The sequence below is a fragment of the Actinoplanes palleronii genome (assembly GCF_016862315.1).
Classification (GTDB): Bacteria; Actinomycetota; Actinomycetes; order Mycobacteriales; family Micromonosporaceae; genus Actinoplanes; species Actinoplanes palleronii.
The window spans coordinates 1-111924 of sequence record NZ_BOMS01000094.1 but is presented as its reverse complement, the minus strand read 5'-3'; the positions used below and the strand labels follow the sequence as shown (position 1 = coordinate 111924).

102 protein-coding genes (1 of these 102 only partly in view) are annotated in these 111924 nt (G+C 71.3%); 51 read left to right on the top strand and 51 right to left on the bottom strand.

The features are described 5' to 3' along the window. On the top strand, positions 1-16 hold the 3' end of the coding sequence (locus Apa02nite_RS52435; protein ID WP_344574288.1) for a 2'-5' RNA ligase family protein. 713 nt of this gene lie to the left of the window's left edge; only the last 16 of its 729 coding nucleotides appear in the window; its start codon lies beyond the left edge, outside the window; the stop codon is at positions 14-16. A gap of 1346 nt (positions 17-1362) precedes the next feature. Here Apa02nite_RS52435 and Apa02nite_RS30685 read toward each other — a convergent pair. The 3 genes from Apa02nite_RS30685 to Apa02nite_RS30675 are packed head-to-tail and all read right to left on the bottom strand — an operon-like array spanning position 1363 to position 3709. Then, positions 1363-2088 (bottom strand): hypothetical protein, encoded by a 726-nt coding sequence (locus tag Apa02nite_RS30685; protein WP_203828133.1) that lies wholly within the window; start codon positions 2086-2088, stop codon positions 1363-1365. 39 nt (positions 2089-2127) lie between these two features. Next, positions 2128-2907: a nucleotidyltransferase-like protein gene (locus Apa02nite_RS30680; RefSeq protein ID WP_203828132.1), complete on the bottom strand. Its 780-nt coding sequence runs from the start codon at positions 2905-2907 to the stop codon at positions 2128-2130. 28 nt (positions 2908-2935) lie between these two features. Continuing rightward, a complete protein-coding gene (locus Apa02nite_RS30675) occupies positions 2936-3709 on the bottom strand; it encodes a TetR/AcrR family transcriptional regulator (protein WP_203828131.1) in 774 nt (257 codons plus the stop codon). A 45-nt stretch (positions 3710-3754) separates the two neighbouring features. On the opposite strand from Apa02nite_RS30675, the gene Apa02nite_RS30670 reads away from it, so the two are divergent. After that, complete coding sequence (locus Apa02nite_RS30670; RefSeq protein ID WP_203828130.1) at positions 3755-4558, top strand: NAD(P)H-binding protein; 804 nt, start codon at positions 3755-3757, stop codon at positions 4556-4558. 11 nt (positions 4559-4569) lie between these two features. Here Apa02nite_RS30670 and Apa02nite_RS30665 read toward each other — a convergent pair whose 3' ends face one another. Further along, the gene (locus Apa02nite_RS30665) at positions 4570-5850 is read right to left on the bottom strand and encodes a multidrug effflux MFS transporter (protein WP_239164678.1); all 1281 of its coding nucleotides are present in this window, start codon (positions 5848-5850) and stop codon (positions 4570-4572) included. Positions 5851-6044: 194 nt separating this feature from the next. Here Apa02nite_RS30665 and Apa02nite_RS30660 point away from each other — a divergent pair, with 194 nt between their 5' ends. Together Apa02nite_RS30660 and Apa02nite_RS30655 are read left to right on the top strand one after the other, a co-directional pair. Beyond that, positions 6045-7139, top strand: a complete 1095-nt coding sequence (locus Apa02nite_RS30660) for a DUF8189 domain-containing protein (protein WP_203828128.1) — start codon at positions 6045-6047, stop codon at positions 7137-7139. A gap of 29 nt (positions 7140-7168) precedes the next feature. Further along, positions 7169-8458: a flavin monoamine oxidase family protein gene (locus Apa02nite_RS30655; RefSeq protein WP_203828127.1), complete on the top strand. Its 1290-nt coding sequence runs from the start codon at positions 7169-7171 to the stop codon at positions 8456-8458. Positions 8459-8652: 194 nt separating this feature from the next. On the opposite strand, the gene Apa02nite_RS30650 is transcribed toward Apa02nite_RS30655, so the two are convergent. Continuing rightward, positions 8653-8925 (bottom strand): hypothetical protein, encoded by a 273-nt coding sequence (locus Apa02nite_RS30650; RefSeq protein WP_203828126.1) that lies wholly within the window; start codon positions 8923-8925, stop codon positions 8653-8655. A gap of 63 nt (positions 8926-8988) precedes the next feature. Here Apa02nite_RS30650 and Apa02nite_RS30645 point away from each other — a divergent pair, with 63 nt between their 5' ends. Next, positions 8989-9579 (top strand): ATP-binding protein, encoded by a 591-nt coding sequence (locus Apa02nite_RS30645; protein ID WP_203828125.1) that lies wholly within the window; start codon positions 8989-8991, stop codon positions 9577-9579. A gap of 114 nt (positions 9580-9693) precedes the next feature. On the opposite strand, the gene Apa02nite_RS30640 is transcribed toward Apa02nite_RS30645, so the two are convergent. Beyond that, a complete protein-coding gene (locus Apa02nite_RS30640; protein WP_203828124.1) occupies positions 9694-10926 on the bottom strand; it encodes an MFS transporter in 1233 nt (410 codons plus the stop codon). A gap of 70 nt (positions 10927-10996) precedes the next feature. Beyond that, complete coding sequence (locus Apa02nite_RS30635; protein ID WP_203828123.1) at positions 10997-12265, bottom strand: DUF1479 domain-containing protein; 1269 nt, start codon at positions 12263-12265, stop codon at positions 10997-10999. Between the two features lie 90 nt (positions 12266-12355). Here Apa02nite_RS30635 and Apa02nite_RS30630 point away from each other — a divergent pair, with 90 nt between their 5' ends. Both Apa02nite_RS30630 and Apa02nite_RS30625 read left to right on the top strand, forming a co-directional pair. Further along, the gene (locus tag Apa02nite_RS30630; RefSeq protein ID WP_203828122.1) at positions 12356-13558 is read left to right on the top strand and encodes an ROK family transcriptional regulator; all 1203 of its coding nucleotides are present in this window, start codon (positions 12356-12358) and stop codon (positions 13556-13558) included. Positions 13559-14015: 457 nt separating this feature from the next. After that, positions 14016-14513, top strand: a complete 498-nt coding sequence (locus Apa02nite_RS30625; protein ID WP_203828121.1) for a hypothetical protein — start codon at positions 14016-14018, stop codon at positions 14511-14513. A 258-nt stretch (positions 14514-14771) separates the two neighbouring features. Here the strand turns inward: Apa02nite_RS30625 and Apa02nite_RS30620 are convergent, their stop codons facing one another. Beyond that, complete coding sequence (locus Apa02nite_RS30620; RefSeq protein ID WP_203828120.1) at positions 14772-15299, bottom strand: hypothetical protein; 528 nt, start codon at positions 15297-15299, stop codon at positions 14772-14774. A gap of 400 nt (positions 15300-15699) precedes the next feature. Here Apa02nite_RS30620 and Apa02nite_RS30615 point away from each other — a divergent pair, with 400 nt between their 5' ends. From Apa02nite_RS30615 to Apa02nite_RS30605, 3 genes are all read left to right on the top strand, one after another. Then, positions 15700-16050 carry a hypothetical protein gene (locus tag Apa02nite_RS30615; protein WP_203828119.1) on the top strand — a complete coding sequence of 117 codons (351 nt, stop codon included), beginning with the start codon at positions 15700-15702 and terminating at the stop codon, positions 16048-16050. A 178-nt stretch (positions 16051-16228) separates the two neighbouring features. Continuing rightward, the gene (locus Apa02nite_RS30610) at positions 16229-16906 is read left to right on the top strand and encodes a hypothetical protein (RefSeq protein ID WP_203828118.1); all 678 of its coding nucleotides are present in this window, start codon (positions 16229-16231) and stop codon (positions 16904-16906) included. Between the two features lie 17 nt (positions 16907-16923). After that, the gene (locus Apa02nite_RS30605; RefSeq protein WP_203828117.1) at positions 16924-18537 is read left to right on the top strand and encodes a (2,3-dihydroxybenzoyl)adenylate synthase; all 1614 of its coding nucleotides are present in this window, start codon (positions 16924-16926) and stop codon (positions 18535-18537) included. On the opposite strand, the gene Apa02nite_RS30600 is transcribed toward Apa02nite_RS30605, so the two are convergent. Further along, positions 18519-19265 carry an SDR family NAD(P)-dependent oxidoreductase gene (locus Apa02nite_RS30600; RefSeq protein WP_203828116.1) on the bottom strand — a complete coding sequence of 249 codons (747 nt, stop codon included), beginning with the start codon at positions 19263-19265 and terminating at the stop codon, positions 18519-18521. The genes Apa02nite_RS30605 and Apa02nite_RS30600 overlap by 19 nt on opposite strands. A gap of 11 nt (positions 19266-19276) precedes the next feature. Further along, a complete protein-coding gene (locus tag Apa02nite_RS30595) occupies positions 19277-20119 on the bottom strand; it encodes an amidohydrolase family protein (protein ID WP_203828115.1) in 843 nt (280 codons plus the stop codon). Between the two features lie 96 nt (positions 20120-20215). On the opposite strand from Apa02nite_RS30595, the gene Apa02nite_RS30590 reads away from it, so the two are divergent. From Apa02nite_RS30590 to Apa02nite_RS30575, 4 genes are read left to right on the top strand one after another with little or no spacing between them, the layout of a single operon-like run. After that, positions 20216-21169: an ABC transporter substrate-binding protein gene (locus Apa02nite_RS30590; protein WP_203828114.1), complete on the top strand. Its 954-nt coding sequence runs from the start codon at positions 20216-20218 to the stop codon at positions 21167-21169. Beyond that, entirely contained in the window at positions 21166-21930 is a 765-nt protein-coding gene (locus Apa02nite_RS30585) for an ABC transporter permease (RefSeq protein WP_203828113.1), read from the top strand. Before Apa02nite_RS30590 ends, Apa02nite_RS30585 begins: the two co-directional genes overlap by 4 nt. Next, positions 21927-22685, top strand: coding sequence for an ABC transporter permease (locus Apa02nite_RS30580; RefSeq protein WP_203828112.1), 759 nt, complete (start codon positions 21927-21929; stop codon positions 22683-22685). Before Apa02nite_RS30585 ends, Apa02nite_RS30580 begins: the two co-directional genes overlap by 4 nt. Then, complete coding sequence (locus tag Apa02nite_RS30575; protein ID WP_203828111.1) at positions 22678-23472, top strand: ABC transporter ATP-binding protein; 795 nt, start codon at positions 22678-22680, stop codon at positions 23470-23472. The genes Apa02nite_RS30580 and Apa02nite_RS30575 overlap by 8 nt, the downstream gene beginning before the upstream one ends. A 389-nt stretch (positions 23473-23861) precedes the next feature. Here the strand turns inward: Apa02nite_RS30575 and Apa02nite_RS30570 are convergent, their stop codons facing one another. Further along, on the bottom strand, positions 23862-24500 hold the full coding sequence (locus Apa02nite_RS30570; RefSeq protein WP_203828155.1) for a TetR/AcrR family transcriptional regulator: 639 nt from the start codon (positions 24498-24500) through the stop codon (positions 23862-23864). A gap of 80 nt (positions 24501-24580) precedes the next feature. Here Apa02nite_RS30570 and Apa02nite_RS30565 point away from each other — a divergent pair, with 80 nt between their 5' ends. Next, positions 24581-26542 carry a HelD family protein gene (locus tag Apa02nite_RS30565; RefSeq protein WP_203828110.1) on the top strand — a complete coding sequence of 654 codons (1962 nt, stop codon included), beginning with the start codon at positions 24581-24583 and terminating at the stop codon, positions 26540-26542. On the opposite strand, the gene Apa02nite_RS30560 is transcribed toward Apa02nite_RS30565, so the two are convergent. Continuing rightward, entirely contained in the window at positions 26543-27538 is a 996-nt protein-coding gene (locus tag Apa02nite_RS30560; protein WP_203828109.1) for a zinc-dependent alcohol dehydrogenase, read from the bottom strand. A gap of 49 nt (positions 27539-27587) precedes the next feature. Here Apa02nite_RS30560 and Apa02nite_RS30555 point away from each other — a divergent pair, with 49 nt between their 5' ends. Next, positions 27588-28637 carry an aldose epimerase family protein gene (locus Apa02nite_RS30555; protein WP_203828108.1) on the top strand — a complete coding sequence of 350 codons (1050 nt, stop codon included), beginning with the start codon at positions 27588-27590 and terminating at the stop codon, positions 28635-28637. 19 nt (positions 28638-28656) lie between these two features. Here Apa02nite_RS30555 and Apa02nite_RS30550 read toward each other — a convergent pair whose 3' ends face one another. Then, positions 28657-29217: a hypothetical protein gene (locus Apa02nite_RS30550; RefSeq protein WP_203828107.1), complete on the bottom strand. Its 561-nt coding sequence runs from the start codon at positions 29215-29217 to the stop codon at positions 28657-28659. Between the two features lie 130 nt (positions 29218-29347). On the opposite strand from Apa02nite_RS30550, the gene Apa02nite_RS30545 reads away from it, so the two are divergent. The 5 genes from Apa02nite_RS30545 (at position 29348) to Apa02nite_RS30525 (ending at position 32609) form a co-directional block, all read left to right on the top strand. Further along, entirely contained in the window at positions 29348-30205 is an 858-nt protein-coding gene (locus Apa02nite_RS30545; protein WP_203828106.1) for a helix-turn-helix domain-containing protein, read from the top strand. 19 nt (positions 30206-30224) lie between these two features. Beyond that, a complete protein-coding gene (locus Apa02nite_RS30540) occupies positions 30225-31004 on the top strand; it encodes a class I SAM-dependent methyltransferase (RefSeq protein ID WP_203828105.1) in 780 nt (259 codons plus the stop codon). Between the two features lie 27 nt (positions 31005-31031). Then, the gene (locus Apa02nite_RS30535; RefSeq protein WP_203828104.1) at positions 31032-31412 is read left to right on the top strand and encodes a TIGR03668 family PPOX class F420-dependent oxidoreductase; all 381 of its coding nucleotides are present in this window, start codon (positions 31032-31034) and stop codon (positions 31410-31412) included. A gap of 237 nt (positions 31413-31649) precedes the next feature. Further along, complete coding sequence (locus Apa02nite_RS30530) at positions 31650-31835, top strand: hypothetical protein (RefSeq protein WP_203828103.1); 186 nt, start codon at positions 31650-31652, stop codon at positions 31833-31835. Between the two features lie 123 nt (positions 31836-31958). Further along, entirely contained in the window at positions 31959-32609 is a 651-nt protein-coding gene (locus tag Apa02nite_RS30525) for a hypothetical protein (RefSeq protein ID WP_203828102.1), read from the top strand. Positions 32610-32805: 196 nt separating this feature from the next. Here the strand turns inward: Apa02nite_RS30525 and Apa02nite_RS30520 are convergent, their stop codons facing one another. Continuing rightward, positions 32806-34221 carry an NAD(P)/FAD-dependent oxidoreductase gene (locus tag Apa02nite_RS30520; protein ID WP_203828101.1) on the bottom strand — a complete coding sequence of 472 codons (1416 nt, stop codon included), beginning with the start codon at positions 34219-34221 and terminating at the stop codon, positions 32806-32808. A 76-nt stretch (positions 34222-34297) separates the two neighbouring features. Here Apa02nite_RS30520 and Apa02nite_RS30515 point away from each other — a divergent pair, with 76 nt between their 5' ends. Continuing rightward, the gene (locus Apa02nite_RS30515) at positions 34298-35038 is read left to right on the top strand and encodes a TetR/AcrR family transcriptional regulator (protein ID WP_203828100.1); all 741 of its coding nucleotides are present in this window, start codon (positions 34298-34300) and stop codon (positions 35036-35038) included. On the opposite strand, the gene Apa02nite_RS30510 is transcribed toward Apa02nite_RS30515, so the two are convergent. Both Apa02nite_RS30510 and Apa02nite_RS30505 read right to left on the bottom strand, forming a co-directional pair. Next, complete coding sequence (locus Apa02nite_RS30510) at positions 35025-36377, bottom strand: permease prefix domain 1-containing protein (protein ID WP_203828099.1); 1353 nt, start codon at positions 36375-36377, stop codon at positions 35025-35027. The two genes, Apa02nite_RS30515 and Apa02nite_RS30510, sit on opposite strands and share 14 nt — an antisense overlap. Beyond that, positions 36374-36730, bottom strand: coding sequence for a PadR family transcriptional regulator (locus Apa02nite_RS30505; protein ID WP_067708737.1), 357 nt, complete (start codon positions 36728-36730; stop codon positions 36374-36376). The genes Apa02nite_RS30510 and Apa02nite_RS30505 overlap by 4 nt, the downstream gene beginning before the upstream one ends. A 92-nt stretch (positions 36731-36822) precedes the next feature. On the opposite strand from Apa02nite_RS30505, the gene Apa02nite_RS30500 reads away from it, so the two are divergent. Then, positions 36823-37290, top strand: coding sequence for an SRPBCC family protein (locus Apa02nite_RS30500; RefSeq protein ID WP_203828098.1), 468 nt, complete (start codon positions 36823-36825; stop codon positions 37288-37290). A gap of 51 nt (positions 37291-37341) precedes the next feature. On the opposite strand, the gene Apa02nite_RS30495 is transcribed toward Apa02nite_RS30500, so the two are convergent. Then, the gene (locus Apa02nite_RS30495; RefSeq protein ID WP_203828097.1) at positions 37342-39033 is read right to left on the bottom strand and encodes an alpha/beta hydrolase; all 1692 of its coding nucleotides are present in this window, start codon (positions 39031-39033) and stop codon (positions 37342-37344) included. 298 nt (positions 39034-39331) lie between these two features. Between Apa02nite_RS30495 and Apa02nite_RS30490 the strand changes: the two genes are divergently transcribed. Then, entirely contained in the window at positions 39332-40651 is a 1320-nt protein-coding gene (locus Apa02nite_RS30490) for a hypothetical protein (protein WP_203828096.1), read from the top strand. A 114-nt stretch (positions 40652-40765) separates the two neighbouring features. Here Apa02nite_RS30490 and Apa02nite_RS30485 read toward each other — a convergent pair whose 3' ends face one another. Genes Apa02nite_RS30485 through Apa02nite_RS30475 form a run of 3 tightly spaced genes read right to left on the bottom strand, consistent with a single transcriptional unit; the run spans position 40766 to position 44525 of the window. After that, positions 40766-41368: a hypothetical protein gene (locus Apa02nite_RS30485; RefSeq protein WP_067708726.1), complete on the bottom strand. Its 603-nt coding sequence runs from the start codon at positions 41366-41368 to the stop codon at positions 40766-40768. Next, entirely contained in the window at positions 41368-42249 is an 882-nt protein-coding gene (locus Apa02nite_RS30480) for an ATP-binding cassette domain-containing protein (protein WP_203828095.1), read from the bottom strand. Before Apa02nite_RS30480 ends, Apa02nite_RS30485 begins: the two co-directional genes overlap by 1 nt. Positions 42250-42296: 47 nt before the next feature. Next, positions 42297-44525 carry a putative bifunctional diguanylate cyclase/phosphodiesterase gene (locus Apa02nite_RS30475; protein ID WP_239164677.1) on the bottom strand — a complete coding sequence of 743 codons (2229 nt, stop codon included), beginning with the start codon at positions 44523-44525 and terminating at the stop codon, positions 42297-42299. 172 nt (positions 44526-44697) lie between these two features. Between Apa02nite_RS30475 and Apa02nite_RS30470 the strand changes: the two genes are divergently transcribed. The 3 genes from Apa02nite_RS30470 (at position 44698) to Apa02nite_RS30460 (ending at position 49551) form a co-directional block, all read left to right on the top strand. Continuing rightward, positions 44698-46146 carry a GGDEF domain-containing protein gene (locus Apa02nite_RS30470; RefSeq protein ID WP_203828093.1) on the top strand — a complete coding sequence of 483 codons (1449 nt, stop codon included), beginning with the start codon at positions 44698-44700 and terminating at the stop codon, positions 46144-46146. 45 nt (positions 46147-46191) lie between these two features. Further along, the gene (locus Apa02nite_RS30465; RefSeq protein ID WP_203828092.1) at positions 46192-48117 is read left to right on the top strand and encodes a helix-turn-helix domain-containing protein; all 1926 of its coding nucleotides are present in this window, start codon (positions 46192-46194) and stop codon (positions 48115-48117) included. 96 nt (positions 48118-48213) lie between these two features. After that, a complete protein-coding gene (locus tag Apa02nite_RS30460; RefSeq protein ID WP_203828091.1) occupies positions 48214-49551 on the top strand; it encodes an MFS transporter in 1338 nt (445 codons plus the stop codon). Between the two features lie 53 nt (positions 49552-49604). Here Apa02nite_RS30460 and Apa02nite_RS30455 read toward each other — a convergent pair whose 3' ends face one another. The 4 genes from Apa02nite_RS30455 to Apa02nite_RS30440 form a co-directional block, all read right to left on the bottom strand. Further along, positions 49605-50795 carry a S8 family peptidase gene (locus Apa02nite_RS30455; protein ID WP_203828090.1) on the bottom strand — a complete coding sequence of 397 codons (1191 nt, stop codon included), beginning with the start codon at positions 50793-50795 and terminating at the stop codon, positions 49605-49607. Positions 50796-50986: 191 nt separating this feature from the next. Next, a complete protein-coding gene (locus tag Apa02nite_RS30450; protein ID WP_203828089.1) occupies positions 50987-51661 on the bottom strand; it encodes a bleomycin resistance protein in 675 nt (224 codons plus the stop codon). Positions 51662-51735: 74 nt separating this feature from the next. Continuing rightward, positions 51736-52587 (bottom strand): CYTH domain-containing protein, encoded by an 852-nt coding sequence (locus Apa02nite_RS30445; protein WP_203828088.1) that lies wholly within the window; start codon positions 52585-52587, stop codon positions 51736-51738. 80 nt (positions 52588-52667) lie between these two features. After that, positions 52668-54566, bottom strand: coding sequence for an acyl-CoA dehydrogenase family protein (locus Apa02nite_RS30440; protein WP_203828087.1), 1899 nt, complete (start codon positions 54564-54566; stop codon positions 52668-52670). 106 nt (positions 54567-54672) lie between these two features. Between Apa02nite_RS30440 and Apa02nite_RS30435 the strand changes: the two genes are divergently transcribed. Next, on the top strand, positions 54673-55614 hold the full coding sequence (locus Apa02nite_RS30435; RefSeq protein WP_203828086.1) for an inositol-3-phosphate synthase: 942 nt from the start codon (positions 54673-54675) through the stop codon (positions 55612-55614). Positions 55615-56722: 1108 nt separating this feature from the next. On the opposite strand, the gene Apa02nite_RS30430 is transcribed toward Apa02nite_RS30435, so the two are convergent. Next, positions 56723-57421: a TetR/AcrR family transcriptional regulator gene (locus Apa02nite_RS30430; protein WP_203828085.1), complete on the bottom strand. Its 699-nt coding sequence runs from the start codon at positions 57419-57421 to the stop codon at positions 56723-56725. A 116-nt stretch (positions 57422-57537) separates the two neighbouring features. Between Apa02nite_RS30430 and Apa02nite_RS30425 the strand changes: the two genes are divergently transcribed. The 4 genes from Apa02nite_RS30425 (at position 57538) to Apa02nite_RS30410 (ending at position 61197) form a co-directional block, all read left to right on the top strand. Next, positions 57538-58782 carry a saccharopine dehydrogenase family protein gene (locus tag Apa02nite_RS30425; protein ID WP_203828084.1) on the top strand — a complete coding sequence of 415 codons (1245 nt, stop codon included), beginning with the start codon at positions 57538-57540 and terminating at the stop codon, positions 58780-58782. A 59-nt stretch (positions 58783-58841) separates the two neighbouring features. Next, positions 58842-60002 (top strand): class I SAM-dependent methyltransferase, encoded by a 1161-nt coding sequence (locus Apa02nite_RS30420; RefSeq protein WP_067708691.1) that lies wholly within the window; start codon positions 58842-58844, stop codon positions 60000-60002. A 110-nt stretch (positions 60003-60112) separates the two neighbouring features. After that, on the top strand, positions 60113-60787 hold the full coding sequence (locus Apa02nite_RS30415) for a class I SAM-dependent methyltransferase (RefSeq protein ID WP_067708688.1): 675 nt from the start codon (positions 60113-60115) through the stop codon (positions 60785-60787). A 206-nt stretch (positions 60788-60993) separates the two neighbouring features. Further along, positions 60994-61197: a cold-shock protein gene (locus tag Apa02nite_RS30410; RefSeq protein WP_067708685.1), complete on the top strand. Its 204-nt coding sequence runs from the start codon at positions 60994-60996 to the stop codon at positions 61195-61197. A 177-nt stretch (positions 61198-61374) separates the two neighbouring features. On the opposite strand, the gene Apa02nite_RS30405 is transcribed toward Apa02nite_RS30410, so the two are convergent. From Apa02nite_RS30405 to Apa02nite_RS30395, 3 genes are all read right to left on the bottom strand, one after another. Continuing rightward, entirely contained in the window at positions 61375-62721 is a 1347-nt protein-coding gene (locus Apa02nite_RS30405) for an FAD-dependent oxidoreductase (RefSeq protein ID WP_203828083.1), read from the bottom strand. A 278-nt stretch (positions 62722-62999) separates the two neighbouring features. Continuing rightward, complete coding sequence (locus Apa02nite_RS30400; protein ID WP_067708682.1) at positions 63000-63446, bottom strand: response regulator; 447 nt, start codon at positions 63444-63446, stop codon at positions 63000-63002. A 74-nt stretch (positions 63447-63520) separates the two neighbouring features. Then, entirely contained in the window at positions 63521-64114 is a 594-nt protein-coding gene (locus Apa02nite_RS30395) for a hypothetical protein (protein WP_203828082.1), read from the bottom strand. Positions 64115-64237: 123 nt separating this feature from the next. Between Apa02nite_RS30395 and Apa02nite_RS30390 the strand changes: the two genes are divergently transcribed. Both Apa02nite_RS30390 and Apa02nite_RS30385 read left to right on the top strand, forming a co-directional pair. Beyond that, positions 64238-65206, top strand: coding sequence for a LacI family DNA-binding transcriptional regulator (locus tag Apa02nite_RS30390; protein WP_239164676.1), 969 nt, complete (start codon positions 64238-64240; stop codon positions 65204-65206). 104 nt (positions 65207-65310) lie between these two features. After that, positions 65311-66462, top strand: a complete 1152-nt coding sequence (locus Apa02nite_RS30385; RefSeq protein WP_203828154.1) for an RAD23 family protein — start codon at positions 65311-65313, stop codon at positions 66460-66462. A gap of 280 nt (positions 66463-66742) precedes the next feature. Here the strand turns inward: Apa02nite_RS30385 and Apa02nite_RS30380 are convergent, their stop codons facing one another. From Apa02nite_RS30380 to Apa02nite_RS30365, 4 genes are all read right to left on the bottom strand, one after another. Continuing rightward, a complete protein-coding gene (locus Apa02nite_RS30380; protein ID WP_203828080.1) occupies positions 66743-68263 on the bottom strand; it encodes a dolichyl-phosphate-mannose--protein mannosyltransferase in 1521 nt (506 codons plus the stop codon). Between the two features lie 17 nt (positions 68264-68280). After that, complete coding sequence (locus Apa02nite_RS30375; RefSeq protein WP_203828079.1) at positions 68281-69819, bottom strand: UxaA family hydrolase; 1539 nt, start codon at positions 69817-69819, stop codon at positions 68281-68283. A gap of 120 nt (positions 69820-69939) precedes the next feature. Continuing rightward, complete coding sequence (locus Apa02nite_RS30370; RefSeq protein ID WP_203828078.1) at positions 69940-70545, bottom strand: hypothetical protein; 606 nt, start codon at positions 70543-70545, stop codon at positions 69940-69942. Positions 70546-70668: 123 nt separating this feature from the next. Further along, positions 70669-71361, bottom strand: coding sequence for a hypothetical protein (locus Apa02nite_RS30365; RefSeq protein ID WP_203828077.1), 693 nt, complete (start codon positions 71359-71361; stop codon positions 70669-70671). A gap of 187 nt (positions 71362-71548) precedes the next feature. Here Apa02nite_RS30365 and Apa02nite_RS30360 point away from each other — a divergent pair, with 187 nt between their 5' ends. Further along, positions 71549-71728, top strand: a complete 180-nt coding sequence (locus tag Apa02nite_RS30360; RefSeq protein WP_067708661.1) for an antitoxin — start codon at positions 71549-71551, stop codon at positions 71726-71728. 139 nt (positions 71729-71867) lie between these two features. Then, positions 71868-72308, top strand: coding sequence for a hypothetical protein (locus Apa02nite_RS30355; RefSeq protein ID WP_203828076.1), 441 nt, complete (start codon positions 71868-71870; stop codon positions 72306-72308). A 198-nt stretch (positions 72309-72506) separates the two neighbouring features. Here Apa02nite_RS30355 and Apa02nite_RS30350 read toward each other — a convergent pair whose 3' ends face one another. The 4 genes from Apa02nite_RS30350 to Apa02nite_RS30335 form a co-directional block, all read right to left on the bottom strand. Beyond that, positions 72507-73259 (bottom strand): hypothetical protein, encoded by a 753-nt coding sequence (locus tag Apa02nite_RS30350; RefSeq protein WP_203828075.1) that lies wholly within the window; start codon positions 73257-73259, stop codon positions 72507-72509. Positions 73260-73511: 252 nt separating this feature from the next. Beyond that, positions 73512-73811 (bottom strand): STAS domain-containing protein, encoded by a 300-nt coding sequence (locus Apa02nite_RS30345; protein WP_203828074.1) that lies wholly within the window; start codon positions 73809-73811, stop codon positions 73512-73514. Continuing rightward, positions 73808-77878, bottom strand: coding sequence for a SpoIIE family protein phosphatase (locus Apa02nite_RS30340; protein ID WP_203828073.1), 4071 nt, complete (start codon positions 77876-77878; stop codon positions 73808-73810). Before Apa02nite_RS30340 ends, Apa02nite_RS30345 begins: the two co-directional genes overlap by 4 nt. Positions 77879-77932: 54 nt before the next feature. Continuing rightward, complete coding sequence (locus Apa02nite_RS30335) at positions 77933-78952, bottom strand: LacI family DNA-binding transcriptional regulator (RefSeq protein ID WP_203828072.1); 1020 nt, start codon at positions 78950-78952, stop codon at positions 77933-77935. Positions 78953-79026: 74 nt separating this feature from the next. Here Apa02nite_RS30335 and Apa02nite_RS30330 point away from each other — a divergent pair, with 74 nt between their 5' ends. From Apa02nite_RS30330 to Apa02nite_RS30320, 3 genes are all read left to right on the top strand, one after another. After that, positions 79027-80259 carry an MFS transporter gene (locus tag Apa02nite_RS30330; protein WP_203828071.1) on the top strand — a complete coding sequence of 411 codons (1233 nt, stop codon included), beginning with the start codon at positions 79027-79029 and terminating at the stop codon, positions 80257-80259. Positions 80260-80648: 389 nt separating this feature from the next. Beyond that, positions 80649-81155 carry a SigE family RNA polymerase sigma factor gene (locus Apa02nite_RS30325; RefSeq protein WP_203828070.1) on the top strand — a complete coding sequence of 169 codons (507 nt, stop codon included), beginning with the start codon at positions 80649-80651 and terminating at the stop codon, positions 81153-81155. After that, positions 81152-82363, top strand: coding sequence for a TolB family protein (locus Apa02nite_RS30320; RefSeq protein ID WP_203828069.1), 1212 nt, complete (start codon positions 81152-81154; stop codon positions 82361-82363). Before Apa02nite_RS30325 ends, Apa02nite_RS30320 begins: the two co-directional genes overlap by 4 nt. Positions 82364-82393: 30 nt before the next feature. Here Apa02nite_RS30320 and Apa02nite_RS30315 read toward each other — a convergent pair whose 3' ends face one another. Continuing rightward, the gene (locus Apa02nite_RS30315; RefSeq protein ID WP_203828068.1) at positions 82394-83398 is read right to left on the bottom strand and encodes an aldo/keto reductase; all 1005 of its coding nucleotides are present in this window, start codon (positions 83396-83398) and stop codon (positions 82394-82396) included. 436 nt (positions 83399-83834) lie between these two features. Here Apa02nite_RS30315 and Apa02nite_RS30310 point away from each other — a divergent pair, with 436 nt between their 5' ends. Next, positions 83835-84341 carry a GNAT family N-acetyltransferase gene (locus tag Apa02nite_RS30310; RefSeq protein ID WP_239164674.1) on the top strand — a complete coding sequence of 169 codons (507 nt, stop codon included), beginning with the start codon at positions 83835-83837 and terminating at the stop codon, positions 84339-84341. A 3-nt stretch (positions 84342-84344) separates the two neighbouring features. On the opposite strand, the gene Apa02nite_RS30305 is transcribed toward Apa02nite_RS30310, so the two are convergent. The 3 genes from Apa02nite_RS30305 to Apa02nite_RS30295 are packed head-to-tail and all read right to left on the bottom strand — an operon-like array spanning position 84345 to position 86235. Continuing rightward, the gene (locus Apa02nite_RS30305) at positions 84345-85106 is read right to left on the bottom strand and encodes an RlpA-like double-psi beta-barrel domain-containing protein (protein WP_203828066.1); all 762 of its coding nucleotides are present in this window, start codon (positions 85104-85106) and stop codon (positions 84345-84347) included. Positions 85107-85150: 44 nt separating this feature from the next. Continuing rightward, a complete protein-coding gene (locus tag Apa02nite_RS30300) occupies positions 85151-85828 on the bottom strand; it encodes a class I SAM-dependent methyltransferase (RefSeq protein ID WP_239164673.1) in 678 nt (225 codons plus the stop codon). Then, positions 85825-86235, bottom strand: coding sequence for a MarR family transcriptional regulator (locus tag Apa02nite_RS30295; protein ID WP_203828065.1), 411 nt, complete (start codon positions 86233-86235; stop codon positions 85825-85827). The genes Apa02nite_RS30300 and Apa02nite_RS30295 overlap by 4 nt, the downstream gene beginning before the upstream one ends. A 104-nt stretch (positions 86236-86339) precedes the next feature. On the opposite strand from Apa02nite_RS30295, the gene Apa02nite_RS30290 reads away from it, so the two are divergent. Then, positions 86340-87542 (top strand): FAD-dependent monooxygenase, encoded by a 1203-nt coding sequence (locus tag Apa02nite_RS30290; RefSeq protein ID WP_203828064.1) that lies wholly within the window; start codon positions 86340-86342, stop codon positions 87540-87542. On the opposite strand, the gene Apa02nite_RS30285 is transcribed toward Apa02nite_RS30290, so the two are convergent. The 3 genes from Apa02nite_RS30285 to Apa02nite_RS30275 are packed head-to-tail and all read right to left on the bottom strand — an operon-like array spanning position 87511 to position 89625. After that, a complete protein-coding gene (locus Apa02nite_RS30285; protein ID WP_203828063.1) occupies positions 87511-88251 on the bottom strand; it encodes a carbon-nitrogen hydrolase family protein in 741 nt (246 codons plus the stop codon). The genes Apa02nite_RS30290 and Apa02nite_RS30285 overlap by 32 nt on opposite strands. Further along, on the bottom strand, positions 88248-88592 hold the full coding sequence (locus Apa02nite_RS30280) for a cyclic-phosphate processing receiver domain-containing protein (RefSeq protein ID WP_203828062.1): 345 nt from the start codon (positions 88590-88592) through the stop codon (positions 88248-88250). Before Apa02nite_RS30280 ends, Apa02nite_RS30285 begins: the two co-directional genes overlap by 4 nt. Positions 88593-88650: 58 nt before the next feature. Then, complete coding sequence (locus Apa02nite_RS30275; RefSeq protein WP_203828061.1) at positions 88651-89625, bottom strand: hypothetical protein; 975 nt, start codon at positions 89623-89625, stop codon at positions 88651-88653. Between the two features lie 65 nt (positions 89626-89690). On the opposite strand from Apa02nite_RS30275, the gene Apa02nite_RS30270 reads away from it, so the two are divergent. Further along, entirely contained in the window at positions 89691-90125 is a 435-nt protein-coding gene (locus Apa02nite_RS30270; RefSeq protein ID WP_203828060.1) for a PPOX class F420-dependent oxidoreductase, read from the top strand. A gap of 7 nt (positions 90126-90132) precedes the next feature. Here Apa02nite_RS30270 and Apa02nite_RS30265 read toward each other — a convergent pair whose 3' ends face one another. Beyond that, the gene (locus Apa02nite_RS30265) at positions 90133-91092 is read right to left on the bottom strand and encodes a LacI family DNA-binding transcriptional regulator (protein ID WP_203828059.1); all 960 of its coding nucleotides are present in this window, start codon (positions 91090-91092) and stop codon (positions 90133-90135) included. Between the two features lie 48 nt (positions 91093-91140). Between Apa02nite_RS30265 and Apa02nite_RS30260 the strand changes: the two genes are divergently transcribed. Beyond that, on the top strand, positions 91141-91878 hold the full coding sequence (locus tag Apa02nite_RS30260) for a phosphotransferase family protein (protein ID WP_203828058.1): 738 nt from the start codon (positions 91141-91143) through the stop codon (positions 91876-91878). 192 nt (positions 91879-92070) lie between these two features. Here Apa02nite_RS30260 and Apa02nite_RS30255 read toward each other — a convergent pair whose 3' ends face one another. Then, positions 92071-93297 carry an MFS transporter gene (locus tag Apa02nite_RS30255; protein WP_239164672.1) on the bottom strand — a complete coding sequence of 409 codons (1227 nt, stop codon included), beginning with the start codon at positions 93295-93297 and terminating at the stop codon, positions 92071-92073. Between the two features lie 56 nt (positions 93298-93353). Between Apa02nite_RS30255 and Apa02nite_RS30250 the strand changes: the two genes are divergently transcribed. The 4 genes from Apa02nite_RS30250 to Apa02nite_RS30235 all read left to right on the top strand — a co-directional run bounded on the left by Apa02nite_RS30250 (position 93354) and on the right by Apa02nite_RS30235 (position 101476). Continuing rightward, positions 93354-94334 (top strand): ArsR/SmtB family transcription factor, encoded by a 981-nt coding sequence (locus tag Apa02nite_RS30250; RefSeq protein ID WP_203828057.1) that lies wholly within the window; start codon positions 93354-93356, stop codon positions 94332-94334. 658 nt (positions 94335-94992) lie between these two features. Beyond that, the gene (locus Apa02nite_RS30245; protein ID WP_239164671.1) at positions 94993-97773 is read left to right on the top strand and encodes a ricin-type beta-trefoil lectin domain protein; all 2781 of its coding nucleotides are present in this window, start codon (positions 94993-94995) and stop codon (positions 97771-97773) included. Beyond that, positions 97770-100352 (top strand): lectin, encoded by a 2583-nt coding sequence (locus Apa02nite_RS30240; protein ID WP_203828056.1) that lies wholly within the window; start codon positions 97770-97772, stop codon positions 100350-100352. The genes Apa02nite_RS30245 and Apa02nite_RS30240 overlap by 4 nt, the downstream gene beginning before the upstream one ends. Before the next feature lie 17 nt (positions 100353-100369). Beyond that, positions 100370-101476, top strand: coding sequence for a ricin-type beta-trefoil lectin domain protein (locus Apa02nite_RS30235; protein ID WP_239164670.1), 1107 nt, complete (start codon positions 100370-100372; stop codon positions 101474-101476). A 43-nt stretch (positions 101477-101519) separates the two neighbouring features. Here the strand turns inward: Apa02nite_RS30235 and Apa02nite_RS30230 are convergent, their stop codons facing one another. The 3 genes from Apa02nite_RS30230 to Apa02nite_RS30220 form a co-directional block, all read right to left on the bottom strand. Further along, positions 101520-102275 carry a response regulator transcription factor gene (locus Apa02nite_RS30230; protein WP_203828054.1) on the bottom strand — a complete coding sequence of 252 codons (756 nt, stop codon included), beginning with the start codon at positions 102273-102275 and terminating at the stop codon, positions 101520-101522. 236 nt (positions 102276-102511) lie between these two features. Next, a complete protein-coding gene (locus Apa02nite_RS30225) occupies positions 102512-103705 on the bottom strand; it encodes an MFS transporter (RefSeq protein WP_203828053.1) in 1194 nt (397 codons plus the stop codon). Positions 103706-103823: 118 nt separating this feature from the next. Next, complete coding sequence (locus Apa02nite_RS30220; protein WP_203828052.1) at positions 103824-104600, bottom strand: inositol monophosphatase family protein; 777 nt, start codon at positions 104598-104600, stop codon at positions 103824-103826. Between the two features lie 100 nt (positions 104601-104700). Here Apa02nite_RS30220 and Apa02nite_RS30215 point away from each other — a divergent pair, with 100 nt between their 5' ends. Continuing rightward, a complete protein-coding gene (locus Apa02nite_RS30215; RefSeq protein ID WP_203828051.1) occupies positions 104701-106374 on the top strand; it encodes a PAS domain S-box protein in 1674 nt (557 codons plus the stop codon). 9 nt (positions 106375-106383) lie between these two features. Here Apa02nite_RS30215 and Apa02nite_RS30210 read toward each other — a convergent pair whose 3' ends face one another. Further along, positions 106384-107709, bottom strand: coding sequence for an outer membrane protein assembly factor BamB family protein (locus Apa02nite_RS30210; protein ID WP_203828050.1), 1326 nt, complete (start codon positions 107707-107709; stop codon positions 106384-106386). Between the two features lie 211 nt (positions 107710-107920). Between Apa02nite_RS30210 and Apa02nite_RS30205 the strand changes: the two genes are divergently transcribed. Both Apa02nite_RS30205 and Apa02nite_RS30200 read left to right on the top strand, forming a co-directional pair. After that, positions 107921-109111, top strand: a complete 1191-nt coding sequence (locus tag Apa02nite_RS30205; protein ID WP_203828049.1) for a cytochrome P450 — start codon at positions 107921-107923, stop codon at positions 109109-109111. Positions 109112-109124: 13 nt separating this feature from the next. After that, positions 109125-109325 carry a ferredoxin gene (locus Apa02nite_RS30200; protein ID WP_203828048.1) on the top strand — a complete coding sequence of 67 codons (201 nt, stop codon included), beginning with the start codon at positions 109125-109127 and terminating at the stop codon, positions 109323-109325. Positions 109326-109362: 37 nt separating this feature from the next. Here Apa02nite_RS30200 and Apa02nite_RS30195 read toward each other — a convergent pair whose 3' ends face one another. Next, positions 109363-109980: a hypothetical protein gene (locus tag Apa02nite_RS30195; protein WP_373873069.1), complete on the bottom strand. Its 618-nt coding sequence runs from the start codon at positions 109978-109980 to the stop codon at positions 109363-109365. Between the two features lie 315 nt (positions 109981-110295). After that, positions 110296-111249 carry a TIGR03564 family F420-dependent LLM class oxidoreductase gene (locus tag Apa02nite_RS30190; RefSeq protein ID WP_203828046.1) on the bottom strand — a complete coding sequence of 318 codons (954 nt, stop codon included), beginning with the start codon at positions 111247-111249 and terminating at the stop codon, positions 110296-110298. Positions 111250-111330: 81 nt separating this feature from the next. On the opposite strand from Apa02nite_RS30190, the gene Apa02nite_RS30185 reads away from it, so the two are divergent. Then, complete coding sequence (locus tag Apa02nite_RS30185) at positions 111331-111855, top strand: TetR/AcrR family transcriptional regulator (protein WP_203828045.1); 525 nt, start codon at positions 111331-111333, stop codon at positions 111853-111855. Positions 111856-111924 lie beyond the last annotated feature (69 nt).

Below are 111924 nucleotides of genomic sequence, written 5' to 3'. Positions count from 1 at the left end.
CCTCCCTCCGGCCTGAAGCCCAAGCCCGCGCCCCACCGAGCACCCCCGAAACCAGCAGGCACCGCGCAAGCCAGCAGCACCGCGCAAACCAGCAGGTGCCCTGCGAGCCAGCAGGCACCGCGCGAATCGGCAGCGACCATAAGCGACATCGCCCGACCTCGTGCCTCCCGATGACCGCACACCAGCACCCGTGCGAATGCGACTTCAGCCGGCGTGAACCCTCACATTATTTTGCGTCAAGAAGTGCGAGTCTGGATTGATGGCGTATTTAAGGGCAGAAAAGGCATGGTGGCCCTCGCGTTGAACCTGTCTTGTCTCTGACGGCAGTAATCTGGTCAGGTCTTGACGGCTGGTACAACAATGTTCGGCTCTCGCTCAACGTCATCAGAATGTCGCGCGCATCAATTCGGGAAAGTCGATGTGGCCTCGCCGCGCCGCCGCCCACGGCTTTCCCGCCTTCGGAGTGCGGCGGGCGTGCAACCAGCCGCGGCGGCCGTAGCCCGGTTGAGGCCAGCCGGATCGCGTTCCGGCCGGCCGGCACCACACCAGCGATGCGAACCGGGCCGCTCCGGGGAGCCGAAAGCAGCCCTCCGGGCAGGGGCCGCGTCACGACCGGCCGCATGGCCGCGGCCGCAAGCAGTCGCCCACCTTCATCAGCGTTCATCTGCGGCAGGCCCTCCGGGGTCGGATCTTCCCTGGTAGCGGGAGTTACCTGCGGCACCGAGCCCGCTGGTCGCCCTTGCCGGGCAGCCCGGGTGGACTCAGCTCGTGCGGCCGGGCAGGCGAGTCGGTCCTGCGCGGCGTGCCGCATCGGCCCGACCTGAGTAGCCGGTCCGACCTGCGCGGCCGATCGTGCCTGTTGGGCTTGGGCGGTCGGCCGTGCCGGATCGGCCTGGGTGGCCGGCCACCCAGGTCCGGCATGAGCAGACGGCCGGACCTGAGCGCCCGATGGGGCGGCCTGTGGTCGGCTGTTGCTGGCGACGGATGCGAGATGCGGCTCCGCGCGGGCCCGCTCGATGCGCTGCAACTTCTCGGCGTGACGTCGGCATAGTCCGAAAGCGCGACGACGTTCATGCGCGCGGCGGAATGCGTCGCGGTCAGGGGAATAATGGCGAGCCGCGGTCCGGTCCCGCATTCCCGCTATCTCGGCCCTGCCGAATAATGATAACTGCCGCATGAGTCCATTGTTCCCGACCCGTGCGCCGTCATGTCAGTATTCGATCATGCCAAACGCAAATTTCCGCAATAACCGACCCATGAATCGCACCCTGACCTCAGAAAACAATGCGATCCAGACGGCCTGCACCCCGCGCGGCAATTAACATAATCGCGGCCGCAGGGCCGCAGGGCCGCAGGGCGGCCCTATTGTGCCGGACCCGCCCCATCGCTCCCGGCCCCAGGATCCCTCGGTCTTCCTTGCGCCGGAGGCTGCGCGGAGGGTTTGAGGGAAGACCGCTTCGAGGGTTCGGCGGCGGGCCGCGCGATGGGAATAACGGGAGGCTGCGCCGACGGCGAGGCGGCAGGCCGCGCGGAACGCCTACCGGCAGACCCCGCGGACGACGTGACCGCAGGTGGCCGCACCGGAAACCGTCCCTGCCCCAGCGCCGCCCGCATCACCGCCACGCAATGATCCCTGGCCACATCCACCCGCACCCGCGTGTAGTGCTCTTCCAGGTTCATCTCCGGATCGGTCGTCCGCACCGGCTTCTGCCAGGCCACCTTCATCTGCTCGCCCACTTCGGCCTTGGCCTCGTTGGCCAGCAGCCGATAGGCCGCCGCCACCGCCGGCGCCTCGATGTCGAGCAGCGCCTGATGGAAGGCGAGCCGCGAATAGATCCGGCTCACCTCCTCGGTGAGCTGCTGCCGCCCGTCCAACGTCCCCGACCGCCGCCGGATCCGATAAGGCATCTCCGCGTAGTCCTCGATCACGCTGAGCGCCTCGCCGAACGCCAGCGCCCGCCGGTCCCGCCGCGCCACCCGCCGGTTCAGGGCGTAGGTCAGCAGCGCCACCAGTGCCGCCCCGAAGATCGCAATGACCGGCGAGAGCACCACCGCCGTCTGCGCGGCCGTCCACGTCACGCCGCTCACGTCAGCTGCAAACGTCATGCCGCGGCTACCGCCCGAGGTTCAGATCTGGTGAAGGACGTCGATGATCCTGCCAGCCGCACCGGCATCCCATTGATCCGGCCCCGGCCCGAACAGCCGGTTGATGCCGTTCTGGCACGGCAGCGCCCCGAACCCCACCGGATCCTCCCGCCAGCACCGCCCCAGCCACTCCCACGCCTCCTGATAGGAGCCGCGGAGATAGACCTCGTCGGGCACGTTGTACAGCAGGCACTCGATCAGATAGGACGGCGCGATCCCCTCGGCGAAGAAGTCGGCCCCCCGCCGGGCCCGCTTGGCTGTCCGGACCGCCTCCTTGAACCGCCCGCCGGTCCGCAGGTCCTTGGCGTCACCGTTGCGCCGATGCTGCTTGGGGAAGTTGACGATCGGCCGGCCTTCCCGGTCGAGGAAGTAGACCCCCTGCTCGTAACGGTCGCCGGTATACCGCCGGAAATCCGTCGCGACGAGGATGTCGACCATCTCGCCGAAGAGCGAGTCCGGGTTGTCGACATTCAAACAACGACGACCCATGCGTACGACAAAAGACTCGCCCAGCGCCGCCATCACCTCGTCGCGGAACCCGGTCCAGCCGCCGGGTGAGGCGACCGGGGAGCGCAGCATCAGCACCAGGTCGATGTCGCTGGCCTCGTCGATGAACGTGTTGTTGACTCGTGACCCCTGGCCGAAGATCTCGTACGTCCGCGGGTCGATCAGCCCCGACCGCCGCAGCGCCCCGTCCAGCACACTCTCGGCCCAGGGCAGCAGAAAAGCGCCGGACGCCGGAAGCACCCTCGCGGGAGCCATCAACCGTCCCTGCTGGTCATGCCGCCAATTATGCATCTCCGGCCGTTCTGGGCCACGAGTCACGTGACACCGCATGCCCCGCCTCCGTTTCGATGCCGTCGAGCAGCAGGCACAACCCGTACTCATAAGGGTCTTGTTCCTGCGCCTCGAAACCGCCGCCGTTCCACACCGTGGTCATCGTCGGGTGTGCCGCGGCGTCGAACCAGGTCTCCCACAGCTCGCCGCGCTGCTGCCACCACGTGGCGGTGGTGAGCCCGGTGGCCCGGCTGATCAGCGTGTTCTCGGCCTCCAGGCGGGCGGCGGCGGTGATGTGGCCGGCGAGGGTGAGCGCCGCCGCGTCGAGCCGGCCGATCGGCAGGCCCAGGGCGGCGACCGTGGCCAGCATGTACTCGCGTTCGGCGAGCATGCCGGGCCCGATCGGTGGCCGGACCGGTGACACCCGGGCGAGCCAGGGATGTGCCCGGTACATCGCGAACGTCCGATCGGCGTAGAACCGCACCCGCTCGCGGAACTCCACCGGCGCCGCACCGGCCAGCCCCCGGTCGCCGAACACCTCGTCCACCATCAGGTCGACCAGGTCGTCCCGGGACGGCACGTACGTGTACAGCGTCATCGTGGCCACGGACAGCTCGGCGGCGATGCCGGCCATCGACGCGGCGTCCAGGCCGGACGCGTCGGCGAGGCGGATGGCGGTCGCCACCACCAGGTCGACGCTGAGCCGCGGCGGCCGCCCGGCCGCCTTGCGCGCCGGGATCGAGCGTCGCCAGAGCAGCGGCAGAATCCGCCCGGTGAAGTCGGCCATGATTCCGTATATGCTACGGGAACCATTACCGTAGGGGGTACGAGAATGAAGATCCTGGTCACCGGCGCCACCGGCAACGTGGGCCGGATGGTGGTCGACGAGCTGCTCGCCCTCGGCGCGGAGGACATCCGCGCGCTCACCGTCGACCCGGCGCGAGCCGGTCTGCCGCCCGGGGTGGAGGTGGTCCGCGGCTTCCTGGGCAGGGTCGAGACGATGTCGGCCGCGCTGGCGGGCGTCGACGTGATGTACCTGGCTCCGCACCCGCCGACCGTGGCCGAGGTGTGCCGGCTGGCCGCCGAGGCCGGTGTCGGCCGGATCGTCGACCTCGCGGGCGCCAAGGGCGATCACTGGCAGGTGGTCGAGGACGGTGTCGAGGCGTCCGGCGTGCCGTTCACCCATCTCGAGCCGGGCGAGTTCATGGCCAACGCGACGCTCTGGTCCGCGCAGATCCGGGCCGGCGACGTGGTCCGGGACACCTGCGGCGACGCGGCCAACGCGCCGATCGCGCAGGAGGACATCGCCGCGGTCGCCGCCCGGGTGATCGTCGAGCCCGGGCACGCCGGCCGATCGTATGAGATGACCGGCCCGGAGTCGCTCACCCGCCGGGAGAAGGTCGAGCGGATCGGCCGGGCGCTGGGCCGCCGGCTGACCTACGTCGACCTGCCCCGCACCGAGGCCATCGCCCAGTTCGAGCAGGCCATGGGGGAGTATGCCGAGTGGTATGTCGACGGGTTGGCGGTCCTGGCCGAGCACCCGCAGGCGGCCGTTCCCACGGTCGCTGAGCTGCTGGGGCGCCCGGCCACGACGTTCCAGGAATGGGCCCGGCACAACGCCGACCTGTTCCGCTGAAACGAGGTGAATCAGTGAGCGACGACCACCACGTGATCAAGCCGCTCGACCGGCAGGCGGTGCGGCTGGACCACCAGGAAGCAGACGAGCGTCGCGGCCAGCATGCCGCCGAAGACGACCACGGCCATCGCGACCGCGCCGACCCCGAGCACCCCGACCAGCGGTGCGGCCAGCGCGCCCACACCGAACTGCACCGCGCCGAGCAGGGCCGCCGCGGTGCCGGCCGCCTCGCCGTGCCGGGACAACGCCAGGGCGGGCGCGTTCGGCATGGCCAGCCCGACCATGGCCAGCACCAGCCAGAGCGGGATCAGGATGCCGACCAGGCCACCGATCCCGGTCGCGGCCAGCACCAGCATCGCCAGGCCGAAGCCGAGCCCGGCCACCAGCGAGCCCGCCATGATCTGCTGCGGTGTCCACCAGCGCAGCAGCCGCACGTTGGCCTGGGTGGCACCGATCAGGCCGACCGCGCCACCCGCGAAGATCAGCGCGAACTGCTGCTCGCTCATGCCGTACTCATCCTGAAAAACGTAGGAAGAACCACTGACGTAGGCGAAGAGCGCCGCCATCGCGAGTCCCGCCACCAGGATCAGCCCTACGTAGACCCGGTCGGTGAACAGCCGGCCGTAGTCGCGGACGGTGCCGAGCACCCCGCCGTTGCGGCGCCGGCTGACCGGCAGAGTCTCCGGCAGCACCACCGCGGCCGCCGTCATGATCCCGGCGCCGGCGACGGTCAGCACCACGAAAACGCCGCGCCAGGACGTCCAGGTCAGCACGAGCCCGCCGATGGTCGGCGCGAGGATCGGTGCCACCCCGACCACGAGCATCAGCCGGGAGAAGAGCCGGGCCGCGGAGTTCCCGTCGAAGAGATCCCGCACGATCGCCATCGCCACCACGGCCGCCGCGGCGGCGCCCAATCCCTGCAGCACCCGCAGCGTGCCGAGCAGCGCCAGGTTCGGGGCGAAGACGCAGAGGATCGAGGCGAGCACGTGCACCGCGATGCCGGTGAGCAGCGGCACCCGCCGCCCGATCGCGTCGGAGAGCGGGCCGACGAGCAGCTGGCCGAACGCCAGGCCGACGAGCGTGCCGGTCAGCGTGAGCTGCACGGCCGCCGCGGTACTGTGCATGTCGTCGGTGATCGTCGGCAGCGACGGCAGGTACATGTCGATGGTGAGCGGCCCGAGTGCGGTGAGCAGGCCGAGCACGAGAACGATCCGGAAGCGGCGTCCGAGCGGGAGCCGTTCGCCAGGGGACAGGTCGTCGTCGGGCGGGGTCAGGGTGCGAGGTTGGGCCACGACTCTCGACAAGGTGTTCCGTGCCCGGGTTCTTCCGCCCGGAGGGCATTTGGTAACGGTGGTCACTTGTTCTTCGTTAGCCGTTTCCCCAGCACCGGGGCGTGCCATCGCGTCGCGACCGGGTCAGATCGCCGACGGCAACCTTGCCCGCGGCGCGTGCCGGAGGAGCGTTCGGGTGCAGAGGAGGCATCCCGATGATCGGATTCACCAGCACCGCCACCTGCCTGGACCGCGACAGCCGCCGCCACCTGTTTGCGACCGCCGACGCCGGCGAACCCCTCCCGGCCGTGTGGCACTCCGCGGAGACCCGCCCCGGCGAGTGGTCCGACTGGGCGCCGCTGGGCCGGCTCCGAGGCAGCTACCTGCAGGTTTGTGCCGACCAGGCCGGGGACGGCCGGATCGCCGTGCTGGCCCTCCCGGCGAGTCCCGGCGAGAAGTTCGGCTACCTCAGTCAGCGGCCCGACGGATCCTTCGGCGGCTGGGAACGCCTCGACGCGCCGCCCTCGACCAGCCACGCCCACTCCCTGGCTCTCGTGCACGGCCCCGAGGGCCGGGCCGAGGTGTTCCTCGGCACCTACGACGACGGCCCCTGGCACTGCCGGCAGGACCCGGCCGGCCGGTGGGGCGCCTGGACGCCGTTGCGCCGGCCACCCGGCGGGGCCGACCTGGCGATCGAGGGGCTGACCGTCGCCCGGACCGCGGCCGGCGGCTTCGCGGTGTTCGTGGCGACCGCGTCGGGCACCGGCCGCGTGCTGTGGTCGACCGGGCAGGACCGGCCGGGTGGGACGTGGTCCGAGTGGCTGTCGCTCGGCCGCTACCCGAGCGATCTCACACCGTCGACCATCGTCGTGCACCACCACGTGAGCGGCCGGCTCCAGGTGCTGGTCACGGCCGGCCGCGAGGTGCGCTACCGGGCCCAGGCCGACCGCGACGACCTGCGGTCCTGGCTGCCGTGGCAGTTCTGGCCGATCCCGTCGGACGAGCTTCGCGAGCTGGTCGCGGCGTTCGACGAGATCGGCGACACCGTCGTGGTGGCCACCACGGTCGACGGCGAACCGCTCTGGCAGAAGCAGGAGACGCCGCTGGGCTCGGGCTGGCAGCGCTGGGCGCGGTACCCGAACCCGGCCGGTGAGCCGATCCACGCGCTGCACGCCGGGCTCACCACCGATCGGCGACTCCGGCTTTTCGCCATCGGACGAAAAACCTCGACAGTGTACGAACTGAGCAAGGCCGGCGCGGCCCCGTGGCACCTGCAGCACCAGTGGCCGGCCCCGAAACCCGCAGGCTGAGAACCGGCAGGTGAGATAGCCTCCCGGCCATGTCGATCACGGCTCGTCTCCTCGGCTCAGCGGTCTCCCACTGGGGCGACGACCCGTGGGCGGGTGGCTCGTGGAGCCTGATCGGCCGGCACGGCACCCCGCAGGACCGGATCACTCTGGGCACCCCGGTCGGTGACCGGCTGCGCATCGCCGGGGAGGCCACCCATCCGACGCGCGCCGGGATGACTCACGGTGCGTACGAACAAGGTCTTGCGGCCGCGACCTGGGCGATCAACCTCGGTCATCGCCGGGTCGCCGTGATCGGCGCCGGGATGGCCGGCCTCGCCGCGTCACGCGCCCTGACCGACAGCGGTCTCGCGGCCCCGATCTGGGAGGCCCGCGACCGGATCGGCGGCCGCACCGCCGGCGCCGACGTGGCCGGCGGCGCCTTCGACCTGGGCGCCAACTGGCTCCAGCAGTACGACGCCAACATCCTGGCCCGCCTCGCCGAACACCTCGGCCTGACCACGATCCCCACCGACTTCACCGACCCGCTCGTCCTCCCGTCCCGCCCCGGCCTCTCGCTGGGCGACGACTCCTCGCCGGGCGGCGGCCCCGCATCCGGCGGTGATCTCTCGGCTGGCGGTGATCTTGACGGGGAGCTGCGGAAACGGCTTGCCGGGGCGGCTGAGGGCGCGAGTGTCGCCGACGTGCTCGACACGTGGCTGCGGGATCCGGGGCCGTGGACCGCGGCTGAGGTCCGCCGGTTCGTCGACGCCGAGATCGTCATGGACACCGGTGTGCCGCTGTCCTGGCTCAGCGCCCGGCACGGCTTCGAACCCGGTGTCGGCGAGGGCGACCGCTGGATCGTCGGTGGCTACCGCCTGCTCACCACCCACCTCGCCGCCGGCCTCGACATCCGCCTGCAGAGCCCGGTCCAGCACGTCCGCGTCAATCCCGGCGGCGTCGTGCTGACCTGCGGCGTTGTCACCGGCCACGCCGACGCCGTGATCGTCACCGCCCCGGTGCCGGTCCTGGCCGCGGACACGATCACGTTCGAGCCGCCGCTGCCGGACTCCCACCGCCTCGCCCTGTCCCACCTCTGCGCGGGCCGCGTGGAGAAGGTGATCCTGCGCTTCGACGAGCGCTTCTGGCCGGAACACGGCTACTACCGCGTCCACGGCCCGTCCGACACCTGCATCAGCGAATGGCTCGACGCCACCGCCGCCGACGGCCTACCCACCCTGGTCGGCCTGTTCGCCGGCCCCTGGCTCGACACCCTCTGGACCGGCCCGGACCCCGACATCGCCGCCCGAGCCACCGCCATCATCCGCGCCGCGACCACCTGACCCTGCCGCCGGAGGAGCTGCGCGTCGAGGCGGTGGCGCCGGGCGGGCTCACCGTCGTACGAGAAAAGTCTGTTGGTCTGACCGGAACTGAGCAGGCTGCGGCGTCGCGGCCGCCGACCTCGACCCCGGATCCGCGTCGCGTTGAGCGATCCGGACCGCTTCCTGTCGCCTTGGCGTCGCCGCGGCCCGGGTGGTCAGTCGGTGGATTCGAGGACCAGGACGACCATGTCCAGCAGGCGTTGGAAGTAGAACCGGGACGGGCCGGTGAGCTGTGGGATCGCGTGGATGAGCTGCTGCTCCTGCTCCGCGAGGCTGGTCCAGCGGGCGTCGTCGAGGGCGCCGTCGTTGGTCAGCCAGATGTGTACGGAGCCGGCCGCGAGCGAGTCGACAAGCGCCAGGTCCTCCCGGCCGCGGGGGTACTGGGCGGACGCGTGGATCCGGTAGATCTCGGCGAGGCGACGGTTCATCGGGAGTCAGTATGGGCCGAAACCTGGTCGCGCGTGGGTGGGGCGGCTGGATAGGGTCGCGGCGTGACCGGGACACTGCTGCTGATCGTCGGGCCGTCCGCCGTGGGGAAGATGACCGTGGGCCAGGAGGTCGCGGCCCGGACCGGGTTGCGGCTGTTCCACAACCACATGGCGATCGAGCCGGTGATGACGTTCTTCCCGTTCGGCACGCCGGCGTTCGGGCGGCTGGTGGACGGGTTCCGGCGCAACATCATCGAAGAGGTGGCCGCCAGCGACCTGCCCGGGTTGATCTTCACGTTCGTGTGGGCGTTCGACCACGAGGAGGACCACGCGACGGTTCAGGAGTACATCGAGCCGTTCCGCAGCCGGGGTGGCCGGGTCGTCTTCGTGGAGTTGCAGGCCGACCAGGAGGAGCGGCTGCTGCGCAACGTCGGGGAGTCCCGGCTGGCCGCCAAGCCGTCCAAACGGGACGTGGAATGGTCGCGGAACAACCTGCTCGAGATGGACGCGAACTACCAGCTCGCCTCGCAGGGCCGCTTCGACGGCCGCGACGACTACCTGCTCCTGGACACCACCGGTTCGACGGCGGCCGAGGTGGCCGACACGGTGATCGCCCACTTCGACCTGCCGAAACTCGACCCGGTCACGGCCTGATCCCCGCAGGCCGGCCATGGTCAGATCTGGTCACAGCCTGATCGATCAGCGCGGGGCCGTGGTCGGATCTGGTCACGGCCTGATCGATCAGCGCGGGGCCGTGGTCGGATTCGGTCACGGCCTGGACGACCAGCGGCCGCCGGTCGTCGCGGCCGGGTCCGGCTGGCGGCGGCCGGCCGCCGCGACGAACGGGATCACCGCGAGGGCCAGCAGACCGCCGACGATGGACAGGGCGGCATAGCTGGTCGCGGCCATCAGCACGCCGCTGCCCAGCCCGGCCGCCGCGCCGGACAGGGCGATGCCCAGGTCGGCCGCGCCCTGGGTCTTCGCCCGGGATCGCTGCGGCACCGCATCGGTGATCATGGCGGTGCCGGACACCAGGCCGAGGTTCCAGCCCAGGCCGAGCAGGGCCAGGGCGACGGTGAGCAGGGCGACCGAGCCCTCCGGTGCGGTCGCCGAGACCAGTCCGGCGGCGAGCAGGGTGACACCGGCCGCGATCGCGACCGGGGTGCGCCCGACCCGGTCGACCAGATAGCCGGTGAGCGGCGACGGCAGGAACATCGCGGCGATGTGCACCGCGATCACCAGCCCGGTCGCGCTCAGCCCGTGCCCGTGGGCCTGCATGTGCACCGGCGTCATGGTCATCACGGCGACCATCACGATCTGGGTGAGCACCATGGTCGCCACGCCCGCGACCACCCCGGGCCCGCCGGTCGGCGGCTCGTCGGCGGGTGCCGACGCCTCCGCGGCTGCCAGGGCGGACGTGAGCGGATCGGGCCGCAGCAGCGCGAAGATGACCACGGCGGCCAGCGCGTACGCGACCGCGGCCAGGGCGAACGGGCCGGCCAGCGCCGGGATGCCCCAGCCGCTGGCGATCCGGCCGGTGACCGCGACCAGGTTCGGCCCGGCGACCGCGCCGAACGTCGTCGCGACCAGCACCGAACTCACCGCCGACCCGCGCCGCCGGGGCTCGGCCAGGTCGGCGCCGGCGTAGCGGGCCTGCAGGTTGGTGGCGCTCCCCGCGCCGTAGATCAGCAGGGCCGGCAGCAGCAGCGACACGCTGCCGAGCACCGCCGCGAGCACCACGCCGGCGCTGCCGAGCGCGCCCGCGACGTACCCCGCGGTCAGCCCGGCGCGCCGGCCGAGCCGCTGGGAGAGCCGGCCGACGCCGAGCGCGGCGCCGGCCGACCCGACCGTGAACAGCACCGACGGCAACCCGGAGAGGCTGGTGGTGCCGAGCATCTCGGCGGCCAGCAACGATCCGACGGTGACACCGGCGGCCAGCCCGGCGCCGCTGAACACCTGCGAGAACATCACCACGGCGATCGTGCGCCGATACGGGCTCATCGATCGATCACTATGCCACGGTGGCACACCGGGTCAGGTCGCCTCGCCCGGCCGGGTTCCGAACCACGATCTAGTCGAGGCCGAGCCCCCGGCGGCCGATCTCGTTGAGCGCGGACGCCGGGAAACGGTCCGGCCACTCCCGCTCGTAGTGCTCGGCCGGGAAGTCGCTCGGGCTCTCGCCGGTGAGGAACGCCTTTCGTACGGATGCCGCGTAGTCCTCGTTGCGCGGGCACCACGGCGCGGCCGGGATGTACATGACGTTGCCCCAGCCCTGTTGCGCCTCGACCGGTGCGACGCTGTGGATCATGTCGCAGTGCCACCAGACCGAGTCGCCGGCGCGCACGTCCGGGATGCCGGTGAGCGCCTCCATCAGCGGGGCGTGCCACTTGTGCCCGGCCGGGAAGACCTGGTTGACGGTCACGCCGCACATGTCGTCGTCGGGCACGTCGGGCAGCAGCGGGCGCAACATCAGGTACGCCATCGCCTCCGGGATCGGCACGGTGTGCAGCACACCCTGGTCGTGGTCCATGTCGGACAGCGCCGTCCAGCCCTGGAACGTGCGGAAGGCGGAGCACATGGTGGTGCCCGGGTACTGCGGGCCGGCGGTGCGGTGCGCGGCGTCCCACGGGTCGTACTCTTCGACGCTGCCGTCGAACAGGTGCCGGAACGCCTGCTGGTAGGCGCTGGTCATCCACAGGTCGAGGGTGCCCGGGTCGAGGTGGGTGCCGAGACCGGCCGAGTCGGCGCCCTCGGGGCGGCGGCGGATCCGGTCCGGGTAGAGCGAGTCGCGGGCCGGGTCGAACCACTGCACGCCGTCCGACTCGTGCTTCCACTGAGCGTTGAGGAACGCCTGGACCGCGGCCATCCGCTCGCTCTGCCGGGCCTGCATCTGCGCGGGTGACCAGTAGATCGGGTAGATCTCCGGCTTCGAGCCGACACTGCCGAAGAAGTCGTCGCCGGGTCCGCGGTAGTTCTCGAAGAAGTGGTTGCCCTCGACGTACTCGACGATGTCCCGATCCCAGCCCAGCGCCTGGTCACGCTCGAAGTGGCCGCGGACCACCAGGCAGCCGCGCCGCCGCAGCAAGGCGAGCTGCTCGGCGGTGACCGTGCCGGCGGCGATGTCGGAGTATTCGATGACCGGCCAGACCGACTCGCCCCGCCGGCGTGCCGCGGCGATGTCGTCGACCGCCTCCTGAACGCGCTGCTCAACGACCGAGAAAACCTCTTCGACGGTACGACCGGAAGCGCCGATCCGCTCCCGCAGCGCGGCCTTGATCTCGCGGGTGGCGGCCCCGAGGTCGTCGGGGGTCTGTTCCCAGTGCGGCAGGACGGTGGTCATCGGCTGTTCCTTTCCAGTGAGGTCTCCTTACTTGAATGACTGTAGGGCGCCGTTCCCGTTCCAGGCAAGGCTCCTGACTAGAATCGGCTCGTGGATTCCGCCAAGCCGTCGCTGGAGCTGGTGCGCTCGGTCACCGACGAGCACGTCCTGCGCACGTTGATGCGCCACCGCCGGCTGACCCGCGCCGAGCTGGCCAGCGAGATCGGCATCTCCAAGCCGACCGCGGGGGAGAGCGTGCGGCGTCTCACCGAGCGGGGACTGCTGGCCGACACCGGGGAGCGCACCCCGGGCGGGCGCGGCCGCGGGCGGGTGGGCTCGTATTACGCGCTCGATCCGGGGGTGGGCGCCGCGCTAGCGGTCACCATCGCCGCCGAGGGAGTGGTGGCCGAACGCCTCGACGTCTACGGCGACACGGTGGCGCGCGCGGCCCGGCAGATCGACCGCCCGGCCCGCCCGGACCAGATCGCCGCTGCCCTGCTCGCGGTAGCCACCGAGCTGCGCGATGCCGCCGGACCGCGCGATGCCGCCGGACCGCGTGACGCTACCGGGCCGCGCGGCGCCACGAACTCGCGCGACGGCGGCCCACGCGACGCCGAGCCGCGTGGTGACGACGGCCAGACGGTGCGGGTGGCGGTGGTGAGCGCCGCTGACCCGGTCGATCGGGCCAGTGGGCGGCTGGTGCATCTGCCGGACTCGCCCTTCCTGGTCGGTGACCTCGATCCGGTCGCGGTCCTGGCGCCGTTCGTCGACGGCGCGGTCGTGGTGGACAACGACGTCAACTGGGCGGCCCTCGCCGAGCGGGACAGCGTCGGCGCGGACGGGCTGCGCGACTTCGCCTACCTGTATCTGGGGGAGGGCCTGGGCTGCGCGATCGTCAACGACGGCGAGATCCGGCGCGGCCGCACCGGGCTGACCGGTGAGATCGCCCATCTGATCACGATCGGTCCCGGCGGCCGGGCGACCCGGTTCATCGAGCTGTTCGGCGAGCTGGGCCTGCGGCACGCGGGCACCACGGCGATCGACGTCGAGCGGTTGCTGACCACCGCGGACCGGGCAGTGCTCGGCGCAGCCGTAGGCGGCGTGATCGCCGCGCTGATCGCCCTGGCTGATCCCCAGGAGGTGGTGATCGGCGGCTCCTGGGGACCGGCCCTGCTCGACGACATCCGATCTGCCGCAACGTGGGCCCCGCGCGACGTCACCGTCCGAGCCGCCGGGCTGACGGAGACGCCGGTGCTGGCCGGGGTGCGAGCCGCCGCCCTCAACAGCCTGCGGCGAGCCATCGTCGGACGGTGAACCGGGCAACACCACGCGGGCCGGAGGGGAGCGCCGCCGCAGGACCGGCGCACGGCATCGTTCGCGTTTTGGGGCCAGATGCTCGCGACTTCGGCGCCGCCCTGCGGCCACCGCGCCGTTATGTCCGTGAGAACTGTCCCCACCCGCGGATATTGCCCGCACAGTGACGTCGGGAGTCGCACCCGAGCCCGTTGACACTGCATGCAATCGATCATGAAGCCAGCCGGGACCCGAATGTGCGGATCTGTCGAGAAGAGCGTGCCGAGTAGACCGTCCGACCTGCACCGACCTCGACCAACGGCCGCCGATGGCTGCGTTCCGATCCGACCCACGAGTCATGCCTGCGCGATTGTTGTCTGATATCGGATTGAAGGTTTCGCCGACGGTGGTATCCCCGATCGGCGACACGCCGCTAAGGTGACCGTCGAACTATCGGGCGCGCCGACGGAGTGAGCGAATGGCTAACTGGATTGCGCTGGCTTCCAGCATCGCGGCGGCAATCGGGTTGCTGTTCACGGGTTATCAGGTATTGCTTCTCAACCGACAGGCCCGTCATGACCGTCGCGTCGTCCTTGACGGTGTGGCCGTCTCGTGGCGACCGGCGGAAGCCCCCAGCCGTCGAGAGCGTGAGGACGGCAAGTCCAAGTGGGTATACGAAATAGTCCTGGTTAATCCAGGCCGGTTGCCCATCGACGACGTACGGATCCGGTGGCGGTTCCCGTGCGAGGTTATACGCGTTCGTCACGATGGGATCACTGATTCGCCGACGGACACACTGACCCTGCTATCGCCGGTCATCATCGGTGGTGGCGAGCGGACGTGGCGCCGTCACCTGCTGATCGACTACGCTCAGAAGAGACAACTTGTCAATATCTACGCCGAGGTGACGTTCAACGACATTGACGGCCACGAGCGAAAAAACCGCTGGCCCCGCGCCATGCGTAAGCCGGCTTGACCAATAGCCATCCATCGCGAACGCTCGACGTCAACGGGTCAGGTCACCGCTTCCGTACCGCTGGCGCGTCTTGATTTACCGCGATCCGGGCGCCGCGGAGAGCCACGGTCCTACTGCGCCTGGCAACGCACGGTCCTGCCGATGAGAGTGTGCCTCACCACAGCGTCAACGAGCCCGTCAGTAAATTCTTGATTGAATGAGCCGCTTCCGCTCCGCTCAGCGCCGAAGCGGTGAGCGGCCTGCCGATGTTATTAGCCATTACACTCGCTGGACGTCAATGTGGTCGAGTTCTTCCTTCGTTTTTGGCAGTTCTTTCATGCCTAGACGCTTGCCATCTTTAAGTATGTCATTATTGTATTCAGCGAACGCGTACCGAGTGGCGTCATCCGCAAGAATGGCAATTATTCGAAAATGTTTCACCGTGCCTGCCGGGTGGTTCTTGTCACCAATCCAATATGGACACCTAAAGTTGCCATCTTGAGCCGGAATGCAGGGCCGGTCGCTAGGGTGATATACGTTACCGTCGTCAAAATCTAGCGTGACAAACCACAGGATCTTGTCATCTGGCTGGTTGCGAAGCTTCCCTGTCAGCGTAATCTCGTGAGGGACGGGGCCAGGCTCCGGACTGCTAAATTCGATGCCGGGCTCGTTGCCGGTCAACCTATCCCGCAGGTCCCCCCAGAGTGGCTGCGATGCCATCGTGCTGACAAGAGTAATAATGGCGGTAATTAGAGCTACGAATGCCGTGGATTTATGGAATGGGGGGTGCGGAGTCTGCGCTACCATGATCCACCTTTGCAAGGGTCGGACGCTATGGCCAGTAAAGCATGGAGGCGCAACTTCAGCGCAAGTCCCGTACGTTGCAGGAGAAGGGAACATTCGTGCGGGATAAGTGAAAAATATTCCATTCTTGGGATGAATTCATGATCAATTAAGTGCGCTCTTCTGGGTGAATCTTTCCTGCTCGGAACGGGGCCGCTTGGCCCGCAACCTGGGCACCCTTCTCGTGCCGCTTTCATTGCGCGGCAACGCGGCTGCATCCGCTACTGACAGCCGCAGGGGGCTGGCAGCGTTACGGCGCCGATCGCTCGCAACGAAGCGTCCGTTGCCGTGTCAAGGTAGAGACGCACGACTTGGTGGCCGTCAGGGCGTACCGGATTTGCGGCGATCCTCCGGGGGATTCGACTTGGAAGAGGCTCTGCACAACAGCCGGATGCTTGGACTGTTGGACCAGATACTGCATGACCCCCGAACGACACTGCGGGTGATCGAGATCGCTGGGCGTGGCATTGCCGCTGAAGCCCGCTGTCATCTATCCATGCCCGCGGACGACAAGCGGCCGAACAACGAACCGCAAGATGTGGTTGTCCGACGAGCGCAAGCCCTCGCTGACCGCGTCGAAGAGGTGTGCGCGATCGAAGACGACTTGGCGGCAGCGTGGCATCGACGTCGTGCCGAAACCATCGACGAAGCATCCTTCGGGAAGGCCCTGCTCGCCGCTGTCGAGCGCTTGGAGGCGTGGCAAGCGGGGAGCTGACCACCGGCGACATCACGCACTTGGTCAGGCATCCGGATCTGCCGCACAAGACATGGCTGTCTCTTGCATCCATGGTGACAGAGCGTGCGGTCCTGGCCGCGTGCGGTGATCGATGTGAACAGTGGGTGCCAGGCGGGGGTAGGTCGGAATGCCCGTGCTTCCCGCCTCGGAGGTCGTCGTGACACAGCCTGGACATCGCTCCCCGCCTCGGCCCGCCCTGCTGGCCGGGGTGTTTCTGCTGGTCCTGAGTTCCACGGTCACCGTCTGGTGGACGAGCCGCGCGGATGCCGGCCGCCCGGAAGCCGCCCGGGCCGGGCTGCTTGCCGCGATCTCCGCGCTGAGCGGCGCCGAGGCGATCCACTACCGGAGCGCGTCGGCTGACCTCACCGTCGACGCTCAGGGCAACGCTGCCGGCGTGCTCACGGTCGGTGGCAAGCGAGTGAAACTGCGCGGGAAGACGAACGCCCGGGTCCCGGTGGACCTGGTCACCCCGCGAACCCTCGCCGACCGCCTCCGGGTCGCCGCTCGCGGCGCGACCACCGCCGGACCGAAAACCTCGATCGCCGGGGTCGACGCCTGGCCGATCGCCCTCCCGTCCGGAACCGTCTACATCAGCGCTGCCGCCCCGCACCATGTCCTGCGCCTGGAGCAGGCCGGCCCGAGAGCCAGCCTGAAAACCGACCCGAAAACCGACCCGAAAACCGGCGGGAACACCGGGGCGAACACCGGCTTGAGCCCCCTGCGGGCCGTGCCCACCGCCGCGCCGATCGTCGATCTCGGTGGCACCGGGCCGATCGACATCGCCGAGCCCACTGCCGCCCAGCTCAAGGAATTCCAAAGCCTGATCAATCGATGAGCGGCTATCGTCGGACGATGCCGTTGACCGGTGTGGTGCCGTTCCCGGAAGAGTTCGCGCGACGTTACCGCGCGACCGGCTACTGGCAGGATCGGACACTCGGCGAGACCCTCGACGAGGTGTGCGACCGGTTCGCCGGCCGGATCGCGGTGCATGCCGGCGGCGCCGACATCTCGTACGAAAAACTCGGCGGTCGCGCCCACCGACTCGCCCGCAGCCTGCTCGATATCGGGTTGCGGCCCGGGGACCGGGTCGTCGTCCAACTGCCGAACGTGGCCGCATTCGCCTACCTGCACCTGGCGTGTCAGAGGATCGGGGTGATCCCGGTGATGGCCCTGCCGGTGCACCGGTTCCGGGAGATCTCCCAGTTCGTGGCGCTCTCCGGCGCGGTCGCCTGCTTCATCCCGGACCGGTACCGCGACTTCGACTTCCGCGAGATGGCGGCCCGGATCGAGGGTCTGCGCTGGACGATCGTGCACGGCGAACCCGGGCCGGGCAACGTCAGCCTGAGTGAATTGCTGGACCGGGAGCCGGCTTCAGAATTACCGGAAACCTGGCCGGATCCGATGGACCCGGCGCTGTTCCTGCTCTCCGGCGGCACCACCGGCGTACCGAAATTGATCCCCCGCCTGCACAACGACTACGTCTACAACACCCGGATGGCGGCCTCGGTCTGCGACATCCGCCCCGGCGACTGCCTGCTCGACGTGCTGCCGATCGGGCACAACCTGCCGCTCGGCTGCCCCGGCCTGCAGGGTTTCCTGTTCGCCGGCGCGCGCACGGTGCTGCACCCGAGCACCCGCGCCGCCGAGGTGTTCGCCCTGATCGAAAAGTACCGGGTGACCCACATCCACCTGGTGCCCGCGCTGCTGATCCGCTGGCTGCACGACCCGGCGCTGACCGGTTTCGACCTCTCCTCGGTGCGGGTGATCCAGAGCGGCGGGCAGCGGCTGCAACCGGAGACCCGGCTGCTCGCCGAGCGGCTGCTGCCGGGCTGCACCGTGCAGGAGAACTTCGGGATGGCCGAGGGGCTGCTGATGTTCGTCCGTCTCAACGACCCGGCCGAGGTGCGACTGGAAACGGTCGGTCGGCCGGTCTGCCCGGACGACGAGGTACGCCTGGTCGACGAGGACGGCCACGACGTTGCGGACGGCGAGGTGGGTGAGCTGCTCGCGCGGGGGCCGTACACGCTGCGCGGATACTTCCGGTCGCCGGAGCACAACGCGCGGGCGTTCACCCCGGACGGCTTCTACCGCTCCGGTGACCTGATGCGCCGGCACCCGTCCGGCAACTACGTCGTCGAGGGCCGGGTCAAGGACCTGATCAACCGGGGCGGCGAAAAGATCAGCGCCGAGGAGGTGGAGAACCTGCTGCTCGGGCACCCCGCGGTGCAGAACGTGGCGTGCGTGCCGCTGCCCGACGAGGTGCTCGGCGAGCGGATGTGCGCCTGTGTCCAGCTGCGCCAGGGCGTGCCGGCGCCGAGCCTGGCCGATCTCACCGGGTTCCTGCGGGCCACCGAGATCGCGTCGTACAAGCTGCCCGAGCGACTGGTGTTCTTCGATGAGCTGCCGCTCTCGGCGATCGGTAAGGTGTCCAAAAAAGATCTGGTGTCTCAGCTGGTCGCGGTGTAACCACCGTCGATGGTCACGGTCTCGCCGGTGACGAACGGGTGTGCGGTGGCCAGCGCGAAGATGCTCTCCGCGACGTCCGCTTCGCTGACGTTGCGACCCATCGGGGTCCGGGCCGCGCGGCGTTCCATCATTTTTTCGTACGACTGAGCCAGCGTCCGCCGCATCCACTCGCCGTCCACCCAGCCGGGTGCGACCGCGTTCACCCGCACCTCCGGCGCCAGCACCCGGGACAGTGTGCGGGTCAGGCTCACCACCGCGGCCTTGGTCGCCGCGTACGCCAGCGGCTGGGGGCCGGGTCGCAGCCCGACGATGCTCGCCACGTTCACCACGCTGCCGTGTGCCGCCCGCAGCAGCGGCGCGCAGGCCCGGGTCACCTGGAACAGGCCGCGTACGTTCACCGCGAACACCCGGTCCCAGTCGGCCAGGTCGACACCGTCCAGGTCGTCCGGTGGGGTCGGCGACGTGGTGCCGGCGTTGTTGACCAGCACGTCCAGCCGCCCGTACGCCGCGGTGATCGTACCTGTCATGTGGTTGACCGCGACCTCGTCGCTCACGTCTCCACGGAGTGCGCGGTGCCGGCCCGCACCGCCCAGCGTGCCCACGACGGACGCCGCGCGATCCGCGGAGCGGCTGAAATTGATCACCACGTCGTAGTCGGCGGCGGCGAACCGCTGTGCCGTCGCGCGGCCGATCCCGCTCGACGACCCGGTGACGAACGCGACCGGCACGGAGTACCTCCTCACAGGCCGAGCACCCGCTCGGCGTTGGCGTGGAAGACGGCGGCCCGGACGGCGTCGTCGAAGCCCAGCTCGTCCCACTCGCGCAGCAGCCGGTCGAACGGGATGCTGGGATGGTCGGTGCCGAACATGATCTTGTCGCGGAGCCGGCCGCGGATGTCCGAGCGCAGCTGCGGCGGGAAGTACTTGGGCGCCCAGCCGGACAGCTCCCAGAAGACGTTGCCCTTGTGCAGCGCCACCGCGGTCATCTCGTCGATCCACGGCCAGCCCGGGTGCGAGGCGACGATGGTGAGCTGCGGAAACGTCGCAGCCAGTACGTCGATGGCGAGCGGGTGGGCGTGCCCGAGCTGGGTGCCGAGCCCGCCCGGCAGCCCGGCGCCCATCCCGGTGGTCCCCACGTCGATCATCACCGGCACGCCGAGCCCGCTGATCGTGTCGAACAGCGGCCACAGCTCCGGATCGTCGACCCGGAACCTGCCCATGATCGGGTGGAAGTGGAAGCCGAGCACCCGGTGCACGCGGACCGCTTCCTCCGCCTCGGCGATCGCACCCGGGCCCTTCAGCGGGTCGACCGCGCCCCACGCGCCGAGGAAGATCTCCGGGTGCCGGTCGCGCATCGCCGCCACGTAGGCGTTGCCGCAGGCCGGCGCGCCGGTGCTGGTCTCGATGTCGAACGCGACGAGCAGCGCCTGCAGGCCGGCCGCACTGATGTCGGCGACGATGTCCGTTTCCGGTCGTCCGACCCAGGGCTTTTTCCAGTACGCCGCGAGGGCCTCGGCGAACGGGCCCTGCGAGGCGACCCACTCCGGGGTGCCGGGGTAGCAGTGCAGATCGATCCGGCGCACCCGGCAAATCTATCGACATGCGCCGATCTTGCAAGTTCTGTTAGATCTACGCTGATCTATTGAAACGTTGCTTGTCGCCGGGGTAGGCAGAGACGCATGAGCTTTCCGCGCTTGTTCCTGGCGCTGGTGGTGACGGTGGCGCTGTCCGTGACCGGCTGCTCCGGTGACGACTCCGGGACCGCGAGCGGGCCGCCGAAGGTGCGGGTGGCGACGATCGGCGTCTCCGGTGCGGCCGCCATGGTGCTCGGCGTCAACCGGGGCATCTTCCGCGAGGCCGGACTCGACGTGCAGGTGGTGCCGGCCGAGGCGCCCGCGGTCATCCCGTCGGTGGTCGGCGGGCAGGCCGAGATCGGCTTCCTGAACGCGCCCGCGGTGCTGCTGGCCCGCTCCAACGGCGTGCCGATCACCGCGGTCAGCAGCACGTCCACCAACCCGGCCGACCCGGCGCAGAACTTCATCCAGCTGCAGGTCGCCGCGGACGGCCCGATCAGGACGCCGCAGGACCTGGCCGGCAAGACCGTCGCGGTCGACACCCTCTACCAGCTGCCGCACGTGTCGATCCGCAACGCGCTGCGCGCCGAGGGGGTCGACGTGTCCACGGTGAAGTTCACCGAGCTGCCGTTCGCCGCGATGGCCGACGCGCTGAAGAAGGGCACCGTCGACGCGGTCAACCCGGCCGAGCCGTTCGTCGCCGTCGGGCTCGCCGCGGGCGCGCGCAACCTGCTCTCCGACAGTGTCGGGCAGACCCCGGCCATGCCCCAGTCGGTCTTCCTGGCCTCGGAACGGTACGTGAAGTCGGACCGGGCCACCGTCGACAAGTTCCGCACCGCGCTCGCCCGCGCCTGCGAATACGCCCAGGCCCACCCGGACGAGCTGCGGGCGACGCTGCCCACCTACACCAAGGTGCCGGCCGCGCTGGCCGGCACGATCAAGCTGCCGGTCTACACCACCACGGCGGAACCGTCCGGCTGGCAGCAGTGGGCCGACATCCTCACCCAGCAGCAGATCGCCAAGAAGCCGATCGCGCTGGAGGGGGCGTACCTGCAGTGAGAGGTCTCGCGGGGTTCGCCGTGCTGGTCGGGCTCTGGGACCTGCTGCGCCTCGCGCACGTCCTGCCGCCCACCGCGGCCCCGGCGAGCTGGGACATCGCCCGCGCCCTGGCCGACCCGTCGCTGGCCGTCGCGGCCGGGGACACGCTGCTCGCCTGGGCCGGTGGCCTGCTGCTGGCCGGCGTGCTCGGGATCGCCGCCGGGATCCTGCTCGGCGTGTCCCGCTGGGCGGACGCGGCCACCCGGGTGGTGATCGACTTCCTCCGGCCGATCCCGGCGGTCGCGCTGATCCCGGTCGCGGTTGTGGTGATCGGGCTCGGCGCCGGGATGCAGGCGGTGCTCGTGGCGTTCGCCTGCCTGTGGCCGCTGCTGATCTCGACCCGGTTCGGGGTCCGGGACGTCGACCCGCTGCTCGTCGAGACGGGCCGGGTGTTCGGGGCAAGCGGGCTGCGGCTGGCCGCGACGGTGACCGGCCCGGCCGCGGTGCCGGCGATCCGGACCGGCCTGCGGACCGCGGCGTCGCTGGGGTTGGTGGTGGCGGTGGCGACGGAGCTGGTGGCCGGGAGTCCCGGGCTCGGGTGGTACATCGCGCAGCAGCAACAGGCCGGCCAGATCCCGGCCGCGTATGCCGGGATCGTGGTGGCCGGCTCGCTCGGCTACGTGATCCACCTGGTCTTCGACCTTTCCGCAGGCCGCGCGGTCTCGGGTCGCGCGGTTTCGCGTCGATCGGTCTCGGGTCGCGCGTTTTCGGGGCGTCGGTGAAGAAGGCGCTCGGCTACCTCGTCGCCCTGCTCCTCCTCGTGGTCTGGGAGATCGCCGGCCGCGCCAGTGACACCGGCCTGTTCCCGCCGGTCAGCGACGCCGTCACCGAGCTGGCATCCCTACTCGGCACCGGCTCGCTGCGCACCGACGTGCTGCCCTCGGCCGGCCGCGCCCTGGCCGGTTTTGCCCTCGGCACCACGCTCGGCGCCTTGCTCGGCATCACCATCGGCTGGTTCCACCACCTCGAACCCTGGGTACGCCCCAGCCTGGAGTTCCTCCGCGCGATCCCACCCCCAGCCGTGCTCCCGGTCGCCGTCCTCGCCCTCGGCGCGACCAGCGGCATGCGGATCACGGTGATCGCGGCCGCCGCCATGTGGCCGGTCCTGATCGCCGGCGTCGACGCCACCCGAGCGGTCGAACCCGGCTACGTCGACGTAGCCCGGATCAGCGGCCTCAGCCCCCTGACGACATTGCGCCGGGTGATCCTGCCCGCGGTCCTGCCGGCCCTGCTCGCCGCCGCCCGGATCGCCCTCGGCCTGGCCCTGATCATGATGGTGATCAGCGAGATGATCGGCGCCACCGCCGGCCTCGGCTACCTCATCCTGCAGGCCCAGCGCACCTACGCGATCGCCCAGATGTATGCCGGAATCATCGTGCTGGGTCTGCTCGGCTGGCTGGCCACCGCTCTGTTCGCGCTGCTGGAGCGCCGGGTGCTCGGCTGGTACCAGGACCAGAAGGGTATCGCCGATGGCTGAGATCCCGCTGATCCGCGCCACCGCCCTGACCAAGTCGTTCACCAGCCGCGGCCGCACCACCCGAGCCATCGCCGACATCACGTTCGCTCAGGCCGAAGGCGAGTTCCTCGGTGTCGTCGGCCCGTCCGGCTGCGGCAAGACGACGTTGTTGCGCTGCCTGGCCGGCCTGGACCACCCGGACACCGGCACCATCGAGTTCGACGGCCACCCGATCACCGGCATCCCACCGGCCCTGTCCGTCGTCTTCCAGGAATACAACCGCAGCCTCTTCCCGTGGCTGACCACCTTGGAAAACGTCCGCTTCCCCCTCCGCCGGCCCAGCTCACTCGGCCGGCGGGCCCGCGCCGCCACCCGCGAGCAGGCCCGCGAGGCGTTGTCCCGGGTCGGCCTGGCCGACTTCGCCGACCACCACCCGTGGCAACTCTCCGGCGGCATGCAGCAGCGGGTCGCCCTGGCCCGAGCGATCGTCTCCCGCCCCCGCCTGCTGCTGATGGACGAACCCTTCGCCTCAGTGGACGCCCAAACCCGCGCCACCCTCGAACAACTCACCATCACGCTCACCGTCGAACTCGGCCTCACCGTCCTCTTGATCACCCACGACATCGACGAAGCAATCTTCATGTCCGACCGTGTCCTGGTCCTCGCAGCACGCCCCACCCACATCCTCCGCGAGCTCCCGATCGACCTGCCCCGCCCCCGAGACGACGTGGAAACCCGAGCCCTGCCGCTCTTCCAGAACCACCGCCGCGACATCCACCACCTGCTCAGCCCCACCCCCGACAGCTGACCCCCACACCGCTGCTCACCTCAAGGCCCGCCCGCCGCCAGATCGCCTATTTGGTACGAATACCGAGAACCCGCCGCAGGCTACAAGCCACGCACCATCCCGGTCTCACGCGACAGCCTGCCCACCCCGGACCGCCCGGCGCGTCCCGCCCCGCGGCTGGCGCTCACGGTTGTCTCGCGCGCTGCGGCCGTTCCGGGGTGCGGATGTTGCGTGCTCTCCTTCGTACCGTGTGGGTGTGTGGCTGATGGGCGGCCTGCACCGGACCGCCTGCCGGGACCGGCCGACCACCTCCTGGGACGCTGAGGGTGAGTGGCGGGGACGGCCCGGACCACCGCCTGCGCCGCCTGGCGAGCCACCTTGACCAGCGGCTGCCCGCAGCCGGACGCGGGTCAGGGCAGGCCGGTGCGGAGCTGGGTGAAGGCGCGATCGGCTGCCTCGATCGCGGTCGGCGCGAGCGTCTCCGCGGATTCCCCGGCGGCCAGGCGGCGCCAGTTCTCCCGGGCCAGCACCCGCTGCACGGCCAGGATCTGAGCGGCGGCCAGCCGTGCGGCAAGCGGATCCGGCTCCAGTGGTGCCGCGGCCGGCGACGTGGGGGTGGTGGGGAGCAGGGCGGTGGCCAGGGATTGCTCGTCGCGGGACTGGTATTCGTGGACCCGGGTGGCCAGGGACGGCGTGGAGAAGACCAGGTCGTGGAAGGCGAGGACCTCCGGGGTGTCGTTCAAGCCGGTCACCGGGTCGCGCCGGAGCAGGCCCGCGATGAAGTGCTGCTGCAGCGCGTCGAGCGGTGACTGGCCGGCGGCACGTGCGGCGACCACCCGGGCGGGCTCGCCGGCGTGGTCGGCGAAGCGGTGCAGGACCAGGTCTTCCTTGGCGGCGAAGTAGCGGAACAGGGTCGGCTTGGAGATCTCCGCGGCGGCCGCGATGTCGCTGACCGACACCTGGTCGAAGCCGCGGTCCAGGAACATCGCGATCGCGATCGAGGACACCGCGTCGAACGTGCGCTGCTTCTTGAGCTCCCGGAGCCCCATCTCACTCACCCCGCGACCGTATCACTCGGTTAAATTAGTTACCTGGTAACGTTTTTGACTGGGTAACGAAAGGGGGCGCGATGGATCTGGCGGCTGAGCGAGAGTTTCTGGACCGGGTGAAGCGGGCGCGTGCCTGGATGCTCGATCACGCGCGGATGCGGGTGGTGACCGGTGATCAGGTCGCCGGGGACCGCTACACCGCGGAGACCCTCGGGCGGATGTTGAAGAGCTACGTCAAGGAGCTGGCCGACGAGCCGGACGGCGCGGTGTTCTTCGGGCGGCTGTGGTTCGGCGACACCGAGGACGCGGGTGATCATCGCGGTCAGCGGTACTACATCGGCCGCCGGCGGATCACCGAGGAGCAGGGACCGCCCCTGGTGATCGACTGGCGGGCGCCGGTGTCGTCGCTGTTCTACCAGGCCAGCGCGAGTGACCGGCGGGGCGTGGCGGTGCGCCGGCGGTACGGCTGGACCAACCGGACACCGGTGCGGCTGACCGGTTTCGAGGACGAGCGGCTGGATCACGGCGAGGAGCTGGGCACCGCCAGCCGGCTGCTGACCGAGGAGATCGAGCGGCCCCGGGTCGGCCCGATGCGGGACATCGTGGCGACCATCCAGCCCGAGCAGGACGACCTGGTCCGGGCCGATCTCGATCAGTCACTGTGCGTGCAGGGCGGGCCGGGGACCGGGAAGACCGCGGTCGGGCTGCACCGCGCGGCGTACCTGCTCTACGCCCACCGGCGGCAGCTCAAGCGCACCGGGGTGCTGGTGGTCGGCCCGAACCCGGCGTTCCTCGCCTACATCTCCGCGGTGCTGCCGGCGCTCGGCGAGGTGGACGTGCAGCAGCGCACTCTCGAGGGGTTGCTGTCCGAGAAGGAGCCGGCCCGGGTGGACGACGACGCGGCGGCGCTGGTCAAGCACGACGCCCGGATGGCCGAGGTGGTGCGGCGCGCGCTCGCCGGCCTGATCAGCGCGCCGACTGACGGGATCGTCCTGCCGGACGGCTCCTACCGGCTGCGGGTCACGGCCGCCACCTTGGTCCGGGAGATCACGATGGTACGGCGGGAGGAACTCCCGTGCGGGGTGGGCCGCGAGCGCTTCCGCACCCGCGTCGTCGCCCACCTGCAGCGCGAACTGGAATACCACGGCGAGTCCCCGATCCGGAAGTGGCTCGACAAGACCGGCCGCTCCCGCCCCGTGGTGGCCGTGCTCGACGCCTGCTGGCCGAAGGTGCGCCCCGACCAACTGCTCCACGACCTGTACGTGGACGAGAAGTTCCTGGCCCGCGCCGCCGACGGCATCCTGACCGAGAAGGAACAGTCCGCGCTGCTCTGGACCCGGCCACCGCGCAGCGTCAGGAGCGCGAAGTGGACCGCCGCCGACCTGGTACTGCTCGACGAGATCGCCGGCGCGGTCGAGCACCCCGACGGGTTCGGGCACATCGTCGTCGACGAGGCACAGGACCTGTCCCCGATGCAGTGCCGGGCGCTCGCCCGGCGCAGCCGGCACGGTGCGCTGACCGTGCTCGGTGACCTGGCGCAGGGGACCAGCCCGTGGGCCGCCGCCGACTGGCGCGCCCAGCTCGGGCACCTGGGCAAGCCGGACGCGCCGATCACCGCGCTGACGCTCGGGTTCCGGGTGCCGGCGGTCGTCCTGTCGTACGCGAACAGGCTCTTGCCCTTGATGCGGACCACGGTGCCGATCGCGCGGTCGGTGCGTGGCGACGGCGAGCTCGACGTGCGCCGGGTCGCGGATCCGGTGGCCGCGGCGGTCGACCGGGTGCGCGCCGCCCTGACCCGGGAGGGATCGATCGCTGTCATCGCGGCGGACGCGCGGATCGCGGAACTCGGCGCGGCGGTGCTCGACGAGCGGGTGACGCTGCTGTCGGCCACCCTGACGAAGGGTCTCGAGTTCGATCACGTGGTGGTGGTCGAACCGGCCGAGATCGTCGCCGCCGAGCCGCGCGGCGCGCACCGCCTCCACGTCGTGCTGACCCGCGCGGTCACCCGCCTCGACGTGCTGCACAGCGGTGCCGAGCATTGATCAGAGGCGCGGATCGACGTGGAATTTCGGGCCGGGACCGGCGCCGTCCGGGCGCTTCCCGGCCAGCACACCGACGATCTGTTCGAGGGAAACGGTCGCGGCCACCAGCGGGCGCGGGTCCGCTTCGCCTTTCCCGTACGACGTGATCGCCCCGGCCAGCCCCGCCGACGCACCGAGAATCCCGACCGTGGTGACGTCCTTGAACACCACGTCCCGGGTGTCGATCACGCTGGGCGCCCCGGACAGTCCGATATAGACCACCGTGCGCCCCGGCTCGACCAGCTCCACCGCCAGCCCCGGCATGACCGCGGCGTTTGTCGCGTCGATGACACCGTCCCAGGCCAGCTCGGGCAGCGTCTCCCGGGTCCAGACCTGGCCCTGCGCGAGCGGTTCCGCACGGAGACCGAGCAGGTGCACCTCGGCACCCTGCGCACGCCCGAACATCGCGGCCAGCAGCCCGATCGTGCCGGTGCCGAGGATCAGCAGCCGCTCGCCCGGCCCGGCCGCCGCGGCCCGGACCGCCCGCAGCGCATTCCCGCCCGGCTCGACCAGCGCGCCGAGCGTGGCGTCCACGGTGTCCGGCAGCACGTGCAGGTACGCCGCCGGGAACTCCAGCCGCTCGGTCAGCGCGCCGGGCAGCCCGTCCCGGCAGCCCAGCTCGTGGCGCCGCGCGCAGACGTGGTGCCGCCCGGACCGGCAGCGCACGCAGTCGCCGCAGCCGATCATCGTGTCCCCGGTGACCCGCCGGCCCACCCAGTCGTCGTCGACCCCGGCACCGGCCGCCACCACCGTGCCGGCCCACTCGTGCCCGGGCCGCAGCGGGTACGACGCCGCGCCGGTGTGCAGATAGCTCATCGCCCCGGTGAACAGCTCCACGTCGGTGCCGCACACCCCGACCCGCTCCACCTGGACGATTACGTGCCCGGGACCGGCCTGCGGCTCCAGCACGTCCTGCACCTCGGCCCGGCCGGGAGCGGTGAACACCAGCGCGCGCATGAGGGGCCCTCCGTCGTCAGTGATTCCCCGCCAGCGTAGAACGGAGATCATGACGAGTATCGACAGCACTCCGTTCGGCGCACTGGCCGACGGCACCGTGATCGAGAAGTGGACGCTGACCGGCGCGGGCGGGGCGTCGGTGTCGATCCTCACCTGGGGCGCGACCCTGCAGTCCGTGCGGGTCCCGGACCGGGACGGCCGGCTCGGCGAGGTGACCCTCGGCTTCGCCGACCTGGCCGGCTATCTCGACCCGGCCAACCCGTACTTCGGCTCGACCGTGGGGCGCTACGCGAACCGGATCGGCGGGGGCGCGTTCACGCTGGACGGTACGGCGTTCACGGTGACGCCGAACGAGGGGCGCAACACCCTGCACGGCGGGGTGCAGGGCTTCGACAAGCGGGTCTGGTCCGCCGAGCGGGTCGAGGACGGCGTACGGATGAGTTATTCCTCGCCGGACGGTGAGGAGGGGTTCCCCGGCGCGGTCGAGGTGGCGGTGACGTTCACTTTCTCCTCTTCGGGCGATCGGGACGAATTCCGGATCGAATACCACGCGACCACGGACCGGCCGACCGTGGTGAGCCTGACCAACCACGCGTACTGGAACCTGGCCGGGGAGGGCAGCGGCACGATCAACGAGCACCTGCTGCGGATCGGGGCGGCGCACTACACCCCGGTCGACGACCAGCTGATCCCGACCGGGGAGCTGGCGCCGGTGGCCGGCACCCCGTTCGACTTCCAGGAGTTCCACGCGATCGGCGCCCGGCTGCGCGACGATCACCCCCAGCTGGCCGCCGGGCTCGGGTACGACCACAACTACGTCCTGGCCGGCGCCGAGGCGGCCGTGGTGCGGGACCCGGCCAGCGGGCGGCAGCTGCTCATCGAGACCACCGAGCCGGGGCTGCAGTTCTACTCCGGGAACTTCCTCGACGGGAAGCTGCGCGGGGTCTCCGGCCGGCAGTACCGGCAGGGGGACGCGTTCGCGCTGGAGACCCAGCACTTCCCGGACAGCCCCAACCAGCCGGAGTTCCCGTCGACCGTGCTGCGGCCGGGCGAGAACTACACGTCGGTGACCACGCACGTGTTCTCGACGTTCGCCTAGGTGGGGCGGGGCCCGGCGGTCACGCCGTACGCCGGGCCTGGAACCCGGACCACAAGCGACGTCCGCTCTCGATGAAATCCGGTAGCGGGATCTCCGCGCCACCGGCGCGGGTGATCCGCAGGGTGTCGAACCACACCCGCAGGTCCAGGTGCCGCGGCGGATCGGTGTCGTCGCCCTCCTGGAACAGGTCGAGCACGTGCCGGCCCGGCTCGCGGCGCAGCGAGACGTCCAGGCTGAGCCGCTCCTTCCAGGTCAGCCAGTCGCGCTCCGGCGGGTCGATGAACTCCCAGCCGTGCACCGGCCCGCCGCCGAACCCGCGGACCACGCCGCCGAGATCGTCCAGCGCGAACGTCTCCACCGGCGCCGACGCGTCACCCCACCGGCCGTGCCGCAGCGACGCGACCACCCGGCTGACCCCGTCCAGCACCAGCCCGACCGGGGTGCACCCGGACGGCAACGACAGCACGTCGAACGCGACCTCGACCCGTCGTGCCGCCGGTTCGACGGCTATCCCGACCCAGTCCGACTCGTTCAGTGCCACACCGATACCGCGACGCTGTTCCTCACTCAACCCCACCACGCCGACCAAGCTACGACCCGGTTACCAGCGGTGAAGCTCACATCCGGCTTTTCCCATGGTTTTCCGAGGTGACGCTCCCTGGGAGCGACAGGGCCAGGCACCTCGCCGCCGGCCGGATTACCGTCGGGGGATGACCGACGCGCCGAACGCGCTGGGCGCCTACCTGCGGGCACGGCGCGAGCTGATCACCCCGGAGTCCGCCGGCCTGACCGCTTCCGGGCAACGGCGGGTCGCCGGCCTGCGCCGCGAGGAGGTCGCGCTGCTCGCCGGGATCAGCGCGGACTACTACCTGCGCCTCGAGCAGGGCCGTGACCGGCACCCGTCGGTGCAGGTCCTCGAGTCGCTGGCCCGGGTGCTGCGGCTCGACGAGGCCGCCGCCGACTACCTGCTGAGCCTCGCCGCCGAACGCCCCGGCCGGGCCCGCCGCCGCCCGCGCCGCGAGACCGTCCCGGCGGGCATCCGCAAACTGCTCGCCACGCTGCCGCTGCCGGCCTTCGCCGAGGGCCGCTACTTCGACGTCCTCGCGGTGAACCCGCTGGCCACCGCGCTGTCGCCGCTGCTGGTGCCGGGGCGCAACCGGCTGCGGGACGTGTTCCTCGACCCGGCCGAGCAGGCGCTCTACCCGGGGTGGGAGACCGCCAGCCGCCGCCTGGTCGCCGGCTTCCGGCAGTCGGTCGGCGCCGACACCGGCGACCCCCGGCTGATCGAGCTGGTCGGCGAACTCTCCCTGGCCAGTGACCGATTCCGGCAGCTGTGGGCCCGTCACGACGTGCAGACCCGCGAAGGCGCCGCGGTCACGTTGCAGCACCCGCAGGTCGGCGCGCTCACCCTGAACCGGGAAAAACTCGCGATCGGCGGCACCCAGGGTCAGCTCCTGGTGATCTATCACCCGGACGCCGGCACCGACGCCGCCGAGAAACTCCAGCTCCTGGCGTCCCTTTCAAAAACCACTTTTTCGTACGATGCAGCCGGGCTGACAATGACGTGACCGTCGGGGGAGGAGTCACGTGGCCGTGTTCGACCAGCGTGCCGCCAGCTATGACAAGCAGGCGTGGCACGTGCGGTATGCCGAGCGCCTCGTCGAGCTGGCCGCACCGGCGGCCGGCATGCGGGTCCTGGACGCGGCGACCGGCACCGGGCTGGCCGCGATCGCCGCCGCCCGCGCGGTCGGCCCGTCCGGCCACGTGACCGGCGTCGACATCTCGTCCGGCATGCTCGCCCGAGCCCAGCAGTCGATCACGGCCCCGAATGTCGACCTGCTCCTGGCGGACGCCAGTGATCTGCCGCGGTTCGGCGACGGCTCGTTCGACCTGGTGCTCTGCTCGGCGGGGCTGCTCTACATGCCGGTCCGCACCGCGCTGGAGGAGTGGCTGCGCCTGCTCGTCCCGAACGGCCTCGTCGCCTTCTCCACGATGCGCGCCGGGTTCCCGGTCGCGGCACGGCTCTTCCGCGAGCTGGCGGCCCGCTACGGCCTCACCCTGACCGATCCGGCCCTGCCACTGGGCAGCCCCGCGCGGTGCCGGTCGGCGCTGACCGCGGCCGGCTTCACCCCGGTCGAGGAGGTGGTCGAGACGATCCGCTTCTCCCCGGCCGACCTGGACCAGGCCTGGGAGGCACACACCCGCGGCCCGCACCACGCCGCCATGACCCTGCTGACCCCGGACCAGGTCGACGAGTTCCGCACCACCTACACCACCGCCCTGGCCGCCCTGGTCCGCTCCGACCCGGACACCACCCTCGCCCCCGAGGTGATCTATGCCCTCGCCCGCCGCCCGATCACCCGCTGAGCTTGCCCTGCACTGGATGGAGCGCGGATGACGCCGGCTGAGCGGTTCGGCACGGCTCGGGTGGCGCGGCTCGCGACGGTGGGCGCGGACGGTGCGCCGCACCTGGTGCCGATCGTGTTCGCCCTGGTGGGCGACGTGATCCACACTGCGGTGGACGGGAAGCCGAAGCGCCATCGCCGGCTGCAGCGACTCGCCAACATCGCCCGTGAGCCACGGGTGAGCGTCCTCGCCGATCAGTATGCCGACGACTGGTCCCAGCTCTGGTGGGTGCGCGCCGACGGCCACGCCGAGATCACCGACACCGCCGAGCCGGCCCTGCTGGCCCGCTACCCGCAGTACACGACCGAGCCCCCACCGGGCCCGTTCCTCCGCATCCACGTCACCGCCTGGACCGCCTGGCACGCCTGACGACCTGAAGCACGCCGTCACTCGGTGGCGTGATTTGTCAGGCGCGACCGTGACCGGTTGGCGACCTCGATCGTTACTGCGGACGGAAGTAGCCGAAACCGCTTCGGGTCTGCCGCCGGGAAAGGCCGCCAAAGTCAAAATCCCGGCGGCAGACCCGCAGAAGGGGCAGAGGCGGACCGGGGTCTTCACGGTGACTTCAGCATGTTCAGCAGCGCCAGAGATGGCAGGTGAGGTGCGGTGCAGCCGGCTCAACGGGAACTCGTGGAACGCGCCCTGTCACCAGAACGACTGGGGCCCTACCGGCGGACCTGTGACGACGACCTGGCTGCCGCCGTGGCGTTGTACCAGTGGAACGCCGAAATCTCCGCAGCCCTGGTCACCACGATCGGCCACGTCGAGGTGCTGCTCGCTGCCCGCCCCTGAACGCGCCGCCCCCCCCGCGGCGTACGAAATGGGGTTTTGGGGGTTTGGTGGGGGGACGCTCCTGGGTCTGGTGGCACGGTTCGGGCCTCGCGTGTCGGGGGGTGGCGGGGCTTGGATGGCCGGATGGTTCAGGTGCGGGTGGGTGCGGATGACTATCGGGAGTTCCGGGCGGCGGCGGGGCGGGCCGGGGTCGATGTGGAGCAGTGGCTGGCAGGGGCGGGGCGGGAGAAGGCTCGGGCCACCGCGACTGATCTGGACGGGATCTGGCAGGACGTGTGCGCGGAGCTGGACAACCCGGTGCTGCTGGAGGCGCGGGTGCTGAGCAGTCTCCGGGCGACCCGGCCGCTGGCGATCGTGGAGGGGGTGCTGCTGCTGGAGGCGCCGGATCGGCACGCGCGGGACCTGGTGGAGATCCGGTTGCGGGTGGCGGTCGAGAAGGTGCTGAGCCGGCGGCTGCGGTGCCCGGTGCAGGTCGCGATCACGGTGGCCGGGGCGGTGGAGGGCTTCTCCCGGGCCGCGACATCCGCGGCGGTGACGTCTGCGGCCGCGACGTCGGCGCCGGTGGATGCGGCGGTGACGCCGGTAACGGCTACATCGGCGGCGATGGATGCGATCGTGGCGGCGACGTCGGCGGCCGTGGATGCGGCTACAGCGGCGGCGGCGCGGCAGCGGCCGGATCTGACCGCGGCGTATGCGGAGCTCATCGCGCAGCCGGACGTGGCCCGGCGGCTCGCCGAGGTGCTGGTCGCGGCGGGTCAGCTCCGGCCGAGCTGACCTGGCGGCGGGGCCGGGCGCGGGAGCGGTGGGGTGCTCAGGGGTGCGTCCGCGTAGCGGAGGCACCCCTGAGGGCCAGCCGGGGCCGGGAGGCGCGTCGCGGTCCGGAGTGGTGGCGGTGTCGCGCGAGACCACCGCGGGACGCGGCTTGTCGCCTGCGGACGGGCGCTCCGTATTCGTACCGTAAAAAATGCGGTCAGGAGTCGAACGAATAGCCCATGAGGTTGGCGGTTTTGAGGATGAATCCGTCGCGGCCGCCGTTGCGGTCGGAACGGGCGATGGCGCGGCGGATGAATTGCACCGCGGGGTAGGCGATGGGTTCCGGCGGAATCGGCAGCGGGCGTTTCGTGGCCATGCGCAGACGGGTCAGCGGGGTGTCGGCGCCGGCCAGCAGGTCGAGCATCACCGCGCCGGCGAAGCGGGTGGCCGCGACGCCCAGACCGGTGAAGCCGCTGCTGTAGGCGACCTTGCCGCCCATCGCGGCGCCCTGAAAAGCGGCCAGCTGCGTGGACATGTCGATCATGCCGCCCCAGGCGTGGGTGAAGCGGATGTCGCCGAGCTGCGGGAACGTGCGCAGGAAGTGGTCGGCCAGGCGGGCGAACGTCTCCGGGCGCTGATCGAATTCGGGCCGGATGCCGCCGCCGCGGTGGTAGACGGCGTCGTATCCGCCCCAGAGGATCCGGTTGTCGGCGGTCTTGCGGTAGTAGTGGAACTGCCGCGAGCAGTCGCCGATGCCGAACCGGCCGTGCCAGCCGATCTCGTCCAGCTGCGCCGGGGTGAGCGGCTCGGTCATCAGCACGTAGTCGTAGATCGGGATGGTCAGCATCCGGTTGCGGCGCAGCAGCGACGGGAAACCGTTCGTGGCCAGCACGACCTGCCGGGCGCGGACGGTGCCCATGCCGGTGGTGGCGCGGACCGTGCGGCCGCGGTCGGCGAGCCGGGTCACCGGGGTGTGCTCGAAGATCCGGACGCCCAGCTTGCGGCAGGCGTCCTTGAGGCCCCAGGCCAGCTTCGCCGGGTGGACCAGGGCGGCACCGGTCTCCCGGAGACTCCCGGCGCGGTAGAGCGGCGAGCGGACCAGGGCGGTCAGCTCGTCCCGGTCGTAGAAGCGGCCGCCGTCGGCGTGCAGCTCCTCGATCTGGTGCAGCTCGGTGGCGACCGAGAGTGATCCGTGCTCTTCGAACTCGGCGTCGATGCCGTGCCTGGTCAGCGAGTCGCGGAACGCGGCGAAGTTCTCCTCGGCGAGCCCGGAGAGCACTTTCAGATCGTCGGCGAAGTAGCGTGCGCCGTTCTCCGGCCCGTGCGTCAGGCTCGCCTCGACGAACCCGCCGTTGCGACCGCTGGCCGCCCAGCCGATCTCCTCGCCCTCGACCAGGACGACGTCGCGGCTCGGATCCTGCTCCTTGGCCTGCAACGCGGTCCACAACCCGCAGTAACCGCCGCCAATGATCAGCAGGTCGGTTTCGATGGCGCCGATGAGTGCGGGCAGCGGGGCGGGGCGACCGGGATCCTCGAGCCAGAACGGGGTCCGGGCCGCATCAGCGAGCGACGCACGGATGCGCTTCTCGTCGGTCCGGATGTCTAGGTCGTAGGCCGGTGTGTCCGCCTGCATGCTGATCCTCCCTGGTCAGAGCCATAGGAAACAGCAGGGTTATGCTTAGGTCAATGCGTTGACATAAGGAGTTTTCATGGCACGGGTGGGTTCCGAGCGGGTCCGGCGACGGCCGACCCGGGCCGGCGTGGTGCTGGATCCAGAGATGATCATCGATACGGCGCTGCGGCTGATCGAGGCGCCGGGCGGCAACGCGCTCACTGTCCGCCGTCTCGGCGTCGAGCTGGGCGCGGACCCGTCGGCGATCTACCGGTACTTCCGGGACCTCGACGCGCTGCTGCTCGCGATCGCGGATCGGCTGATCGGCGACTCGCTGGCCGGTTTCGAGGCGGGGCCGGACTGGCTGGTCTCGCTGCGGGAGCTGGGTGAGCGAGTTCACCGTTCGATGCTGAAGCACCCGCGGCTGGTGCAACTGCGGTCGACGCGGTTCACGGCCGGGCCCAATGAATTGCGGGCGGACGATATCGGCATCGGTTTGCTGCTCAGTGCGGGATTTGCCGGATCGGATGCCGTGCGGCATTTCCGAGACTTCATCGATACCGCTTTGGCATTGGCGACGATGGATGCGGCGGAATTGACGCCGAGTCAGCAGCAGACGGAGGACCGGGCGCTGGCGGCCGCTTATGCGTCGCTGCCGGCGGAGGAGTATCCGCATTTGGCGGCGGTGCGCGGAGATCTGCCGCAGGTGACGGCGTCGGCGTTCCCCGGGGTGCTGGACAAGCTGATCGACGCGCTGTCGCGGGCGGCTCCCGGTGCGGGGCCGCGGCCGGCGGATGGAGATGCCGAACGCGGCCCGGCGCCCGCTATCGGAAGCTGAACAGCGGCGGCAGGATCAGCACGACCGCCCACAGCCACACCGCATAGACCGGCAGGTAGGCCGTCTGCCACCGCTCCACCGCCGGGAAACCGCCCCGCCGCTGGGTGAATCGCAGCAACAGCCACGCCGCCCAGGCCAGGTTCGCCAGCAGCACGATGTTCTCGCCGAGCGCCGCTACGTTGTTCGGCGTCGTCCCGTACTCCGCGATGCGGCCGGTCATCGTGATCAGGACCACCGCGTCGATGGCGAGCGCGCTCACCACCAGCACCAATTGCAGCACGTCGAACATCCCGCGGGGCGCCTGCGGATCCCGGGCCGAGATCGAGTAGAGCAGCAGCGCCAGCACCACCGCGAGCAGCAGGTCGAACAGCACCAGCGTCTCCCGGTTGACGTCGATGCCGTGGCCGTTCACGCCGATGGTGACCAGGAAGGCCAGCAACGCCACCGCGAACAGCGGCGTGAACAGCCGGGTGAGCACCGGCGCGATGTTCTCGATGACACCCTGTTTCGCCTCGACCAGCCAGCCGGCGACGACCATCGCGGCCACCCCGCCGCACGGGGTCAGCCAGGCCCAGATGAACTGGTCGGGTTCGACGCCGATGGCCTCGAACGTGCCGTACAGGAACGTGATCAGCACCCCGCCGCCGAGACCGATCAGGACCAGGTAGACGAACCACTCGCCGCTGAAGCGGATGAAGTCCATCCGCCGCCGGGACGAGCGCAGGTTGTCGGAGGCGTAGGCGAGGCCGACCACGAGCCACAGGGCGAGCGGCAGGTGGCTGGCGGTGAGGGCGACCGACTGGGAGTCGTCGTCGACCGGGTAGGCGTTCGCCGCTACCGCGCCGAGGACGAACAACCCCAGGAGTACGGCGTACACGCGGATACCGGGCCGGCGCTTCCAGGCCAGGAAGGCCGCCAGCCAGGGGAGTGCGAACAGGGCGAAGTTGGTGGCGTAGAACATGCCGTCGCCGTCGTACCGTTGGCCGAACAGCTCGGGGATCTTGATGGAGACCGCGGCGCCGGCCGCGCAGATCAGCATGGCGATCAGGTCCCGCCCGGATCGGGCCTTGCGCGGATCGTCGCCGGTGAACATCAACTGTTTCCACAGCCGCTCGGAGTGTTCCCGGGCGAATTCGCGGGACAGCTCGTCCAGCCCGCCCATCCGTTTCACCGCGATCAGGAACGCCTCGTCGGAGCGCAGGCCCAGGGCGATCAGCCCGTCGACCGAGTCGCGCAGGTGGTCCTCGAGTTCGTCGGCGTCGGAGGCGACCAGTTCCGGGCGGCGGTGGACGTACTCGCGCCACTGGGTGAACTGGGCTTCCAGGGCAACCTCGGTCATGCGGTGCCTCCCAGCGGGATGAAGCCGACGTGCGGCCAGACCTGTTTGAGCGCGTCGACGACCGTCTCCCACTGGCGGCGGTGCTCGGTCAGCTCGGCCAGACCCTGCTTGGTGATCCGGTAGTACTTGCGCCGGCGCTCACCGGGGACGGTCTGCCAGCTCGACTCGACGTGGCCGAGGTTCTCCAGGCGGTGCAGCAGCGGGTAGAGGAATCCCTCGGTCCAGTCCAGCTCGCCGCCGGACAACTCGCTGATCCGCCGCAGGATGGCGTAGCCGTAACTCTCACTTTCGGCGAGGATGCCGAGCACGATGGGGGTGGCCGACGCGGCCACGAGATCCTTGGTCACCCGCACGGGCGCCTCCCTTCTATACCTAGAACTGCGAGGCATAGTAGATCTAGGTGTCGAGCGACCGCAACGGCACTCTTGAGCACAGGAGCTTTCGCATGACCCAGTTCGTCGTCACGCAGCAGGTCCGGGCGCCCGCCGCCACGGTCTGGGCCGTCCTGGTGGACTGGCCCCGTCACGGTGACTGGGCGCCGCTGACCAGCGTGCGGGTCACCTCCGCGGATGCCACGGGCGTGGGTGCCGCGTTCGTGGCCAGGACCGGCATCGGCCCGCTGGCCTTCGACGACCCGATGACGGTGACCCGGTGGCATCCGCCGAGCGGGGACGAGCCGGGTCGCTGCGAGATCGTCAAACGGGGCCGGGTGGTTCTCGGCACCGCCTGGTTCTCGGTCGTCCCGCTGCCCGGCGACCGGTGCCGGGTCGACTGGGGTGAGGACGTGACCGTGACGCCGCACCGGCTCACCCGGTTCGCCGGGCCGCTGTTGTCGCTGGCCGGCCGGATCGGCTTCGGCGCGACGCTGCGGGCGATGGCCCGGGAGGCCGAGAAGCAGGCCGGGCGGGCATGACGAGCGGCAGGCGCCGGCGGAACTCCGCCGACGCCTGCCGGGTGCCCGGGGTCAGGGCCAGAGGTACGGCGTCTTCACCGGCTTGGGCTCGCGCGGCTGCTTCACCGGGTGTGCCCGGAACTGCTCGGTGTGCAGGCCGAACGACCGGTCCAGCTTCGGCATCCAGTACGCGTCGTCGTGCCGCCCGGCGCCGAGCTGGTAGTCGTGCCGGACCCCCTTCGCCGCGAGGGCCGTGCTCATCTGCTGCGCGGCCACCCCGAACCGGTAGTCGTCGGAGTCCCCGCCGTCGAGGTAGTACCGGTGCTCGTTCAGCTGGGCCGCGGTCATCCCGGCGACCAGGGTGAGCGGGCGCAACCCGGCGTTGGCGGCCTGCTCGGTGGCCGTGCCGACCAGCGGCGGCAGGCTCAGCGCGCCCATGTGGCTGGCGATCGAGCTGAACACCGCCGGGTTCTTCAGCCCGAGGGTGAACGCGCCCTGCCCGCCCATCGAGACGCCGCTGATCCCACGGTGGTCGCGGTCGGCGATCGTCCGGTACGACCGGTCGACCAGCGGCACGATCTCGTCGACGATCATCGTGCGGTAGTTGCCGGCCGACGTGTCGACGTACCAGCCGCTGCCACCGTCCGGGAACACCACGATCGACTCTTCCAGGCCGTTCGCCGTGACCAGCTTGTCGAGCACGGTGCCGATGTCGCGGGCCTCCCACTCGATGTTGCTGCCGTTGAAGCCGTTGAGCATGTAGACCACCGGGAACCGCTTGGCGCTGGTGCGGGTGTAGCCCTTCGGCAGGTACACGTTGAACTGGGTCCGGCGGCCCATCGCCGCGGAGACGTAGTCGTCGCGGAAGAAGCGCGCGTGGTCACCCAGCTCCAGGTCCTTGCGCGGGTCGAGGTAGAGCAGCTCCCGGGTCGCCGGTGAGCCGGTCCAGGTGCGGATAGTGTCCACCACGAGCCGGCCCTGCGCGTCGACGAACACCTCGGCCTGCGTGTCGGTCAGCGTCACCTTGCCGGCCTTCCGCAGCTCCCGCAGGTCGGCGAGACGCCGGTCGGCGGTGTCGCCCTGGTGGAAGAACCCGGGTGCCAGGGTCGCGGCGTACCCGCGGAGATCGCCGGTGGCGACCGCGCGGTGCTGCTGGTTCAGCACGGCGCACGCGTGTGCCAGCTGGGCGCGGGTCGCCGCGGTGCCGGTGGCGCCGGACAGCGCGCGCAGCCGGGCCTTGGAGAACAACCCGATCGGACCCTGGTAGAAGCCGCCGCCACCGGTGCCGTCGTAGACCCGGACGGCGAGCACGTTGGTGGCGCCCCAGCGGAGCAGGCCGTCGGCCGGGTAGTACTCGCGCGGCACCTCCCAGGTGGAGTCGAAGTTCGGCGGGAACCCGCCGGTGTGCCCGATCTCCTGACCGTTGAGGAAGGCCTGGTCGGCGTCGTCGATCTTGCCGAGCGCGGCGACCACTGCCGCGTCGGTGATCCCGGCGGGCCGCTCCGGCAGGGTGAACGTCTTGCGGTACCAGGCGAACCCGTCGTACGAGGACAGGTCGGCCTGGGCGCCCCAGTTGTCCGGGACGCTCCAGTCCCGCCAGGTGGTGTCGGCGAAGGACGGGTCGGACCAGGCGGGGTCGTCGCCGGTGCTGAACTTCCAGCCGGCGCCGGCCAGATCAACGCCGAAATCGACCGAGCCGGTGGTGGCGCAGGAGGTGTCGGCGCGCGGTGAAGTCCCTGCTGAAGCCGATGTGGGAACGTTCACAGACGCCAGCGTCAAGAGTAGGGTGCCGAGCAGAGCGGTGCCCGCGTGGCGGAAGCGGCGAGTAGTCGGTGACATCGAGCCTCTCCTAGAGGTCAAGTTCACAAGTTCACACAAGAAACATGCTGGACGCACATTCGCAACATTGACGAACGATGTCAATGGGGATGGTCAACATCGATAGTGGTGTTGGAAAGTGTTCGATATCCGGACGGGTGTACGAGACATTGATGGACGGTCGTACACTGCCAACCGCGACGCCGGGGGAGTGTCGCGTTGCCCCGAACGGAGATCTGTGCGCATGAAGCGCCTCCTGGCCGGCGTATTCGCCGGTGTCACCGCCCTGACCCTGACCGTCGGGTGCGCCAAGCAGCTCCAGCAGCTCGAACCGAAGCTGGAGATCAAGAAAGCAGCCGAGGCCCTGGGTGCGACCGGTACGTCCGGTTTCACGCTCAAGGCGGGCGGCAGCGTCGACGACGTGATCGCGCTGGCGAAGAAGGACTCCGGCACCGGTGAGGACGCCTTCACCGACGAGGACGCCGACATGCTGCGCAAGCTGTTCAACTCGTCGATCACCATCGCCTGGGACAAGGCGGGTGACGGCACCGCCGACGACAAGGCCCTGATCAACGCGACCGTCGACGGGGTCACCGGCCTCGAGATCCGGGTGGTCGACGGGGTCACCTACGTGAAGGCGCCGATCACCGAGCTGGCCGCGAAGTTCGGCGCGCCGCAGGCCGAGATCGAATCGATGCGCAAGGACGTCGGCTCCGAGATCCCGGGTGTGGTCACCCTGATCGACGGCGGCTGGGTCTCGGTCGCCGCGGACGACCTGAAGAAGCTCACCGAGGGCACCGTCGGCGTCGCGCCGAGTATCGCGCCGAGCACCGACCCGGCGCAGAGCGAGAAGCTCGCCGCCGAGCTGAAGACCAGCGCGGAGGCCCTGATCGAGGGCGCCGAGGTGGTCCGTGACGACAAGGACAAGACCCACCTGACCGTCACCACCACCACGGTCAAGGCGTTCGAGCAGGGCAAGCGCCTGATCGAGTCGCTGAAGACGATCGCCGGCGCACCGGCCGGCGAGACGTTGGACAAGGCGCTCGGCGACGAGCTGGACAAGCCGCCGGCGGACAAGCCGATCGTCATGGACCTGTGGGTCGACAACGGCGTGTTCAAGGCTTTCGAGATCAACCTGCTGCAGTTCGTCGACGGCAACACCGGCCGGGCGAGCCTGCGGGTCGAGCTGGCCGGCGGCGCGGCGATCGCCGCGCCCACCGACGCCAAGAAGCTCGACGTCAGCAAGATCTTCGAGTCGTTCGCCGGTGACGCCGCAGTCGGAAGCGACCTGGGCGGCTCCGACGACCTGGGCGGCCTCGGTGGCGGCGACGCCAAGACCTGGGCCGAGCTGGTCGGCACGCAGTCGGTGCTGATGGCGCTGAGCGACGGCGGCAAGCCGGCCTCGCACCTCAAGGAGGCCGCCAAGAACATGGCGATGCCCGGCATCACCGTCAAGGTGGTCCGCTCCGGCGTCGCCGAGGTCACCTCGGGCCGCAGCGTGGCCTGTGTGACCGTGCCGTCCAGCACCTCGGGCAAGTCCAAGGTCGTCGCGCACGCCTGCTGACGTCCGTTCCACCACGAGAAGCCCGGCCCGCTGAGAAGCGGACCGGGCTTCTTGCTACCCGAAAGGGGACCCCTCGGCGCCCCCGAAAAGAGGCTTCTTGCTGCCGGGAAGGCGTCAGTCGCCGCTGAGGTCGCGGCGCAGGGCGACGGCCGCGACGGCGAGCGCCGCCACCGCCCAGACCAGGAAGATCTCGATGCCGAACGCGTCGCCGCGCGAGGCGTCCAGGTAGGACGTCATCGGCAGCGGGTACTTGAACTGCCCGGCGACACCCTCGACGATCACGAACCAGACGCCGAATCCGCTCAGCAACCAGACCGACCGGCGCACCACGGCCGCCAGGGCGGCACCGAAAACCGCCATGATCGGTACGGCGACGAGCGCGTGGTAATACGTCCAGGTGCCCCACTTGGACACCACGGTGACCCCGCTGACCGCGGCCACCAGCCAGGAGATCACCACGGTCGTGACGACCTGGGCCAGCAGCACGGTGAACCGCTGCGGGCGGGCCAGGTACAGCAGCGCGGCGGTGCGGTGCTGGAAGTGCTGGGTGACCGTCATGACCGAGATGCCGAACGCGCCGATCCCGGCGAACAGCGCCCACCAGTCGGCGTCGACCACCCCGGCCGCCGCCGTCACCGCCCCGAACAGGGCGATCGACACCCAGCTGGAGCGGATCGTCGCCATCCGGTAGAGCTCACTACGGACCAGGGTGAGCATCAGGCGGCCGCCAGTTCCAGGAAGATCTGTTCGAGGCTCGGGGCGTCGGTGCTCAATTCGTACACCGGAACTCCCGCGTGGAAAGCGGCCTCGCCGGCCTCCTCGGCGGTGAGACCGGCGACCTCCAGCGTCGGGGTGTGCTCGTCGGCGGTGACCTTGCCGCCGGCGTCCTCGAACGCCCGCCACAGCCGCACCGGGTCGCGGCCGCGCACCCGCAGCCGCACGCCGTCCGCGCCGGCCAGGTCGGTCAGCGGTGTCGCGCGCCGGACCTGCCCGTTCGCGACGATCACCACGTCGTCGATGAGCTGGGCCAGCTCGGCCAGCAGGTGACTGGAGATCAGCACGGTGCCGCCCGCGTCGGCGTGCCCGCGCAGCAGCCACCGCAGCCAGGCGATGCCCTCCGGGTCGAGCCCGTTGGCCGGTTCGTCGAGGACCAGCACCTGCGGTTCGCCGAGCAGCGCCGTGGCGACCGCGAGCCGCTGCCGCATGCCGAGTGAGTAGTCGCCGGTGCGCCGGTGCCCGGCATCGGCCAGGCCGACCGCGTCGAGCAGCTGATCGACCCGGGCCCGGCTCGCGCCGGCCAGCATCGCCTGGCCGATCAGGTGTGCCCGCCCGCTCTGCCCGGGATGGCTGATGCCCTGCTCGAGGACCGCGCCGACCTGCCGCAACGGGGTGCTGAGCTCGGCGTACGGTTTTCCGTTGATCAGCGCGGCGCCGGAGGTCGGCCGGCTCAGCCCGAGCAGCATCCGCAGCGTGGTGGTCTTGCCGGACCCGTTCAGGCCGAGGAAGCCGGTGACCCGGCCCGGCCGCGCGGTGAAGGAGAGCCCGTCCACCGCCCGCACCGACCGGTACGTCTTGGTCAGCTCGATGGTCTCGATCATGACCGGGGACTATCCCACAACGCGGGTGTGCTCGATGCCCCGCGCGATCAGCCCACGGTCGTCAGCAGGGAGGCGTCGATGTCGGCGGCCGGCATCGGGCGGGCGAAGTGGAAGCCCTGCGCGTAGCGGTAGCCCAGCACGTAGAGGCGGTCGGCCTGGTTCTGGGTCTCGACACCCTCGGCCACCGCGCGCAGCCCGAGCGTGGCGGCGATCCCGCTCAGCGACGCCGCGATGGCCTCCTGCTGCGGGCTGCCGTTCAGCTCGTCGATGAACGACTTGTCGACCTTGAGGGTGGTGACCGGGCAGGTGCGCAGCAGGGTGAGCGACGAGTGCCCGGTGCCGAAGTCGTCCAGGGCGATGCCGACGCCGAGGTCGCGCAGCGCGTGCACGGTGTTCAGAGCGGTGCCGCCGGCGAACACCGCGGTCTCGGTGATCTCCAGGGTGACCTGGTCCGGGTCCAGGCCGTGCCGCACCAGGGTGGCCGCGACCAGGTCGGGCAGGTCCGGGTCGAGCAGCTGGCGGGCCGAGACGTTGACGCTGATCAGCGGCGCGGACGCACCATGACGGCGCTGCCACTCGGCCGCGTCGGCGCAGGCGGTGTCCAGGATCCAGGCGCCCAGGTCGACGATCAGGCCGTTCTGCTCGGCGACCGGGATGAACTCGGCCGGCGAGACCGGCTTCCCGCCGTCCGGATGCCAGCGGACCAGGGCCTCGACCGCGCGCATGGTGCCCAGCGGCAGCTCCACGATCGGCTGGTAGAGCAGCCGGAACTCGCCGCGCTCCAGGCCGTGGCGCAGGGCCGCGGCGACGTCGGCGTGATGCTGCGCGGACGCGTCCAGGTCCGGCGTGTGCGCCTGATGGCGGTTGGTCCCGACCCGCTGCGCGGCTTGCAGTGCCAGTTCGGCCCGGCGCAACAGATCGGGTACGACGTCGTCCCGCCCGGCCGCCGCCCCCACCGTGACGGTGACCAGCAGGTCGTGCTCGTCCACCGGCAGCGGCTCCTGGAACGCCAGCAACAGCGCCACCGCGAGCCGGTCACCGTCGGCGAGCGGATGCCCGGCCGGCAGCAGCACGCCGAACTCGTCGCCGAGCAGCCTGGCGACCAGCGCCGCGTCGCCGACCGTGCCGGCGATCCGCTCGGCGGCCTGGCGCAGGATCTCGTCGCCGGTGTCGTCGCCGAGCCGGTCGTTGAGCGCGGTGAAGTCGTCCAGGTCGCAGACCGCGACCGTGGCGGCCGCGGTGCGCTGGTGCAGGGCGTCGGTGAAGTGCCGCCGGTTCGGGCAGCCGGTCAGGTCGTCGTAGCGGGCCTGGTCGGCGAGCCGGTCGGCGAGCATGCTGTTGTCGCTGAGCGCGGCGTGCTGGCGGATCAGCACCAGCACGATCAGGCAGACCGCGCCGGCGGCGAGACCGGCCGGCAGATGGCCGTGCTGCAGCGTGACGACCAGCATCATGATCGCGGTCCCGGCGACCGACACGTACGGGATACGGCTGATTCCCCGGCCGCGCACGTCCCCGCGCCGGCCCACCCGGGCGACCGGCCCGGACACCGCGCCGGACAGGTTCGCGCCGGTCTGCGCCCACGCGGCCAGGGCCATCAGCAACGCGAACGGGGGGAGCACGGTCACGGTGCCGCCGAGGTGCGGCCACCGCTGGAACGCCGACACGAGCAGGATCGACAGCGGGCCGAGCAGACCGACCGGGCTCAGGAACCACAGCGCCCGCGCGAGCACCGGGCCGGTGCCGCTGATCCCCACCTTGACCACGGCGACCACCGCGGCGCACGCGGTGGCCAGCACGATGACCCGCAGCGCGGTGGCCGCCGGGCCGTCCTTCATCGGGACCGGGATCGTCATCACCACCTGCAGCATCACCAGGCCGGAGGCGACACCGACGATGGCGATGTCCAGCCACATCGCCACGGTCGCCCGCCTGGTGCGCTGGTGCCCGGGCAGGCGCAGCAGAGCAAGCACGGCACAACCGATCGCCGCGAAGTACAGCAGGCCGGTGAGCGGGCTCATGGCCAGCGCCTCGCCCGGCTGCCGCAGCGTGTCGAAGCACTGGCTGGTGCACCCGGTGGCGAGCAGCGCGACCGCGGCTGCCAGCCGGAGCCAGTACGTGCGGCTGGCGCCGCTCCCGGTGCCCGCGGCCAGGAGGCATCCCACACCCGAGGTGACGATCGCGCCGACCGTGATCGGCCAGAGCACCCAGGCCGGCAGCGGCACCAGGACACCGAGGATGCCGACCAGCACCGCGACCAGCAGCCACCCGCCGGTCACGGCGACGAGCAAACCGGCCACACGGGCGGGTCGGGGCGGAAGTCGCATCAGGCGGGCTGGTCCTCTCGGCGGCGGTCCTCACCGACACCATCGGCAGGTCCGGCCGCGGGAAAAGGGGAAACCGACCGGTGCCGGGCTCAATCCGTACGGCGTCCTGCCGATGGGAGGGTCCGTGCGAACAGCGGCGTGGAAACGAACCCTGGTGGCCGGTGCGGTCACCACGGCCGGCTACGCCGTGCTGCCCGCGAGCGGGCCCTGGCGGGCGATCCTGTACGGGATCAGCGCGTTCACCTGTGTGGCCCTGGTCGTGGTGGCCACCCGCCGGTACCGGCCGCAGCACCCGTCGACCTGGTACGCGATCGCGGCCGGCTCCGCGCTGTGGGTGCTCAGCTCGCTGATCCTGCGGGTGACCGGCGCCGACCCGTGGTCGCTGGTGGCCGGCCTGCTCTCGGCGGCCGGCTATCCGCTGCTGGGCTGGACCCTGGTCGGCATGATCCGCGGGCGGGCCCGGGCCGACGGCCGTACCGTGCTGATCGACGCCGGGATCCTCGGCGCCGGCCTGGCGCTGCTCTACTGGACGTTCGTGATCGGTGACACGCTCACCGACGGCACCGTCGACGGCGGCGACCAGCTGCTGGCCTCGCTCTTCGCGGTCGGTGACATCAGCGTCATCGTGCTGGTGTCGCTGCTGGTGACCACGCCGGGCGCGCGGACGAGCAGCTACCGGCTGATCCTCGGCGCGCTGACCCTGACCGGTGTCTCGGACATCCTGGTGATGGCCGCGCCCAGCGGCGAGCTGTACCAGGGCGGGCCGGCCGACCTGGCCCTGGTGCTGTCCAGCTTCGTGATCGCCGCGGCCGCGCTGCACCCGTCGATGCGGCGGCTCACCGTGCCGCTGGACCGGCCGCCGGCGTTCGTCCGGCCGCGGCTGGCGTTGCTCGCCGTCGCCATCCTGCTGGCGCCGACGGTGAGCCTCTACCAGGGCGCGACCGGCACGATCAGCCGCGACTGGCTGGCCACCGGGCTGTGCTCGATCGTGCTGTTCGTGCTGGTCACGCTGCGGATGGTCGGGCTGGTCGCGCGGGTGGAGAGCCAGGCCCGCACGCTGTCGGTGCTGGTCAACAAGGATCCGCTGACCGGGCTGGCGAACCGGCGCCGCTGGGACGAACGGCTGGACGCGGCGCTCGCGCACGGCACGCTGACCGGCGACCCGCTGATCGTCGCGCTGTTCGACCTCGACCACTTCAAGCGGTACAACGACACGTACGGCCACCCGGCCGGCGACGAGCTGCTCAAGGACGCGGCGGTCGCCTGGCGGACCGGGCTGCGCCGCGACGACGTGCTGGCCCGCTACGGCGGCGAGGAGTTCTGCCTGCTGCTCACCGGCTACTCCGAGCCGGAGGCGCGGGTGGTGGTGGAGCGGCTGCTGGCGGTCACGCCGTACGGGCAGACGTTCTCGGCCGGGCTGGCCCGCTGGGACGGCACACAGAGCGCCGCCGAGCTGCTGGAGAAGGCCGACCAGCTGATGTACGCCAGCAAGAGCGCCGGCCGGGCCCGGGTCACCAGCGACTTCGTCCCCGCTGTGTCCGGCACCCATACTGCTCTCGCTCGGCATGGCTGACGCGCACATGTGACGGCGGCCACCCCGGCTCGTAGGGTGTCGGCCATGAACACGCCGGCCGGTGAACTCGCCTACCTGGACCTGCTCGCCCGCGAGGCCGCCCTGGTGGAGTTCGAACGGCCGGTGATTGCCGCCCGGGCGGCCGGCCTCCCGGCCACCGGGCTCGACGAGGTGGAGCGGGCGAAACTGCTCGCCCTGCGGGTGCGCGCGCTGCTGGAACGCCGTCGCCGGCGCGAGGAGGAGCTGTCGGCCCTCTACGACACGGCCGGTGACCTGGCCGGGCTGCGCGACGTCGACGCGGTGCTGCGGGCCATCGTGCACCGGGTGCGGACCCTGCTCAACGTGGACGTCTCGTACATGACGCTCAACGATGCCGAGCGCGGCGACACGTACATGCGGATCACCGACGGGTCGGTGGCGGCCAGCTTCCAGCGGCTGCGGCTGGCACCCGGCGCCGGGCTGGGCGGGCTGGTCGCGCAGACCGGCACGCCGTACGCGACCGCGAACTACCCGACCGACGCGCGGTTCGCGCACACCACCGACATCGACATGGGTGTCGGCGACGAGGGCCTGGTGGCGATCCTCGGCGTACCGATGCGGCTGGGCTCCACGGTGATCGGCGTGCTGTTCGCGGCGAACCGTGCCGAGCGGCCGTTCGCCCGGGAGGAGGTGGCCCTGCTGCTGTCGCTGGCCGCGCACGCCGCGGTCGCGCTGGACACCGCCCGGCTGCTCAGCGAGACGCAGACCGCGCTGGCCGAGCTGTCCGCCGCGAACGCGACGATCCAGGCGCACAGCGCGTCGGTGGAGCGCGCCGCGGCGGCCCACGACCGGATGACCGCGGTGGTGCTGCGCGGCGGCGGGGTCGACGACGTCGCGGCGGACCTGGTCGACGTGCTGCCCGGTGCGCTGCTGGTGATCGACGCGCAGGGCCGGGTGCTGGCCACCGCCCGGACGCCGGGCTGCGACGTGCCGCTGCCGGAGACCGGGGAGACCGCGGTGGACGAGGCGGTGGCGGCGTCGCGCGGGGAGGGGCGCAGCGTCCGCCGGAACGACCTGATCATCGCGGCGGTCGTCGCCGGCGCGGACAACCTGGGCGCGGTGCTGTTCCGGCCGGCCCGGCCCCTGGCCGCCGCCGACCAGCGGATCCTGGAACGGGCTGCCCAGGTCACCGCGTTGCTGCTGCTGTTCCGCCGCACGGTCGCGGCGGCCGAGGCGCAGGTCCGCGGCGAGCTGCTGGACGACCTGATCAGCCGCCCGGTCCGGGACCCGGAGGCGGTCCGGGACCGCGCCGCCCGGCTCGGCCTGGACCTGGACGCGCCCTACGTGATCGTGGCAGCCGGCGACGAGACCGGCGACGGCCTGCGGCAACGCGCCGTCTCCTGGGCACGCACGTTCGTCGCCAACCGGCGCGGGCTGGCGATGAGCCGGGACGGCCGGGTCACGCTGCTGCTGCCCGGCGAGGATCCGGCCGGCACCGCGCGGCTGGTCGCCCGGGAGCTCAGCCGCGCGCTGGCCCGGCCGGTCACCGCGGGCGGCGCCGGTCCGGGCCGGGGCGCCGCCGGGGTCGCGACCGCGCACCGCGAGGCCGAGCAGTGCCTGAGCGCGCTGGTCACGCTGGGCCGGGCCGGGTCCGGCGCGGGCACGGCCGAGCTGGGGTACGTCGGCCTGCTGCTCGGCGAGCGCCGCGACGTGACCGGTTTCGTGCACGGCGTGCTGGGTCCGGTCCTCGACTACGACGAGCGCCGGGGCACCGCCCTGATCACCACACTGGACGCCTACTTCGATCAGGGCGGTGGCCTGGCCAGGGCGGCCGAGGCGCTGCACGTGCACGTCAACACGGTGACCCAGCGCCTGGACCGGGTGGCCCAGCTGCTCGGCGACGACTGGCAGCACCCCCGCCGGGTGCTGGACCTGCAGCTGGCCCTGCGCCTGCACCGGCTGCGCGCCACCGTGGCCGCCGACCACACCTAGAACCAGTTCGATGTGTCGATCCGATCCATGGGTTTCCCGGGGTGCCCGGACGTAGCGTCCCGTTACCTACGTCACACCTTTTGAGAAAGGACGCACATGTCGACCACCGCACGTGCCCCGATCGTCAAGGTCGTCTTCGCCTCCCTGGTCGGCACCGCCGTGGAGTGGTACGACTTCTTCCTCTACGGCTCCGCCGCCGCCCTGGTCTTCGGCACCCTGTTCTTCCCCAAGTCCGACCCGGTCACCGGCACCCTGCTGGCGTTCGGCACGTACGCGCTGGGTTTTGTGGCCCGGCCGCTCGGCGGGGTGATCTTCGGGCACTTCGGTGACCGGGTCGGCCGCAAGAAGATGCTGGTCGTCTCGCTGATGCTGATGGGCGCCGCGACCGTCGCCATCGGACTGCTGCCCACCTACGCCTCGGTCGGCGTCGCCGCCCCGATCCTGCTGCTGCTCTGCCGGCTGCTGCAGGGTTTCGCGGTCGGCGGCGAGTGGGGCGGCGCGGTGCTGATGGCCGCCGAGCACGGCGACGACGCGCGCCGCGGGTTCTGGTCGTCGTGGCCGCAGGCCGGGGTCGCGCTCGGCAACCTGCTGGCCACCGGGGTGCTCTGGCTGCTCGCCCTGGTCCAGCCGGACGAGGCGTTCAACGCCTGGGGCTGGCGGATCCCGTTCCTGCTCAGCGCGGTGCTGGTGCTGGTCGGGCTGTGGGTGCGGCTGAGCATCGAGGAGTCCCCGCTGTTCCAGCAGGCGCGCGCCGCGCTGACCACCCGGGACCACCAGCCGCTGCTCGAGGTGATCCGCCGCTATCCGCGGGAGATCCTGCTCGCGATGGGCATGCGGCTGGCCGAGAACATCGCGTACTACCTGGTCACCGTCATCTCGATCACGTATCTGACGACGTTCGCGGGCACCGCCGCGGACAAGGGGAAGATCCTCACGGCGTTGCTGATCGGCTCGGCCGTGCAGTTCGTGCTGATCCCGGTCTTCGGGGCGGTCTCCGACCGGGTCGGGCGGCGGCCGTTGTATCTCGCGGGCGCGATCGGGATCGCGCTCTGGTCGTACGTCTTCTTCGGTCTTGTGGGTAGTCGGTCCGAACCGAAGATCATCCTTGCGGTGGTCGTCGGCCTGATGTTGCACGCTCTGATGTACGCGCCGCAGGCGGCGTTCTTCGCGGAGCTCTTCGGCACGTCGGTGCGCTACACCGGCGCGTCGGTCGGCTACCAGCTGGCCTCGATCCTGGCCGGCGCGCTCGCCCCGATCATCGCGCTGACCCTGCTCGGCGACGTGACGAACCCGAACACGACAGCGGTGGCCATCTACATGACGGTCGCCTCGGTGCTGACCGTGATCGCGGTCCTGGCCTCGAAGGAGACGGCCCGCACGTCGCTCGAGCACGACCGGGTGCTCGAGGCGCACGACGAGGTCCTGCAGAAATAGCACGCTGCCCGGCGCCGGGTGGTCCCGGCGCCGGGCATCTTTACGGTACGAGGTCAGCTCGACAGCGAGCCGGTGTAGAGCAGACGGTTCGGCGAGCCGGAGCCGGGGCTGGTGACCACCCCGGTGGTGGCGGCGTTGACGATCGCGGTGTTGACCGTCGCCACCGTGGCGCCCGGGTGGGCGGTCAGGTAGAGCGCGGCCGCGCCCGCCACGTGCGGCGACGAGAACGAGGTGCCGCTGCCGGTGTACGTCGCGGAGTCGCTGGTGCGCCACGCCGAGGTGATCGAGACGCCGGGGGCGAACAGGTCCAGCACCGCGCCGTAGTTGGACCAGGACGCCTTCGCGTCGGTGTTGCTGGTCGCGCCGACGGTCAGCGCCTCGGTGACCCGCGCCGGTGAGCTGGTGCTCGCGTTGACGCCGGAGTTGCCGGCCGCGATGGCGTACGGGATCCCGGCCGTGATCGAGCGGCGGACCGCGGCGTCGAGTGTGGTGCTGGTGCCGCCGCCCAGGCTCAGGTTCGCCACCGAACGTCCGACGGTGGCGTGCGCGGTCACCCAGTCGATGCCGGCGATCACCCCGGCCGTGGTGCCCGATCCGTTGTTGTCCAGCACCCGGACGCCGACCACGTTCGCGCTCTTGGCCACGCCGTACGTGCTGCCGGCCGCGACCCCCGAGACGAACGTGCCGTGCCCGTTGCCGTCCTGCGCGACGCTGTCGCCGTCTACCGCGTCGTAGCCGTAGCTGGCCCGGCCGCCGAAGTCCTGGTGGGTGATCCGGATCCCGGTGTCGATCACGTAGACCGTGGTGCCGGTGCTCGGCCCGTACGTGTACGTCCCGCTCAGCGGCAGCGCCCGCTGGTCGATCCGGTCCAGGCCCCACGGCGCGGCGCTCTGGGTGTCCGCGATCCGTACCGTCTGGTCGGCCTCCACACGGGCCACCGACGGGTCGGCGGCGAGCCGGGCGGCCTGCCGGGCGGTCAGGTGCGCGCTGTAACCCTCGACGGCGTGGCCGAAGACCCGGGCGACCGAGCCGCCGTAGCGGGCCGACAGCCGGTCGGCGCGGGACTTGTCGGCCTGCACCCCGTCTGTGAAGGTGACCAGGTACGTGCCGTCGACCGCGGTGGCGCTGCCGGCGTGCAGGACGGTGCCGGTCGCCTCGGCGGCGTAGGCGGGCGCCGTCGCGACGATGGCGAGTGCGGTGCCGACGAGGACGGCGGCGGCGCGGGGGTGGCGTACGGAGCGCATGGGTTCCTCCCGATCTGCGGCGTCTGATTGGCGCCTGTGGATGAGGCTAGGAGGGAACCTTTGATTGACGATCAACGATTTATTAGCAGGTGTTCAGGACATTGATGCCGACTTGCGAACACCCGGTGCTGTGCAACCAGGTGCATAGCCCCGGGCGCCGATCGTGATCACCTCGCTCGGCGCGCGGCCCGTCAGTCGCTGAGCTCGTCGAGCACCGCGCGCTGATCCGGGGTCAGCGGCAGCCCGGCCGCGCGCTGCAGGGCGAGCCGCGCGGCGTCCGGATCGGACAGCGTCACGGCGAGTTCGGCCCGGTAGAGCAGCGCCTCGCCCAGCGCCGGATCGTCGCCGGCGGCCGGCCTGCCGAGCGCGCCGTCCAGGATCCGGGCCGCCTGCCGGTGATCACCCTTGGAGTCGGCGAGGACCACGGCGTTGGCCATCGTGGTGGCCAGCGGCGAGGTGACGGTGGCCGGCGGCGGAGTGTTCGACGTGATCCGGATCCAGTTGCCACCCGGGTCGACGACGCTGAACCCGGAGGTCCCGCCGGCGTTCTTGCGCGCCCGGGGCCGGGTCATCCGCGGGATGCCGGCCAGCGGCACCCGGCCGTACCTGGCGCGCAGGCCGGCCGCGAACTCCCGGTGCAGTGCCGCGATGTCCGGGACCAGGACCAGGCAGGTGCTGTACGAGTCGGCCGGGAGGTAGTCCGGCATCCCGAAGAAGTGCAGGTGCAGGTCCTCGCGCTGCATCGCGACGTACGGATTCGGGCGGGTCTGGTGGTGGGTGGTCCGGAAGCCGAGCGCCTGGTAGAAGTCCGCCATCTCGTCGATGGACGCGCAGGGCAGCAGGGGTACGGCGATCTCGTTGGCCATGCCCTATTCCTAGCGATCCCGCTCGATCTTCGCCCATGTGTTGGCACAGAGCCGCGCTGACCTGCGGCTTTATGTCAGCCGAAATAACGCAGCGTCGTGGCGGTCTTGGTGACCTGCAGCTCGGCGGGTTCGACGCCGTGCGCGGCGAGCACCTCGGTCAGCCGGGCCGCCACCGCCGGGGCCTCGCCGACCGGGCAGCGGGTGGACAGCTCCAGGATCGTCGAGCCGTCCGGGAACGCCCAGCGTTCCGCGCTGAGCTGCCCGTCGAAGCCGGTCGGCTGCAGCTTGTACTTCTGGACCTCCACCGGTCCGAAAACGATCAGGTCGGTGAGTGACACGCCGGTCGGCCCGCAGGCGGCGAGCAACCGGCGCTGCGGAGGCGCGACCAGCTTCGCCAGCGGGCGGCCCTTGGTCAGCGCGCGATCGACGACGCCGCGGCCCAGGCGGACCTTGAGCGAGCCGGAACAGACCCGGTGCCCGGGCATCGCGTCGATCTCCACCTCGAGGCGGCTGGTGCGGCGCAGCCATTTCGGCACGGTGTGCGAGGCCATCGGGCGCAGCTTGACCACCGCGTCGTCCGGGCGGTCACCCATGTCCCGGATCCGGATGATCAGGCCGTGCCGGTCCAGCGCGCGATCCGGCGTGTCCAGGAAGAACACCCGGCGGGTCTGCACCGCGTACCGCTCCAGGTCCAGCGCGCGGCACTGCCGCTCGGACGAGACCACCTTCAGCTCGACCCGCTCGGCCTCGCCGGACAACGTCACCGTACGACCGGAGCGGTCCACCGGCGGCGTCCAGAAACCCCACTTGCCGGTGTGCCGGGCGCGCTGCCGGCCGGGCGGGCGCTGCAGCTCGTGATGGCCGTCGTTCTCGGGGCGGCGGAGGCGCCGGGCGTGCGTCACCGCGATCTGATCGGTCTTTCCCACCCCGCGTGACACCCCATCCTGACCGTCGTAGTCCTCTGCGGAACCGTACCCGACGAAGGTTTCGGGATTGACACGGAGCGTTACTGATCGGGAGTAATCCGCCGTCGTACGTCGGCGACGGTGGCCGGTCCGGGCTGCCAAGGGGCCACCCAAGCTGCGTCGGAAGTCGGATGCACCACACCCTCCTCCAGGAACGCGTACCGCCCGGCCATCACTCGCTGTGCAGCCTTGGTGTCGAGGCGGTCGGTGTTGTCCCACAGCGCGGCAAACAGCGCGTCGGCGCGGAGCCGGGACTGCCGGCAGAACAGGTCGGCCAGTTCCCGTTCGGGTGCGTTCGAGGAGGCGTTGGCGCGCACGCACGCCGCGGACATCGCGAACAGCTCCGCGCCGATGTCCACGATCCGGCCCAGGAAGCCCTGTTTGCGTTCGAGTTTGCCCTGCCAGCGCGACATCGCGTAGAACGTGGAGCGGGCCAGCCGGCGCGACGCGCGTTCGACGTACCGCAGGTGGGACGCGAGCGGGCCGTACTCGCCGTACTCGACGGGGTTCTGCCCGCGGCCGACCGCGAGCGTCGGCAGCCACCGTGCGTAGAACTTGCCGGCTCGCACCCCGGCGCGGGCCTTGCGGGCGAGCGCGGCGTCCGGGTCGATGATGTCGCCGGCCACCGCGAGGTGCGCGTCGACCGCCTCCCGGGCGATCAACAGGTGCATGATCTCGGTCGAGCCCTCGAAGATCCGGTTGATCCGCAGGTCCCGCAGGATCTGCTCGGACTCGGTCGCGCGCTCGCCGCGCGCCCGCAAGGACTCCGCGGTCTCGTAGCCGCGCCCGCCCCGGATCTGGATCAGCTCGTCGGCGATCTGCCAGGCCATCTCACTGGCGAACAGCTTGACCAGCGCCGCCTCGATCCGGATGTCGTTGCGCGCGTCGTCGGCGATCAGGCAGCACAGGTCGAGCATCGACTCCATCGCGTAGGTGGTCGCGGCGATGAACGCGATCTTCTTGGCCACCGCCTCGTGCGTGCCGACCTGGCGGCCCCACTGCACCCGTTCCGCGGACCACTCGCGGGCGATGGCGAGTGAGCGCTTGCCGGCGCCGACACACATCGCCGGCAGTGACAACCGGCCGGTGTTCAGCGTGGTCAGCGCGATCCGCAGGCCCTTGCCGAGCCCGCCGATCACGTTCCCCTCGGGCACGAACACGTCGTGGAAGCGGGTCACGCTGTTCTCCAGCCCGCGCAGCCCGAGGAACGCGTTGCGCCGCTCGACCGTGATCCCTTCCGAGTCGCCCTCGACGACGAACGCGGTGATCCCCTTCTCCGGGACCCGCGCCATCACCACGAGCAGCGTGGCCAGGGTGCCGTTGGTGGCCCACAACTTCACCCCGTTGAGCCGGAACCCGCCGTCGACCGGCTCGGCGACCGTGCCCAGCCGCGCCGGGTCCGACCCGACGTCCGGCTCGGTGAGCAGGAAGGCCGACACCTCGCCGGCGGCGAGCCGCGGCAGAAAAGCCTTTTTCTGTACGGCGGAGCCGAACAGTTTCAGCGGCTGCGGAACCCCGATCGACTGGTGCGCGGAGAGCAGCGCGGCCGTCGCGGCGTTGACCGAGCCGAGCAGGGTCAGCGCCTTGCAGTAGTGCAGGTTCGACAGGCCGAGCCCGCCGTACTCCTTGTCGATCTTCATGCCGAACGCGCCGAGCCGGGCCAGCTCGTGGAAGACCTCGTCGGGGATCCGGGCGTCCCGCTCGATCCGGTCACCGTCGAGCCCGTCGCGCGCGTAGATCTGCAGCTTGGCCAGGAAGTCGTCGGCGTCCGGGCTGTCCGGCGCCGAGGGCCAGGGGTCGATCAGGTCGAGCCGGAACTTGCCCAGGAACAGCTCCTTGCCGAAGCTGGGCTTGCGCCACTCGGCCTCCCGGGCGGCCTCGGCGACCTGCCGGGCCTGCTTCTCCGAGACGCCGGCTGCTTGCGGATCGGTCGTGGTCATCGGTCATCCCCTTCGATGCCATTGATGAGCCTGGCCGCCACGCTACGCCGCACGGTTACCGCGTGGTAGCCCTCCGCAGCTGCTTTAGCCGCCTAATCTGCTCACCATGATCGATAAGGTGCGGGTCGTGGTGGTGGGCGTCGGGAACAACACGTCGGCGCTGGTGCAGGGGATCGCGTTCTATCGGGAGACCGGCAGCCTGGTGGGCCTGCACCGGCCGGAGATCGACGGGCTCGGTGTCGGTGACGTCGACGTGGTGTCGGCGTTCGCGCTCTCCGCGGGCAAGGTCGGCGCGGACCTGCACGAGGCGATCTTCGCGGCGCCGAACAACTTCCCGCGGGTCGGTTCGCCGCTGCCGCCCAGCGGGGTGACGGTGCAGCGTGGACTGACCGACGTGACCGAGATTGATCGGGTGGCGGGGGTGCTGAAGGGTGCCGAGGTGGTGCTCTACTCGGCGCCGAGCGGCCGCCCGGAGGTCGCCCGCGCCTATGCCGAGGCGGCGCTGCTCGCGGGCGCGGCGTTCGTCAACACCACGTCGGACCCGGTCGCCCGGGACGCCGCGCTGCTGCGACGGTTCACCGACGCCGGGCTGCCGCTGATCGGTGACGATCTGGCCAGCCAGTTCGGCACGTCGGTGCTGCACCGCGCGCTGCTGGAACTGCTGGCGTCGCGGGGGATCACGCTGACCAGCTCGTACCAGGTCAATCTCGGCGGCACCGAGGACTTCCGCAACCTGGTCGAGCACCCGAACACCAAGCACCGGTCGAAGCTGAACGCGCTCGGCTCGGAGCAGGTGGCGATCGCCCCGCTCGGGTACCTGCCGCACCTCGGCTCACAGAAGATCGTCCACCTGAACGTCGAGGCGCAGGGCTGGGCCGGCACCGCGGTGAGCCTCGACGTACACCTGAAGGTCCACGACCCGAGCGGCGCCGCCGGCGTCAACATCGACCTGGTCCGCCTGGCCGCCCTGGCCCTGCGCACGGGCCGAGGCGGCCACCTCCCCGAGGCCACCCCGATGCTGAAGTCCCCACCCGGCACCGCGATCTAGCCCCAGCTGGTCCTGAGGGCCGCCATCAATGACGGATAAGGGCCGTCACAGCCAGCCGGTGTCGCTCCAATGCCGCTCAGCCCATTTTGATCGCGGTGGGGCCCTGCGGTCTCGGGGTGGTTCCCGATGTGTTCGGGTGCAGGTGGGAGGCGTGTCGTCGTGGGCCGTCGCTCGGTGTTGCTGTAACGGTCAGCGTGGGCGATCGGCACCGGTGGGACGGCGGAAGTCCGCGCTCAGCGCCGGCGGGGCGGCCGGAGTCCGCGTTCGGCGCCGGTGGGGCGGCCGGGGTCCGCGTTCGGCGTCGGTGGGGCGGCCGGAGTCCGCGCTTGGCGTTGAAGGGGCGGCCGGGGTCCGCGGTGGGTCGGGTTCGGGGCGGTGGCGGCCCGCGGTCGGGTTGTGCGTGAGGCTACCGCCCCCAGGTGGGCGGTAGCCGCACGCGATCTGGCTTTGCGGACTTTCACCGCCCTGCCCCGCCCCGCAGTGGCAGGCGCAGCCGATCGGGCATCGTGCACCCCTGCGCCGCAGGCAGGGCGACCGGGGACCAGGTAGCCGGCGATCATCGTGCCCGGCAACCACCCCGGCAGACACCGTGTTCACCCGGCCGGAATCGTTGCACCCCGGCCAGGGTCGGTCACACCCCGGCCGCGAGCGCACGGCCGTGTACTCGCCGGCAGCCGGTCACCCGTGCCACCGCCCGGACCGGGATGCCCTCGCGAGCCGAGCGGTTCCGGCCGCCACCGGCCCATCAAGGTCAACTTAAGCCGAGCGGCATTGGGCGGTCTCGGCTGGTGCTGGGGGCCGTTATGGAGGGTGGATAAGGGCTGTCACGGCCGGCCGGGGTTCCTCGGCTGGGGCTGGGGGCCGTTATGGAGGGTGGATAAGGGCTGTCATGGCCAGCCGGGCCTGGACCGGACCGCACTCCGGGACGGGGCACTCACCTCTTGGGACGGCCGCGCCCCGCTGCGGGCAGTAGGCGGCGCAGCGAATGGTGACCCACCGGCCGCCCGGCCTGGCAGCCAACCCCGCGCCCAGCGGGCGGCGACGGGCCTGGTGGTCTGGAGTTGGGCGGCGCCGGGCCCCGGCGGTCTGAAGCTGGGCGGCGCAGGGCCTATGCCGCGGCCAGGCGGGTGGCTACGGCGTCGAGCAGCAGCTCCAGGGCGGACGGATACGCGCTCAGGACCATCTCGGTGGCCAGCAGCGGGGCGGCCTCCGCCAGGTGGGGGTGAGTGGTGGCGGGCAGGCGGGCATACGTCGACCACACCTCGTCCTCCGCCCGCAGGGCCGCGTTCGGCAGCGCCAGCGACGCGGCGTCCAGGGCCGCGAAGGCCAGCGTCTGGTCGATGAACGCGTGGTAGACCCGGACCGCCGCCGCGACCGGCAGGCCCGCCGCGCGCAGCACCCCGAGGACCGCCTCGTCGGCGGCCAGTTCGTTGGCGCGGCCGGTGACCCGGCTGGTGGTCAGGACCGCGGCCTGCGGGTGCGCGACGTACGCCTGGTGGATCCGCCGGCCGAGGGCGCGAAGGTCGTCGCGCCAGTCGCCGGTCGGTGACCAGCCGGACAGGGCCTGGCCGATCAGGGTGTCGCCGATCGCCAGGGTGAGCTCGTCCATGCCGCGGAAGTAGCGGTACAGCGTGCTCGGGTCGCAGTCGAGCGCGAGGCCGAGCCGGCGGGCGCTCAGGCCGCTGCTGCCGTGCTCGCGCAGCAGCCGCAGCGCGGTGTCGACGATGAGACGTTCGGACAGCACCCGGCCGCCGCGGGTGGGGCGTCTGCGGCGGCGTTTCTCCTCGCTGACCACGGCCTTCGGCATCGGAACCTCCCTGAACTCTTATGCCAACACAGTTGACCTTACGTCGGGGCACCCCGTTTGATCAGTGGCGGGGCCCCCGTCAGTTGAAGTGAAGGGTTATGCGAGAGGAGCAGGACATGCGTGTCCTGTTGGTGGGTGCGGGCGGCGTCGGCACGGCGATCACACGGATCGCGGCGCGGCGGCCGTTCTTCGACGAGATGGTGGTGGCGGACTACGACCTGGGCCGTGCCCAGGCGGCGGTGGACTCGGTCGGTGACCCGCGGTTCCGGGCCGAGCGGGTGGACGCCTCCGACCCGGCGGCGGTCGTCGCGCTGCTCGGGCGGACCGGCTGTGACGTGCTGCTGAACGCGACCGATCCGCGCTTCGTGATGCCGCTGTTCACCGCGGCGGGTGAGGCCGGCGCCACCTATCTGGACATGGCGATGTCGCTGTCCAAGCCGCACCCCGACCGTCCGTACGAGCAGACCGGCGTGAAGCTCGGCGACGCCCAGTTCGCGCAGAGCGACGCGTGGGCCGCCAAGGGCGCGCTGGCGCTGGTCGGGATGGGTGTCGAGCCGGGGCTGTCCGACGTGTTCGCCCGGCACGCCGCCGACGAGCTGTTCGACGAGATCGAGGAGATCGGCATCCGGGACGGGTCGAACCTGACCGTCGACGGCTACGACTTCGCGCCGTCGTTCAACATCTGGACGACCATCGAGGAGTGCCTGAACCCGCCGGTGGTGTGGGAGGCCGCCCGCGGCTGGTTCACCACGGCGCCGTTCAGCGAGCCCGAGGTGTTCGACTTCCCGGAGGGCATCGGGCCGGTCCAGTGCGTGAACGTGGAACACGAGGAGGTGCTGCTCATCCCGAGATGGGTGGGCGCGCGCCGGGTGACGTTCAAGTACGGGCTGGGCGAGGACTTCATCCGTACGCTGCGGACCCTGCATCAGATCGGGCTCGATCGTACGGAAGGGGTGATCGTCCCCGGGCCGGACGGACCGGTGACCGTGTCGCCGCGTGACGTGGTCGCGGCCAGCCTGCCCGACCCGGCGACGCTGGGTGCCCGGATGCGCGGCAAGACCTGCGCCGGCACCTGGGTGCGCGGCACCAAGGACGGCGAGCCCCGCGAGGTGTACCTCTACCACGTGGTCGACAACGAGTGGTCGATGGCCGAGTACGGCTGTCAGGCGGTGGTCTGGCAGACCGCGATCAACCCGGTCGTCGCGCTGGAGCTGGTGGCCACCGGCGCCTGGACCGGTGCTGGGGTGCTCGGCCCGGAGGCGTTCCCGGCGCGGTCCTTCCTGGACCTGCTCACCGCGTACGGATCGCCCTGGGGTCTGCGCGAGCAGGCCGCGACCCGGACGGCGGCGGTCGGATCCTGAGTCGGTAGATGTCGATGTGATGGGTGCGCGGTCGCGGACTTTGGTGGGATCATCACGGCATGAGGCGGCGAACCGTTGCCGACGTCTTCCGCCGGCGTTACGACGACTATTTCCGTGACCGCACCCCGATTCCCTTCGAGATCCAGACCCGCGACGGCGCCACCTTCTCCTTCGGCGTCAGCGAGTCCACCCCGGCCCGGTTCTGCCTGGTGGCCCGGGACGACGCGGGCCAGGACGCCATGCTCTCCCTCGACCAGCTGCAGATCGCAGTGGCCTACCTGCGCGGCCACCTCGACGTCGAGGGTGACATCGCGGCCGTGCTGAGCATGCGCAGGTTCTTCTCCGACCTGCATCCGGTCGCGTTCCTCGGCCGCTGGGCGCCGTCGCTGGTGCACGGGCACGCCGATCACGACCGGCGGGCGATCGCCCGGCACTACGACGAGGACTCCGAGTTCTTCCTCACCTTTCTGGACACCCGGCACCGCTGTTACACCCAGGGGGTGTTCGCCGGTGACGACGAGCCCCTCGAGGACGCGATCACCCGGAAACTCGACATCGCCCTGGACGACATCCGGGTGAAGCCGGGGGACCGGGTGCTCGAGGTGGGCGGCGGCTGGGGCGCGTTCGCCGAGCACGCCGCGCGGCGGGGCATCGAGGTCACCACGGTCACCCTGGCCGCCGAGTCGGAGCGGTTCCTCAAGGACCTCTTCGACCGCGAGGCGCTGCCGGTCACCGTGGTCCGCGAACACATTCTCCGGTACGCGTCGGAGCGCAAGTTCGACGCGATCGTGAACATGGGTGTCACCGAGCACCTGCCGGACTACCGGGCGACCCTGCAGACCTACGCCAGGCTGCTGAAACCCGGCGGCCGGGTCTATCTGGACGCGCTCGCGATGCGGCGCAAGCACACCGCCTCGACGTTCTTCAAGCAGTACGTCTACCCGGGCCGGTCGGCGCCGTTGCTGCTGCACTCCTACCTGCGGCAGGTGGCGCGCTCGCCGTTCGAACTGCTCAACGTGGAGGACGACCGGCACAACTACTACCTCACCTGCCGGGCCTGGGCGCAGCGCCTCGACGCCCGCCGGGAGGAAATCACCGCGCGGTGGGGCGAGGAGCTGTATCGGCGCTTCCGGATCTTCCTGTGGGGGTCGGCGTCCGGTTTCGACACCCGCCTCGTTCAGGCCTACCGATGGACGTTGCAACTCGACCCAGCGGAGTGACCGAGCGTACTCGCTGCTGGTGGGAGAGGTCTGTTCGCGTACTGTCGAGCGGGCCTGTCCCACTTTGCGCACAGGCGTCAACCGTCGGCACTGCCTGATCGGAGCACGCCATGTCCAGAACCACGGGAACCATGCTCGAGCCGTTCCTCGCCTCCCGCGCCGACGGTTACGACGGTTTACGGCTCGTCCGGCCACCGTTCCTGCCGGAGCTGCTGCTGCACCTGGCGGACGACGCGATCGTCATGCACGCGCGCCTCGAGTCGCAGGTCGGGCCGGGTTTCCACCCGTTCTGGACGAATGCCTGGGCGGGTGGTCAGGCGCTCGCCCGCTACGTGCTCGACCATCCGTACGAGGTGGCCGGCCGGCGGGTGCTCGACGTGGCCTGCGGTGGCGGGGTGGTGGCGATCGCGGCGGCCCAGTCCGGCGCGATGACGGTGGCCGCGAACGACATCGACCCGTACGCGCTGGCGGCCGCCGCGATGAACGCCGACGTGAACCGGGTGAACCTGCGGATGGTCGAGGGTGACCTGCTCGACGGTGACGGCGGTGACGCCGAGGTCATCCTGGTGGGTGACGCCTTCTACGACACCGACATGGCCAACCGGATGCACGGCTTCCTGCGCCGGGCGACCGGCCGGGGTGCGCGGGTGCTGGTCGGCGACCCGGGCCGGGGTCACGTCCCGGACCGCTGGCTGGCCGTGCTGACCAGCTATCGGATCTCCATGCTGGGCGCCGCGGAGGACTCCGGGATCACCGAGGTTTCGGTCCTCGGGTCGGTGCGCTGACCCGGGTCCGTGCTACCGTTGGCGGCGTTGCAGCATTGATTTCCTAAGACGTTTTCCCACGCCTGATGGGCATCTCGGCCCGCCAGGCGTTTTGTGTTTTTAGTTGATTCTTCAAGCCTTTGGTTGGCTGCGGGATCCAGGGAATCGGCGCTGCGACGCGAGGTTCCGCACGGTGCGGTCCCTCACCAGTCGTCAAGGAGTAGAACATGGCCACCGGTACCGTCAAGTGGTTCAACAGCGACAAGGGCTTCGGATTCATCACCCAGGATGATGGCGGCCCCGACGTGTTCGCGCACTTCTCCGCCATTGCCACCTCGGGCTTCCGCAGCCTCGAGGAGAACCAGCGGGTGGAGTTCTCGGTGACCCAGGGCCAGAAGGGCCTTCAGGCGGAGAACATCCGCCCGCTGTGATGTAACTGCCCGGCGGCCCGGTTCGGGCCTGCTGGGACAGGTGGCGGCCGATCGCCCAAGGTTGAGATCCGCGGTTTCCGCGTGATCTCCCGGGGAGGTCGGCCGCTTTCTATTCCGGAGTAGAGGGTATTGAACGAAAATGGGGGCCCGGTCGGGCCCCCATTTCTCGTCGGTGGATCAGTGCTTGCTGATGCCGGTCATCTCGTCGCGCGCGACGACCTTGACCCGCTTGCGGCCGTGCGGCTCACCCAGCGCGATCTCGTGGGCGTCCAGCTTCTGCCAGCCCTCCCACGTGGTGTACGGCAGCTCGCGCTGCTCCAGGTACGCGATGACCTCGGCCGGGTCGTGCGCCGGTGCCTTCGCGAGCTGGTCGGCGTCGGCCAGCAGGCTGGCCACCGTCTCGCCGGAGCAGCCCTTGGTGTGGCCGATCAGGCCGACCGGGCCGCGCTTGATCCAGCCGGCCACGTACATGCCGGGGATCGGTTCGCCGTCGAGGTCCAGGACCCGGCCGGCGGCGTGCGGGATGGTACCGGTCTTGGTGTCGAACGGCAGGTCCGGCAGCGCGCTGCTGAGGTAGCCGACGGCGCGGTAGACCGCCTGCACGTTCCAGTCGGTGAACTCGCCGGTGCCGCGGACCCAGCCGTCACCGGTCAGCTCCTGGGTCTCGGTGCGCAGGCCGACGACCTTGCCGTCCTCGCCGAGCACCTCGACCGGGGCCTGCAGGAAGTACAGGTGCAGCCGGCGCGGCCGGTCCCGCGGGTCGCGGACCGCCCAGTTCTGCAGGATGTCGACGCACATCTTCACGTGCCGGGTCTGCCGCATCGCCTCGAGGCTGCCCTCGTCGAACTCGATGCCCTCGGGGTGGACGATCACCTCGACGTTCGGCGAGTGGTCGAGTTCGCGCAGCTCCTGCGGGGTGAACTTGACCTGCGCCGGGCCGCGCCGGGAGAACAGGTGCACGTCGGTGACCGGGCTCGACTTCAGTGCCTGGTAGACGTTGTCCGGGATCTCGGTGACCAGCAGCTCGTCGGCGGTCTTGGCGAGGATCCGGGCCACGTCGACGGCGACGTTGCCGGCGCCGATCACGGCGACCTCGGTGGCCTCCAGAGGCCAGTCCCGGGAGACGTCCGGGTGTCCGTTGTACCAGGACGCGAAGTCCGCGCCGCCGAAGCTGCCCTGCAGGTCGATGCCCGGGATGTCCAGGGCCCGGTCCTTCTCGGCGCCGGTCGAGACGATCGTCGCGTCGTAGAAGCGGCTCAGCTCCTCCGGCTTGACGTCCACGCCGTACGCGACGTTGCCGATGAAGCGGATCCGCGGGTTGTCCAGGATCCGGAAGAGCGCGTTGATGATCTCTTTGATCCGCGGGTGGTCCGGTGCGACGCCGTACCGGATCAGGCCGTACGGGGTCGGCAGCTTGTCGAGGATGTCGACGGTGACGTCCGGGTCGGCTTTGATGAGGTGGTCGGCGGCATAGATGCCGGCCGGGCCGGCGCCGATGACGGCAACCCTCAGGGGGCGGTCCATAGTCGCGTTCCCTCGCTCACTCGTGCGTGCACTCCAGCCCAGCCAAGATCGACGTCCGGGCGAACACGAACTGTAAAACTTCAACCTAGGTTCAGATCAAGTTTCGTCTCGCCGGTCGGTCGGCGGCCGGAGCCGCCCGCCGAGGTCGTTGCGGGGTTGTTTGCGCTGGTAGGAGCCTCGCCAGCGGGCTGGTAAGGCTCGCCTAACTTTCACGCAGGGTGAGGTGTCTCACGCTTTGCCGCCCCCGAACGCGCGTCGGGGCCGGCGTAGGGGCCGGGTCAGTCCGGCAGGATCGCGACATCGTTGTAGAAGTTCTTGATCTTCTGTACGGCTTCCTCGAACCCGTCCAGGTCCATCGGCTTGGTCACGAACGCGTTCGCGTGCCGGGTGTAGCTCGCGGTGATGTCCGGCAGCGCGGTCGACGTGGTCAGCACCACCACCGGGATCCGCTTCAACGCGTCGTTGCTCTTCACCGCGGCGAGCACCTCGTGCCCGCTCATCCGGGGCATGTTCAGGTCCAGCAGGATCAGGTCCGGCCGGGTCGCGTCGGTGTAGGCGCCCCGCTGCAGCAGGTAGTCCATCGCCTCGCTGCCGTCGGCGACCCGGTGCACCGCGGGCGGAGGTGCCGCCGCGAGCAGCGCTTCCTCGATCATCAGCGTGTCGGCGTCGTCGTCGTCGACGATCAGCACATCGAGTACGCGATCGGAGGTCGCATTGGTTGCCATGCCGCAAATATAGGCCCCGCGTCACTTCCGGCGGCAAGCACCACCTCGTGGCGCAGGGTGAACCTGTCCTCGGCTCAGTCGGTCCAGACGATCGCGTCGAAGGTGGCCGTCCCGGGCAGGCCGCCGGCGACCTTCTTCAGGGTGAGCCGGGCGAACCTGCCCTCGGTCGTCCGCACGCAGAGCACCGCGCCGGTGGTGAGCTTGTCGACCTCGGTCTCGGTGATCGCCGCCTGCCGGCAGTCCTCGAGCTGCGGCGTGCCGGAGCCCTCCCACCTCGCGAACGCCGAGTTGCCGAACGCCGTCTTGGTCACGGCGATCCGGCCGCTGCTGCCGAACCGGACGTTGACGTCACCGCCGAAGTCGGCGTTGTCGACCACCCGGGGCGGGGTCAGATCCAGCTCGACGGCGGAGTTCTGCACCGCGATCTTGCCGGACCAGCCTTCCGCGGCTTTTGTCGTCGCCGCTGCCGTCGGGGCCTTCGTGCCGGTCGTCGCCGGTTGCTGCGGTTGTTGCGGGTCCTGGGCCTTCGGCTCCGGGTCGCTGGAGCGCGTGGCCAGCAGGGTGAAGAGGCCCGCGATCAGTGCGGCGACGACCGTGCCGGCGAAGGTCAGCCAGATGTTGAGCTTCGTGTGATCGGTGCGCCTGCCACCGTGTGGGTCGTCGACCATAATCGCCCCCGTCGCATCCATGGATCGACATGCCATTGGAGTGTATGAAGATGTCGGCCCGCAGGGAGACCCGCCGGGCTCGTTATGCTGGCGCGGGCCGGTGACGAGGGTGGGGGAATCCACGTGGTGCGCACGACCGTGCAGGACGTCGCACGGGCGGCCGGTGTCTCGGTGTCGACCGTGTCCCGGGCGCTGACCGGCGGCATCGTCAGCCCGGCCACTCGCGAGGCGGTGCTCGAGGTCGCCACCCGGCTCGGGTACCAGCCGAACCGGGCCGCCCGGGGGCTGATCACCGGTCGTACCGGAAATCTGGGTTTGATCGTGCCGGACCTGCGCAATCCGTTCTTCGCTGATGTGGCGAAGGGGGTGACGGCGCGGGCGCGGGCGGTCGACCACGGGGTGTTCATCACCGACACCGACGAGGACCCGGTCGCCGAGCTGGAGGCGCTGGCCACCCTGGGGCGCAACACCGACGGGGTGCTGCTCTGCTCGCCGCGGGCGTCCGACGCGGACCTGCTGGCGGCGGCCGACCCGGAGAGCACCGTGCTGCTGCACCGGCGGGTGCCCGGTCTGCCGTCGGTGGTCGCCGACATCGCCGGCGGGATCCGGCAGGCGGTGCGGCACCTGCGGGCGCTGGGTCACCGGCGGATCGCGTACGTGTCCGGACCCGAGGACTCCTGGGCCGCGCAGCAGCGGCTCGCCGCGCTGTCCGCCGCCGGTGACCTCGAGTTGCTGCCGCTGGGTGGGCTGGCGCCGACCTTCGACGGCGGGCTGCTCGCCGGTGACCTGGTGCTGGACAGCCCGGCCACGGCGGTGCTCGCGTACAACGACCTGGTCGCGCTCGGGGTGCTGCACCGGCTCGCGGCGCGGGGAGTGGTGGTGCCGGAACGGATGAGCGTGGTCGGGTTCGACGACGTGAGCCTGGCCGCGATGAGTCACCCGCCGTTGACGAGCGTGGCCGTACCGAAGGATCGGGCCGGCGCGGTCGGGCTGGACCTGTTGCTCGGGCGGACCGGTGCGACCACCGAGCGGGAGGCGGTGCTGCCGACCGGCCTGGTGGTGCGGGCGTCGTCCGGGGTGGCGCGGCCGTAGTTTTTCGAGGTGGCAGGCCGTAGCATCGCCCGGTGCGAATTCGACGGGGACTGCGGGCCGGGGCGTTTCGGCAGGGCTTGGTGGCCGGGGCGCTGGGTTTGCTCATGATGGGTTCGGTGGCCGCCTGCGGTGCCGACGACCCGCCGGTCGTCTCGGCTGAGCCCGCGGTGGTGCCCGGTGTCTCCGCTTCCGCGGTCCCGGCGGCGCCCACGTCACCCGCGGCGTCCGTGCCGCCCTCGGCCGTCCCGTCGGTCTCCGTGTCCCCGTCGAAGAAACCCGTCAAATCGACCACCCTGCCGAAACCCGGCAATCCGGGCGGCGGGGCCTCGATCCCGGCCGCGGCCCGGGCGGTCGACACCGGGAACCCCGACCGCACGGTCGGCAAGGGCACCCCGGCGAGCTGCACCTCGGCCGCGGTCGTCAAGGCGGTCGGGGCCGGTGGCGTGATCACCTTCGACTGCGGGCCCGCGCCGGTCACCATCACGATGGCCGCGACCGCGAAGGTCCGCAACGCGAACTCCCCGATCGTCCTGGACGGCGGCGGCAAGATCACGCTGAGCGGGGCCGGTAAGCGCCGGATCCTCTACATGAACACGTGCGACGAGGCGCAGGGCTGGACCACCTCGCACTGCGACGACCAGGACTCGCCCCGCCTGACGATCCAGAACATGGCGTTCACCGGCGGCAACAACAGCGGCGAGGAGGGCGGCGGCGCGGTCTTCGTCCGCGGCGGGCACCTGAAGGTGGTCAACTCGCGGTTCACCGGCAACCGGTGCGACCGGAGCGGCCCGGACCTCGGCGGCGCCGCGCTGCGCGTGCTCGACCAGGGCGGCGACGACCCGGTCTACGTTGTCGGCAGCACGTTCACCGGCGGCACCTGCTCGAACGGGTCCGCGCTGAGCAGCATCGGCGTGTCCTGGACCGTGCTGAACAGCTACTTCAGCGGCAACGCGGCGGTCGGCAAGGGCGCGAACCCGGCCCGCTCCGGCACACCGGGCGGCGGCAGCGGCGGCGCGATCTACCTCGACGGCGACACGTTCACGCTCACCCTGGACGGCACGGTGATCGAGAACAACAAGGCGGCCGAGGGCGGCGGCGCGATCTTCTTCGTCAGCAACGACCGCTCCGGCCACCTGATCATCCGGAACTCGAAGCTGCGCCGGAACCCGAGCGCCGGCTTCGAGACCGACGGCCTGCCCGGCATCTTCTACCTCGGTGCCGGCTCCCCGAAGGTGACGGGCTCCAAGCTCTCCTGACCCGGCAGCGACGCGAGACCGCTGCTACTCCGGACCGCGCCGCGCCGCGGCGGTCCCGGCTGGCTGTCAGGGGTGTCTCGGGGGCGGCGTGACACCCCTGAGAACCAGCCGGGGACCGTGGGCGCGCCGCGGCCGGGAGTGGCCGCGGTCTCGCGCGGTGAGCGACGCGGTCTGGGGGCGCGGCTGGGCCCGGAGTGGCAGCGGCCGGGCGCGGGACCGGCCCTGAGCGTGGCTTGTCGCCTGCGGCGGGCCGCTCGGTATCCGTACCCAAAAAAAGCGGTCAGATCCAGCGGTCGCCCAGCCACATGCGGGCGTGCCAGTCCTCGTAGGGCAGCGGGTGGCCTACGAAGATCGGGTAGAAGTAGGCGAAGCAGACGGCGATCAGCGTGACGTAGACGGCTACCACGACCGTGCCGATCAGCTGGCGGTCGGTGCGGGCCGGGCCGATGGCCATGCCGGTGGGCGGGGTCATGATCGCGCCGAGGACGTAGACGACGGCGAGGATCAGGAACGGCAGGGCGGGCAGGGCGTAGAACGAGAACATCGTCCGGCCGTCCGCGACCGCGTAGTAGAACCAGGGGAGCAGGCCGGCCGCGGCCGGTGCCAGGATCGCGGTGGCGCGCCAGTCGCGGCGGGCGATGCCGAGCCAGAGCAGGGCGGCCAGGGCCGGCAGGAACGACCACCACAGCAACGGGGTGCCGAGCAGCAGGATCTCGCTGGCGCAGCTCGGGGCGCCGCAGCCGGTGGGGGTGGCCCAGTCGAACGCGACCGGGCGGCCGAGCAGCAGCCACTGCCACGGCCAGGACTGGTAGCGGTGCGGGGTGGTCAGTCCGCTGTGGAAGCCGTAGGCCGAGTCGTGGTAGTGCCACAGGTTGAGCAGCGCGCCCAGGATCGGCGGTTCGCTCAGGCCGTTGTCGGCGCGGAAGTGCCGGTAGTAGCCGGTGTCGGTGAGCAGCCAGCCGGTCCAGGTGGCCAGGTAGAACACGCCGGCCAGGGCGAAACTCGTCAGGCCCCAGCCCAGGTCGCCGACGATGCCTGCACGCAGCGGGCGGGTCAGGCCGGCCGAGCGGCGGGCCTGCACCCGCCAGAGGACGATCAGCGCGGCGAAGGCCGGCAGGAAGAACAGGGCGCTCCACTTCACGCCGCAGGCGAGACCGAAACTGATCCCGGTGGCCAGCAGCCACCACGGCACGCGGGTCGCCCGGCGCGGATCCCGGCCGTCGGTCAGGGCGCGCAGCAGGCGTCGCCGGTAGTGGTCGCGGTCGAGCACCGCGCAGGCGAAGGCCAGCAGGATGAACAGGCCGAGGAAGATGTCCAGCAGCGAGGTGCGGGACAGCACCAGCTGGAAGCCGTCCAGCGTCATCAGCAGGCCGGCGATCCCGGCCAGGACGATCGAGTGGAACATCCGGTAGGCGACCCGGATCAGGATCAGGATCATCAGGGTGCCGGCGATCGCGGTGGGGAAGCGCCAGCCCAGCTCGGTGTTGCCGAAGATTTTCTCGCCGATGGCGATCATCCACTTGCCGAGCGGCGGGTGCACGACGTAGCCGGGGCCGTTGTTCGCCTCGTCCCACTCGACGCCGCGGTGCAGCATGTCCCAGGCGTCGTTCGGGTAGTAGACCTCGTCGAAGACCAGCTTCTGCGGGTTGCTGACCCCGCTCAGCCGCAGGATCGCGGCGGCCGCCACGATCACCGCGGTGACCAGCCAGGAGTACGGATCGAGCCGGGTGTCCAGCGTCGACAGCCGTCGCCGGACGAGCTCGGGCACTACGGACTTTTGCTCCGTCACCGCCGTGGTCATCCGGCGATCTTAGGGCGTCAGGTGACCGCGCCCAACTGCCAGGGCACGAACTCGTCGCGGCCCAGGTCGAGGTCCTCGCTGGCGGTGAGCCGGCCGGACGCGGCGGCCAGGACGGCCTCGAAGATCTCCTCGCCGACCGCCCGGATGGTGGTGGTCCCGGCCACGATGCCGCCGGTGTCCAGGTCCATGTCGTCCCGCATCCGCTGGTAGATCTCCGAGTTGGTGGCGATCTTGAGGACCGGGGCGGGTTTGCCGCCGAGCACCGAGCCGCGCCCGGTGGTGAAGCAGACGACGGTGGCCCCGCCGGCGACCAGCCCGGTCACCGACACCGGGTCGTACCCGGGGGTGTCCATGAAGGTGAAGCCGGGCTCGGTGACCCGCTCGGCGTACTCGTAGACCGCGGTCAACGGTGCCGAGCCGCCCTTGGCGACCGCGCCCAGGGACTTCTCCAGGATGGTGGTGAGCCCGCCGGCCTTGTTGCCCGGCGACGGGTTGTTGTCCAGGGTGCCGCCGCCGGCCTCGACGTACGTGTGCCACCAGGCGATCCGGTCCAGCAGCCGCTGCCCGACGTCACGGCTGACCGCCCGCCGGGTGAGCAGGTGCTCGGCGCCGAACACCTCGGGCGTCTCGGCCAGCACCGTCGTCGCGCCCTGCGCCACCAGCAGGTCGGAGGCGTGGCCGAGGGCCGGGTTCGCGGTGATCCCGGAGTAGCCGTCCGAGCCGCCGCAGTTGAGCCCGAGCACGAGCGCCGAGGCCGGCACCGTCTCGCGGCGGCGTTCGTCCAGCCGGACCAGCATGGTGCGGACCACCTCGGTGCCGGCCCGTACGGTGGCGCGCACCCCGCCGGTCTCCTGGATGGTCATCCGCTCGATCAGCGTGTCGGCGGGCGCGTCCAGGTCGGCGAGCAGGGTCTGCACGGCGATCATCTCGCAGCCGAGGCCGAGCACGAGCAGGCCGCCGATGTTCGGGTGGGTGGCGTACCCGCGCAGGGTGCGCTGCAGGATCTGCCCGCCCTCGCTGGCCGGGACCAGGCCGCAGCCGGAGTCGTGGGCGAGCGCGACCACGCCGTCGACGTGCGGGTACGCGTCCATCAGCGGGCCGCGGAACTGGTCGGCGATCATCCGGGCGGTCGACGCGGAGCAGTTGACCGAGGTGACGATGCCGACGTAGTTGCGGGTGCCGACCCGGCCGTCGGCGCGGCGGTAGCCCTGGAACGTCCGGACCTCGGCGGCCGGGGTGATCACCACGCCGGCGGTGCCGAACTCGTAGTCGTGCTCGACGGCGTCCATCCCGAGGTTGTGCGCGTGCACGTGGTCGCCGGCCCGGATCGGGGCGGTGGCCCGGCCGATGACCTGGCCGTACTTGTGGATCCGGGCGCCGGTGGGCAGGTCCCGCAGCGCGACCTTGTGGCCGCGGGGGACCGGCGTGCCGATCGTGCGGTCGCCGTCAGGGAAGCGCAGCGTGCGGCCCTCGTCGAGGTCTTGGGTGGCGACCGCGACGTCGTCGCCGTCGCGCAGGATCAACGCCACTTCGCGCAGCGCGGCGGGGTCCGGCATGGTGCCCTCCCACGTTCCGTTGAAGGTTTGTGGAAACGTTTGCATCGACATCCTGGCATAGTTCCGGGCAACGCGAAACGGCCGCCGGCGTGAGCCGGCGGCCGTGCGGAACGCGGAGAGTCAGGCGGAGAGCATGGTGGTCGGGGAGACCCGGGCCCACTCGGTGGTGGCCCGCTGCGCGACCCGGAAGACGTCGGTCTCGGTGACCGTGTGGCCGAACGCGTGCTCGTGTGCGTGCTGCTCGGCGGCCAGGACCAGGCGGATCAGGTCGGCGATCGAACCCGGGTGCTCGCGGCACAACCGGACCGCGACCGACAACTCCCGGTCGGTGACCCGGGCCAGGAGCTCGGTCAGACCGGCCTTCCACGCCGGGGCGTAGACCAGGTAGCCGGCCGGCAGGTTGCCCGGGCCGCCCAGCACGTCGAGGACGCGCATCGGGTCGGCCGGGGGCGACGGCGTGCTGACCCCGGCGTAGAACAGGCCGCCACCGGCCAGCACCACCACCACGATCATCGCCAGCAGCGGACTGCCGGTGCCGACCGCCAGGATCACGCCGAGGATCATCAGAACGATGCCGCCGCCGAAGAACGCGGTCATGCTGCCGGTTTCCGAGTTGCGGCGCTGCGCGTCCTCGATGCACTTGTGGATCAGGTTGTTGAGCACCGGATCCTGCGGTCGCCAGCCGTCGGCGCGCGCCGGAACGTCACGTGCTGAGCTCTGCGGCATGTCTCTTCCCTCCCTCGGACGCCGCGAAGATCGGCGCCCGGCGGGCCGGGTTGAGGAATGCGGCGCGGCTTGCGGAAAGCGGCGCGGCTCGCGGTAGCGCTGCGGCTCACCGAAGGGCCCGGATCAGGCCAGCAGGCACTCGCGCATCTGCTTGCCCGGGTTCCACTGGCCGACGATCCGGCTGACCGCGGGGTCGAGCACGTTCACACTGTTGTTGCGGCGCATCTGCGCGCGGGTGGCGGCCGGCAGCGGCGGCGGGTCGGACATCTCGCCCCGGATCGCGGTGGCCGCGGTGATCAGGTTGACCGCCAGGGTCGCGCCGTTCACGTCGACGAGCACCCGGCCGAACTCCCAGCCGGCGATGGTCAGGTCGAGCACCTCGAACAGGTGGGTGAGCACCGGCAGGGGGTCGACCGCGCGTACCGTCTGGGCGGCCTGTCCACCCACGACCGTGACCGCCGCGGCGACGTGGACGTACGGATGCATGCCGGACGGCGACGCGAACAGCGGCGAATTCATCCGCTTCCCGGCGGTCTCCCACAACGCCCGGTAGTTGCGCCGGTCCGGGGTCAGGCCGAGCGCCCGGCACTGCGCGGCGATGTTCGTGGCCGCGCCGTCGGCGAACTCACGCAGCACGGCAGCCGCCACGACCACCCCGTCGATCCCCTCCAGCAGCGCGGTCGCCTGCGCGACCTGGGCGGCGAACTTGCCCGGCGCGTGCGGCCCGAATCGATGCTGCAGCTCGCGCAGGATCTCCTGTTGCCGGGCAGGATCCTGCGGATCCCGCCGTTTACCGATCCCTCGGAGCCACCGCATGTCGCCTCGCTTCCACCGCGTGCCGAACCGCCGCAAATGCTAGAGGGCGGCGAGGCAGGCGTCTCTGTCACCCTTCTTATTACGTACGGCATGTGCCCACCGTCTTGTAGCCGCCACGCGGCGTAGGGTTTTGGCGGTGCCTGACCGGGGCACTTCTGCCGGCCACAGCGTCAAGGGGGTTGCCAAGATGAGTTTCCTGGACAAGGCGAAGGACTTCATCGACAAGCACGACGAGCACGTCGACAAGGCACTGGACAAGGTCGGTGAGCAGGTCGACAAGCGCACGGACGGCAAGTACACCGCGCACATCGACAAGGGTGTGGACGAGGCGCAGCGCCGCACCGGCGCCGGCGACACCCAGCCGTAGTCGTCGTCCGAGGCTCTCCCCGGGTCGTTGCCGGGGAGAGCCCGGGACATGACCAGGGTGTCGCACGGGCTCGATCGGGTGTCACTCCCCGGGAGGCTGATCACTGTCAGCCGAAAGCATTAACGCCCGGGAGCCGGTCATGTCCACGATCCATTTCACCGAGACCACCACCGCCACGCCGGAGCAGTTCCTGGCCGGGCTGATCGATTTCGGTCCCGGCCGCGCGGAGCTGTTCAGCGCCAGCGCCGACGACCAGCTGACCGTGCACGCGTCCGGGCCCGGCTGGGCCGACGTCACCGAGGGCTCCGGCGGGATCTGGGAGCGGCTGCACTACGACTGGTCCGACCCGCGCCGGATCGTCATGACCACCACCGACTCGAATCTGTGGGGCGGCGAGTCCGGCCACACCTACACGCTCACCCCGCAGCCGGACGGCACCACCCGTCTGGACGCCGTGGTGATCCGCGACGGCAAGAACCTGAAAGGCAAGATCGCCGGGCTCCTGCTGGGCAGCATCGCCAAGGGTGCGCTGGCCAAGGCGTTGCACCGCACGGTCAAGGCCATCGAAGCCCGGCGTTAACCCTTGTTCGGTACGAACTATGACTCCTAGTCCGCAGGCTACGAGCCACGTCCCGTGCTGGTCTCGCGCCACACCGCAGCCACTCCCGGCCCAGCCGCGGCCCCAGGCCCCGGCTGGTTGTCAGGTGTGTCTCACTCCGTTCGACACACCCCTGAGAGCCAGCCGGGGACCGTGCGGCGCGCTGCGGTCCGGGGTGGCTCAGGGGGTGGGCGGGGTGGTGCGGGCCTTGCAGCGGCGGGTGAGGACCCGGGTGCGGGACCGGTGGGGTGGGCGGCGACTCGTGAGGTCGGCGTGGCAGAGGTGGCCGCGCGGGGCCGGGAGCGGGCCGGCCAGGGCGTCACGGCCGAGACCGGCCAGGGTGGGCGCGTGGTGGCCGGGCGGGGCGATCAGCACGGCGTACCGGAAGGCGGCCGTGCGGTCGGCGCCCAGGCTGACCCCCTCCAGCGGCGCCGGGCCGAGACCGGCCGACCAGCGCGGCGGGTGCTGCAGGTTGGCGTTGTCGTCGACGACCACCACGGTGGCGGTGGCCGAGTGCGCGGCCCGCCACTCGGCCCGGCCGGCCGGCGGCGCGGTGAGCGCGGGCAGCGACAGGGCCGGGCCGTCCAGGGCGAGCGGCCGGCCGGTGGCGTTCGTGACGGTGTTCTCGAGCAGCAGCAGCCACGTGTCGTGGCCGGCGCCGGACGCGGTGAGCGACCGCCACTCGTCGACGGCGGGCCACTGCAGGTGGTGCGCGATGGTGGCGGTGGTCGCGGTGGCGGACAGCTCGGTCAGGGTCACGTGCCGCGCGGTGCCGGGGCTCTTGTGCGGCGGGGACCAGGTGACCGGCGAGGGCAGCAGGCCGCCGGTGAGGTGCGGGTGCGGGGCTCCGTAGGCGTACCGGAAAAGGGTGATGTCCCCGGCCGCGACGGTGACCGAGCGGTCGGCGGTGAGGTCCACCCGCATCCGGCTCATGCGGCCGCGGAAGCGGCGGCCCGGACCGCGCGCCGCCGGGAGGTCAAGGGGTGCATGCGTCTCCTCCTCGCAGATGTCGACTGGGTGTGGAGCGCACAAATTCCGACGCGATCACTCACGAACAGCCAGAGTCAACCCGGGATGCGGAGGGGCAGTCAAGGGCTACCCGGCTAACGGCTACGTAACGGCAGCAGTTGTTACCGAGCGGGCGTTAAGCGGCAGAACCGTCAGTGTCCGAACATGAACGAACAGTCAGCGGCGGTGCACGGTCGTCAGATCGGCCAGACCGGACACGGCCAGCAGCGGGGCCAGCAGCGGACCGGTCAGCACCTCGATCCGGTCCGCGTGCCGGAACAGGGCGGCCAGGCCGGCGCTGTCCAGGTATTCCACCGCGGTCAGGTCGACGAGCAGCGCCCGCCCCGCCGGGGTGACCGCGCCGTGCAGCGCGGCCGCGAAGGTCTCCGCGTTGCTCATGTCGATCTCACCGACCGCGGTGAGCACCGGGGCCCCCGCGGAGTCGTTGCCCGTGGTCAGCGTGAGCGCGGTGGTCATGACGCGATCCTCGTCTGCATGTCGATGATGGTCCCGGTCGTGCCGGTGGTGATGGTGACCTCGCCCATGAAGGCCCGCATCAGCATGATGCCGCGGCCCCGGTGCGGATTCTCGGCGGGCCGCGGGACCCGCCACGTGCCGTTGTCGATGACGAGCAGCCGCACGTTGTCCGCGGTGACCGCCGCGCGCAGCTTGATCAGGCCGCCCTTGACGTCCCGGTGACCGTGTTCGATCGCGTTGGCGCAGGCCTCGCCGGCCGCGACCAGGACGTTCTGCACGGTGCCCTGGTCCACCCCGCAGCGCTCCAGCCAGCCGCGCAGGGCGGAACGGATCGGGGCCAGCCGGGTCGACTCCGGCGGGAACTCCAGCTCGAGCGGGCCGGGCTGGCGGTACAGCAGCAGGGCCACGTCGTCGTCGTAGCCGCCGGCCGGGGCGAGGCGCTCCATCACCTCGGTGGCCAGGTCGTCGATCGGGGTACGCCGGCCCAGTTGCACCGCCGTGGTGGCCTGTTCGATCCCGGTGGTCAGCGGCTGCCGGCGCCGTTCCACCAGGCCGTCGGTGTAGAGCAGCAGGGTGGTGCGCGGCGCCATCGCGTACTCGGCCTCGTGCCGGTCGGCGTCCGGGCGGACCGCGATCGGCCGGGACCGGCCCTGGTCGAGCAGGTGCGTGCCGCCGTCGGCGAGCGCGACGATCGGCGGCGGGTGCCCGGCGGCCGAGTAGCGCAGGAGACCGGTGGCCGGGTCGAGGACCCCGCAGAACACCGTGGCGCAGTGCGCGCCGGGCAGCAGGGCGGCGAACCGGTCCAGGGCCATCAGGGTCCGGGCCGGGCTGGAGTCCTGCAGCAGCAGGGCCCGGCAGGCGCTGCGCAGCTGACCCATCACGGTGGCCGCCTGCAGCCCGTGGCCGACGCAGTCGCCGACCACGATGCCGATCCGGCCGTCCGGGAGCGGGATGGTGTCGTACCAGTCGCCGCCGACCTTGAGCGGGCGGGTGGCCGGTTCGTAGCGGACCGCGAAGCCGGCCGGCAGCTGCGCCGGGCCGAGGATGGCGCGCTGCAGGGCCAGGGCGGTCTCGCGCTGCTGGTCGATCTGGTGGACCCGGCGCAGCCCCTGGCCTAGGTGCCCGGCGAGCAGCGCCAGCAGGGTCTGGTCCTGCTCGGTGAACGGGCGCCGGTGACCCAGGTCGACCCAGAGGACCATGGTGCCCTGCGGGTGCTCCAGGGTGATCCCGGCGCCGGCGGTGTGCTCGGTGACCGGGGTGAGCAGCGGGCGGTCCCGCAGTGCGAGCAGCCGCTGCTGCGGGAGGTCGTCCCAGCGCAGATCCGGGTCGGTCGCGGTCAGGGTGGGCGGGTCGTCGCCGTCGAAGACGGCCGCCAGCACGTACCGGGCCTGCCACAGCTCGCGCAGCTCGTCGAGGGTCCCGGCGACCGCCTCGCTGACGTGGTCGGCCGCGGACAGCCGGACGCTGAGCGAGGCGAGCGCGGTCTCCCGCTGGATCGCGTAGTGCTCGTCGGTGACGTCGCGGAACGTGCCGACCACCACCCGGCGGCCGGTCTCCGGGTCCTGCACCTGGTTGAACGCGGCCGCCACCCACAGCCGGTGCCCGTCGCGGTGGGTGACCGGGATGCGGTACCCGCCCTGCCGGTCCTGCAGCAGCATGTCGAAGGCCGCGACCACCTCGGCGTACGCCTCCGGGTCGGTCACCCGGTCCGGCCACCACGGGTGGGTCGGCGCGTACGGCAGCCCCTCCGGCCCGAACCCGATGATCTCGGTGAACGCGGCGTTGATCTCGATGACCGCACCGTTCTCGTCACAGACGAAGAACGCCTCCTGCAGCGAGTCGACGAGCGCGGCCCGCCAGCGGGCGTGATGGTTGCGCAGCCGGGCCAGCTCCACGTTGGCCCGCACCCGGGCCAGCAGCTCGGCCGCCGAGAACGGTTTGAACAGGTAGTCGTCGGCGCCGGCCTCCAGGCCCTCGATGGACGCCTCCTCGCCGGCCCGGGCGGAGAGCATCAGCACCGGGATACCGGCCGTCCGGACGTCCCCGCGCAGCGCGGCGAGCAGTTCGAGGCCGTCCATCCGGGGCATCATCACGTCGCTGACCACCAGGTCCGGCGGGTCGGCGCGGATCGTGTCGAGCGCGTACCGGCCGTCGCTGACCGCGGTGACCCGGTGCCCGGCCGCGCGCAGCAGCCGGGTCAGGTAGTCGCGCATGTCGGCGTTGTCGTCGGCGACCACGACGGTGGCGGCGTCCGGGCCGGCCGGGCCCGCGACCGGAGCCACCAGCGGGGTGTCACCGGGCAGCCAGCGGCTCGCCTCCTGCAGGAACGGCTCGGCGGTGGCGGCGGCCGCCGGCCCGGCCGACCCTGCCGCACCGGGGGCGACCACCGCGTCCGCGGGCAGGTGCCCGGCGCCGAACGGCAGTCGTACGGTGAAGGTGGTGCCCTTGTCCGGGGCGCTCTCCGCGGTGACCGTGCCGCGGTGCAGTTCGACCAGCTCCTTGACCAGGGCCAGGCCGATGCCGCTGCCCTCGTTGGAGCGGGACCGGGCGGTGTCGATCCGGTGGAAGCGCTCGAACAGCCGCGGCATCTCGTCGGCCGCGACGCCGATCCCGGAGTCGGCCACGGTGATCACCGCGAAGCCCGGCTCGGCGTCGGTGGTGACCCGGATGGTGCCGTCGAAGGTGAACTTGAGCGCGTTGCTGAGCAGGTTGAGCACCACCTTCTCCCACATGCTGCGGTCGACGAGCACCGGCTCGGGCAGCGGCGGGCAGTCCACCTCGAACGTCAGCCCGGCGCGTTCGACCGCCGAGCGGAAGACGCTGGCCAGCTCGGCGGTGGTGGCGGCGAGGTCGACGGGTTCGTACCGGGCCTGCATCCGGCCGGCTTCCAGGCGGGAGAAGTCCAGCAGCGCGTTGACCAGCTTGCCGAGCCGCAGGCCGTTGCGGTGGATCACGTCCAGCTCGTCGCGGACCGCCGGGCCGGCGTCGTCCAGGTGGGTGCGCAGCTCGTCCAGCGGTCCCATGATCAGGGTGAGCGGGGTGCGGAACTCGTGACTGATGTTGGAGAAGAAGGTGGTCTTGGCGCGGTCCAGCTCGGCGAGTTCCTCGGCCCGGCGCTGCTGTGCCTGGTAACCGCGGGCGCCGGCGATCCCGGCGGCCAGGTGACCGGCGGTCAGCTCGACGAAACCCCGGTACGCCTCGTCCACCGGCCGGTACCGGTTCAGGGCGGCGACCAGGAACCCGTACGGGGCGTCGCCCTGGCGCAGCAACGGCACCAGCAGCGCCTGCCGTGGCGGGTCGGCCCAGTCGCCGGTGGGCAGGCCGGGCTCGTCCAGCTCGATCAGCTTCGACGTGAGCCCGTCCGGCCCGGCCTGGCCCGGTTCGGTGACCGCGGGTGCGGCGGGGTGCCCGGCCGGGATGCCGGAGGTGGCGCGCAGCCGGGCCCGGCCGTCGTCGTCGTACAGGTAGGTCAGGGTGAACGGCAGGTCGCGCAGGTTCCGTTCGAGCTGCAGGTTCGCGAAGGCCAGGGTCTCCTGCTCGGTACGGATCACGTTCGGGTCGGAGCCGAGGTCGCGCAGGGTGGCCATCCGGCGCTCGGCGATCACCCGGTCGGTGTCCTCGCTGACCACGCAGAGGAACCCGACCAGGGCGCCGTCGTCGTCGCGCAGCGGGCTGTAGGAGAACGTGTGGTAGCTCTCCTCCGGGTACCCGGAGCGCTCCAGGAACAGCAGCAGCGCCTCGTCCCAGGTGGCCTCGGCGGTGTCCAGCACGTTCTGGATGCGCGGGCCGATGTCGCCCCAGATCTCCGCCCACACCTCGCGGGCCGGCCGGCCCAGCGCCCACGGGTACTTGCTGGCCAGGGTGTCCCGGCGGTACGCGTCGTTGCAGAAGAAGGTGAGCTCCGGGCCCCAGCCCATCCACATCGGGAACCGCGACGACAGCAGGATGCTGACCGCGGTGCGCAGACTCTGCGGCCATCCGCCGGGCGGGCCGAGCGGGGTCGCCGCCCAGTCGACCGCGGCGAGGTCACGCCCGATCTCGGCGTCCGCTGCGAAGACGTCGCTCACCGTAGGATTGTCCCCTCACCCCGAACCGACCGCTGTCAAAAGTATCGGTCGGTCCTACCCGGTCGGCAGCGGGTCACTCCCCGGAGCGCCCGGTGGGGCTGCTGTCGTGCCGCGGATCACCAGGTGCGGGGCGACGATCGTCTCGCGGTCGCCGCCCGGGGTGTCCTCGATCCGGTGCACCGCCCGGGCGACCGCGTGGCCGGCCATCGCCGCGATGTCCTGCGCGACCGTGGTCAGGTCGATGTGGGCGAGGCGGCTGAAGCTGCTGTCGTCGTACCCGACCACGCTGAGGTCGCCGGGCACGTCGACACGGTGCCGGCGCAGCACGTCGAGCAGGCCGGTGGCGCTCAGGTCGTTGAAGACGGTCACCGCGGTCGGCGGGTCGCCGAACAGGACCGCTGCGGCGCGGGCGCCGTCTTCTTCACCGGGTCCGCCGCTGACGATTTTTTCGTACGAGGTGAGCCCGTGTTGCGCCATCGCCTGCTGATAACCGAGCCGGCGCTCGGCGGCGCCGGGCAGCGCGCCGCCGTCGACGTGCGCGATCCGGGTGTGCCCGAGCCCGGCCAGGTGATCGACGGCCTGGTGCGAGCCGAGCGCGTCGTCGGTGCGCACCACGTCCACGTCGCGCCGGCGCACCGCGCGCATCATCGTCACCACCGGCCGCTGCTCGGCGAGCGCGGCCAGGGCGGCGGACGGCATCCGCGGGCTGAACAGCACCAGGGCCTCGCACCGGTCCTGCATCAGCTCGGTGACCGCGGTCTGCTCGTCGCGGCGGGGCGTCACCGCGCTCAACGTGAGCTGATAACCGGCCTGGCCGGCCGCGTCGTAGAGCCCGGTGAGCACGTCGACGTGGAACGGGTGCCGGACGTCGAACATCACCCCGAGCAGCTGACTACGGCCGCTGCGCAGCAGACGGGCCCGGGTGTCCGGCCGGTAGTCGAGGCGGCGGGCGACCTCGAGGACCCGCTCGCGGGTGGCCGCGCCGGCACCGGGCGCACCCCGCATCACGATCGAGACCAGCGCGACGGAGACGCCGGCCTCGTCGGCCACGTCGGCGAGGGTCGTCCTGCGCATGGGCCGATCGTAGCCCTGTGATCCCTAGAACGTTCTATCGCGGCGTCTACTAGAACGTTCTAGGATTCGGAGCCGTGGACACGCTTACCTCCGGTCGCCGCTGGGCGGCCCTGCTGGCCCTCGCCCTGGGCGGATTCGGGCTCGGCCTGACCGAGTTCGTCGCCATGGGCCTGCTGCCGGAGATCGCCCGGGACCTGCTGCCGGACGTCTACGCGCGCTCCGCTCCGGACGGGGTCGCCCGCGCCGGTTGGATGATCACGACGTACGCGTTGGGGGTCGTCGCCGGAGCACCGACCATCGCCGCGCTGACCGCCCGCGTCCCCCGCCGCCGCCTGGTCCTGGGTCTGCTCGGCCTGATGGTCGCCGGCACCACGGCGTCCGCGCTCGCACCCACCTTCGAACTCGTGCTCGCCGGACGGTTCATCGCCGCCCTGGCGCACGGCGCGTACTTCGGCGCGGCCGGCATCCTGGCCGCCGGCATCCTCGGCCCCGGCAACCACGGCAAGGGCCTGTCGATCGTGATCGGCGGACTGACCGCGGCGAACCTGCTCGGCGTCCCGCTGATCACCGGCCTCGGGCAGGCGCACGGCTGGCGGGCCGCCTACCTCGCGGTCGCCGCGGTCTTCGCCGTCACCCTGCTGACCGCCGCGCTCGTCGTGCCCCCGGTCGCGGTCGCACCCGGCGGCTCGCCCCGAGCCGAGCTGCGGGCCTTCCGCAGTCCGCAGGTCTGGCTGGTGATCCTGGTGGTCGCGATCGGCCCGGCCGGGTTCTTCGCGGTGAACAGCTACGTCGCCCCGGTGACCACCCACGTGACCGGGCTGTCCGCCGGCGTCGTGCCGTGGGTCCTGGCCACCATGGGCCTCGGCATGACCGCGGGCATCGCGGCCGGTGGCATCGCCGCCGACCGGGACCTGCGCCGCAGCGTGCTGTGGGGGCTGTCCGGGCTGGCCGTGTCGGTGGCCTTCTTCGGCCTGACCGCGTCGCACCCGGTCGGCCTGTTCGCCGGCGCGTTCCTGGTCGGCGCGGCCAGCCTGTTCATCGTCCCGGCCCTGCAGGCGCAGCTGATGGTCGCGGCGCCCGGCACGCAGCTGATGGGCGCCGCGCTGAACCAGGCTGCCATCAACGTCTCGAACGGCCTCGGCGCGGCCCTCGGCGGCCTGGTCATCGCCGCCGGCTGGGGTTACCTGTCGTCGGCGTGGCTCGGCATCGCCCTCGCCCTCATCGGCCTGCTTCTGGCAGTCCTCAGCTTCCGCCTCGACCGCCACCCGACCGTCCCCACCCACCAGGAGGAACCCGCTCTGGTCTGACCGCGCCGGTCCCGGCTGGCGCTGACGGCCGTCTCGCGCCCGGCGAGGCAACCCTCAGCACCAGCCGGGGTCCGTGCCGGGCCGGTGCCCGTGCGCGTGCCCGGTTCCGGCTGGTCGTCAGGGGTGTGTCGCGTCTGTTGAGGCACCCCTGAGCACCAGCCGGGGTCCGTGCCGGGCCGGTGGTCGTGGGCACGTGCTGGTCTTGGCTGGTTGTCAGGGGTGTCTCACTCCGTTCGACACACCCCTGACAACCAGCCGGGGGGCGGTGACCGCGCTGCGGCCCGGGGGTGCACCGTGGGTCCGCTGGACCTGATCTGGGGCCAGACTGGCGCGGCCCCCAACCATTTGCGCGCCGGGGGGGCGTTCTTGGTGGTGAAGGGGGTGGGTAAGTGGCTGAGGCTGACGGGTTCCGGGAGTTCGTCCGGGGGCGTTCCGCGGCGTTGTCACGTCATGCGTACCTGCTCACCGGGGATCACCATCTGGGCGAGGATCTCCTGCAGAGCGCGCTGGCCAGCACGTATCGGCATTGGCGGCGGGTGCGTGACAGCGACCCGGAGGCGTATGTGCGCCGGGCCATGTATCACCAGCACGTCAGCTGGTGGCGGCGCCGCCGGGTGCCGGAACAGCTCACCGGTGGGCACCGGGAGGTGGCGCAGGCCGACCCGGCCGACGCGACCGCGCTGCGGCTGACCATGGCGCAGGCGCTGAGCCGGCTGAGCCCGAAACAGCGGGCGGTGATCGTGCTGCGGTTCTACGACGACCTCACCGAGGCCCAGGCCGCGCAGCTGCTGGGGTGCCGGGTCGGCACCGTGAAACGGCACGCGCACGACGCGCTGCGCCGGCTGCGGGACATCGCTCCCGAGCTGCTGCACGAGACCGAGAGGAGCACGCGATGACCGAGGGACTCCGGCAGGAGCTGCGGCGCACGGCCGATTCGGCTCCGGTTTATCCGGTGTACGAGCGGGCCATGGCGACGGCGCGGCGCACCCGGCGGCGTACCGCGGCCGCCTGGGCGGCGGTCGCGGCCGTGCTGGCGGTGGCCGTGCCGGTCGCGACCCGTCCGGCGGTGATCCCGGTCGCCGCCGGCCAGGCGCCGAGCCTGCCGGACCGGATCGGGCTGCCCGCCTACGGGTCGCTCGACGTCGACGACCGGCCGCGCCTGGGCGCCGCCGCGGTCTCGTTCATCGGGGACAGCCGGCGACTGGGCCTGCTCTCCGGCGAGTCGGAACTGGGCGGGCTGGTCGGCGCGTACGAGGAGCGGTACCGGACGATCGACGTCGGCATCGCGAGCCGGCGTGCGCCGCTGCTGTCCCCGGACGGGCGGTTCGCGGCGGACGAGGGCGGGCTCGTCGACCTGTCCACCGGGCGGAGCACGCCGTTGGCGCTCACCCCGCTGGCCTGGTCGCCGGACGGCCGGCAGATCGTCGGCAGCACGCTCGGCACCGCGCCGGGCAGCGTGGACCTGGTGATCAAAGAGGTGGCCGGCGGAGAGTTCCGGACGCTGGCGACCGCGGGCGAGGCCGGGTTCAGCGTCGCGTTCTCGGCCGATGGTGACCGGCTCGCGTATCTGGCCGATGGCCGGGTGCACGTGCTGGACAGCGCGGGCCGGGAACTGGTGGCGTTCACGGCGCCGAGCGGGTATCGGCTGGCGGGCAAGGGCGCCTGGACGCCGGACGGGAGCGCGCTGGCACTTGTCGCGTCGGCGGCGTGGGCGCCGCGCTGGTTCGACCCGGGTACCGGCCAGCCGGTCGCCGGACCGGAGCTGCCCGCGGTCTCCGGTGGTGTGGTGGCGGCCGGCCTGCTCGGCTGGCGGCCGGACGGGTCCGCGCTGCTCTACCTGCGGCGCGAGGCGGGCCAGGCCGGCCAGGTGCTGGCGCTGTCACCCCGCGCGGGGGCCCCGGCGCAGGTCACCGCGGTCGACCCGGCGATCACCGATGTGGATCTGGCCGCCCGGGCGATCAGCAGCGGCGGTACCCGCGCGGGTGATCCGCCGTTCCTGATCGGCCCGGCCGTCTGGTGGTGGCTGGCCGGGATCGTGCTCGCCCTCGGAGCACTGGTCGCCGGGGTGCGCTGGAAACGCCGCGCCGGACAGCGGCGGGGGTGAGCCGGCCAGGTAGCGCTGTGGGTGCGGCGGTCAGCGGCGGCGGGGGGAGCCGGCCAGGTAGCCGTAGGGGTAGGGGAGGGGCTGGTCGCCGGCCGTGGTGAGGCGGTCCATCTGCTTGTCGTCGAGGGACCAGCCGAGGGCGCCGAGGTTGTCGTCGAGCTGGGTGAGGCTGCGGGCGCCGACGATCGGGGACGTCACGCCGGGGCGCTGCAGCAGCCAGCGCAGCGCCACCTGGGCCGGGGTGCGGTCCAGCTCGCCGGCGACGGCCAGCAGGGTGTCGGTCACCGACCAGGTGCGTTCGTCGACGCTGCGGTCCCAGCGGCCGAGCCAGGACTGCTTGTCACCCTCCCAGCGGGTGTCGGCCGGGGCCTCGGTCATGCCGCGGCGGTACTTGCCGGTCAGCCAGCCGCCGCGCAGCGGCGCCCACGGGATGATGCCGACGCCCTCGTTCAGCGAGACCGGGATCAGCTCGTGTTCGACCTCGCGGTCGAGCAGGTTGTAGAGCGGCTGCAGCGCCACGAACGGTTCGAGGCCGCGGAACTTCGCGACGTCCAGGGACTTCTGCAGCTGCCAGGCCGCGTAGTTGCTGACCCCGAGGTGGCGGACGGTGCCCGCCTTGACCAGGCCGTCCAGGGTGGACAGGGTCTCCTCGAGGGAGGTGGCCTCGTCGAACGCGTGGACCTGGTAGAGGTCGAGGTAGTCGGTGCCGAGCCGGCGCAGGCTGTCGCGGACCGCGGCGAGGATGTGCTTGCGGCCGGCGCCGTGGTCGTTCGGCCCGGAGCCGGTCCGCCAGAAGAACTTCGTCGCCACCACCAGGTCGTCGCGGTTCTGCCCGGCCAGCCAACGCCCGATGATCTCCTCGGAGGCGCCGTCGTTGTAGACGTCCGCGGTGTCGACGAAGTTGCCGCCGGCCTCGACGTACCGGTTCAGCAGGGCGTGCGAGACGTCCTCGTCGGCCTCGTTGCCGAACGTCATCGTGCCCAGGCACAACTCACTGACCCGCAGGCCGCTGCCACCGACGTATCGAAAATCCATGTGATCGATCCTGCCATGCCGGGTAAGGTCCGCGCGGCATCGGCGAGGACGGAACCGGGGAGGAGACATCGATGGGCGCGGACGCGGAGATCTTTGTCTTCGACTACGACCGGTACCGGCGGACCGCGGTGCCCGGCCTGGTCGAGGTGATCGGGGGTGCCGGGGTCACGCCGTGGCTGGACGGGGTGTGCCGGCGGCTCGGGGAGCATTTCGCGGAGGAGTGGCTCGAGCTGGCCGACGCGTCACGGGCCGCGCCGGGGCGGCGGGGAGCGGGCACGGGCTGCTCTTCGGCCATGACGTCAGCACCGGGGCGCGCAGCGGTCCGGACTGACAGCGGTCATGCGCGAGACCATCACGGGACGCGGCTCGTAGCCTACGGACGTGCGCTCGTTGATCGTACAAAATGGGGGTTGTCTTGAATGTCTTAGGCGAACTTGTGGAACTGCGGGCGATGCGGGCGGGGGACGCCGAGTCGCTGTGGCGGTGGAACCATGATCCGGAGGTGATGCGGTTCATGGTGGAGGGGTATCCGCAGACGCCGGAGACCGTCACGAAGTTTCTCACCGAGCGGCCGCGCAACACCTACGGTGACACGCTGTTCGGGGTGGAGAGCCGCAAGGACGGTGTGCTGATCGGGCTGATCAGCCTGCACGGCGCGGAGCCGGAGACCGGGATCGCCGAGCTGGACATCTACCTCGGTGAGAAGGACTACTGGGGGCAGGGGTATGCCACCGACGCGATGCGGACGGCGTGCCGGTACGGCTTCGACCGGATGCGGCTGCACCGGATCTGGCTGACCGTGGTGGTCGGGAACGAGGCGGCGCACCACATCTACCAGAAGATCGGCTTCGTGGACGAGGGGCGCCTGCGCCAGGTGTCGCGCCGGGACGGGCAGTGGCGCGACGTGCACATCATGGGCCTGCTGGACGGCGAACTGCGCTGAGCGTCAGCCGATGCTGATCCGGGCGTTGTTCAGGGTGATGTACCAGTCGGAGTCGGTGAAGTTCTCGCCGGTTTCCGGGCCGATGTAGGCGTCGATGTGCTGGGAGCCGCCGAGCCCCGGGGTGAACTCGTCGGTGATCTCCCAGGACGCGTCCTTGAGGGCGGCGCAGACCGCGGACGGCGGGGTGGAGCCGTCGTCCTCGGTGCCGCAGCCGGCGATGGTGAAGCGGGTGCCGTGCGGGAGGACGTCCGGGTCGGCGGCGGCGGAGACGAACGGGGACAGGGACTGACCGTCGCTGGTGCGGGGGATGGAGTCGAGCCAGTAGCCGATGTCGTAGGACCAGTTCAGATATCGGCCTGAGCTGGTCCGGCCGGTTCCTTCGTCCTGGACCGCCTCGACGAAGTCGGCGGGGTAGGAGCCGAGGTCGTCGGTGCCGTTCTTGCAGTTCAGGGTGGGGCAGCCGGTCACCGGGGTGGGTGTCCCGTCGTGGTAGTCCTCGACGGCGGTGTAGTAGACGGTGATCTCCCAGCCGGGGCTGAGGCTGCTCTGTTGTTGCGGGCTTTTTGTATCTTGTGGGCTTTTTGTTCCTCCCGTGCTCGCGGTCGGTGACGTCGGCAGGGTCGGTGAGGGCGGCGCGGTCGGTGATGCCGGCGTGCTCTTTGAGGCCGCCGGCGGCTCTGCCTTCGTGCCGCAGCCGGCTGCCGTTGCCGTTGCCGTTGCCGCGACCATGATCACGGCAACGGCGGCTTTCCGGCGGAGGCGCACCCTTCGAGCATGCCAATTTTCCGCAGGTCACATCGGTTGATGGGTCATTTCGGCCGGTAGTGGGAATGCACCGCTGGTTGGCCGGTGTAGTTGGGCCCGGCGCGGTCGTCGGCTCCGAGATATTCGTACGGCAGGGAGAGCTTCCTGGCCCCCGCACAACTGATCCTTTTCCGCCGCCCGTCGTAGTCGATCCCGGCCGCCCGCAGGTGTGAGGCCAGCCGTCGCCCGGCAACGCGCCCCTCCCCGACCCGGACACTGTCCAGATCCAGGTCGGCCACGAACCGCCCGCCCGGCGTCAGCCAACTCACCACCCGGCCGAGCACCCCGAGCTTGTCCCCGACGTAGTGCAGCCCGTGCACACACGTGATCAGGTCGAACAGCCGCTCGGGTGTCCAGCTCTCGATCGGCGCGGCGACGAGCACCGGCCCGCCGGTCCGGGGCGCGGCTTTGTGAGGCAGGAACGCGTCCACCAGGTCCACCCCGACCAGCTCGGCGTCCGCCCGCACCCGCTCGGCGGCCTGGAGCAGCGCCCGCCCGCTCCCGCAGCACAGATCCAGCCACCCGACGCCCTCACCGGGCAGCGCGGCCAGCCAGGCGACCGGGTCGAAGCCCAGCTCCCGCGCGTAGCTGTTGACCCCGGCCAGCTGGCGCTCGCGGTTCATCGCGCAGTTCGCCACCACCGACGACGCGTGCAGCGCCCGATCGTCCAGCAGCCCGGTCACGATCCCTCCACCGCCCGGAACGCCGCCTGCGCCCCGCTCAGGAAACGGATCACCGTCTCCCGCTCATCCGGCGTCATCCGCTGATCGAGTTCGGTCAGAGCGTGCAGCATGGGGGTGAGGTGGCGCAGCAGTTCGGCGCGGCCGTCGTCGGTGACGTGGATCTCGAGGCGCCGCCGGTCGGTGGGGTGCTTGCGGCGTTCCACGTGGCCCCGGCGTTCGAGACGGTCCACCACGCCGGTCGAGGCCGCGGTGCTGACGTCGAGGAGCCGGGCCAGCTCGCTGGGCGTCGACGGCGACTCCACCAGGTGATCGAGGGCGTCCAGCTCGGTCTCGGTCAGCCCGGATCGCCGGGACAGCGTCCGCCGCAACGCGACGGCCTCGGTGACCAGGGCACGTACGGCGATCATGGTGGGCGACGGGTTGTCGAACCCGTCCGTCGGGGCAGAGATGGTCTTTCACCTACTTAGTAGCTAAGCTGCTTAGCGATTAGTTCCGACGTCAGGAGTGTCGCATGACCGGCCGCGGTTCCATTCTCATCTCGGGCGCCGGGATCACCGGACCCGCGCTCGCGTACTGGCTGCACCGCTACGGCTGGCGGGCCACCGTGGTCGAGCGGGCGCCCGCGCTGCGCGCCTCCGGGCAGAACGTCGACGTCCGTGGCGCGGGCCGGCAGGTCGCCCGGCTGATGGGCCTCGAGGGCGCGATCGCCGAGGCAGGCACCGGTGAGGTCGGTACCCGCTTCCTGGACCGGCGCGGACGTACCCTCGCGGAATTCCCGGCCGGGATCGGCGACAGCGACGGCGCGACCGCGGAGCTGGAGATCCTGCGCGGCGAGCTGGTCCGGCTGCTGGTCGAGCAGACCGCCGGCACCACCGAGTACGTGTACGACGACCAGATCACCGCCGTGCGGGAGGACGAACACGGCGTCGAGGTCGATTTTGCCCGGGGGCCGGCGCGGCGGTTCGACCTCGTCGTGATCGCCGAGGGGATCGGCTCGCGGACCCGGCGGCTGCTCTTCGGCGACACCGTGCGGGTGCGCGACCTGGGGCAGTACACCGCGTACGGGACGATCCCGCGGATCGCCTCCGACGACAGGTGGTGGCGCTGGTGCGTGGCGGGGCGCGGCCGGGCGACGATGCTGCGTCCGGACAACGTCGGCACCACGCGGGCGTCGCTCTCGTTCCTCGCGCCGCCGAGCGGTCACGAGGACCTCGATCCGGAGCGCCAGATCGCGGTGCTGCGTGACGTGTTCGCCGACGGCGGGTGGCAGTCCGCGCGGATCCTGGACGCGTTCGCCGCGGATCACTCCGACTTCTACCTGCAGCGGACCGCCCAGGTGTACGCCGAGTCGTGGTCCCGGGGCCGGGTGGCGCTGGTCGGCGACGCGGCGTACTGCGCGTCCCCGGTCAGCGGCATGGGCACGAGCCTGTCACTCACCGGCGCGTACGTGCTGGCCGGCGAGATCGCCACCCGGGGTGATCATCGCGAGGCGTTCCGGTCGTACGAGGCGCTGCTCCGGCCGTACGTCGCCAAGGCGCAGAAGCTCCCGCCGGGCGTCCCACGCGTCGCGACGCCGATGAGCGGCCTCGGTGTGCGGGTGCTGCAGACCGGCTTGCGGATCGCCGGGAGCGGGCCGGGCCGCCGGCTCGGTGGCAGCCTGTTCACCCCACCGGCCGACGAGTTCACCGTCCCGCAGTACCCGGCCCGGGTGTGAGGTCCGCGGTGACCAGGCCGGTCGTGCCGGTGGGCACGTGGGCGACCAGCCGGCCCGCCGGGTCGATGACCGAGGTCGGCCCGAGCGCGAGCCGGTCCGGCGGCCGTTCGCCGGTCACGTCCGCGGAGATCAGCCACAGGCCGGTCTCCCGGGCGCGGCGGGCGCGGATCGGGTGATGGCGGTGTTCCCAGTGCCGGGCCGAGTCGCGGCGCAGCATGTTCTGCGCCGGCACCAGCAGCAGCCGGGCCCCACCGGCGGCGACGGCGGCCGCCGCTTCCCGGAACTGCGTGTCGTAGCAGATGTTGATCCCGAACCGCACGCCGTGACAGTCGAAGACTGGGTAGTCGTCGCCCGCCGTGAAGATCGACTCTCCGGCGGTCAGGAAGGTCTTGCGATACCGCCCCAGCACCTGTCCGTGTTTGATCACCACGGCGGTGTTGTGGAAACGGTCGCCGGCGCGTTCGATCACGCCGAGGACGATCATCGGCCGCAGGTCCGCGAGCCGCGCCAGCACCGCGCCGAAACCGGGTGAGGCGAGCTCGGCCGCCGCGGCCCGCACGTGCTCCTCGGTGACGAGGTAACCCTGCAGGAAGCACTCCGGGAACAGCAGCAGGTCAGCGTCGGTGCGGGTGGCGAAGTCCCGCACCACGCGCACCGCCGCGTCCACGTCGCCGAGGATTTCCGCGGTCTGGCAGGCGGCGACCTTCATGCCGGGTCGACATAACCGACCGCGGGGGAGCCGGACGCGAGCCGCACCCGGTAACCCCAGTGCCGCAGGGCCTGACTCATCTTCGCCGCTCCGGACGGGTTCGCCGAATGGATCAGAATCAGACCGATGTCGTACGGGCGCCCGTCGAACGCGGCCCGCTCCAGCACCTCCACCACCGGCCAGATGGTGTCGTCCCCGCCCAGGTCGTGATCGAGCCACACCTCGTCGAGCGGGTCGTCCCGGTGCCGATCGAGCAGCGCCACCCCGTCCGCGCTGGTCCGCGCCACCTCCGCGACCCGCCCGTCGACGAATGACCGCAGGTCGTCGATCAGCAGCTTCATGCATCGATTATCGAGCCACCCCGGAAACGGATTTCCCGGATACGTCCGGCGCCCGTGGTCACGACAGCGGATCCCAGTCCTCGGCGTAGTGCAGCAGCGACGCGGCCAGGCCGGGGTGGGCGGCGACCCACCGGCTGTCGAACAGGAACCACTGCTGATACCCGAAATCGGCACTGCAGTGCATGGCCACCTGCGCGAGCCCCTGACCGACCCGGATCAGCGACGCCTCGGGCCGCCGCCCGCTGGTGAACGTCGCCTTCGCCACCAATGCGTCGGCCTCGGCCAGCTGCGCCTCAGACAGCGGCCCGTCGGCGCTCAAATCAAACCCCGGCCAGCGGTTGGCCCGCTGCAACGCCACGAACAGCGGATCCGCGGCCGGCGTCGGCTCGCCCCACAGCGGAAGCCGGCCGGGATCCGCAGCGTCGGGAGTCAGGGCCGCGAGCACACGCAACTCCGCCGGCCACTCCGCCCGATCACCGCACCGCAGCTCCGCCGCCAGATCCCCCAGGCCGACTCCGGGGAAAGCGACCACCGGCTCGATTTCCAGACTCGCGCCGTCATAAAAGGTCAAGAACATCGCATACGTCGTGATCGCGGCATCCGGCTCACCGCCGGGTCCGTCCGGCAACGGCCACTTCTCGTGTACGAGATAAGCGAGCCGTTCCGGCCGCTCCGCCACGATCACGTCATCGAGGAAGAAGTAGGCGAGCTCGACCTCGTCGTCATCGGTGCGCACCCGCAGGCTGTGCTCGTCGAGCCGGATGTAGTCCCGGTCGCCCTCCACGTACAGATGCTCGTGCAACAGTGTCCGAAGCTGATCGGTCGTCTCGGGCCGCGGCAGCTGATGCCGGCGAGCCGCCTCGAAGATCGAGCTCAGCCCGTAGACGTGGACACCGAGCTCGCCGACGACCCACGCCCGCGGACCGGCGCAGTCCCAGCCCCGGCGGAACCAGCCCAGCACGGTGGCATCCGGCAGCCGCCGGACCAGCTTGCCCAGCGGACCTTCGTAATGCGATCGGTAAACGAAGTACACGCCCGGAGGCTAGCCGAACGGTGACCTTCGGAATACCGGCGGTGAGAACGGACTTGGCGACAGATATGACCAGCGTTTTCGATCCGCGGGCACTGATCGCGGACAGCCGACTCGGGATCCTCGCCACGCTCCGCAAGGACGGGCGCCCGCAGCTCTCACCGATTCTGCCGTTCTACGACCGGGCGGCCGAGACGATCTACGTCTCGGTCACCGAGGGACGGGCCAAGACCCAGAACCTGCGCCGTGACCCGCGCGCGGCCATCGAGGTGACCGGCGCGGACGGCCGCTCCTGGGCGACCGCCGACGGTGACGTCACGCTGATCGGCCCCGGCGACGATCCGCACGGGCCGGAGGTGGAGGCGCTCGTCGACTACTTCCGCAAGGCCTCCGGCGAGCACCCGGACTGGGACGAGTACCGCTCCGTGATGGTCAGCGACCGCCGCGTCCTGCTCGCCCTCAAGGTCACCCACGTCTACGGCCAGAGCCTCCAGTTCGACTGAGAATCGCTCACGCCGAGGCGCGCACCGTCAGCTCCACCGGCAGGACCACGCCGGACGGGCCGTCCCCGTCCACCTGCCGCCACAACTGCCGCACCAGCTCGCCCGGGATCCGCTCCCAGGCCTGCCGGACCGTGGTCAGCGGCGGCCACGTCCGGCGGGCCACCGGCGCGTCGTCGAACCCGCCGACCGCCACGTCCTCCGGCACCCGCCGCCCGGCCCGGGTCAGCGCGTCGATCACACCGACCGCCATCAGGTCCGACGCGACGAAGACCGCGTCCAGGTCCGGCGCCTGCCGCAACAGCCGCTCCGCGGCGACAACCCCGCTCTGGTACGAATAATCGCCCGCAACGACGAGTCCCGGATCGACCACACCGACCACGTCCCGGTACCCGGCCAGCCGCAACATCCCGCTCGGCAGGTCCAGTGGCCCGGTGACCGTCGCGATCCGCCGCCGCCCGCTCTCGCGCAGGTAGGCCACCATCTGCCGGGCGCCGCCCCGGTCGTCGGACGTCACGTACGCGATCTCGCCCTCGTGCCCCACCGGCGTCCCGCAGGCGACCAGCGGCAGCGGGCTGTCACCCAGGTCCGCCTCCCGCGCCGAGAACATCAGCACCGCGTCGACGGCCCGCGCCGCCCCCGCCCCGACCGGCAGGACCAGCATGATCCCCTGGTCGGCGAGCGCCTGCGTGCAGCCCAGCCACAGCCGGTTGATGTTGGTGTCCGCGAACAGCTGAGAGACGTCCACACAGTTCAAGAACCCGACGCTGTCCGGCCGCGCCCCGGCGAGCTGCCGGGCGTGGTGGTTCGGCGTGTACCCGGTCCGCTTCAGCGCCCGGTCCACCGCCCGCCGCGCGGTCACGCTGACGTCCCGCCCACCGTTCAGCACCCGCGACACGGTCGCGTGCGAAACCCCCGCCACCCGCGCCACGTCCCGGATGGTGACGCGTCTGCTCCCACCGTCGGGCATCCCGCCACGGTACACAGTCCTGCCCGTCCGGCAGCGACAATTACCGGCGTGGATTCGATTGAGGTCGTCATCGCCCATCAGGAGCGCGCCACCCTGCGCGTCGGTGACGTGTTCCTGAAGGTCGACGCTGATCAGAAGCGGACCGATGCCGAGGTCGCGGCGATGGCCCTGGCGCCGCTGCCGACGCCCGAAATCCTGTGGCGCAGGCCGCCGGTGCTCGCCCTTGCCGCCCTGCCCGGGGTCGCGCTCGGCGTGCTCGGCGAACCGTCACCCGCGTCCCCGGCGGCGTGGGCCGCCGCGGGCGCTGCCGCCCGTACGCTGCACGACACGTCGCTGCCGCCCTGGCCCGGCCGCACCGTCGACGACTGGGCGTCCGAACTCGACCGCGAGTACACCTGGCTCATCACGAACGCGGTCCTGCCCACCGCCCTGGTCACCCGCAACCGCCGGGTCGCCGAGGCTGCGCTCCGGCCGTGGACCCCGGCGTTCATCCACGGCGATTTCCAGCTCACCCACGTGTTCACCGACGGCGACGCACTCACCGGCGTGCTCGACTGGTCCGAGGCCGCCCCCGGTGACCCCATGTTCGACCTGGCCACCCTCACCCTGGGCCACGAGGAACGCCTCACCGACGTGCTCCGCGGCTACGGCCCCGGCGCCGACCCGGACATGATCCGTGCCTGGTGGTCCCTGCGCAGCCTCGTGGTGATCCGCTGGCTCTCCGAGAACGGCTTCGACCCGTCCGCCCCAGGCTGCGAAATCGACGTCCTCAAAGCCCAGCTGTAGCCCACCCCACCCCCGGCTGGTGCCCACGGTCCCCTCGCGCCCCGCGAGACAGCCGCCAGCACCAGCCGGGTTCCGGTGGCGGCGCGACTCGCGGTCCCGGCTGGTGTCCAGGGGTGTCTCAACACTGCCGAGGCACCCCTCAGCGCCAGCCGGGTTCCGGTGGTGGCGCGCTTTCCGGTCCCTGGCTGGGGTTCAGGGGTGTGTCGGGGCTGCGGTTGCCGGGTGGGGGCGGGTGGCCAGGTGGTGGGTGGCGGTGCCGGCGGTGAGGAACAGGGCGGCCAGCAGGAGCCAGCCGAGGGTGCCGTGGGCGATCGCGGTGCCGGTGACGACCGCGGGCGCGAGCATGGTGCCCGCCGCGAAACCGGTCTGGCTGACGCCCTGATACGCGCCGGCGCTGCGCGGGTCGGCCAGGTCGAACGCGAGGGACCACTCGCCAGCCTCGGAGAGCACCTCGGCGGCGCTGGCGGCCAGGACCGCGAGGACCAGCAGGGTCACCGCGGCCAGCGCGGGCACCGGGCCCGCCGCGGCATAGAGAAGACAGGTCAACACCAAAAACACCGAAGACCCCATCACGGTACGGCCGGCCGCGCGCACACCCGTCACCAGCCGGGCAGCGGGCACCTGGCAGAGCGCGACCAGGACCGTGTTCAGCACGAGCAGCAGCGCGACAGTGGTGGCCGGGGCCTGGGTGTGCAGGGTGACCCACAGTGGCATCCCGACGGTGAGCAGCCCGAACTGGATGGTCAGCACGCCGTAGAGAGCGGCGATCCCGACGTACCGGAAATCACGCAACGGTGAACGGCCCTGAGTCGCCTCAGACCGTTCCGGATCACTCATAGCCGCGTCGACAGGCCCCGCCGGAAGGTGGCGCAGCGGCGCGGCCGACGCCAGCACCAGCGCGGACGCCGCGAGCATCGCGACCAGGTACCCGGCCGGCGTGCCGCTGGCGAGCGCGACGGTGGCCGCCGCGGACCCGACGCCGACGAAGACGTTGGTGACCACCCGCAGGCGGGCGCGGACGGTGACCCGGTCCGGGCCGGTGAAGTGCAGCGCGAGTAGGGTCGCCTGCGCGGTGCGTTGCGCGCCCTGCGCACCGACCGCCACGCAGGCGATCAGCGTGAAGGCCAGCGCGGACGACGCGGAGCAGTACGCGGCGAGCGCCACCCCCTGCACGACCGTCGCCGCGGCCAGGATCCGTCGCGCGCCGCACCGGTCGGACAGGTGCCCGGCGCTGAACGCGGCCACCATCCCGGCCGCCCCGGCGACGGTCAGGCCGATCCCGACGGTGGCCGGGGAGAGCCCGATGACGGTGGTGAAGAACAGTGCGCTGACGCCGAACAGCACACCCTTGGCGAGCGAGGAGGCCGCGATGGAGAGGGTGAGTGCGCGTTCGATCGGGCTGTGGCCGGTGATTGTCACCCGATGGTTCTCGCAGGCGGGGGTGCCGGCCCGCGAACGATGTAGCGTTCTGCTTCATGGTTGTGCGCTATCAGCTGGGCGGGCAGGACCTGGGCGGGATCCGGTTCGCGATCTCGCCGGTCAACGAGCTGGTGCTGTCGTTGCACGCGTGGCGGGATCCGGGGCGTTACCCGCTGCAGCTGCCGTGGATCCGGGAGATGCGCCGGGTCCGCGACCGGCTCGACGCCGACCTGCTGCTCGCGCTGGTCAGCGAACAGCTGTGGACGCCGGACTTCCTCACCCCCCGGCCGTGGTCACCGCTGACCCGGCTGGAGGACGAGCTGACGGCGATCCGCGGCACGCCGCCCGGGATCGTCGACCGCGATCTGCGCCTGCTTTACCGGCCGGATGCCGCCGGAGAGGCGCCGCGCTCCGAGGAGTTGCCCGCGCCCCTGCGCGGCCCCGGCGTGCTCGACCGCATCGTCGCGGCACTCACCGGCTACTGGGAGCTGTGCTTCGCCCCGCACTGGCCGCGGATGCGAGCCCTGCTCGAAGGGGACGTCACGTTCCGCGGGCGGGAGATCGCCCAGCACGGGCTGGCGGTGATGCTGGCCGGACTGGCCGGCCGGGTCCGGCTCACCGGTGACACCGTCGAGGTCCACCCCCGGAGCCGGCTCGAGTACACCCGGCCGGCCGCCGACGGGCTGACCCTGGTCCCGTCGATGTGGACCAGCAGCGCCGCCACCCCGATCCACCCCGACGAACCCCCGATGATCATCTATCTGGCGCGGGGGCTGGGCACGCTGTGGGAACCGCAGCCGCTGCCGGCGCCGGGCGCGCTCGCGGGGTTGCTCGGCGCGCATCGGGCCGGGCTGCTGGTGCAGCTGGCGACACCGGCGTCGTCGAGCGAGCTAGCGGCCCGGCTCGGGGTGACGACGAGTGCGGTCAACCAGCACCTGCGGGCGCTGCGGGCCGGCGGGTTGCTGGTCAGCGCCCGGCACGGCCGCGCGGTGCTGTATCGCCGCTCCGACCTCGGCGACCGCCTGGCCGGCCATTGATGATGGCTTCGGCCTAATCGCAGGTCAGCTCGGCGGCCGTCCGGGCACCGGCCCGGTTCGGACGTCGTGCCGAGTGCGGCGACGATCTGCCGCGCGTTCTCCAGCCGTGACCGCAGGCGGTGCACCTTCACCGACAGGGACGGTGGTGTGACCGGCAACCGGACCACGTCAATAGATGTTCACTTGTGTCGTTATCCGTGTTTTCACGGCTGACAGTTAAGAAACCTGCCGAAACGTTTCATGTCGGGAACGCGCTCTCCAGGGGCTCGGAGGCTCGGCCTTGGGCCTACCCGCCCGCCCCGCCTGGGAGGGGGTGCCCTCGGCCGGCCGGAGAGCGACTCATGCGTCGCATGCTGCGGTTATCACGTCGGATCGGCTTCGGGAAGGCCCATCTCGGAAGCGTTCGTTTCGGGGTGCTGACAACGTTGACATCCGGGAAACGTTCATCTTTGATTGTCGATGTCTCATCGTGTTCGACCGATGTTCGGTGCCTCGCCCGTAGTCGATGAACCACGACGAAGTGCCGCCGCATCCGCGCCGGCCCGGACGCTCGGATCCCCGTCAGCCCGACCTTCGTCAAGGGCGGGTCCTGGCACCGTGCGTGCCGTCGGCGAACTGCTTCTCCCGATCGTTCCCCCGACATCGAAGGAGAGCTTCCGTGCTCCCAGTCCCACGCCGGAAACGGTTCCGCAGCCTGCTGGCCCTGGCCGCCCTGACCCTGGCGGCCACCCTCGCCGGTGCCGCCGGAGCGACGCCGGCCCAGGCGGCCACCACGACGATCACCCTGGACGGCACCGTCGCCGGCCGCACGTTCGACGGTGTCGGTGCGATCAGTGGCGGTGGTGGCAACTCCCGTCTGCTGATCGACTATCCGGAGGCCCAGCGCGCACAGATCCTCGACTACCTGTTCAAGCCCGGCTACGGCGCGGCCGTCCAACTGCTCAAGCTGGAGATCGGCGGGGACGCCAACTCCACCGACGGCTCCGAGCCGAGCCACCAGCACGTCCGCGGCGACATCAACTGCAACGTCGGCTACGAGTTCTGGCTCGGTGAGCAGGCCGTCGCCCGCAACCCGAACATCAAGCTGGTCGCCCTGCCGTGGGCCGCACCGGGCTGGGTCGGCGGGCACAACTTCTGGTCGCAGGACATGATCGACTACGACATCTCGTGGCTCAACTGCGCGAAGCAGCACGGCCTGACGATCAACTACCTCGGTGGCTGGAACGAGCGCGGACACGACAGCGGCTGGTACAAGAACCTGCGGACCAGCCTGAACAACGCGGGTTTCGGGTCGGTGCAGATCGTCGGTGACGACAGCGGCTGGGGGATGGCCGACGAGTTCGGCGCTGACGCCACGCTGAAGAACGCCGTCGGTGTGCTCGGCAACCACTACGTCTGCGGGTACCTGTCGCAGGCCGAGTCGTGTTCGACCACGACGAACGCCCGCAACTCCGGGAAACCGCTGTGGGCCAGCGAGTTCGGTTCGCAGGACGACAACGCCGGGGTGGTGCCCTACATCCGGACCGTCAACCGCGGCTATCTGGACGCCGAACTCACCGGATTCCTGAACTGGCCGCTGCTCGCGGCGATCACCCCCAATCTTCCGTACGCCACGGTGGGGCTGATGGACGCCGGTTCCCCCTGGTCCGGTTCCTACCGGGTCGGCAAGAACCTGTGGGCCAACGCGCACTACGGCCAGTTCACCCAGCCCGGCTGGCGCTACCTGAACAACTCGGCCAGCGGCTACCTCGGCGGCAACCGGGCCAACGGCAGCTACGTCTCGCTGAAGTCACCGAACAACAGCGACTACTCCACGATCTACGAGACCAGCGGCAGCACCGCCGCGCAGACCGTGAACGTGACCGTCGCCGGCGGGCTGAGCACCGGCACCGTGCACGTCTGGTCCACCGACATGGGCTCGGACAACCCGGCCGACCACTTCGTCAAGCAGGCCGACGTGCCGGTCAGCGGCGGCAAGTACGCGCTGACCCTGCAGCCCCACCGGATCTACACCGTGACCACCACGACCGGGCAGGGCAAGGGCACCGCGGTCAGCCCGCCGACCGGCACCCTGGCGCTGCCCTACACCGACACCTTCGACGGGTACGCGGTCCGCAAACAACCGAAGTACACCGAGGACATGCAGGGCTCGTTCGAGACCCGGGCCTGCGCGGCCGGCCGCGGCGGCACCTGCCTGCAGCAGGTCGCGCCGGTGCAGCCGATCAACTGGCAGGACGACAGCGACGCGTTCACCCTGGTCGGTGACCCGTCGTGGAGCGACTACACGGTCACCACCGACGTCGACATGCAGCAGGCCGGCACGGTGACCCTGCTCGGCCGGGCCAATACGCAGAACCGGCCGCAGAGCCACCAGGCCGCCTACCAGCTGCGGATCAGTGACACCGGCGCGTGGTCGATCGCCCGCACCACCAGCAGCGGCACCCGCAGCACGCTCAGCTCGGGCAACCGGGCCGCGCTGGGCCTGAACACGTGGCACACGATCGCGCTCGGCTTCTCCGGCAACACGATCACGGCGAGCGTCGACGGCGCCGTCGTCGGCCAGGTCACCGACACCACGTTCACCACCGGGCAGGTGGGCCTCGGCGTGGTCGGGTACCAGACGAACCAGTTCGACAACCTGCGCGTCACCCCGAATGCGGCCGGCACCCTCGCCGGCGTGCTCAAGGGCCAGGAGTCGGGCCGCTGTGCCGACGTGCCCGGCGGCAACCAGGCCAACGGAACCCGGCCGGCGCTGTGGGACTGCACCGGCGGCACCAACCAGCAGTGGACGCTCACCCCGGCCAAGCAGCTGCGGACCCCCGGAGGCAAGTGCCTGGACGTCAACGGGGCCGGGACCGCGGACGGCACCGCCGTACACATCTGGGATTGTGGCGGAGGAACGAACCAGCAGTGGACCGTCAACAGTGACGGCAGCGTCGTCGGGGCCGGCTCCGGCAAATGCCTTGAGGTGGGAAACCACCTCACCACCAACGGGTCCCCGCTGACGATCTGGGGTTGCAACGGCGGCGCCAACCAGAAATGGGCGCGCGGTGACACGGTCGGGATCCTGAAGGGCCTCCAGTCCGGCAAGTGCGTCGACCTGCCCGCCGCCAACACCGCCAACGGCACCCGGCCCGCGTTCTGGACCTGCAACAACGGCTCCAACCAGGCGTGGACGTCGACGGCGAACGGCCGGCTCACCGTGCTCGACAAGTGCCTCGACGTCGCCGGCGGCGCGACCGCCGACGGCACGGTGGTCGACGTCTGGGACTGCACGGGCGGCGCCAACCAGCAGTGGACGGTCAACGCCGACGGCTCCGTCGTCGCGGTCGGCTCCGGCAAGTGCCTCGACGCGGTCGGCCACGGTACGGCCGACGGCACCCCGCTGGTCATCTGGACCTGCACCGGCGCCGCCAACCAGAAGTGGGCACGCGGATGAGCCGCCGAGCGCTCGTCCTGTTGCTCGTCGCCGGTCTGGTCACGGTGCCGGCCGGACGGGCGGACGCCGCGGTCAGCGACCCGGCGTCGCTGGTCAACCCGTTGCTCGGCACGTCCAACGGCGGTAACACGTTCCCCGGCGCGGTGGTGCCGTTCGGCATGGTCCAGTGGAGTCCGGACACCCCGTCGCGGCCGGCGGGCGGCAACTACGCCTACAGCGACAACACCATCACCGGCTTCAGCCTCAACCACCTGTCCGGCCCGGGCTGCAACGCGACCGCCGACGTGCCGATCCTGCCGACCGTCGGCGCCGTCAACGGTTCGGCGACGTCGAGCTTCTCGCACGCCGACGAGTCGGCGACGGCCGGCGCGTACACGGTGACTCTCGGCAACGGGGTCACGACCGAGCTGACCACGACCACCCGTACCGGGATGGCCCGCTTCACGTTTCCGCAGACCAACCAGGCCAACCTGCTGTTCAAACTGGGCTCGGCCGGCACCCGGACCGACGCGCAGAGTTTCACCCGGGTCAGCAGCACCGAGATCCGCGGCTGGATCACGTCCGGGCACTTCTGCGCCGACAGCCCTACCTACACGCTGCGGTTCAGCATGGTCTTCGACCGGCCGATGACCTCGGACGGCACGTTCAGCGGCGGCAACTCGGTGACCTTCGACGCGAGCAGCAACCGGGTGGTCACCGCGAAGGTCGGCGTGTCGTTCGTGTCGGACGCCAACGCGGCGGCGAACCGGGCCGCCGAGATCCCCGGCTGGGACTTCGCCGCCACCCGCCAGGCGGCACACACCGCGTGGAACGCCAAGCTCGGCCGGATCGCCGTCACCGGCGGGACCGGCGACCAGCAGAAGATCTTCTACACCGCGCTGTACCACGCGCTGCTGCACCCGAACGTCTACAGCGACGTCAACGGTCAGTACACCGGCTTCGACCGGCAGACCCACACGGTCAGCGGGGCGCAGCGGGCGCAATATGCCACGTTCTCCGGCTGGGACATCTACCGCTCGCAGGCACAGCTGCACGCACTGGTCGATCCGCAGTCGGCGAGTGACGCGGCCCAGTCGCTGCTCAACGACTACCAGCAGAACGGCGGCTTCCTGCCGAAGTGGACGCTGAACCACGCCGACACCGACGTGATGAACGGGGACCCGTCGCCGATCGTCATCGCCGACTACCACGCGTTCGGCGCCCGCGCCTTCGACACCACCGCGGCGAAGAACGCCATGGTGGCGCAGGGCACCGCGCAGAACAAGGTCCGCAAGGGCAACCGGTACATCGACACCATCGGCTACCTGCCCACCGACGGCACGTACGAGAGCGGCTTCTACGGGCCCACCGCCACCACCCTCGAGTACGCCACGTCGGACTTCGCGATCGGCGCGATGGCCGGCCGGCTCGGTGACACCGCCAACCAGACGACGTTCGTCAACCGCGCCCAGTCCTGGCGCAACGTGTTCAACCCGGCCACCGGCTTCGTGCAGGGCAAGCAGCTCAACGGTCAGTGGCGGCCCGGCTTCGACCCGAAGAAGAGCACCGACATGGTCGAGGGCACGTCCTGGCAGTACACCGGCATGGTGCCGTTCAACCTGCGCGGTCTCGCCGACGCCAAGGGTGGCAACGCCGCCATGGTGAGCTACCTCGACAGCGTGCTGTCCAGCCTGCACGGGCAGAGCAACGACTCCGACAAGGCCGACATGGGCAACGAGCCGTCGATGAACCTGCCCTGGGCGTACGACTACGTCGGCCAGCCCTGGAAGACCCAGCAGAAGGTCCGCCAGGTGCAGAACGAGCTGTGGAACACCTCGCCGGCGAACTGGGGCGTGGGCAACGACGACCTCGGCACGATGAGCGCCTGGTACGTCTTCGCGGCGCTGGGCTTCTACCCGAACACCCCCGGCACCGCGGACCTGGCGCTCGGCAGCCCACTGTTCACCGAGGTCAGCATCGCGCTCGGCGGCGGCGGCACGATCCGGATCACCGCACCGCAGGCGGCGACCGGCGCGCCGTACGTGCAGAGCGCCACCCTGAACGGATCGGCGTGGAACAACGCGTACCTGCCGGCCTCGTTCGTCACCGGCGGCGGCACGCTCGCGTTCACCCTCGGCACCTCGGCGAACACCTCGTGGGCCACCGGCGCGGCGGCGGCGCCCCCGTCGTACCCGGGCACCGCCGGCACCGGCACGGTCACCGCCCCGCTGCGCGGGCAGGAGTCCGGGCGCTGCGTCGACGTGCCCGGCTACCGGCAGGACAACGGCACCCGGCCGGCGCTCTGGGACTGCAACGCCGGCACCAACCAGAGCTGGACCGCGACCACCGGACAACAGCTGACCGTGTACGGCACGAAGTGTCTCGAAGTGAACGCGCACGGCACCACCGACGGCGACATCGTCCAGATCTGGGACTGCACCGGTGGCGCCAACCAGCAATGGACCGTACGCGCCGACGGCACGATCGTCGGCGTCGAATCCGGCAGATGCCTGGACGCCACCGGACACGGCACCACCAACGGAACCGTCCTGGCCATCTGGACCTGCAACGGCGGCACCAATCAGAAGTGGACGCACTGATGAGTGGAGGAACGACTGTGCGACACCATCGCAGGTGGCTCACCGCGGCCGGGCTCGGACTGGCCCTGACCCTGTCGTCGATCGCGGCGACCGCGACGCCGGCGCAGGCCGAGTCGAACGGCGGCGTACGGATCATGCCGCTGGGTGACTCGATCACCGACGGGTACACCGTGCCCGGCGGGTACCGGATCAACCTGTGGCAGCGGGCCGCCGCGGCCGGCTACACCGTGGACTTCGTCGGCTCCGCCGTCAACGGACCGGCCGCTCTGGGCGACCACGACCACGAGGGCCACTCCGGCTGGCGGATCGACGAGCTCGACACGAACATCACCGGCTGGCTGCGCACCGCCAACCCGCGCACGGTCCTGCTGCACATCGGCACGAACGACATCGGCCAGAACCACGACGTCGCCAACGCCCCGGCCCGGCTGGCCACGCTGCTCGATCACATCCGGACACTGGCGCCGGTCGCCGAGGTCTTCGTCGCCCAGATCATTCCGACCAGCAACACGGCGAACGAGGCGAAGGTGCAGACGTCCAACGCCGCGCTGCCCGGCATCGTGGCGCAGAAGGGACCGCGAACCCACCTGGTCGACATGCACTCCGCGCTGACCACCGCGGACCTGGCCGACGGCCTGCACCCGAACGCCGCCGGATACGACAAGATGGCCGCCCGCTGGTTCGCCGCGCTGCAAGCGGTGCCGGCCAGTCTGCGGCCGGTGACCACCCCGCCGGTCGGCACTCCGGTCCTGTTGTCCAACCCGCAGTCCACCCGCTGCCTGGACATCTCCGGCGGCGGCGCGGACGGCGGCCAGGCGCTGATCTGGGACTGCCACGGCGGCGCCAACCAGCAGTGGACCGCCACCTCGTCCGGCGAACTGCGCACCTACGGCAACAAGTGCCTGGACGTGAACGCCAACGGCACCGCGGACGGCACCAAGGTGCAGGCCTGGACCTGCAACGGCACCCCGGCGCAGAGGTTCACCGCGAAACCGGACGGCACGATCGTCGGCGCCGGTTCCGGCAAGTGCGTCGACGTGAACGGCGGCGGCACGGCCAACACCACGCTGGTACAGCTCTGGCAGTGCAACGGCACCGCCGCCCAGCGGTGGTCGGTCCGCTGACCCTCCGAACCCCGGGCCGGGTCTCCCGGCCCGGGTGTGCGGCCTAGGACGTGATCAGCGACTGGTCCCGGGTGGGCTCCGGGGCGGACATGGCGTCGTCGAAGATCGACTGGGCGGTGTCGCGGAGGCTGCCGGGTGTCGCCGGGGGGACGAACTTGTAGCCGACCTGGCGGACGGTGCCGATCATCGTCTCGCAGCGCGGGCCCAGCTTGGCGCGCAGGCGGCGGACGTGGACGTCGACGGTGCGGGTGCCGCCGAAGTAGTCGTAGCCCCAGACCTCGCGCAGCAGCTGGTCGCGGCTGAACACCCGGCCGGGCTGCTGGGCGAGGAACTTCAGCAGCTCGAACTCCTTGTAGGTCAGGGACAGGGCCTCGCCGCGCAGCCGGGTCGTGTAGCTGTGCGAGTCGATGGTCAGGTCGCCGACGCGGATCGTGTCGTCGCTCGCGGTGTTCTCCAGGCCGCGCCGGTCCACGACCATGTTGAGCCGGGCCGCGACCTCGGCCGGGCCGGCGGTGGTCAGGACGAAGTCGTCGATGCACCAGTCGGCGCCGATGGCGGCCAGGCCGGCGTCGCGGACCAGGGCGATCAGCGGGATGCTCAGGCCGTTCGCGCGCAGGGCCCGGCAGACGCTGCGGGCCTGCGTCAGCTGCACGCACGCGTCGACGAGCACGGCGGCCAGTTGCGGGTCCTTGATCGCCTGGGCCCAGCTGTCGCGGGGGGCGACCTGGACGGCGTACGGGAGCAGGTCCAGGGCAGGCAGCACATCGCCTTGGTTGTCCGTCAGCAGGAGAAGATTCATGACACCCTTCCATGGCATTTCGGACTCCACGAATGCCGGCCGTGGGCGCCGGTGTAGCTCGACTCCAGGCAACGCTAAACGTGAACTGTTTCCGCTGGATATCGCGCAGGTACCTCTCCACCCGGGCGGCGGTGAGGCGCGCCACGGTCGGGAGCGGGCCGCAGTGCCGCGCGAGGCTGCCACGGGACGTGGCGTGTCGCCTGCGGACGGGCGCTCCGTATGCGTACCGGAAAGGGTTAGATCTTGATTTTCTCGCGGGCCTTGAGGGGGTCGTTCAGGGACCAGATCGCGGTGGTGGCGACCGCGGCCAGGGCGGCGAGGGCGAGCCACGGGACGGCGGGGCCGCGGGCGTGCAGCGCGGTGAAGAAGGTGGGCGCGAGGATGTTGGCGAAGGCGAAACTGTACTGGTAGACCGCCAGATAGCGGCCGCGTTGCGCGGGTGGGGCGGCCGCGGCGGACAGCGCGTTGGAGAGCGGCGCGTGGATCAGGTCGGCGGCCGCGTAGAAGATCATGCCGAGCAGCAGATACGGCACGAGCGCGGCGGCCGGGACGCGGAGCGCGGCGGCGTAGACCAGCGCCCAGACGATCCAGAGCACGCCGGCCAGCGCCAGGCCCCGGGCGCGCGACAGCGGGCGGACCAGGCGGACCGCGAGGGCCTGGCCGGACGCGAGCAGGATCATGTTGGCGGTCAGCAGCGGGCCGATCAGCCAGTGCGGAGCGGGCAGCGCGTCGACGAGGTAGACCGGCACGGCCACACCGACGAACACGCTGCACAGCGCGAAGATCGTGTTGACCGCGATCAGCAGGAGATAGGTGCGGTCGCGGAGCATCGCGCGGTACCCGCCGGTGGTCGTCCCGGTGACCGGCACGCGAGTGTCCCGGGGCGTGAGCAGCAGCAACACCGCGGAGAGCAGGAACGTCGCCGCGTTCAGCCAGACGATCGGGCGGTACCAGCCGTAGGTCACCGCGAGCCCGCCGAGCAGCGCGCCGGCCCCGGTCGCGGCCATCTGGATCATGCCGGCGACGGCGTAGCGGCGGTCGGCGTGCCTGCTGTCCTCGCCGGGTTCGGCCAGCCCGGCGACGACCGAGAAGAACGAGGACCAGAACAACCGCTGACCGACAGCGGCCAGGGTGGCGACCAGGAAGACGGTGAGCGGGGTGCGGGCCCAGCCGTAGGCCGCGAACGCCACCCCCTGCATGAGCTGGGCCAGGATGACCCGGTCGGTGGGGCGGTAGCGGTCCGCGACGTGCCCGACGAGCAGCGGCACCGGCAGCGAGACGATCGCGGCGGCGCTCAGCAGCAGACCGATCGTGCCCAGCGGGAGGCCGGCGACGTCGGTGAAGAAGAGCAGCGAGATCGGCAGGAACAGGCCGCTGCCGAGCATGTCGACGGCCAGGGCGCCGGCGAGGGGGAACAGGCGTCGGCGCATCCGGATTGTCTAGCAGGTCCGTCCCCTTGAGGCAGACCGTTAGGGTCGGCGGCATGAACCGGAACCGGTGGGCTGTGCTGGTGGGTGTGGTCGTGGTGGCGGGCTAGCTCCCGTCGTCTCACGCGCTCGCGCGGACCCGTTCGGCCAGGGTGTCCCAGAGTGCCGGAGCCGCCCCGACGGTCAGCTCGGTGGTGAACTCCGCGCCGTGCCCGCCGAGGATCACGCCCGCCTCCCGGGCGATGAGCGCGCCCGCCGCGATGTCCCACAGGAACGTGTCGAGGGCCACGCCGCCGTCGAGGCGCCCGGCGGCCTGGTAGACCAGATTGAGCGCGGCCGGGAGCCGCCGGATGTCACCGGTCACCGGGAGCAGGTCGCGGATCACCCGCGCGGCGCGCTCTTTGGTCTTCGGGTTCGGCTGGAAGCTGACACCGACCAGCGCCCGGTCCAGGGACGTCCCGGCCGGCGCCGGGAGCCGTGCACCGTTCAGGAACGCGCCGCCGCCGTCGATCGCACTGAACGTCTCGCCGGCGACGGGTTCGTGCACGACGGCCATCCGGGCGCGTTCCTCGTGGTAGAGCGCGATGCACACCGACCACGGCCCGGTCCGGCTGATGTAGTTGCGGGTGCCGTCGAGCGGGTCGACGACCCAGGTCCACCCGCTGGTCCCCGCGCGGCCGTTGCCCTCCTCGGCCTGCACCGCGTCGTCCGCCCAGGCCGCGAGGATCGCCGTGACGATGAGGCGCTCGCTGGCGAGGTCGACGTCGGAGACCACGTCGTTGACGTGCGCCTTGGGCGCGCCGACCCGCAGGGTGTCGCGCCGTTCGAGTTGCAGCCGCCCGGCCTGTTCGGCGAGGCCGGCGACCAGGTCACGTGCTGCTGGGAGATCTCGGTCCATGCCACTCACGCTAGTCAGGCCGTGAGAGGGCGACCGCAGCGGCAACCCCCGGGCGACGGGCAGCATCGTGCTGCGCGGTCGTTGCGCTTGGTGGACCGGTATGTACACACGGCAACGCCGCTGGTACAAGTGGGGCGTGCTGAGTGCCATCGGATGGACCGTGCTGGGAATCGGCAGCGCGGCCGCCGTCGTCCATGGCGTCCGTCGCCACCGGCCCGCCCGGCCCGCCCCCTGGCTGCTGCTCGCCGGTGCCGTCGTGGCGAGCACCGTCGGCGACGTCTTTACCGCGTTGCACCGGCCCGGCGTGGCCGATGCCGGCTTCTACGCCATGTTCGTCCTGGTCGCCTGCAGTCTGCTCCAGCTGACCCGGGCCGGCGCGATTCTCGTCGACCGGGCACGGCTCATCGACCTGCTCGCCTTCGCGTGCTCGGCGATGCTGGTGGTGTGGGTGTTCGTCATCGGTGACGCGGGCCGGATCGGTGACGTGTCCGTGGCGTACGTCATCGGAGCCGTGCTGCTCCTCGCGGTCGTCATCCGGCTGCTGGTCGCCGCGGGCCGCAACCCTTCGGCCGTGCTGCTGGTCATCGGCGCGGCAGGTGTGCTGTGCAGTGACATCGTGCAGCCGCTGTGGCCGAACCGGCTGAGCGAGTCCGGCTTCGTGGTGCTCTACCTCGCTTGGGGCGCCGCCGCGCTGCACCCGTCGATGGCCCGGCTCACCCGGCCCGCGACACCGCGCCCGCGCCCGTGGCACGGCCGCTGGGCGACGCTGCTGGGCGTCTCGGTCGCCACCCCGCCGGTCGTGCTGCTGATCGAGGCGGTCGACGGCACCGTCGACGACGGCGTGGTGATCGCCGTGGCCGGTGGGCTCACGCTTCTTTTGACCATCACCCGGCTGACCGACGCGGTGATCTTGAACGTACAGGCCTTGACGCGGGAGCGCGCCTTGCGGCAGGCGAGCGCCGCGCTGGTCGCCGCCGCCGACACGCTTGCCGTCGACGAGGCCGTCCGGGCCGCGATCACCCAGTTCATCCGGCCGGAGGCCATCCGCAGCGCCATCCTTGCCATCGACGACGATGAGCTCGCGGCGGCAGCGGTGCCCGGCCCCGCGGCCGGCTCGCCGCACCGCAGCTGGTGGATCGAGCAGGCGGAACGCGACCACGCGACACTGGTCTGCCCGCTCTGGCTGGAACCGCTCGCCGTCGCCCGGCCCCGTGGCGGAGCCCTCATCCTGGTGGGCCGCCGAGACGCTCTCACCGTCAGTCGCGACACCCTCGAGGTGCTGGCCGGTCAGGCTGCGCTAGCGCTGGATCGGATCTGCCTGATGGAGGCGGTCGGCCGCGACGACAGCGACGTCTATCTCCGCGCGGTGATCGGGAACAGCGTGGACATGACGGCGGTGATCGACGAGGACCAGCGCATCCGGTTCGCCAGTTCCTCGCTGCGCCGGCTGCTCGGCGTCGACGACCTGCCGCCGCTGGCCACACTGGGCGATCTGGTGCAGCCGGACGACCGCGACCGGCTGCGTCAGGTCTTCCGTGGCTCCGGCGACGGCGCGGTGTGCTGTTCGCTGGTGCGTGCCGACGGCACTCCGGTGCTGGTCGAGATCAGGTACCGGGATCTGCGCGAGGACCGCCTGGTCCAGGGGTTGGTGCTGACCGTGCGGGATTTTCCCCAGGACCGTGAGCCGGGCGAGCGGCGGCCCCGGCGCGACCCGGCGGACGAGTGGCCGGCCCGGGCGAACCGGCGCAGTGCCCGGCGCAAGTTCGGGTACTAGCGCCGGTCGTCAGCCGAGGTCCGTGACGGCGAGGCGGTTGTCCTCGGTGACGCAGGTCAGCAGGTCACCCTCGGTGCGGCAGCTCTGTGCCGAGGCGACGGTGCCGCGCAGCACTACCTCGGCGGACGCCGGGTCGACGCTGCTGACCGAGGTCCGTCCGGGCGGCTGCCGCGTTCCCGCGATCAGGTACGTCAGGTGGCCCCGCGAATCCCACACCGGCAGGCCGCGACCCAGTTCCCCGAGGGGGCTCCCGGTGGTCGCCTCCAGCACGGTGTGCCGGGCACCGTTCTCCTGATCGGTCAGCAGCAGGCCGCCGGTCAGGGGGTAGACGCCGGCGACCGCGGAGAGCCGCCACAGCCGTGCTCCGGTCGCCCGGTCGTGGCCGGAGATCGACTCGCCGTCGCTGACGCACACCACCGGCCCGCAGCCGAACGAGCCGCCCGCCGGCTGCTCGAGGCTCCACAGCTGCCGCAGCGTGTCGATCTCGTAGGCGGTGATCGTGGTCCGGCCCCGTACCGTCCGGTCCTGGTAGAGCTGGCCGCCGTGCAGGGTGACGGACCAGGAGTCCTCGCTGCGCGCCACTCCGGGCCGGGGCAGCGTTCCGCTCGTGACCACGGAGCCGTCCGTCATGGCGATCACCTCAGCCCGGCCCCGCACGGTGACGGCCAGCACGCGCTCAGCCCGTACGCCGGAGGTCATGTCGGTCGCCAGGGAGACCGCGCCGCCGCCGTCCCGCGACCAGATCGTGCCGCCGTCGCGCAGGCGCACCAGCCGGATCCGCCGGGCCCGCTCGCCGTTCTCGTCCCACTCCAGCAGCAGGGCGTGGTCGTCGACGACCGTGACGGTCTCGCCGGGTTGCCGCCAGAGCGTCCGGCCGGTCGCCGCGTCGACGGCAGTGGTGTTCCGGGTGAACTCCCGGGCGAACGGGGAGCCCTCCGGCACGACCTTGTTGGTCACGGTGACCCCGGTCCGGATCAGCAGCACGCCGTCCCGGACGCCGGCGAGCCCGTCGGCGTCGTCGGCCTGTGCCGACCAGCGCACCGCGCCGGTGCGGGCGTCGTGGGCGGTGAGCCGGCCGGTGGGCCGGTCGAGCACGACGATGCCGTCACCGGCGAGCTGGTAGGAGTTGGCGTCCAGGGTGAACGGGACGTCCCAGAGCGGGGTCAGGCCCCGCGGGTCGGGGCGCGCCGAGCCGGTCACCGCGAGCCCGCAGCACACCGCGACGACCGTCACCAGCCACCGGCGCCGCGGCGACCGGCGGAGCGGGCCCGGCCGGGAGGCGCCCACCGAGTTGTCACCTGCGGGTCCGACCCGTCCGAGATCGATGACGGTCATGCGGGCAGCGTAGGGCGCGGGTACCCGGACCGCGACGCCGGAGGGGGACCGCGCGGCGACCGGCGAGAGATTGATCAATAACTATTTTTTGGGCATTGCGGCACATCAGGCCCGGTCGCCCCGCGGGGGCGGCCACCACCGCGGTGGACGACCCTCCGGCCGGTGGGTAGGTTCGGGGACAAGCCGGATTTCTCCGACAAGGAGTACCGCCATGCTGCAATTTCCCCTGGTACGGCACTGTCCGTATGCGCCGCCCGAAGAATACGGACAGCTTCGGGAGAAAGATCCGGTCACCCGGGTCCGCCTGCCCGACGGCCGGGAGAGCTGGGTCGTCACCAGACACGAGCATGTCCGTCAGGTACTCAACGATCCGAGCTTCAGTGCCGACCGGACGCACGCCGACTTCCCGAACCTCGCGCCGGCCGGTCAGCCGCTTCCGCGGGACGACTCGGCCCCGAGCATGCTGACGATGGATCCACCGGAGCACGGGCCGGCGCGCCGGGCGGTGCTCGGCGAGTTCACCGTCCGGCAGATCGCCGCGCTGCGCCCGCGGATGCAGCAGATCGTCGACGAACGGCTCGACGCCATGCTGGCCGGACCGCGGCCGGCCGACCTCGTCGAGGAGCTCTCCCTGCCGGTGCCGTCCATGGTGATCTGCGAGATGCTCGGCGTGCCGTACGCGGATCATGATTTTTTCCAGGTCAACACGGCCGCCATGATCAAGCGGGAGACGCCGCAGGACGAGCGGCGGGCCGCCTTCGGCCGGGTCCGTGACTACCTCGACGAGTTGATCGCCGGCAAGGAGGACGCTCCGCCGGACGACCTGCTGGGCCGGCAGATCCGCAAGAGCCGTGCCGGCGGGGACTACGATCGTCGTTCCCTGGTGAGCCTGGGCTTCCTGCTGCTGGTCGCGGGGCACGAGACCACGGCCAACATGATCTCGCTGGGCACTCTGGCACTGCTCGGCAACCCCGCGCAGATGGACGCGCTGCGTGCTGATCCGGCCCGGACGCTGGGTGCGGTCGAGGAGATGCTCCGCTATTTCACGATCGTGGACACCGTGGTGGCCCGGCTCTGCGTCGCGGACACCGAGGTGGGCGGGGTGACCATCCGGGCCGGCGAGGGCGTGCTGACCCTCGGGCAGGCCGCCAACCGGGACCCGGAGGCGTTCGACGAGCCGGACGCGTTCGACATCGGCCGACCGGCCCGGCACCACGTGGCATTCGGGTTCGGCCCGCACCAGTGCCTCGGGCAGAACCTGGCCCGCGCCGAGCTGCAGATCGTCTTCGACACGCTGCTGCGGCGAGTGCCCGCGCTGCGGCTGGCCACGCCGGTCGAGGAACTGCCGTTCAAGTCCGACGCCGCCATCTACGGCGTCTACCACATGCCGGTCACCTGGTGACGGAGGTTCATTGATGAGGGTCATCGCTGATCCGCATCGTTGCGTGGGAGCTGGGCAGTGCGTGCTGACCGAGCCGGCGCTGTTCGACCAGGACCCGGAGGACGGAACCGTCATCGTTCTCGACGAGAATCCCTCCGGTGACCTGGTCGAGGCCGCCCGCGATGCCGCCCTGGTCTGCCCGAGCCAGGCCTTGTCCGTCGTCGACTCGTGGTGATGCCGGCTCGGGTCCCGGCGACGGACGACGCGACCCACTAGCGGGCCAGCTCCAGCACGTAGGAATCGTCCTGCCGCTGGAAGTCCAACCGGTCGTAATACGGCGCCTGCATCCCCGGCGGGGTGATCACTTTGTGCCAGCCGCGCTCGGCGAAATACCGGCTGCGCCGATACACGAACTCGCCCGGGGTGAAATCCCGGTAGCGCTGCGTCACGTAGTCGAGCTCCACCTGCGCGACCCCGTCGCCGGCTTCGCGGAACACCACGACGCCGACCACCTCGTCCCCGCTCACCACGAGGAACGCCGCCGAGCCGGGCCGCAGCACGTCCGGCGCGGAGAACCCCGGGTTGAACTTCGCGATGTCGTCGCCGTGCAGCCGCAGCGTGTGCGCCAGGAACTCGTCGCCGATACCGACCTCCACCACCTGATACGTGGTCTCGTCGTGCCGGGTCGCGAGCATCCGCCACAGGTACCAGACGTTGATCACGGTGAGCACGACGTTCAGCCCGACCATGGGCCAGACGCCGAGCACCGCGTTGAATCCGATGAGGACCAGGCAGCCGGCCAGGTTCAGGGCACGCAGCCGCAGCAGCCGAGCCTGCAGCAGGGACCAGACGAGCAGAGCGGAACCGAGCCAACCGATGATGTCAAGCATTGTCACCGGGTGATCCTAGGGTGCGTGTTTCCGACGTGTTACACCGCAGGGTCCGCTGTTCGCTTCCGGTCAACCCTTCTTCGGTACGAACAGGGAGCGCACGTCCGCAGGCTACGAGCCACGTCCCGTGGTGGTCTCGCGCCCGGCCGCTGTCCCGTGCGGCTCCGGCCGCGCGTCCCGGCCCGCGCCGCTCACCGCGCGACACCGTGCCCACCCCGGACCGTTGCGCGCTCCCGCGCGGCCGGCTGGTTCCTGGGGGTGCCTCCGGCTGCTTGAGGCACCCCCAGGAACCAGCCCGCGATCGTGAGCTGGTTGTCAGGGGTGGCTCCGGCCCGCGGCGTCTGTCAGGGCGTGGAGGAGTCGGGTGGTTCTCGACTGGTCGGCGGGGGTGCCGAACGGGGTGGCCATGAACTCCGTGACACCGGATTCCTCGAGGCGCTGCAGCTGGCGGGTGATCGCGGCCTCGTCGCCGACGATCGCCACGTCGCCCGCGCCGGTGGCGTTCTCCAGGGCCAGGACGGCCTGGTACTCCGGGATCTGGGCGGCCATCGCGTACCGGGTCGCGATCTGCGCCCGGGCACCCGGCTCGTCGTGGGTCACGCAGATCGGCAGGCCGGCCACCACCTGGGGCGCGGCCCGCCCGGCGGCTTCGGCGGCGGCCGTGATCCTTGGGACCACGTGCGTGCTGAGGGCTCGCGGGCCGGTCATCCAGGTGACGGTCCCGTCGGTGGCCTCGCCGGCGAGCTGGAGCATCTTCGGGCCGAGGGCGGCGAGCAGCACCGGGGGAGCCTCGGCCCCCGGGATGGCGGCGCTGCCGATCGCGGTCAGTGACTCGCCCCGGTGCTCGACCGATTCGCCGCGCAGCAGCGGGTGCAGGACGGAGAGGTATTCGCGCAGGTAGCGGACCGGGCGGTCGGCGGGCAGGCCGTACATGCCGGTGACCATGGCGCCGATCCCGGCGCCGATGCCCAGGGTGAGCCGGTTGCCGGTGGCGGCTTGCACGCTCAGCGCCTGCCCGGCCAGTGTGAGGGGGTGCCGCTGCCGCACCGGGACGACAGCGGTCCCGAGCCTGATCGCGGCGGTCCGGGTGTCGGTGGACGGGCTCGCCGCGGTCTGGGTGCCGGCGAGGGTGAGCGTGGTGAGGGCGTCCCAGCCGGACACCTGGGCGGACCAGATGGTGGCCAGGCCCGCTGCGGCGGTGACCTGGGCGGCCAGGTCGGAGGCGGTGGCCGGGCCGCGGACTTCGCCGATCATGATGCCGATGCGCATGACGTCCTTTCCGGAGAGGTTCTCCGTTTCATGGACGGTAATATACGGAGAGCTTCTCCATTTATCTACCCGGGGGTCCGGATGCGCAGCGACGCTCAGCAGAACCGCGATCGGGTGCTCGCCGCCGCGCGGGTGGAGTTTGCCGCTCAGGGCGCGGGCGCCTCGCTGAACCGGATCGCCCAGCGCGCCGGTGTCGGCCCCGGCACGCTCTACCGGCATTTCCCGTCGGTGCAGGCCCTGCTGGTAGCGATCATCTCGGACGAGGTGGCGGTGCTCTGCGCGCGCGGCGAGGAGCTGCTCGCCGGGTCCGATCCGGGTCTCGCACTGCGCACATGGCTGCGCGCGGTGGCGGTGCACGCGGCAGCGATGCGCGGCTTCGTCGCCGTCGAGCTGCTCGGCGCCGCGGAGAGCCCTGCGCTCTCCGGCTGCCACGACGCCATCCGCGACGTCGGATCCCGGCTGCTGCACCGGGCCTCGGTGGAGGACGCCGTCGATGACGTGCTCGCGGCGGTCAACGCGATGGCCTGGGCGAGCGAACAGCTCCCGGCCGACCCCGCCCGCCTCGACCGCCTGCTGACCCTGATCACCCGCAGCCTCCCGCACTGACCCCGCCCGAGCGTGCCCCACACCCAAACTCCCCACGCAAGCCCGAAACAGCGGCTGTGTGTGAAGTTC

Bases quoted from the DNA above. Each gene is read 5' to 3' on its own strand.
- Apa02nite_RS30680 (WP_203828132.1), bottom strand. From the start codon at position 2,907: ATGGCTCCCGCGAGGGTGCTTCCGGCGTCCGGCGCTTTTCTGCTGCCC.
- Apa02nite_RS30675 (WP_203828131.1), bottom strand. From the start codon at position 3,709: ATGGCCGACTTCACCGGGCGGATTCTGCCGCTGCTCTGGCGACGCTCG.
- Apa02nite_RS30670 (WP_203828130.1), top strand. From the start codon at position 3,755: ATGAAGATCCTGGTCACCGGCGCCACCGGCAACGTGGGCCGGATGGTG.
- Apa02nite_RS30660 (WP_203828128.1), top strand. From the start codon at position 6,045: ATGATCGGATTCACCAGCACCGCCACCTGCCTGGACCGCGACAGCCGC.
- Apa02nite_RS30655 (WP_203828127.1), top strand. From the start codon at position 7,169: ATGTCGATCACGGCTCGTCTCCTCGGCTCAGCGGTCTCCCACTGGGGC.
- Apa02nite_RS30650 (WP_203828126.1), bottom strand. From the start codon at position 8,925: ATGAACCGTCGCCTCGCCGAGATCTACCGGATCCACGCGTCCGCCCAG.
- Apa02nite_RS30640 (WP_203828124.1), bottom strand. From the start codon at position 10,926: ATGAGCCCGTATCGGCGCACGATCGCCGTGGTGATGTTCTCGCAGGTG.
- Apa02nite_RS30635 (WP_203828123.1), bottom strand. From the start codon at position 12,265: ATGACCACCGTCCTGCCGCACTGGGAACAGACCCCCGACGACCTCGGG.
- Apa02nite_RS30625 (WP_203828121.1), top strand. From the start codon at position 14,016: ATGGCTAACTGGATTGCGCTGGCTTCCAGCATCGCGGCGGCAATCGGG.
- Apa02nite_RS30620 (WP_203828120.1), bottom strand. From the start codon at position 15,299: ATGGTAGCGCAGACTCCGCACCCCCCATTCCATAAATCCACGGCATTC.
- Apa02nite_RS30605 (WP_203828117.1), top strand. From the start codon at position 16,924: ATGCCGTTGACCGGTGTGGTGCCGTTCCCGGAAGAGTTCGCGCGACGT.
- Apa02nite_RS30590 (WP_203828114.1), top strand. From the start codon at position 20,216: ATGAGCTTTCCGCGCTTGTTCCTGGCGCTGGTGGTGACGGTGGCGCTG.
- Apa02nite_RS30575 (WP_203828111.1), top strand. From the start codon at position 22,678: ATGGCTGAGATCCCGCTGATCCGCGCCACCGCCCTGACCAAGTCGTTC.
- Apa02nite_RS30570 (WP_203828155.1), bottom strand. From the start codon at position 24,500: ATGGGGCTCCGGGAGCTCAAGAAGCAGCGCACGTTCGACGCGGTGTCC.
- Apa02nite_RS30565 (WP_203828110.1), top strand. From the start codon at position 24,581: ATGGATCTGGCGGCTGAGCGAGAGTTTCTGGACCGGGTGAAGCGGGCG.
- Apa02nite_RS30560 (WP_203828109.1), bottom strand. From the start codon at position 27,538: ATGCGCGCGCTGGTGTTCACCGCTCCCGGCCGGGCCGAGGTGCAGGAC.
- Apa02nite_RS30555 (WP_203828108.1), top strand. From the start codon at position 27,588: ATGACGAGTATCGACAGCACTCCGTTCGGCGCACTGGCCGACGGCACC.
- Apa02nite_RS30545 (WP_203828106.1), top strand. From the start codon at position 29,348: ATGACCGACGCGCCGAACGCGCTGGGCGCCTACCTGCGGGCACGGCGC.
- Apa02nite_RS30535 (WP_203828104.1), top strand. From the start codon at position 31,032: ATGACGCCGGCTGAGCGGTTCGGCACGGCTCGGGTGGCGCGGCTCGCG.
- Apa02nite_RS30525 (WP_203828102.1), top strand. From the start codon at position 31,959: ATGGTTCAGGTGCGGGTGGGTGCGGATGACTATCGGGAGTTCCGGGCG.
- Apa02nite_RS30520 (WP_203828101.1), bottom strand. From the start codon at position 34,221: ATGCAGGCGGACACACCGGCCTACGACCTAGACATCCGGACCGACGAG.
- Apa02nite_RS30515 (WP_203828100.1), top strand. From the start codon at position 34,298: ATGGCACGGGTGGGTTCCGAGCGGGTCCGGCGACGGCCGACCCGGGCC.
- Apa02nite_RS30510 (WP_203828099.1), bottom strand. From the start codon at position 36,377: ATGACCGAGGTTGCCCTGGAAGCCCAGTTCACCCAGTGGCGCGAGTAC.
- Apa02nite_RS30500 (WP_203828098.1), top strand. From the start codon at position 36,823: ATGACCCAGTTCGTCGTCACGCAGCAGGTCCGGGCGCCCGCCGCCACG.
- Apa02nite_RS30490 (WP_203828096.1), top strand. From the start codon at position 39,332: ATGAAGCGCCTCCTGGCCGGCGTATTCGCCGGTGTCACCGCCCTGACC.
- Apa02nite_RS30485 (WP_067708726.1), bottom strand. From the start codon at position 41,368: ATGCTCACCCTGGTCCGTAGTGAGCTCTACCGGATGGCGACGATCCGC.
- Apa02nite_RS30480 (WP_203828095.1), bottom strand. From the start codon at position 42,249: ATGATCGAGACCATCGAGCTGACCAAGACGTACCGGTCGGTGCGGGCG.
- Apa02nite_RS30465 (WP_203828092.1), top strand. From the start codon at position 46,192: ATGAACACGCCGGCCGGTGAACTCGCCTACCTGGACCTGCTCGCCCGC.
- Apa02nite_RS30460 (WP_203828091.1), top strand. From the start codon at position 48,214: ATGTCGACCACCGCACGTGCCCCGATCGTCAAGGTCGTCTTCGCCTCC.
- Apa02nite_RS30455 (WP_203828090.1), bottom strand. From the start codon at position 50,795: ATGCGCTCCGTACGCCACCCCCGCGCCGCCGCCGTCCTCGTCGGCACC.
- Apa02nite_RS30450 (WP_203828089.1), bottom strand. From the start codon at position 51,661: ATGGCCAACGAGATCGCCGTACCCCTGCTGCCCTGCGCGTCCATCGAC.
- Apa02nite_RS30440 (WP_203828087.1), bottom strand. From the start codon at position 54,566: ATGACCACGACCGATCCGCAAGCAGCCGGCGTCTCGGAGAAGCAGGCC.
- Apa02nite_RS30435 (WP_203828086.1), top strand. From the start codon at position 54,673: ATGATCGATAAGGTGCGGGTCGTGGTGGTGGGCGTCGGGAACAACACG.
- Apa02nite_RS30430 (WP_203828085.1), bottom strand. From the start codon at position 57,421: ATGCCGAAGGCCGTGGTCAGCGAGGAGAAACGCCGCCGCAGACGCCCC.
- Apa02nite_RS30425 (WP_203828084.1), top strand. From the start codon at position 57,538: ATGCGTGTCCTGTTGGTGGGTGCGGGCGGCGTCGGCACGGCGATCACA.
- Apa02nite_RS30420 (WP_067708691.1), top strand. From the start codon at position 58,842: ATGAGGCGGCGAACCGTTGCCGACGTCTTCCGCCGGCGTTACGACGAC.
- Apa02nite_RS30415 (WP_067708688.1), top strand. From the start codon at position 60,113: ATGTCCAGAACCACGGGAACCATGCTCGAGCCGTTCCTCGCCTCCCGC.
- Apa02nite_RS30410 (WP_067708685.1), top strand. From the start codon at position 60,994: ATGGCCACCGGTACCGTCAAGTGGTTCAACAGCGACAAGGGCTTCGGA.
- Apa02nite_RS30405 (WP_203828083.1), bottom strand. From the start codon at position 62,721: ATGGACCGCCCCCTGAGGGTTGCCGTCATCGGCGCCGGCCCGGCCGGC.
- Apa02nite_RS30400 (WP_067708682.1), bottom strand. From the start codon at position 63,446: ATGGCAACCAATGCGACCTCCGATCGCGTACTCGATGTGCTGATCGTC.
- Apa02nite_RS30395 (WP_203828082.1), bottom strand. From the start codon at position 64,114: ATGGTCGACGACCCACACGGTGGCAGGCGCACCGATCACACGAAGCTC.
- Apa02nite_RS30385 (WP_203828154.1), top strand. From the start codon at position 65,311: ATGATGGGTTCGGTGGCCGCCTGCGGTGCCGACGACCCGCCGGTCGTC.
- Apa02nite_RS30380 (WP_203828080.1), bottom strand. From the start codon at position 68,263: ATGACCACGGCGGTGACGGAGCAAAAGTCCGTAGTGCCCGAGCTCGTC.
- Apa02nite_RS30375 (WP_203828079.1), bottom strand. From the start codon at position 69,819: ATGCCGGACCCCGCCGCGCTGCGCGAAGTGGCGTTGATCCTGCGCGAC.
- Apa02nite_RS30370 (WP_203828078.1), bottom strand. From the start codon at position 70,545: ATGCCGCAGAGCTCAGCACGTGACGTTCCGGCGCGCGCCGACGGCTGG.
- Apa02nite_RS30365 (WP_203828077.1), bottom strand. From the start codon at position 71,361: ATGCGGTGGCTCCGAGGGATCGGTAAACGGCGGGATCCGCAGGATCCT.
- Apa02nite_RS30360 (WP_067708661.1), top strand. From the start codon at position 71,549: ATGAGTTTCCTGGACAAGGCGAAGGACTTCATCGACAAGCACGACGAG.
- Apa02nite_RS30355 (WP_203828076.1), top strand. From the start codon at position 71,868: ATGTCCACGATCCATTTCACCGAGACCACCACCGCCACGCCGGAGCAG.
- Apa02nite_RS30350 (WP_203828075.1), bottom strand. From the start codon at position 73,259: ATGAGCCGGATGCGGGTGGACCTCACCGCCGACCGCTCGGTCACCGTC.
- Apa02nite_RS30345 (WP_203828074.1), bottom strand. From the start codon at position 73,811: ATGACCACCGCGCTCACGCTGACCACGGGCAACGACTCCGCGGGGGCC.
- Apa02nite_RS30335 (WP_203828072.1), bottom strand. From the start codon at position 78,952: ATGCGCAGGACGACCCTCGCCGACGTGGCCGACGAGGCCGGCGTCTCC.
- Apa02nite_RS30320 (WP_203828069.1), top strand. From the start codon at position 81,152: ATGACCGAGGGACTCCGGCAGGAGCTGCGGCGCACGGCCGATTCGGCT.
- Apa02nite_RS30315 (WP_203828068.1), bottom strand. From the start codon at position 83,398: ATGGATTTTCGATACGTCGGTGGCAGCGGCCTGCGGGTCAGTGAGTTG.
- Apa02nite_RS30295 (WP_203828065.1), bottom strand. From the start codon at position 86,235: ATGATCGCCGTACGTGCCCTGGTCACCGAGGCCGTCGCGTTGCGGCGG.
- Apa02nite_RS30290 (WP_203828064.1), top strand. From the start codon at position 86,340: ATGACCGGCCGCGGTTCCATTCTCATCTCGGGCGCCGGGATCACCGGA.
- Apa02nite_RS30285 (WP_203828063.1), bottom strand. From the start codon at position 88,251: ATGAAGGTCGCCGCCTGCCAGACCGCGGAAATCCTCGGCGACGTGGAC.
- Apa02nite_RS30280 (WP_203828062.1), bottom strand. From the start codon at position 88,592: ATGAAGCTGCTGATCGACGACCTGCGGTCATTCGTCGACGGGCGGGTC.
- Apa02nite_RS30270 (WP_203828060.1), top strand. From the start codon at position 89,691: ATGACCAGCGTTTTCGATCCGCGGGCACTGATCGCGGACAGCCGACTC.
- Apa02nite_RS30265 (WP_203828059.1), bottom strand. From the start codon at position 91,092: ATGCCCGACGGTGGGAGCAGACGCGTCACCATCCGGGACGTGGCGCGG.
- Apa02nite_RS30250 (WP_203828057.1), top strand. From the start codon at position 93,354: ATGGTTGTGCGCTATCAGCTGGGCGGGCAGGACCTGGGCGGGATCCGG.
- Apa02nite_RS30240 (WP_203828056.1), top strand. From the start codon at position 97,770: ATGAGCCGCCGAGCGCTCGTCCTGTTGCTCGTCGCCGGTCTGGTCACG.
- Apa02nite_RS30230 (WP_203828054.1), bottom strand. From the start codon at position 102,275: ATGAATCTTCTCCTGCTGACGGACAACCAAGGCGATGTGCTGCCTGCC.
- Apa02nite_RS30225 (WP_203828053.1), bottom strand. From the start codon at position 103,705: ATGCGCCGACGCCTGTTCCCCCTCGCCGGCGCCCTGGCCGTCGACATG.
- Apa02nite_RS30220 (WP_203828052.1), bottom strand. From the start codon at position 104,600: ATGGACCGAGATCTCCCAGCAGCACGTGACCTGGTCGCCGGCCTCGCC.
- Apa02nite_RS30215 (WP_203828051.1), top strand. From the start codon at position 104,701: ATGTACACACGGCAACGCCGCTGGTACAAGTGGGGCGTGCTGAGTGCC.
- Apa02nite_RS30210 (WP_203828050.1), bottom strand. From the start codon at position 107,709: ATGACCGTCATCGATCTCGGACGGGTCGGACCCGCAGGTGACAACTCG.
- Apa02nite_RS30205 (WP_203828049.1), top strand. From the start codon at position 107,921: ATGCTGCAATTTCCCCTGGTACGGCACTGTCCGTATGCGCCGCCCGAA.
- Apa02nite_RS30200 (WP_203828048.1), top strand. From the start codon at position 109,125: ATGAGGGTCATCGCTGATCCGCATCGTTGCGTGGGAGCTGGGCAGTGC.
- Apa02nite_RS30195 (WP_373873069.1), bottom strand. From the start codon at position 109,980: ATGCTTGACATCATCGGTTGGCTCGGTTCCGCTCTGCTCGTCTGGTCC.
- Apa02nite_RS30190 (WP_203828046.1), bottom strand. From the start codon at position 111,249: ATGCGCATCGGCATCATGATCGGCGAAGTCCGCGGCCCGGCCACCGCC.
- Apa02nite_RS30185 (WP_203828045.1), top strand. From the start codon at position 111,331: ATGCGCAGCGACGCTCAGCAGAACCGCGATCGGGTGCTCGCCGCCGCG.